The sequence below is a fragment of the Hydrogenispora ethanolica genome (assembly GCF_004340685.1).
GTDB classification, from domain to species: Bacteria; Bacillota; UBA4882; order UBA8346; family UBA8346; genus Hydrogenispora; species Hydrogenispora ethanolica.
In genome coordinates this window covers 230,306-345,648 of sequence record NZ_SLUN01000002.1, presented here as the reverse complement: position 1 = coordinate 345,648, position 115,343 = coordinate 230,306, and the positions used below count along the sequence as shown (strand labels likewise).

Below are 115,343 nucleotides of genomic sequence, written 5' to 3'. Positions count from 1 at the left end.
CAAAGGGCCGGCCGGACGTTTTCCCGCCATCGCGGTGGCTTCCCTGAATATCACCAACTTCTCCAAACGTAAAGATGCCGCTTGGGAATTCATCAAATGGGCCACCAGCGCCGAAACGCAAAAGGCAATGGCCAAATCCGGTTCCCGGTCCGACGTGACCCGGATCTCGGTCTATAAAGATCCGGAGTACCAACGGATTTACAACTGGGATAACGGCAACTGGTACAAGGTGACTCAGGAATCGATGCAGATGGCGCTGCCGTTTTACCGCCCGGTGAATATTCCGGAATGGCCGAGCATCGGCGATGCCATTTCCATTCAGGTCCAGTCGGTTTTCACCAAGGAAAAGGATGTTAAGAAGGCCTTGAATGACGCGGCGACGGAAGTCCAAAATGCGTTAAAGGAAGCCGGTTACTACTCGCGCTAAGTTGATAAATCTCTAAATCGACGGACTGAGGAAATCATCCTCAGTCCGGTTTACTAATCTACGCGAGGTGAAGGCAGAGTGAAATCAAAATCGTTTCGGTTCTCTTTAACGGAAAACCATGAGAAGGTATTGCTGGTGCTGCCCATTGTCGTCGTTTTGCTGTTGTTTACCACCTTTCCCTATTTGATGACGCTCATTCTCGGTTTTTTCAAGGTGGACATGGCCAATCCCGGCGGCAACCGCTTCCTGGGCCTGTTGAATTATATCAATGTATTTTCCGATCCCCGGTTTTGGAATTCGATGAAAGTGTCGGCGGTTTTTGTCAGCGTCGGGACGATCCTGGAGCTGATTTTCGGGGTGGCGCTGGCGCTGCTGTTACAGCAATTGAATCGCAGGCGTGCGATTTACCAGTCGCTGCTGTTGATTCCCATGGTGGTTCCGCCGATTGTCGTCGGGCTGAACTGGCGCATGCTCTATGATCCGAACTACGGAATTATCAATTACTTTTTCTCGCTGCTGAATATTCCGCCCCAGACGTGGCTCTCCCAACCCTTATTCGCCTTGCCGGCTTTGCTGGTGGTGGATATCTGGCAATATACCCCCTTTGTCACGCTGCTGGTCCTCGCTCTCTTGATGAATCTGCCGGAGGATCAGTATGAAGCGGCGCGGATCGATGGCGCTTCCGGATGGCAAATGACCTGGCACATCACAATTCCGATGATTAAAGCGGGTTTGACGGTGGTGGCGACCCTGCGGGCGATCGAGGCCTTCCGGGAGTTCGCCAAGATCTATACGTTAACCTCGGGAGGACCCGGCATTGCCACCGAAACCTTGAACTATTACGTCTATATCACCGGCTTTGAACAATACCGGGTGGGCTACTCATCGGCTTTGGCCACCATTTTGTTCACTTGCGCGATTGGTTTTACCCTCTTGATGCTCCTATTAACCAAGACTTCGTCCGAAGGGGGGACAAACGAATGAATGCTACGCAACGTGAAAAACGGCGCCAGTTTTGGCTGCATGCTTTGGCCACCGTTATTTTAATCGCTTTTATGATCCCGGTCATCTGGCTGTTTTTAACTTCGATCAAATCCCGGACCGATGCTTTTGCCATGCCGCCGGTTTGGTTTTTCAAGCCGACCTTCGAAAATTATCAGTCCTTATTGCGCAATGAACCGTTTTTCAAATATTTATGGAACAGTTTCTTCATCGCCGCCATGGCCGCGTTGTTGGCGGGATTCATCGGGACCCCGATGGCCTATGCCTTATCCCGGTTCAAGTTCAAGGGCCAAAACTTCCTGGCCTTCTGGGTTCTGGCTTCACGGATCGCTCCGCCGATGGCGCTGGTGCTGCCGTTTTTCCTGATGTTTCGTGCGCTGAATCTGGTCAACAGCTATACTTCGATTATCTGTATTTACATGACGCTGAATCTGGCTTTCGTGGTATGGATGATGCGCGGTTATCTGGCGCAAGTTCCGGTTTCCATCGAGGAGGCGGCCCGGATCGACGGCTGTTCGATATTTTCGACCCTGATGCGGGTTACCTTGCCTTTAGTCTCACAGGGGCTCACCGCCACCCTTGTTTTCTGTTTCATGGCCAACTGGTCGGAGTTTGTTTTGGCGTTAATCTTTACCGGTACCGAGACCCGCACCGCGCCGGTCCTGATCGCCGGGTTTGTCACCACCGAGGGAATCAAATGGGGAATGATCGGAGCGGCCGGCACCATTGTCAATGTTCCCGTCATCATTTTTGCAATGTTTCTCCAGAAATACTTCGTCCGGGGGCTCACCGCGGGCGCCGTTAAGGGATAAGAAACAGGAGGAAGAGTCAGCATGCAACAAGTTTATCTTCGAAAAGCCTTTCAACTGGTACAGGAGGAAGCGGAGATCCCGGCCCCCGGGAGCGGACAGGTCCTGGTCAAAGTGGAGATTTGCGGGATTTGCGCCACCGACGTCCACAGTTATGAAGGTGAAACGGTCCAGGGGAATCATTATCCGTTTCATCCCGGCCACGAAATCGCGGGCGTGGTGGCAAAGATCGGCCCGGGCGTCACCGGTCTCGCCGCAGGGGACAAAGTGGTGATCGACCCGCTGTACCCTTGCGAGGCCTGCGATTTTTGCCGGGAGAACCAACAGAATCACTGCACCCATCTGAAAACGCTGGGCATGATCGGGCCGGGCGGCTTCTCCGATTTTACGGTGGTTCCGGCGAAGAATGTATACCGCTTCGAGGCCATTGATTTTAAAGAAGCCGCCTTTGCCGAGCCCCTCTCTTCGGTGGTCTATGCTTCAAACCGGGCGGAGATCGGCAAGGGCGACCGCGTCCTGATTTACGGCGCCGGGCCCATCGGCCTGCTCCATCTGCAGATGGCGCTGCATTCCGGCAGCGCCATGGTGGTCATGAATGATTTGAACCCGCAAAAGCTGGCGCTCGCCGAGAAGCTCGGAGCCAGCGCAACCGTGTCGGCCGCCGCGCCGGACGCGGATCTCCAACTGAAAAAGCTGGCCCCCTCCGGTTTCGATGTCGTCATCGACTGCACCGGCGTCGCCAAGGTCGTGGAACGATCGCTGTCATTCCTGAAAAACTCCGGCCGGCTGGTCATTTTCGGGGTCTGCCCCCAGAACAGCGAGATCCGCTTGAATCCGTTCCAGATTTACCGGCGCGATCTCAAGATCATCGGCGTTTTTGCCGCGAACCGGACCATGAAAGCGACAGTCGCGCTATTGGAAAACCGGATCATCCGGACCGAGGAGTTGGTGGCGGAGATCATTCCCCGCGCCCGGCTTGAGGAGGCTTTCAAACTCCTGAAGCAGGGCAAAGTGAACGGCAAGATCTTAGTCGTGCCCCAGTAAATGAGGGGCTGAACCATTGCCCGATCATTTTTACGATAACAAAGGGTTATCGCTTAACGAAAGAAGGAATTTACATGAAAGCAGCAGTATTCGATGGCCGCTCCGGAGTTCGGATCGTCGATCGCCCCATTCCGGAGGTCGGCAGGGATGAAGCACTGGTCAAAGTGAAATATGTCGGAATTTGCGGCTCGGATCTTACCATTTACCTGGGAAAAAATCCGCGGGCCAAAATTCCGGTGACGCCCGGGCATGAGATTGTCGGGGAGATCGTTGCTCTGAAAGGAGCTAGCACGGCCCCGTTGGCAGTCGGCGACCGGGTCGCCGTGGTCCCCACCCTAACCTGCGGCAGCTGTGAACTTTGTAGAACGGGACGGCGCCACCTCTGCAAAGCCATCCATTTCATCGGGATTCAGACCGAGGGCGGATTCGCCGAGTACGTCAAAGTTCCGGTGGATAATCTGCTCCGCCTCCCCGAAGGCCTCTCCTTCGAAAAAGCGGTGCTGGTCGAGCCGGTGGCTGTGGCGATTCACGCGATCCGCCTGGCCCGGGTGGAGGCCGGGGACTTTGCGGTGGTTGTCGGAGCAGGGCCCATCGGTTTATTGGTGGCGATGTTGGCGCGTCATTCCGGGTGTGAAGTGTTAATCAGTGAAATATCGGAGAGCCGGGCCCAGTTCGCCGAGGAACTCGGGTTTGCGACGGTCCATGCCGCCCGGGCCGATCTGGTCGGCCGGGTGAAGGAACTCACCGGCGAGCGGGGCGCCGATCTGATCTTTGAGTGCGTCGGCCATCCCAGCACCATCGATCCGATGATCGAGATGGGCAGGCCGGAAGCACAGTTCGTCGTGGTGGGAGCTTTTAAGGAACCGGCTCCGATCGATCTGTTCCGGATGTCCCGCAAAGAGCAGCGCGTGGTCGCTTCATGGACTTATACGATGGATGATTTCCGAAGGGCGGTTCAGTTTTTGGACGAATCGGCCATTCCGTTCGAACGGATTATCAGTCATTTTATCCCCCTGGATCAGGCGCAAGAAGCGATGGCGATGATTCGCCAAGCGGATAAAGCGATGAAGGTGGTTTTGAAACTTTCGTAAGGGCCGAGCTTTCGGAATCCGGGGAGCAATCCATTCTAACATAGGAGTTGTTTGAGCATGGCGCTGGTTACAACCAAAGAAATGATCCTGGACGCGCAGCGGCGGCATTATGCCGTTCCGGCCATCAACACGCAAGGCGGGAATTACGATATCATCCGGGCCATCTGTTTCGCGGCCGATAAGTTGCGGTCGCCGGTTATTCTCGCCCATTACACCGCCACCGGGAAATACTCCGGGGATGAATGGTTCGTCGAAGTAAGCAAGTACTTCGAATTCAGGGAGAACGATGAGGACCGCCATTGCCAATCCCGGCTTTGGCGGTCGCCGCGATCCTTTCCGGAAATTCTCAATCCAACGGTTGCAAACCATCGGGAAGACCGGAGGCGATGCTGGCGCCTGTCGCCTTCCGGGGACGAAGGTTTGCAGACAGCCCTGGAAGATCGGAGAAACTTCCCGGCGGTTCGGAGAAGCCGGGGGGAGGTTCCGCCGGGCCGGACGGAATCCCTTCCGTCCCGGATGGAGCCTCCTCCAAGCCGGAATCCGGGACCGCGGGAGATTATTCCCGCTTTCCCAGGGCGTTAAACATATGGGTCTTATAAGCCTCCACCCCCGGTTGATCGAACGGGTTCACGCCCAGGAGCGAGGCTGAGATATAGCAGGCATATTCGAAGAAATAGAACAATTGGCCCATATAATAGGGGGTCAATGCCGGCACGTTCAGGATCTGCACCGGAACTCCCCCGTCGGCGTGGGCTTTGACCGTAGCTTCAAAGGCGGTCCGGTTCAAGTGGGCAAAATCTTTGCCGTCGAGATAGGCAAAACCGTCCTCGGTCCCCGGGTCTTCCGGAATCGGGACGCTGGCGCCCGGGTCTTCCAGGTTGATGAAGGTCTCCATGATCATTCTGCGGCCATCCTGAATGTATTGGCCCAGCGCGTGCAGGTCCTCGCTGAAGGAGCAGGCCGCCGGGAAAATTCCGGTGCCCTGTTTCCCCTCGCTCTCCCCGAAAAGCTGCACCCACCACTTGGAGAAGTACTCCAGCAACGGTTCGAAATAGCCCAGGATCTCCAGGCTAAAGCCCCGTTCCAGCAACAAGTTGCGGAGCACCCCGTACTGGACGGCCGGGTTTTCTTCCAGGGACGCGGTCCGGAGTCGTTGGGCCATGTCCCGGGCGCCGCGAAGGATCTCCCGGATAGCGACGCCGCTGGCCGCGATCGGCAGCAAGCCGACCGCGCTGAGCACCGAAAAACGCCCGCCGATATCCAGCGGGAAGGGAAAGAAGCGATACCCCTGCGCCGCCGCCAGCCGTTCCAGGCTGCTCCGGTTGGGCGAGCCGGTGGCGATGATCCGCCGGGCGGCCGCCCCCTCTCCGAGCGCCGCTTCGAGCTGCTTGCGGATGACGCGGAAGCAGATCCCCGGCTCCAGGGTCGCGAAGTTCTTGGCGATCACATTGGCGTAGACCGACTTGCCCTCGATCCGCTCTAAAATCCGTTTCATATATACCGGCGAAAGATTATTGCCGGTGTAGACAATCTCCGGTTTGGCGTCCCGCTGAAAAGCCTTGATGGCCGCCCGGGCTCCCTGGTTGGATCCGCCCACGCCGATCAGCAGAAACACCTCGGCGTTCGCCCGTATTTCCGCCGCCGTTTCCTCGATCCGCGCCACCAGCGCCTCATCGGCGCAATGATCGGGATCGACCCATCCCAAAACATCGGATGCCCCGGCTTGGGCGGCGAGAATGTCTTTCAACCGTTCGCGATAGGCCGCGATGCGCGAGTCCATATCCTGGGGCGTGACAGTGCCCAAGGCTTTGGAAAAGTCCAGCTGAATCTGTTTCATGGTTGCGCTCCTTTCCAACCGCTACGAAATCATTTCCTTCATTGATTATAACCCATTCCGGGCTGTTTGTAAGTTGCATCTGTTTTCCCACTTTTGGCGGGCGCGGGTCACGAGCCGTAGCTCCGGGCGATCTCGCGGAACCGGGGCAACGCATAGTCATAAAATCTCCGGTACGCCGGGCAGAAATAGTTTTGGCCCTCGATCCGGTCCGCGATAGGCTCGTAATGCCGCCGGCAGCCGCCCCGGCAAAGGGCGAAGACTTCGCACCCCTGGCACTGCCCGGCGATATCCCGGGATACTTCCACAAAGGCCCGGGCCGTTTCTCCCTGCAGCATTGCCTGAAGGCTGTCCTCCCGGATATCCCCCATTTTCCAGCGGTCCAACACATAGAAATCACAGGGGTAAACCGCGCCGTCGGCTTCGACGACGGTATTGGCCGAGCAATACCCCTTCATATCGCAGGATTCCGGGGGATACCCCAACAGCAAATGCAGGATGTTGTCGAACATCCGGATGCTCACCCTGTTGCCGTTGCGGAAATCCCAATACCACAGGTCGAATAGTTTTTTGAGAAAGCTCTCATACAGTTCGGGCGTCAGCGAATAGGGGTTTTGCCCCGGCGTTTCCCCCAGTCCGTCCAGGCAGGGTATGAATTGCAGATACCGGAAGCCCTTTTTGGCGTAGTAATGATAGACCTTTTCGACATGGCGGGCCACCGGCTTGGTGACCACGCACAAGATGTTATATTCCACCCCGTATTGATCGAACCAGGCCGCCGCCTGCTCCACCCGGCGGTGGCTTCCGCCGCCCCGGGCATCGGTGCGGTTCAGATCATGGATGTCCTTGGGCCCGTCCAGCGAAAGCCCCACCAGGAAACGGTGCTCCGCCAGAAACTCCGCCCATGATTCATCAATGCACATCCCGTTGGTTTGGAGCGCATTGCTGATCCGGGCATGGTTCCGGTTGTATTGCTTCTGATACGCCAGGAGCTTCCGGTAGAAGTCTAGTCCCGCCAGGGTCGGTTCGCCCCCTTGAAAGGCGAAGCCGACCGCCTGGTCGCCATATTCTAAGGTTTTTTGGACGAGGGTCTCCAAGGTTGCATCGCTCATCATCCCCTGGTTGGGGGTGGCCCGGTTCCCGGCCACGTCATGATAGAAGCAGTACTTGCACCGCAAATTACAGGCGCTCGACGCCGGTTTGATTAATACGTAAATCGGTGGCATTTTTTACTCCCAGCTTTATTGAAGCGACGGCATGATTTTTCAGGGCCTGGCTTCCGCCGAATGATTCCTGCCTCCGCTGACCGTTCAAAGGTTATGACGGCTCGGGGGCTCCCTCCGGGAGACGCCGAAGTCCATTGCCGAAGCAAAACCGTGGCGTTCCATGAAGTATTCGGCGCCTTCATAGAAATACCTGCCCTGATTCAAATTGCCCACCATGGGAAACAGTACCGGCGTCTCGTTCCCTTCGAAAGTTTATTTCCCTTCGCCCGGCCGGAGCAGCCTTCGCAATGGTTCCGGCAATTCGGCCGGGGAGGCGTAATAATTTTCGGGATAGGCCAGGGCCTCGGGCCCCGGTTTCCAATGCTCGCTCTGATCGAGCGCGGTGTGGCGGAGCCACTGTTTCTGCAATTGAATGTGTTGGGCCTTGATTTCATAGGCTTTCAGGATCCGCTCCGCATCCCAGTCCCCGAGCGCCAGCTCTCTCATTTCTCCGGCTTTTTCCGGGTGCGTCCCGGCCAGATTGGCCAGCTCGTTCGGATCGCTGGCGAGATGAAACAGTAAATCATGGTCTTCATAGCCGGCATAGGTGATGTACTTCCAATGGCCCTTCCGGGCCATCCGGCAGGGAACTTTCCGGCCGTCCGGGCCGGTCTCCACGTGTTCGCTCCAGACCGGCCGTGTCGGGTCTTCCTTTCCCGTCACCAATTGCGGCGCGAGGCTTCTGCCGTCCTGTTCCGGGGGCGGCGCGGCTCCGGCCAGGCTGCAAAGGGTCGGCCCCAGATCCATGATGCTGACCGGGCTTTGCAGCCGCAACCCTGCCGCGATCCCGGCGCCCGCAAAGAGCATTGGAATGCGGGCCGAGGATTCAAAGAAGGTCTTCTTCCCATAGAGGCCGCGCTCTCCGAGCTGGTCGCCGTGATCGGAAAGATAGCCGAAGATTCCTTCCCGGCCGGTCCGCGCCAGGTACTCCCGCCATGCGTCAAAGACCAACCCGATATTCCCGTCCAGAAACTCCACCATGCCCCAATAGGCGGCCCTGGCCCGCAACACCGTCTCCGGCGAGGTATCCATGAGCCTGCCGCTGAAGACCGGGTGCGCGTAGTCACAGCCGCTGCTCAAGGCGGCCGGATATTGGACTTTGTCCAGGTAATACCGGTATAGTTCCGGCGGCGCCACATACGGGAAATGCGGCGCGTATACGCCGACCACGATACACTGCGGCTTCTCGTGATCCTGCCGCAGGTATTCCAGAGCGGCCCGGATCACCTGGCGGTCATATTCCAAGGTCGGCGAATTCCCTCCGCCGATGATCTGGAGGCATCCGAAATCGGCGCGGGTGTACTTGTAGGGCCCCGTCGCCTCGAAAGCCGCCCGGTCCCCCGGGTATAACGGCGTGGTATCGCCGAAGATCCGTTGGGTGAAGCCGTGCCGCTGGTCCAATCCCACGAAGTGCATCCTGCCGCATAAAACCGTCTCGTACCCTTCCGCTCCCAGGGAATGAAGGAAGGTCGCCTGATCCGAAGGAAGCGATCCGTCATTGGTAAAAATCCCGGTTTTCGAAGGAAGCTGGCCGGCCAGCATGGACATTCGGGCCGGAACGCACAGGGGGCACGAGGTATAGGCGGCATCGAAAACCGTCCCGGCCGCGGCGATCCGGTCCAGATTCGGCGTGCGCGCCACCGGATCGCCGGCATAACCGGCGCAATAGCCGGCGTGCTGGTCGCTTAGGAAAATAAGTATGTCCCGTTTGGCCATTCAAACTCCTCCTCCCATCCTCCACGGCGGCGTTCAGGCATTTTCCGCCGCATCCTCCGCTGCGAGGGCAGAAAGCCCCAACCGCTCCAGCTGCTCTGCCGGGGCGTCATGCTCCTGCAGCGTGGCAATCAATGCCCGGCACAGCTTTTTCTCAAGCTCCGGCAGGGCCAGCGGCCGCTCCTGCGCATAGTCGCTGACAATGTCAAATAAGCGGTTCCGGTCGAGGTAGGGGCTCCGTTGGTTGAAGGCCTGGCTCTGATCCCGCATCCGCACGGCATTGCCGGGTATCTTATACACCGGGTAAGCAGTCCAGGACAACCACCGTCCGATGGCGATCGCCGAAACGTCGGTCAGGCTGTCGCGGTTATAGAACTGGTTCAGGGTCGTGGGCATGGCAGTGTAGAGATGCAAGGGATCATTGGTGTCGCGCGCCGCGGCGCGGAAATAGGTGTAATGCCCGTCGGTAAGATTGACGTCTTTGCCGAAATAGCCATAAATGGCGTATTCGCGGATCCGCTCAACCTCCCCGGCGAGCAGCGGCAGCAATGAGCGGCCATGAAGCTTGTTGGGGCAGCCGTCGGAACCGATCCCGAAGTAATCGAGCAGCGTCGGGAAGAGGTCGATGTTTTGGGTAAGCGCCCCGATCCGCCGGCCGCGGTATGGGTCTCCGGGGAGATGAAGCATGAACGGAATATGAAACACTTCGTTGTAAGCCGGCATATAGTTTTTGGCCATGAAGCCGTGTTCGCCAAGCATGTAGCCGTGATCCGAAGTAAAGGCGATCAGGGCGTCGTCCCAGAGCCGGTGCTCATCGATGACATCGAGCACCTTCCCCAGCCAGTGGTCGGTCATGGTCAGCAGGGCGGCATACCGTTTCCTGATGTGTTCCAGGGCCGGCTCCGGGACATTGACTTCCTGGTATTCGGGCCATTGATAGGGGAGACCGCGATAGTCGTCCCCATAGGCTTCCAAGTACTCGGCCGGGAGGTCAAAGGGCTCGTGCGGATCGAAGACCTCCACCCACAACAGATAGTTATCGGCCTCCCGGTTGTTTTGCAACCATTCGACGGCCCCCTGCAAGGTCAGCGGGCTCGGGAAATCCCCCTCTTGCGGAAACCTGGTGCGGTTGACGCGATATTGGGGGCTATCCTTGCCATAATGCGGCGCAGCCTTTTCCTTGTTGACCCGGGATACCCAGGGGTCGTTTTCCTGGCCCCGCATGCACTCCCAAGTATCAAAGAGCTGGCAGTAATTCTCCCCGCCCGTCCGCAGATAGTGGTAATGATCGGTGACCATATGGGTAAAAATGCCGTGCTGCCGCAAGGCCTGGGGGAGCGTATAGTCGAAGGGCTCGATCGGCCCCCAGTTCCGGTCGAGGAAGTTTAACCTGCCGGTGAACATGTCTCTCCGGGCCGGCATACAGGGCGCCGATCCCACCCAGTGATTGTCAAAAACGGCGCAGCGCCCGGCCAGCCGATTCAGGTTCGGCGTTTTCACCCAGTCGTTGCCATAGGCCGGAAGGAAGCGCCGGTTGACGCTGTCCAACATGAATACAATGGCTTTCATCCCGCAATTCACCCCTTCATTCCGGTTGTCACAATGCCTTCGACGAAGTAACGTTGCGCAAATAGAAACACCAGGATCAACGGCAGCGAGGTCAGGGTCGTCGCGGCCATCAGCTGAGTCCAGATGACGGTCGATTCGTCTTTGAACATCGTCAATGCCAGCTGTACCGTTTTCATCGTGTCGTTGTTGGTAATGATCAAGGGCCAGGTATATTCATTCCAGGTTTGGGTCGCCTTGAAAGCCGCCAATACCGCAAAGATCGGCTTCCCCAGCGGCACATAGATCTTTAAAAAGCTTTGGAATTTATTGAGGCCGTCGATGGCCACGGCGTCATCCAATGACCCCGGAAAATTCATAAAAAACTGCCGGAATAAAAACACGCCGAAAGCCCCGGCAATATAGGGCAGAATCATGCCCATGTAAGAATTGACCCAGCCCATTCCCCCTTGGCCGAAGAGATCGTTCCCGCCCACCAGTGGGAAATTCTTTAAAATAATGAACAGTGGGATCATCGTCACCTGAGGCGGAACCATCATCGCGATTAACGAGATGATGAACAGCGTGTCGCGGCCGGGAAAGTGCAACCGGGCAAAAGCGTACCCGGCCATGGAATTAATGATTAAGCTGACCCCGACGGTGATCGCCGTAACCACCAGGGAGTTGTAAAAATAGCGTACCCAATCCCCCCGGGTCATGGCATCGACATAATTGGAGAATTGGAAATGTTCCGGAATAAAAATGAAACTGGCTGACTGGACTTCCCCCATGGTCTTGAAGGACGTCAGGAGCATCAGGAAAAAAGGCACCAGCATCAGCAGGGATAAAAACAGCATGATCATTGAGATCCAATAACGGGTCTGTCGATTTTCCATCGTTTCTACCTCACCCTATATCCAAATCTTGTCCTTGATTGCCGTACTTGAAGTTGAATAACGTGATTCCGCTGACGATCAGCAGGAGAATAATGGATAACGCCGCCGCATAACCCATTTGAAATTCGATGAATCCCCGGTTATAGATTTGATGGACGATGGTCGTCGTCGCATTCATCGGTCCGCCGTTGGTCAGGATCATGACCTGCTCGAATACTTTGAAATTATTCACGATGCCGGTCACAAAGAGGAAAAAGGTCACCGGACGCAACATGGGGAGGGTGATGGCGCAGAATTGCCGGAATGAAGACGCCCCGTCCACCGTCGCCGCTTCGTAGAGATAAGCCGGGATACTTTGCAACCCCGCCAAATAGATCACCATGAAATAGCCGAGCGATTTCCAGATGCTCATCAAGATGATGCACCCCATGGCCAGGTTGGCGTCGTACAGCCATTGCCGGCTTTGGATCCCGAAGAAACCCAACACTTGGTTGAAGATCCCATAGGACGGATCGTACATCCACAGCCAGATCATGGCCCCCGCGACCATCGATGTGATATAGGGCATATAAAAACTGGTCCGGAAAAACTTCAGGCCGATTAATTTCTTGTTGACCATCAGCGCCGCCATGAGCCCCAAGGCCATGGTAAAAACCAGGGTGAAAAAGGTGTAGACGAACGTATTTTGCATCGACACCATGAACGTTTCATCGGAGAATAGCCGCAGATAATTTTGGAATCCGACAAAATGGACGGTTCTCAGATTGAAATTGGTAAAACTGAAAAAAATGTTGATGAGAATCGGGAATATGACAAATACGATCAAAAAGAGATAAAACGGGGCGATCATCCAATATCCGATATAGTCCCGATTCAATGGCGAATATCGGCGCTTCTCTGTTTTCATCATGCGCATTACTCCCATACGATAGATGTAGGAGAGAGGCTTATGGTGGCAACCCATAAGCCTCCGCCCGTTCATTGCGTTACTTCACATGCTTGAGCTCTCGTAACAAATTCCGTTGGGCATCCTTTAAGGCTTGATCCGGTTTCTTGATGCCGTTATACGCTTCCTCGTACGCCTGGTGAATATACTTTACGGCCAGCGTATTCCAGGCCACGACGTTATCCCCTTGGCCGTATTTGACATAGTCCATCAAGACCTTGTTGAAGGCCGGTTCAGCCGCAATGAAATCGTCTTCCATGGATTTGCGGACCACCGGAATCTTCAAATTGACGAACCGGTAGCGCATCTGTTCCTTGGACATCATGAATTGGATGAATTCCCAGGCTTCGTTCTTATGCTTGGAGGTATTTCCGATGGTAAACAAGCGGTAACCGCAGAACGCCGACTTTTTCTTTCCGCTTAATACCGGGGCCAAGCCGATTTTATCCTTCAGGGAAGGGTCGGAGTCCATCATTTTGATGATCTGGGTCGGCTGCAAGAACGACATCGCGCTTTTCCCGTACAGAAACGGTATCGTTTCCTTCTTCTGATAATTGAAAGGAATGCTGACATTCTCATTTTTTAATTTGATGATAAAATCCAGTGCGCCGATCATTTTGGTGTCGTCCAGCATGGGTTGGCCTTTCTTCTCATTCACAACGAGCGCCCCGTTCTGGCGGAAAAACGGTTTCATAAACACATTGCTGCTGATCGCCGGGATGTCGAGACCGGCCCGGGTCACATTATGGCTGTTGTCCCGGAGCGTCAGTTTTTTGGCATAGGCGGCGAGCTCCTCCCAGTTCGTCGGAGGACGGTTGGGATCCAATCCGGCTTCCTTAAAGAAGTCCTTCCGGTAGACCAAAACCTCGGGATTGGGATAATAGCCCAGGCCCAGAATTTTATTGCGATATTTGCCGATATCATAAACGCTGTCATAAATGTCATTTTTATCGCTCCAGCCCCGAATGAACTTATCCAGGGCGAAGAAATCCCCTTGCGAGCCTCGCGTCCCAATATTGGCGAGATAGGCCGATAAAACATCGGGATAGGTTCCGCCGAGCAAGGCGGCGTTCAATTTTAAATCCACGTCGGCCTGGGTAGCCGGTAATACAGTGACTTCCACTCTGATTTGGGGATGGGTTTTTTCAAAACTCTTGGCCGCCTCGATAAAATAGGAATCATTGACTTTATCGGCGCCCGGAAACCAGAATGAGATGGTCACCGGCGCTTTGGCTTTCGCGAAAACCGCCGGATTCGAAGCCGCGATGACTACCAGCGACAACAATACCAGGAACAGGCCCAGTGACAACTTCTTCATTTCCAATCCTCCCTTTTCTTTTTAAAACAATTGTAACCTTACCGTAATTCTATATTGAGAAACCCTTTGATGAAAATGGCTAGAATTGCAACAATTTCTGCCAATATTGGTTTATCAACCGCTCCCCCTCCCCCGGCCGGACCGGAATGCTGAAAATATTGGCTATTTTTCGTATAAAATTGTATTTTTGATCCTTCGACGCTGAGTTTAAAATTGGTTGCCAAAGATCACAATTAGACAAATTTTTTGTTTTTTGTTAATATAACATTAACGTACAGCCATTGCAGGAGACTAGCCATGAGCCGATTCGTCCACTTTCCGAGGAGCATCTTTGGTAAATTATTATTGTCCAATGGGGTATTGATCCTCTCCATGTCGCTCATCGGCTTCTTATCCTTTTTTACCGCCAAAAATCTCATCAATACCCATATCCGGCAATCCAACCTCAATACGTTGAATCAAATCCATAAGAACCTCGGCATCCTGATCGATCAGGTCATCACCGTCGTCAGCCTGTTCGATCACAACAACGCGCTGGAAGATCAGCTGACCCGCGATACCCCCGGTCCCTTCGACCGTTTGAAAAACATCGATACCGTCGAATCCCAGATCAGAAAGTATTCATTTGCCTATGATTGGCTACGGTATGAAACTATCTTGCTGGGAGTCAATGGCAACGTCTACAGTCCGGACGGTGAAAGCGAACTGGCTCCCGGCGCTCTCCGGCAGCTGGATTGGTACAGGCGCGGGGTTCAAAATCAGCAGCAAATTTTTTGGCGCAGTACCCATCCCAGTCTCATCAACCGCGCCAAAAAAGTCTTTACCGCGGTAAAGACTTTACACAATCCGTTTTCACGGCATTATTACGGAACGCTGCTGCTTTCCATCAACGAATCCTGCTTGTACGATATTTACCGGGATTCCTTGGACCGGAAGAGTCAATTTGCGATCGTGGACGCAGCGGGCAGGGTCATTTCGCATTCGACGCGATCGCGCATTGGCAGCCGTTTGAATTTGAAACCTTTCGCCAAGCTTTTGAGCGGACCGGATGACGCCCATCAGATCATCCGGATCAACCGGCTGAAATACTTGTGTATTTACCAGAAGGTCGAGAAGGTGGATTGGATCCTCCTGCATATGATCCCGTTGGCCACCATTTCCAAAGACATCAACGCCTTGAGCGTGAAAATTCTGACCATTTCATTGCTATGCATCGTTTTCTCCGTCGGCCTGGCGCTGGTCATCTCCAGAAAAATTGCCCTGCCTTTGATCAACTTGAAAAACCGCGTCAAAAACTATCCCCCGAAAAGCGCTCCTTTACCGGAGAACACGGTCAGCGACGAGATTACGGTTTTAACCAAGGAATACGAGAACATCATCGCCGAATTGGAGAAGACCATTCATCATCTGATGAAGGAGCAGGAAGAGAAACGCAAGGCCGAGTTGCACGCCTTGCAAATGCAGATCAGGCCCCATTTTCTTTATAACACCATCAACTCCATCAAATGCCTGTTATGGACCGGCAAAACCGAGCTCATCGAGCCCACCATTCACGCCTTGGTCAATCTGCTGGAGCAGACCGTCTCCCGCAAGGAAGAACTGATTCCCCTCGCCGCCGAATTGAAATGCGTTCAGGATTACCTCTACCTTCAGGAGATCCGTTCCGATCGCACCATCCGCTTCCAGGCGAAGGTCCCGGAATCCCTGCAAAATTGCCTGATCCCCAAACTGTTATTGCAGCCGCTCATTGAAAACGCTATTTTCCATGGATTCGAACCCAAACCCTCCGGGAAAATCTGGGGGACGATCGCGATCTATTGCAGCGCGGCCGGCGATGATCTCCAGCTTGAAGTGCTGGATGACGGGGTGGGCATGGCCCAGGATACCGCGGCCCGGTTGTTGACGGTCGACAGCCCGGAGACATCGTCCCGTTTTAACGGGATCGGCGTGAAGAACGTACTGGAGAGAATTCAGCTGTATTTCGGCTCCCGCTACGGGTTGACCATCCGGAGCGAAATCGGGGTCGGAACATCGGTGGTCCTCACGCTTCCCCGACAATACGCTGACCGAAAGAAGGAGGCTTTGCCATGATCAAACTGTTGATCGTCGACGACGAGAGCCTTTTGCGTCAAGGGTTCACGCATATGACCGACTGGGCGAGCCACGGATTCCAGATCGTGGGGGAAGCCGGAAACGGCGAGGAGGCGCTGGAAATCATCGCCCGGCGGTCTCCGGATATCGTCGTCGCGGATATCAAAATGCCGGTCATGGATGGGATCGAGTTAACCCGGATCATCAAAACCGATTACCCGCAGATTCAAATCGTCATTTTAAGCAGTTACGACGATTTTGAGTATGTCCGGGAAACTTTGCGCCTCGGCGCTTTCGATTACATCCTGAAGCCCAGGATGAATTTTTCCGACCTATTGAGTGTCTTGGAAAAAGCCAGTTCGGTCCGGCCCCCGGCCCAAAGCGCCGACCAGGACCGGCGCCCCGGCTCCCCCGGCGCTTTCCTGGGCGAATGGCTGGCTGGGCATCATTTTACGGTACCGGAGGATATCGGCGGCACTTTCGCCAAATACGGCATTCAGCTGAAAGAAATAAACCTAACGATATTGGCGGTCGTCCTCGATTCCAGCGCGCCGGTTCCCGGAAATGAGGTACGCCAATCCTTGATATCCGGCATTCGGACGGCGCTGGACCCTTCCCGGAGCCCGGTCAGCTTTTGGTTCAGCCCGGATGTGCTCGTGACGGTTTTCAATCATCCGGCGCCCGCGGATGAGTCATGCGGCGCCGCCCTCGCTCAACGCGTCATGGACCACCTCCATTTACAGGCTGCGTTGCCCTGCCGGATCTTGGCGAGCCCCTGCTTTGACGGCTATCACTTGCTGCGGGAGACTTTTGAGGAGCTGGTTGAGAAAATTCCGTATAGCTTTTATCTGGCCAAAAATCAATATGCGGCCCTGTCCCGGTTCCAAAAAACCGCTGATTCCATTGAGTTTGATTTTACGATCCTCCATCCGCTGGTGGAACGGTTCAATTTTGAGGAGCTCCGGGCGCTGGTCGAAGATGAGGTGAAAGCCCGGATCGCCCAGGGAACCTATATCCAACCCTACATCTTGAAAAAATTCTTCTCCGAGATCTGTTATTTGATCCTCTATAAAGGAATGGAAATGGGATTCCAGTGGAAGGATGTCAATGACCGGAAATTCGAATGCCTGAGAAGAATCGAAAATTCCGCCGATTACGAGAGCCTGATGGAGTCGTTCCCCGTCATCTTGGCCGATCTGGAGCGCTTCTTCACCGAACACCTCCAGACCAGAAACAACTCGCTCATCGCCAAAGTCATCAAGTATATCCACCAAAATTACGATCAGGACATCTCCCTGGAAACCACGGCGAAACACTTTTTCATCGACAAAAGCTATCTCTGCAAGCTTTTTAAAAAGCACCTCGCCCAAAACTTCAACGATTACCTGATGCAAATCCGGATCCATAAGGCCAAGGAATTATTGAACAACCCGGAGTATACCGTCAACGCCGTCTCCATCAAGGTCGGCTATTCCGATTACAGTTATTTTGGAAAGATCTTTAAGAAAATGATCGGGATCACGCCTTCCGAATATAAGAAATCGCTGTTGAATACCAAGAAATAGCCTCCGGGACTGCCCATTTTGGTCCCGGGCCGGCCGGTCCGGGACTCCGTCCTCCATCCCGGCCCCCCTGATATATCAGTTGATCGCCTCTCGTGTCAGGTATGGTCTTTCGTCCAACTCGGATCTTCTTCATCCTTGTTAGGATGAAAGCCATCCTTGTAAGGGATGCCCCGATCCTTTCAGAGGATCTTCCGATCCTTGTAAGGGATGCCATGATCCGTGTCAGGGATGGTCTTCATCCTTGTAAGGGATCCCATGATCCTTTCAGAGGATCCTGCGATCCTTTCTTCCCCGAAGATCATCCTACTTTCCCGGAGCCTTCGGGAACCATCCCGGGGCTTCCGGGATAAAGGACCAAACCTTCGGGATGCTTCCCCGAACCTTCGGGAAAGAGGACGGAGGCTTCGGGAAGCATCGACAAGCCTTGAGGAAGCTTCCCCAAACCTCCGGGAAGCTTCCCCGAAACGCGGGGAAAGCAGAACGGGGTCCGGGGAGACGGCCGGGGGAAGCATCGGATAGGGCACTATCAGACGATCTCGGACCCGTTGCAGCCGCTGCTGGAGAACAGGCCGGTCCGGTCGCCCCGGCAGCGTTTCCTTCCGGCAAATCCACGAAATCATCACCGCTTCATCACCGAAAGGACATATCATCCCGATATAGTATTTCTATCCGATCAAACTCAAAGGAAGTGGCATCCATGCAGAAGCGGCTTATTCCCTGGCTCCTGGCAACCTCCCTGGCCGCCGGCTCCCTCGGCGTCTGGGCTGCTCCGGCGCAACGACCGCCGGGTTCCGGCCCGCCCCATTCCCGCCCGCCGGCGCAAGCGGCCCCGGCCCGGCCGGCGCCCAAAAACGACCGGCTTGAGGCCGACGCCCGCCGGGTCATTCAACGGACTGCCCTGGTCCTGACCCAGGCGCAACAGGCGGCGGGCCGCGGCCGCCGTTACCAGGGGCTGGCCCGGGCCATCGCCCATCAGCAACTGGCCCGGCAATTATTCGGCCGGGGCGCGTATCGGGACGCCATCAACCATTCGTTGCGCGCCCGCGATCTCGCCTTCGGGATCCTCCGGGAGAACGCCGGGAAGATCCGCGCCGATCTCCGCTGGAATGAAGCGGAACAAGGCTATGCCAAGGAAAGGCCGGCCGACGCCGAACTGGATCGCGGCCTCGAACCTTCCCAAATGGGCCCGGACCGAGACGCGGTTCATATCCGGATCGAGCTGAATATCTGACGCTTTTGCGAACCCCCGCTCCCGGACAGCCGGACGGGGGTTTGCCGTCGCCGGGGCCGGGCCGTTTCACGGCAGCCCGCCCCGCTTGCGGAACGCCAGCGGCGCGGAACCGCTGATCTTCTTGAAGACCCGTTCGAAATGGGTCAGATTCTCGAACCCGGCCCGGCCGGCGATCTCCGTCACCGGCAGCCGGGTCTCCTTGAGCAGCCGTTCCGCCTCGCGAATCCGGACGCTGTTGATATACTCGACGAAGCCGAAGCCGGTCACCTTCTTAAAGGTCCGGCTGAGATGAAACGGGCTGATGGCGAACTGCCGCGCCAAAAAAGGCAGGGTCAGCGGCTCCGAGTAGCTGGAATTGATGAAGCGGACGATCTCCAGGATCTTCTCCTGAAGCGGGCTGGCCGGCAGCGGCCGCCCCGGAGGCGACTCCTGGAGCCGCCGCTGAACCAGGATCAACAGCTCGGCCAGAATCAGCCGGAGGTACGTCCGGAAGCCCGGCGCGGCATTCTGGCTCTCCCGGACCAGCTTTCCGAAGAGCGCCTCCACCTCCCGGCGTTGCGCCGGCTCGAAACGGACCAGCCTTTCGAGCCCGCTGAAACCGGAAAGGAGCAGCCCGGCGTCGGCCCCGCCCGGCAACGCCGCCGGGCTGAAATTGACCACGATCCGTTCGTGCTCCGCCGGAAGGTCGCTGTCGCTCGTCTTGTGCAACTCGCTGATATCAATCAGCACCACCTCGCCGGTATTCACCCGGTAGGTCCGGTCCTCGATAAAATAGTTCCGTTGGCCGGCAATCAGATAGTACAGCTCATACCGGTCATGATAATGATTGGCCCGCATGTTGTAGGACCCGGTCCGCCGGTGGTGCTCGATCCGGAGCTGGGGCTCCTCCCAGACATACCCCGGTGAATGCTGCGTCATTGGGAATCACCTCCCCTCCATTGTACAATGATTCCGCCGCCGTTTGAACAAAAAATGTTGGATTGTTTGAAATAAAGCAATATTTCTGAAGTAAATTGGCTTTTTTTGCGCTACGATCAGGGAGAATTCATCAATCCGGATCATTGTGAGGAGGAGATTCCGATGACCATGCAACAGACCGACCCGCGCCATCTGAGCATCGCCTATATCGGCGGCGGCTCCCGGGGCTGGGCCTGGCGGCTGATGACCGACTTGGCGCTGGAAGCATCGCTGGCGGGAACCGTCAAGCTCTACGATATCGATCGCGAAGCGGCCGGAGTCAATGAAACTATCGGCAACCGTCTCAGCGGCCGGCCCGACGTGCCGGGAAAGTGGCGCTACCAAGCCGTCAATAGTCTGGCCGAAGCCCTGAGCGGCGCCGATTTCGTCGTCATCTCGATCCTGCCGGGCACCTTCCGCGAGATGCGCTCCGACGTCCATGCGCCGGAAGCCTGCGGCATCTATCAATCGGTCGGCGACACCACCGGCCCCGGCGGCCTCATCCGGGCGCTGCGCACCATCCCGATGTATGTCACCATCGCCGCGGCGATCCGGGCCCACGCGCCCGACGCCTGGGTGATCAATTACACCAATCCGATGAGCATCTGCACCCGGATCCTCTACGAAATCTTCCCCGGCGTCAAAGCCTTCGGCTGCTGCCACGAGGTCTTTCACACCCAGCTCCTGCTGGCCCAGGCCCTCAAGGAGTGCGGCGGCGTGGCGGGAGCCCCTCGCGAAGCGATCAAAATCAACGTGCTGGGGATCAATCATTTCACCTGGCTGGACCGGGCTTCCTATCAAACGATCGACCTCTTCCCGCTCTACCGGCAGTTTGTCGAGAAATATTTCGAGACCGGCTACGAGGAAGAAGCGGGCCGCTGGGAGCGGGACTTTTTCGCCTCCGGCCAGCGGGTCAAATTCGACCTTTTCCGGCGCTACGGCCTGATCGCCGCAGCCGGCGACCGGCACCTGGCCGAGTTCCTGCCGCCCTGGTACTTAAAGGACCCGGAGACCGTCCGGGAATGGAAGTTCAGCCTGACTCCGGTGGACTACCGCATTGACAACGCCAAAGAGCTGATCGCCAAAAGCCGGCGGCTGGCCAGCGGCGCCGAGGAACTCCCGCTGGATCAGACCGGCGAGGAAGGGGTCCGCCAGATGAAGGCCCTGCTCGGCCTGGGCGATCTCATCACCAATGTGAACCTGCCCAACCGCGGCCAGCTGAGCGGCGTACCTTTGGGAGCGGTGGTGGAGACCAATGCGCTCTTCAGCCGCGACCGGGTCCAGCCGGTGGTCGCCGGCCAGTTGCCCCCGGAGATCCAGTCCCTGATCATCCGGCACGTTTACAATCAGGAGGCCACCCTCCGCGCCGGGCTGACCCGCGACAAGGAACTGGCCTTCCGGGCCTTCATGAATGATCCGCTGGTCACCGTCGGCCCGGCCGACGGCAGAAAGCTCTTCGACCGGATGCTGGCCAATACTGCGGAATACCTGCCGGGCTGGGAACTCTGAGCCGGATCCGGCCTGTCGCAACTTTAAACCAAAAAGCCAGGGCACGTTTCCGACGTCCCTGGCCTTTGCTTATCTTCCTCCGGCGCACCCGGAGTCCGCCCTGGCGGGCTCCTCTCTTTCCCCCATCGTTTTGAATAGCGCCGTTGCATATGAAATACCCATTATTTCTAACTCTGTCATTCCTTGATATAATAAGATCGAGTCTACAAAAGTCTTGGAAAATGCCAAATTCGGAAATCCGAGTCAATACTCGAAGGAGGAATCCGCTCATGAAACTTAGCGGGCGCAATCAATTGAAAGCCACGATCAAGGAGATTAAGGAAGACGGCATCATGGCCAAAGTGGTGCTGGACTATAAGGGCGAAAGACTGGTTTCGGTGGTGACGGCCGACTCCGTTGCCGATCTGGAGCTCAAAGTCGGCGACGACGTTACGGCGCTGATCAAATCCACCTCGGTCATGCTGATGAAATAGCCGCCCGTTCCCAACGATGATCGAGTCCACGCTCAGGGAGATACCATTCAGTTATCTCCCTTTTCAATTCGGCATGCGGCGCTTTCCGGCTAGCGCGCCGCCCCGCCGGCCGACAACCCCGGGCTTAAGAAGCCCGCCCGGGAATTCCGCAGCAATTCCCGGGGCCTGCCGCATTCACCAATGCGGCCATTCTCCATCACCGCCATCATCGTCCCCAGCGATGCCGCTTCCTCCAAGTCATGTGTCACGTGGAACACCGTCATTCGCTCCCGCCGCTGAAGCTCAGCCAGCAGTTGCCGCAGCGCGGCTTTGGTCCGCCAGTCCAGCGCCGAGAGGGGCTCATCCAGCAACAACAGCGCCGGCTGGAGCAGCAGCGCCCGGGCCAGCGAAACCCGCTGCTTCTCCCCGCCGCTCAGGAAGCGGGGGTGGCGTTCCAATAAATGGGTCAAACCCATAATCTCCGCCAACTCCATCAGCCGTCGCCGGACCGGCGCCTGTTTGGCCCGACCGCGGCCGGCCGCGCCGAATAAAATGTTCTGGCGGACCGTTAAAAAAGGATACAGCAAGCTATCCTGATAGGCAAACCCCAAACCGCGGGCTTCGGGCGGCAGGGCCGTCAGATCCCGCCCTCCGAAATGAAGGCTTCCGGCAGCGGGGGTCCGCAGGCCGGCCACGGCCTCCAGCAACACCGTTTTCCCGGAGCCGCTCGGCCCGACCAGGGTCAAATAGGTTCCCAGCGGCACCCGCAAGTTGATATCGCGCAACGCAAATGACCCGGCCGTACAGCTCAAAGCGCGGATTTCGAAATCAGAATCATTCATAACGCTCCCTCCCCGTTCCCCAGCGGAATCCGGCCAGGATGACCATGGCCGCCAGAAAAAGGATGACCGCGATCGCTACCGCCAGCCGCAATTCGCCCACTGACATATTTAAAAAGATCGCCGCCGCCAGTGTCTCCGTTTTTAAGCGGGTCACTCCGGCCAGCATGGCAGTGGCTCCGAACTCTCCGACCGTCCGAGCCCAGGCCAGCGCCGTCCCGTTTGCCAGACCGCGCCCGGCCATCGGGATGGCGACCCGGAAAAAAAGCCTGGCGGGAGTGTACCCCAAGGTGCGCGCGATAGATTCGTAGCGCCGGTCCACGCTCTCAAACGCCTGGCGAAAAGTCTTCACCGCGAAAGGGAACGCCATGAACCACTGGGCGACCACCACGCCCCGCTCCGAAAAGACCACTTCGAACCCGAAGCGGGTCAGGGTCGCTCCCAGGAGCGGCCCGCATAAAATCAGCAAGGCAACCCCCGACACCAGCGGCGGCAGAATGATCGGCAGATCCAACAGCGTTTCCAGGATGATCTTCCCCCGGAAATCCGTCCGCGCCAACTGGTAAGCACAAGGCAGAGCGGACAAGACCGCTGCGCCGGTGGCCAATACCGTGGTTTTCAATGTAAAACCCAAAGCGAAACGGAATTCCGGGTTTTCCCAGAGACCCGTCAAGGGGTTCTGAAAACCATATGCGACCAAGCCCCCGAAGATCAGGCCGAAGCAAAGGAAGGTCATCCCGAGGATCGTTCCCAGCGCCCACCCGAACCAACCGCCGTTTCCCTCAAAGCCTGCCCCGGGCTTACAATTGGGTCTTGAAGCCATGTTTCGCGAAGACCGCCGCGCCATTGGCCTTCATAAACCGCAGGAATTCCCGGGCCGCCGCCGGCTGCGCGCTGCAAGTCAGCAGGGCGCAAGGGATTTCATCCACCACATTGACTGCCGGGTCGATATCGACCATCTCCAGACTGGCGCTATGCTTCGCAGCGTCGCTGAACTCGGCGATCCCGGCATCGCCCTGGCCCAGCATGATCGTCATCGGGACCTTCGGCCCGGTCTCCACATAGGCCTTGACGTTCTTCTCAATCGCCGCGCTCAAATTGATATTGGCGAAGATTTTCAGGGCCGACTTGCCCAGCGCGGTGCTCTCCGTATCGGGCAGGATCAGGCGCACTCCCGGCCTGGCCAGATCCTGCACCTTGCTGATGTGCGCCGGATTGCCCTTGGGAACGATGATCACCGGATAATGATAGGCCAGCGGACCGACCATTTCACCGATGAATCCGGCTTTTTTGGCCAGCGCCACGAAGGGCATCCCGCCGGGCATGTAAATATCCCCTTTCCGGCACAACTCCAACTGGCCGAGCAGGGCCCCGGAGCTATTCAAGATCATCTCGACCCGGACGCCACTCTGTTTCTCATAGGCCTGGGCCAGCTCGGTCGCGGGACTCTTCAGCCCCGCGCCCACATAAGCCAATAGGCTGGTCTGCGCAGTCGCCCCCTGAAACGTAGCCGCCAGGAACAACGCGCCCAACAAACCGAATAATAGCACCCGCCCTTGCCTTTTTTCACCTTTGCCCACTGCCATCATTCCTTTCCACTCGCTTCTTGATCATTCCACAACCATCCTGGCGCTGAAATCACTCGGTTTTCCAAAATAGACTGCCGAAGTCACCAAGGCATTCACTCCGGTGGCCGCATATTCCGCGATGTTTTGCTGGTGGATGCCGCCGGCCGCCAGAATTACCACCCGGGGCTGGATCCGGCGCAGTTCCGAGACATACTCCCGCAGCTCTACCGGAGCGATCTTGTCAAATTGAATGCCGTCGACGCCGGCTGCGACCCATTCCAGCGCCTCGCTCAAGCTTTCCGCTTCGGCCAGGATCTTCTTCTCACAGGCCTTTTCCTTGAGTTCGGCCACCACTTGGGCGAGCGGCCGGTTTCCGGCAGCCAAGAAAGCCCGGTGTTGCGGAAAGATTAACACTGTCTCGGAAAGGCCCAGCCGGTGTGGATACCCGCCGCCCGCCAGGACCGCCTTGGTGGCCAACTCCCTGGTACCGGGAAACCCTTTTCGGGTCGTCACCAAACCCACCGTCCGATCGACCTCGCGAATCCGTTCCAGCCAGTCCCGGGTGCGGGTGGCGATCCCCGAAGCATGCTCCAGAATATTGACCATCACCTTCCAAACTCGGTGCAGATCGGCGGCACGGCCCACCGCCTCCAGCACCATCGTTTCGGATTCCAGTTGAGTCCCCGACGGAAAAAACGTCTTCACCTCCAGATCGAACTTCCTCGCGATCCGGGCCGCCTCCTCCGTGCCACACAGGACGGCCTTTTCCCGGTTAAAAAAACGGATGGCGCCGGGCTGTTCGCCAATACCCAAAATCCAGGTGGTCAGATCCAGATAGGGAACGTCTTCCTTAATAAACTTCTCTAACGTCTCATCAGCCAGGTAAACCATGGGCAACGCTCCCTTTCATCGTTTCTCAAACGGAACCGCTCACCCGGCATTGGAATAAGCCGCCGGTTTGCGGATGAGGATCCAAAATTCATTATCGCTGAAATTCACTTCGTAGCCGGCAATTCCCGCGGCAGTCAACTTTTGGCAAATCGGCGCGACGCGTTGTCGCCAGACCTGGTCGTTCAGCTGGTTCAGCAGGCCGGGATCATACTCCGCCAACCGATTTTCCACCCGCAACCTCAGATCCTGATTTTCAAATCCTCCGCCGATACAAGCCACTCCGCCCGGGGCTAACACCCGATAAATCTCAGCGAAGATCTTTTGCCGATCTTTCCAAAAAAAGACCGAACGCTTGCTGCAGATTAAATCCATACTCCCGTCCGGTAGAGCGATGGTACCGCGGATTGCGCCCCGCAAGGTCCGGACCCGGTCCGTCAACCCGCAATCCGCGATGTTTTTCTCCGCCAAACGGAGCATATCCGTAGAAGCATCCATCAAATAAATCTCCAAATAGCTGATCTGTGCCAAGGCCAGCCCGAGATAACCGCTGCCCGCGAAGAGTTCCAAGCACCGGCCGCTGCGGATCCCCGCCTTATTCTTTATCTGTTCGGCAATGGCCAGATCGGAAGAGTATAAGTATTGCCGGTTCATCTGTTCCAAGGTCCGATTGCGAAAAGCCATCCGCGATTCCTCCTTATCCAGCTCGTAGAGAAAGCCGGTATTGTATATGTGAAATATATGTTATGTTTTATACTCCATAAACAAATTGGAACTAACAAAACTCAACTTGATTGTTATTATAAACTACTGCCATTCAAAATTCAACTCTATTTTCGTCAATAACTAACACGTATATTACATTTATTCCGATGACAATATCCTACGCCTCCCAAAGGATATTGTCTGTCCCGCATTCCACAACATTCCGTCCGTTCGGCCCATCTTTTCTTTCTCCGAGGCCATTGCGGAACGTCTAAAATTTTGGTTATCGCTTTCCGCTTTTACGCCGAATCAATCTATGATAGTATGGTAATAGTCTTAAGCGCCCGGGAATGTTTGCGGCAGGATCGATGACTCACCGACATATCGCTCTGCAACTGGATCACCGGCGGAACGGCTTAAGGAGGGTTCAGCCAATTGCGGATCGGGCAGGACGTTCTTTTTATCTTTGCTCTGGTTTCGAGTTTCATCACCGGAGGATTGGCTTTTTATTCCCTTCTTCAGAAACGCCAGAGCGCCGAAGCAAAAATTTTCACCTTTCTTTTGCTGGCGACAACCTTTTATTCCTTCGGTTACGCTTTTGAGCTAGGAAGCTCTACCCTGGCAGGAATGCTTTTCTGGACCCGCATCGAGTATCTCGGCATCGCTACGATTCCCTCGCTATGGCTGGTGCTGGCGCTGCAATTTTGCGGCCTGAAGCAGCTGCTTCACCGCAAAAGCATGCTTTTGCTTCTGGCGATCCCCGTGCTCACCCTGGCGTTTCATTATACCAACGATCTGCACCACTTGTTTTATCGTAGAACTTTCGTGACCCTGCAGGGGCCCTTTCCGATGTTCGGCAGCATCAAAGGCCCCTGGTACTGGATTCACCTCCTCTATATGAATTGCGCGCTTTTTCTCTCCGGCTTATTGCTGCTGCGAACCGCCCTTCAAAGCGTGCCTTTTTACCGCAAACAAGCCCTGATGATGCTCGCAGGTTCCGTCTTTCCCTGGACTGGACAATTCATTTACCTGGCGCACTATAGTCCCTGGAACCTGGATCTGGTCCCTTTTGCCTTAACCATCACCGGGCTGATCATCTCTTAGGCAATCTTTAAGCAGCATCTGTTCAATCTGACTCCGTTCGCCCACAATAAGGTCTTTGAAAGCATCCGTGACGGGGTATTGGTCCTGGACCTCCAAAATCGGCTGATCGATCTGAATCCGGCGGCCCGGTCCATTTTGAACCTGCCCCATGCCCAACCGCTGGGCCTCGGCGTCGCCGAAGCGCTACGCAACCATCCGCATCTCTTGGAGCAAATTGACACCGGCTTGGAACAAACCTGCCTGCGGATCATGGGTCGCGACCAGATCCAATACTTCGAGTCCCGTTTGTTTCTGGTTTTCAACCGGAAGCACCCGGTCGGCAAAACCATTATCCTCGACAACTTGACGCAACAGGCCTTGCTCATCCAACGTCTGGAGACCCTGGCCGCTATCGAGGAGTTGACCAATGTGTGGAACCGCCGGCATTTCATGGAACGTTGCCAAAGGGAGTTGCAGCGTCTGGAGAATTTGGGTCAGCCGGTTTCCCTAATCTTCGTCGATCTCGACTATTTCAAGCAGATCAACGACCATTACGGCCACAAGACCGGCGACGAAATGCTCCGGGCCGTGGCGCAGATCCTCCGGCAGGGCCTGCGCGAAGGCGATCTGGTCGGCCGGCTGGGAGGCGAGGAGTTTCTTATTCTGTTGCCCGCGACGGTTCCAGATCAAGCCTGTCAGATTGCGGAACGGCTCCGTTCCATGGTGGAATTGGCCGTCCTGGTCATGCAACCCAACCTGACCGTTACCGCCAGTTTCGGCGTGACCGGACTCGCGACTGCGGCCAATGTCAGTCTCGATGAATTGCTCGCCAAAGCCGACGCAGCCTTGTACCAGGCCAAAGAATCCGGTCGAAACCGGGTGGTTTGCGCGTAGGAATGGGTCCGCGCTTGCAACCCTTCTCCGGAACCCCCGGGATCCGGGATGGACTTCATAGAAAAAGAGGACCAGCGCTGCTAATAGCGCTGGTCCTCTTTTTCTATGAGTTGATCCGCATCAATTCCACTTCGCGACATGCGAGATCTTATAACCCTTGGTCTTTAACTCCTCGACCAGCGACTCGGTATTGGGACTGTCGAGCCGTAGGACGAGTTCGCCTTTTTCGGTGGTGCGATGGAAAAGCGCCAGCGAGATGATGCTGACTCCCCGGGTTTTGAGAAACTCGGTCAAGTCGGCAATCGCGCCGATCCTGTCCTCCATGTCGATGGTCAGCCGGGTCCCGGTCTGCCGCAGGCCCATCAAGTCCAGAAAGGCGTCGAAAATATCCGATTCGGTGATGATACCCACCAGTCTGTCGCCATCAACCACCGGTAAGGCACCGACTTCTTTCTCGCGCATCAGCAGGGCCGCCTCTTCCAGAGTGGCTTCCGGCCGAATCGCAAAGGGGTTTTTGGTCATGGCGTCTTTCACCTGCAATTTGGAGAGGACGTAGTTCAACTCCCAAACGCTCAGGGTGGTGGCTGCCGAGGGACTGACCTTCAAAATATCCTCCTGCGTGATGATGCCCACCAGTTTCCCATCACGCACCACCGGCAGCCGGGCGAAGTTATTCTTGCGGAAGATCTCGCCGGCCTCCAGGATCGGAGTGGTTTCAGTGGTCGTTACCGGACTTGCAGTCATTCGATCTTTGACAAACATCGTTCCATCCTCCTTTGCAACGGTTATTCTTTCGATCTTTCCAGGCCGCAATCCATGAATCTGAAATCGCGGCATCATTCCCTTTGCAAATCGAATCATTCTGCCATCCATTATAAGCATCGGCAAAACTTTGACAGATATTTATGCCGGTCCGGACCGCAGTTTCTCGGACGCTCCGGAGACCAGGATATGGTTTTCTTGAAAAAGCTCAATCGTTTGGCCATTTATAGCCGAATTTTAGGATAGGAATGTTGAGTAAAACTCTGCTCTTTTATTTATGATAACGGATTCCCGGCGATATCGTTCCAAAAAATAACAACCCTTCCTATCTCTATGCCGGCCAACCGGAAATGATGAATCCAAACCCTTGAAAATGAAAAGCCAGGGAATTCTACCGCCTTCCCTGGCCGATACCTTACTGCAACTTTGCCGGTCTCAACCGCCCAAATAAGCCTTACGGACCTGCTCGTTCTGGGCAAGTTCCTTGGCCGGCCCTTCCAACACTATCTTGCCGGTCTCCAGGACGTAAGCACGGTGCGCGATGGAGAGCGCCATGTGCGCATTCTGCTCCACCAATAATATCGTCGTCCCGCCCCGATTGATCTCTTTGATAATCTCAAAGATCTCCTTGACCAACAATGGGGCCAATCCCATCGACGGTTCATCCATCAGCATCAATTTCGGGCGGGACATTAGCGTCCGGCCGATGGCCAACATCTGCTGCTCCCCGCCGCTCAAAGTGCCGGCGATCTGCTTTAAACGCTCTTTTAAACGGGGAAATCGCGCAAAGACGTTTTCGTAATCCGCTTTGACCTGCTGTTTGTCCTTGCGAATATAGGCCCCCATCTCTAAATTTTCCAAAACGGTTAGATTGGCGAAGATGCGCCGGCCTTCCGGCACCTGACCCAAGCCCAATTGTACGATCTGATTGGGCGAGACCCCTTTCAGCGATTTCTGAAGAAATTGGATCTCTCCCGATTTCGAGGGAGTCAGCCCGGAAATGCTATGAAGAGTGGTCGTCTTTCCGGCGCCGTTGGCGCCGATCAAGGTCACAACTTCACCTTCCTCGACGTTGAAACTGATATCGCGCAATGCGTGGATGTTGCCATAAAAAACATTCAAACCATTCACTCTAAGCACCGGTTACGACCTCCTCTCCGAGGTAAGCTGTGATAACCTTCGGGTCCTTACTGATTATGGATGGTGTTCCCTCGGCAATGATCTGGCCGTAGTCCAATACACTGATCCGTTCGCAAATTCCCATGACTAAATTCATATCGTGCTCAATCAGGAGGATCGTCAGATGAAACTCCCGGCGCACAAACTCAATTAATTTCATCAAGTCCTGGGTTTCTTGAGGATTCATTCCGGCGGCCGGCTCATCCAACAACAACAGTTTGGGATTGGTCGCCAGCGCCCGGGCGATCTCCAACTTCCGCTGTTCGCCATAGGGCAAGTTCATGGCCAGCTCGTTGCTTTTCTCACGAATATTAAAAATTTCCAACAACTCCAGCGCTTTTTGGACATTTTCCGCTTCTTCCCTATAAAAAGCGCCCGTGCGTAAAATTGACTGGAATGAATTGTAACGGACGTTAAAATGAAACGCGATCCGTACATTATCCAGGACCGTAAGATTCTTAAAGAGCCTTATGTTCTGGAAAGTCCGGGCCATGCCCAGTTTGGTGATCTGATACGGTTTCATTCCGGCAATGCTCTCTGGGTTTGAGGAATCCCGATAGAATAGGATCTCGCCCTCGGTGGGTTGATAAACTCCGGTCAGCATGTTGAAAACAGTGGTCTTTCCGGCGCCGTTCGGCCCGATCAGCCCAACCAGCTCCCCTTGTTCCAGGGTCAGATTAAAATTGGAGACCGCCCGCAAACCACCGAAACTGATGGAAATGTTATTCGCTTTCAGCACGGTCATTGACTCACACCACCTTTAACCCGGGTCTTCCGCGTAAACAGTTTTACGAATGACAATTCTTTGGTTCCCATAATTCCCGCAGGACGGAACAGCATCATCAGAATTAATATTAACGGGTAGATGACCAAGCGGTAGTCCTGGAGAATCCGCAGAAATTCTTGTAGATAGGTGAGGATGAACCCAGTAATCACAGTGCCGGTGATGCTTCCCATGCCGCCCAATACGACGATCACTAGAAAATCGGCGGACTTTAAGAAATTGAACATCGTCGGATTTAAATAGCCAAAAAAGAGCGCGTACAACCCGCCGCCGATCCCGGCAAAGAACGCCGACATCGTAAAGGCATACATTTTATAATAAAATACATTGATTCCCATGGAATTAGCGGCGATCTCATCCTCGCGAATCGCGACGATCGCCCGGCCCGGCGAGGAGTTGATCAAGTTGCTGATTACCGCGATGATCAGCACCATAAAGATGTATACCCAAGCGAAGGAAATAATCGGTCCCCAGGTGAAATCCTCGGAGAAGGGCGGGATTCCCTTTAAACCGGCGGCTCCACCAGTAATCTTGTCTAAATTGATCATGACCACCCGGATAATCTCGCCAAATCCTAAAGTCACAATGGCCAGATAATCGCCACGCATCCGTAAGGTCGGGAAGCCGATTAAAAAACCGAAAAACGCGGTAACCGCTCCTCCCGCGGGGATGGCGACCACCATCGGCAAATGAAGCTGCATCACCAGGACGGCGGTGGTATACGCCCCAATCGCCATGAAGCCCGCCTGGCCCAATGACAACAACCCGGTGAATCCGGTGATCAGGTTCAAACTTAAGGCGATAATGACATTGATTCCGGCGTTGGTCAGAATCTGGGCGGTATATTCGTCAATCACTCCGGTACGGATGAATACCGCGACTGCCGCCAGGATTAATATTGAAATACCGAGTAAAATGGCTGAATTTTTAACCCGTTTATTCATCATTTTCACCTACACCTTCTCACTGACATTGGCCCCGAGAATTCCCGTCGGCTTGACGATCAAAATGACGATTAATATTCCGAAAGCGATGGCATCCGCCAGTTGAGAAGAGATAAACCCTTTGGTCAACGTCTCGGCGACCCCCAGAATAAATCCGCCAATCATCGCTCCGGGGATACTGCCGATTCCGCCGAGAACCGCCGCCACAAACGCCTTAATTCCCGGCATGATACCCATGTACGGTTCCACTTGGGGGTAAGCGGTGGAAAACAGGATTCCGGCCGCGGCCGCCAACGCCGAACCGATGGCAAAAGTGAATGAAATGATCCGATTCACGTTGATTCCCATCAAATACGCGGCCCCCCGATCGAAGGAGACCGCCCGCATTGCTTTTCCGACTTTCGTATAATTTACAATATAATTCAGTAAAACCATCAATCCGATTGAGACAATGAATACAATGATCTGAACTTGGCTGATATTCACGCCGAACAAATTAAAATTGACATTGGCCAAAGTCGGGAACTGTTTCGGGTTCGGGCCAATCGGCGGAAACACCCGGGCGCCGTTCTCAAGAAAGAAAGAGAGACCAATCGCAGTAATCAGCGCATTCATGCGGGGCGCATTTCGCAAAGGTTTGTAACAAGTCTTTTCCATGATTACGCCGATGGCGGCACAAATCGCCATGGCCACAACGAACGACACGATATAAAGAATAGGAGTCGCGGCGGATGCAGTAATAAGGACGAAGAATCCGGCAAAAGCGCCCAGCATCAGGATGTCGCCATGGGCGAAATTGATTAACTTCGCAATACCATAAACCATAGTATATCCTAACGCAATCAAGGCATAGATGCTTCCTAACGCCAAGCCATTAACCAGCTGTTGAAACACTTCTTGGAGGAGTCCCATAATCCCACCTCTTCTTGGACCAAAGTAACTTCAAAAGCTTCCTTTGGCTTTATCCTATTATTGTTTCAAAAATTCTCTACCATGTTTAAAGCTACTTTAACCATAAATAATGGGAGAATTGACAATTCCCCCATTATCTATGTTAGGAATATTATAGATCAAATTTTAGGCATTTTGTAGCGCAACTTTCTGACAATTACGGATTAACGGTACCCGCATATTGCGTAGCCAATTTGCCGTCCTTGCCTTTGACGACTTTCAGCATAACCGCAGATTTTACCGGATTCCGCTTGCTGTTGAACTTGATATGTCCGGTGACGTACTTCCGGTTGGTCTTCATCATAGCCACTTTAATCTTGGCCGGATCGATCGATTTGGCTCTTTGAATGGCTTGAGCCAGGATATAGGTGGCGTCGTAACCCAGAGCAGCCAAGGCGTTCGGGGTGATCTTGTATTTGGCTTCATATTTCTTTACAAAAGCTTTGACTTCGGGGTCGTTGGCATCCGGAGAGTAGTGGTTGCTATAATAGCAATCCAACACTTCATCGCCGGCGTTATTGGTGATCTCATCCCAGCCGTCGGCGCCGACCATCGGAATGGTCAAACCTTGGCTCCGGACTTGTTTGGCAATGAGCGAAATGGTGCTGTAATAATCGGGGATAAAGAGCACGTCAGGTTTGGTCGCTTTGATCTTGGTCAATTGAGCGTTGAAGTCTTTATCATTGGTGCTGTAAGATTCGGAAGCGACAATTTGACCGCCTAAAGCCTTGAATTTGCTGCTGAAGTTGGTGGTTAATCCCTTGGAATAATCATTGGTGATATCATAGAGAATCGCGGCTCTCTTCGCTTTCAACGTTTCATAGGAGAACTGGGCCACGACTTCGCCCTGGAAAGAGTCGTTGTAACAAGCTCTAAAGATATAATCACCGGCATCGGTTACCGTGTCATTGGTTGACGTAGGGGAGATCATGACAATTTTTTTCTCTTGAGCGTATTTGGTGATGGCCAATGAGCATTTGCTGGTCAAGGCGCCGATGACCGCGATCACTTTATCGCGCGCGACCAGCTTCATGATGGCGTTCTTCGCTTTATCCGGGCTGGCTTCATCATCTTCCACGGCCATTTCAATCTTCCGGCCCAAGACGCCGCCTTTGGCGTTAATCTCTTCCACCGCCATTAAAATCGCATCCCGGGTCTGGGTGCCGTAAGCGGAAACCTGGCCGCTGATCGGTTGGATGGTTCCCAGCTTAATGGTTTTGCCAGCACCCTGAGCCACTGTGAACATCATGGAGACAATCAGTAAGCAAACCGCAGTCAAGGCTAAAACCTTACTTTTTCTCACCACGAAAACCCCCTTTTAAATTAGTCCGACGATAGGACTTATTATATTGAATATATCAAAATCAGTTATCCGTGTCAACGAATGCGTGCTATTGGAAATAAAATTGACGTCAAAATTACATTGCTCGGTTTTACGAATGCGCGGCAATCTCTTTCTGCAAGCGCTCCTTCAGCCAATCCACCTTCTGACTGCCCAGATCCCCCTCTTTCCGGGAACTGACCGCCACCACGCCTTCCCTGGCCTCACGTTCCCCAACCACCAACCAGTAAGGGATCTTCTGCAACCGGACTTCGCGGATACGATAGCCGATCTTTTCATTTCTGGAATCCAGCTCGGCTCTGATCCCGACTTTACGTAGATCTTCCATCACCGTCCGAGCATACTCCAGATAATCAGGGGTAACCGGCAGCACCATCGCCTGGACCGGAGCCAGCCAGGTCGGAAAAGCGCCTTCGTAATGCTCCAAAAGGACTCCGAAGAAGCGTTCAATCGAACCCAATAGCGCCCGGTGAATCATATAGGGCCGGTGATCGGCGCCGTCGCTTCCTTTATAGGTCAGACCGAACCGTTCGGACATATTGAAATCAAATTGAATCGTCGAGCACTGCCATTCGCGTCCCAGAGCATCTTTGATTTTCAGGTCAATTTTGGGTCCATAGAACGCGCCGCCGCCCTCGTCGATCTCGCTCGGCAAGCCGACCTTGTCGATGGCCGCCTGTAGCGCCGCCGTAGCCGCTTCCCAACGTTCCGGTTCCCCCACCGAGTCCGCCGGTTTGGTGGCCAGGTATAGCTTGAAGTCATTAAAACCAAAAGAGCGAATGAGCTTCAGACAGAAATTGAGGGTCCGCTCGATCTCCTCCGGCATCTGATCCGGCCGGCAAAAAATGTGCGCATCGTCTTGAGTGAAACCACGCACCCGCATCAGACCGTGCAATACGCCGCTTTTTTCATAACGGTAAACCGTTCCCAGCTCGGCCCAGCGGAAGGGGAGCTCCCGGTAGGAACGGCCCCGGCTCTTATAGATAGCGATATGGAAGGGGCAATTCATCGGCTTGGCGTAATACTGCTGGCCTTCAATATCCATCGGCGCATACATGTTCTCACTATAAAATCCCAGATGGCCACTGGTCTCCCAGAGGGTGCTCCGCCCGACATGGGGAGTGTAGACCAGCTCATAGCCGTTCTTATAATGCTCTTCCTTCCAGAATTGCTCGATCTCCTGACGGACCCGGGCGCCCTTCGGATGCCACAGCACCAATCCGCCACCGATCTGGTCATCGATGGAGAAGAGGTCCAATTCCTTGCCGAGTTTGCGGTGGTCGCGCCGGGCCGCTTCCTCCAGGAATTTTAAATACTCCTCCAGGCCAGCCTTGGTGGCGAAGGCCACGCCGTAGATCCGCTGCAGCATCTCGCGGGATGAGTCGCCTCGCCAGTACGCTCCGGCGATCGACATCAATTTGTAAGCTTTCAACCGGCCGGTACTGGGCAAGTGCGGTCCGCGGCAAAGATCATCGAAATCCCCCTGGCGGTAGAAGCTGATCGTACCGTCTTCCAAACCTTCCACCAATTCCGCCTTGTACTTCTCGCCGGCGGCCCGGAAACGCTCCAGGGCCTCCCCCTTGCTCAACTCATACCGTTCGAACGGCAGGTCGGCGGCCACGATCTTGGCCATCTCGGCTTCGATCCGCGCTAGGTCCTCCAGTTTTAGAGGCTCCGGCAAGTCAAAGTCATAGTAAAATCCGTTTTCAATGGCCGGGCCGATGGCCAATTTAGCATCGGGGAAAATCCGCCGCACGGCCTGGGCCATGATATGCGAGGCCGAATGGCGCAATACCTCCAAACCTTCCGGATCCTCCGGCTTGATCAGTTTGAGATGGACCTCGCCATCCAGCGGTTGACTCAAATCGACCAATGTATCATCCACCTGGGCGGCAATCACCTCTTTGGCCAGGCGGCCGCTGATCGACTCGGCAATCGCCCGTGGCGTCGTGCCGTCCGGATATTCGCGACTGCTTTGGTCGGGAAAGATCACTTTCACGTCTTATCTGCTCCTTTCTCTTTCAATTGAATTCTTACTATCGCTTGAAAAGCTTTCACGGCCAACTCCCGGTCGTTCGCGAAAGTCAGCCGGTCCAACTCGGTTTGGGTAATGGTTTGGCCCGCGGTAAACAGATCCGCTTCGGGAACGATCTCCTCCGTCAACGCCTCCATTACAAACCATTCCACGGTTTTATAATGTTCCCGGCCGTCCTCGGTAAAATTGTAAGCCGTCTCCGCCAGCTTTTCCAAGATCCGGGCCGTGAGGCCCGACTCTTCTTTCACTTCCCGCACTGCCGCCTGGGCGGCCGTCTCCCCGGGATCGATATGCCCTTTGGGGAAGAGCCAGACACCGTTTTTCCGCCGCAAGATCAACAAGCGATCGCCAACGAAAACCAAACCTCCAGCACAATAATCCCGAATCAACCCATTCACCCCAAAAAATAAAAATACCCGCCCCCTATAGGGACGGGATTAACCGCGGTTCCACCCTGATTGGCCGAAAAGGCCCGCTTTGGGAAGACCGTATCGAGGTCTACGCCGACTTATGCGCAAACGCCTTCGCCGGAGCGTCCCAGGTGGTCCATTCGTGTCGCACTGGAAAGTTGCACCCATTCTTTCCTCTCTGCAAGCCGATACACGAACAATTCCTGTTCATCCGCAAAAAAGATATTATTAATATAATATTATAGCTTTTCTTACCAGCCAAGTCAATCCCCCGACGCCGTGAAATCATCCCTGTGTCGTTATACCAAAAATGCTGGCATGACGCGGCCCCATTTTATACGATCGGACCAGTCCGGCCGGCGGGTCACAGCCATAAATTATACCGAACCGCTTTGAAATATGCGTTAATCTGGAGAAAAATACGCGCATGATCTGTTTTACGAATGATATCATCGCCCTTGCCTGGCTGGCATTGCTCATCGGACTCATCCTCGTCAGTTGTTCCCTTCAGGATGACGCGACCGGTTCGCCCGGTTGTCGTCCTCCTAGGAAAAAACCCCGCCCTTGCTGAAGCGGCGGTCGTTGGGGTATTCGGCGACAATGCTATCCCGGAACGTCCGCCATTGATCCTCCTGACCGCTTGCGAGGCAATGTTTCTTATACAGGCCCAGGATTCGGATGGCGGCTTTCCAAGCCAGCGGCTCGCCGCGATCCGCCAACACCCGGAACAGGGGCGGATAGAATATACTCAACTCGGCCCGGAATGCCGCGCTAAATTCTTCTGCCAGCTTCAGCGCCAGGTCCGGGTCATTCGACAGTCCCGTCCAGTGCTCGGTCAGCAAAGCGGCATCTCCTTCATGAGCGGCGCATTGCATCAAAAGCTCCGTCATCCCCCGCTCCGCTAAGAATTTGGCGAGGCGTCGCCAAGCATCGGCCCATGCTCCGGGCAGAGGTTCCAGGATCATTTTCAGCCGGAGGTACTCATGGTAATCCGGCGCCTCGCCAAACTGGGCAAAGCTTAAAACGGCCGCCTGTTTTGGCTCGCCCCTTGCGAGATGAATCCGGATGAGCCGTTCCCGGAAAGCCATCCGGCTCGGTCCGTCCCCGGCTTCCCGCAAGCCGGCCCTCGCGATCCGGAATGCCTGATCGGGATCGCCCTCCAGCAACCGGTCAATCAGCCAAAGCCGGCCGGATTCCATCCCCTGAAGCTCCCCGGCCACTCGATGATGCAGTTCACGATAGCCCGGTTCATCGGGGCAGGTAGCCAACAGCTCGTAAACTGCAACCAATCGCAAAAAATCGCCGGCCACGGCTGCACCGGCCAATTCGGGTAAAAAGGCCGCGGCTTGACCATTTTGGCCTAGATAGGCCCGAATCGCCGCCCGTAGTGCATCCTGGTACTCCCAGAGTTCCGGATCACAGGAATAACCAAATAAGCGGCGGACTAGCGCCAGGCCGGCAATAGCCGATAGGGTGGGTGCCAGTTCGGCCACCAACTGCAACAGCTCCCGGAAACCGGCTTCTAAGACAGGATACTTGCCGGTTTTGAGGGTCGCGATCATTCCGTCCAACAACTCAAGCAATGGCCCGAGCGCCTCGGAATCCCCGGCCCGGAGCCGCTCGCCGATCAATCCGCTGAGATGCTCCAACTTGGCCCATAACTGCCGCGCTCCATCCATCGTAAACTGTGGATAACTGAAGGCCGTCCGGACCAAGTTCATCAAGGCGCGGCTTTCCGCGAAGGCCGGAGAAGCGTCCCGGTCGGGCCAGAATTCGGCGAAACCGGCCGGATCGAGGGTAGCCAGCCGCGTCAGAAACAGCGCCGCCCGTTCCCTATGTTCCAGCAGGTCGTCCAAACGCGGCCGCAGATCGACGAAACGTTCCGGCGCCTCCAGCCAAGCCAGGGCCAGGGCCGCCAAATGCTTGCAAAATCCGCCGTAGGGACAGCTGCATTCACCGCGCGGCCCGCCCTCCGACAGCCAGAGCCTGGCTTTATAGAACGCGGCGGTCCCGGCAATCTTACCCGCCAGCACCGTTCCGAAGCGGAAGGTCTGCAGCACGTGCCCGGCCCCCAGGTAAGTCAAACCCCGGTTGAGGATTTCCGGAGTTGTCAACAATTCCAGATCGGTTTTTGAAAAACTTGACCAATCCATGCCTGACGATCCTTTAAAAAATGATTTCTAGCTTGCTATTTGCTTCAATCCAAGATAGCTACTGGCTTTTCCACAATATACACAACTTATCCACAGAACGAGCCTTGATTTCACTCGTTTTGGGGACATTTCCACAATATCCACAAGTTATCCACAACTTATCCTGTATATAAACAAATCCCAACATGCCAATTATTCCGGCGATTCCTGCATTTTTTATCCACAATTTTATAAACAGAGGTCCGGCTGAGCCGTAATTTCCAGATCGGACGGACCTTCGGACTGAAACCGGAAATATCCGGCGGCGGCGATCATTGCCGCATTGTCGGTACAGAGCGTCAGCGGCGGATAGAGGCAGCGAATGCCGCGCCGTTCGGCCTCGGCCAGACAGACCTGGCGCAACTTGGAATTGGCCGCCACTCCCCCCGAAAGCAGAATGGTCCGGACCCCCAGATCGTCGACCGCCTTAAACAGGCGCGAGGTCAGCTGGGCGACGGCCTGCCGCTGAAAACTGGCGGCCACCCGGGCGGAGTCCACCGCCTCTCCCAATTGTTTCTGGCGGTGCAAATAGTTAATGACTGCGGTCTTGAGACCGCTGAAAGAGAAGTCGTAGTTGCCGCCGAATCCCTTGGGCTGGACAAATTCCAGATCATCGGCCGCTTCCCGGGCGATCCGGTCGATCTGGGGTCCGCCCGGATAACCAAGACCCAATACCCGGGCTACTTTATCAAAGGCCTCTCCGGCGGCGTCATCCCGGGTCCGGCCCAGTATCCGGTAACTGCCCCACTTCTCCAGGTACAACAGATCGGTATGCCCTCCCGAGACTGTCAGGCAAACCAGCGGCGGCTTGACCTCCGGCCGTTCCAAAATATTGGCGTAGATGTGCCCTTCAATATGATTAACCCCGATGAACGGAATCTTTTTCGCCAGGGCCAAGCCCTTGGCAAAAGAGAGCCCTACCAGCAGACTGCCGATTAATCCCGGCCCATAGGTGGCGGCGATTAGGTCGACCTCCTCCAGGGTGATTCCCGCTTCGGCGAGCGCCAGCCGGTAAATAGGGAGCACCGCCTCCAAATGGCAACGGGCGGCAATCTCCGGGACCACCCCGCCGAATTTGGCGTGCTGTTCCAGCTGGGACGAGATGATATTGCTGCGGATGACGGTGCCGTCGGCGATCACCGCCACCGAGGTCTCATCGCACGATGATTCGATTCCTAATGTAATGAATGGTTTCATATGAATTCGATTCCTGGCTTTCTTCGCTAATAATTTGTGGTTCTTCGTTACCCTGTTTTCAAGCTGCTCGCGAGAGCGAGGGACGTTCGGAATTACTCCTAGTCCTGGCTCCCTGGAATTGCGGCAGCGTTACCACAGTTCGCTTTGGCGCTTGCGATACTCCTGATAAGTAAGGACCGGCGTCAGTTCGTCGATGGCCCCGGCCGCCAGGCCAGACCGTCGAATTTGGCTGTTTCCCGGCCCGGCTTGAAACCGAACCGTTTCACCAGCGACAGCCCGTCCGGGGGCAAAAAATGAACTGCAAAGGCGCCGCCGGCCTCGATATACTCCGTCGTCAGGTGCCGCTTGTCCATACCCAGCAGCAACTGCAGTGGGGAATCGGTAATCTGGAAGACGGTGTTGTTGATCATGTCATTGGGATGCCCGTCCCGGATCGCGCTGACCACGAAGAGGCCACAGGGCACCCGGAAGAGCACTTGTTGCAGTTGTTTCACCCGGCGACCGTCCTCCGGAACAGCCGCCGTTTCCTCAAGCGCTTCGAAATACTCCAGCCCGGCACCGCAGACCGGACAGACCTCAGGCGGCTTTTCCCCGTGGCGATATCACCGCAGCCCCCAACACTATTTCTTCACTGGAAGACTTCCCCTCCTCCGAGCCCGAGAGACTTTTTCAAGTTGGCTTCGGTTAATTTATGCAAAATTTGCCCCACATACTCGACCAGTTCGCCCTGGTCCACAAAGAAAGGAATGTGTTCCGCCCCCAGCTGGGCGGCCAATTTTTTCCCCGCTGGCGTATCGTAATCGATATATTCAATCTGTTCCCATAAGCCCTTCTCTTGAAGGACCCGTTTTGCCTTCCGACATTTATCGCACCAATCGGCGCCGACCATCTGAAACATCCGAATTCCCTCCCGTATCTTCACGACCATCGATTACCCTATTCTATGATTGGCACTTTCGATATGCAACGACTTTATCCTGTCGGACCAGGGTTGGCCATCATCCCTTCTTGCGGGCAACGGCTGCTGTTATATTTCGTTTTTTTGCCGTTTTTTCCTTTGAAGTTTACCGAAAATACCGTCCGGATATTCTTTGGCGGTTTCCCGGGGGATAATAAAAAAGCCGCCTCAATAATGAGACGGCGGCAGGTGTTTTCCGATATGTCATGAGCCGAATGACTGGTTACAATTCATTCTCGATAAAGCGTTGCAAGTCGGCGACGGCTTCCCCTTCGTCGCTGCCTTTGGCTTGAATGGTGATCTGATCGCCGCAATACGCGCCCATGGCCAGTACTGACAATAGGCTTTTTCCGTTAAAAGGTTTCCCGGCTTTTAGCACTTGAATCTCCGACTGATATTGGGCGGCTTTTTTCACAAAAAGACTGGCCGGCCTGGCGTGAAGGCCGGATTCATTTTTCAGTTCGACTTGGACTTGAACCATGTTGTTCCTCCTTAAAGTTACGTACGTCATGACTGTCAGCAACATTCTTTCCGGGGCTGAGAAACCGACCATTTCTTCATGGCGCGGTAAAACCCGGTGCCGTTTTCCGGGGGGGCCACTCCGAAATATTCGGCGATGGTGGCCGCGATATCCGATAGCGTCTCCCGGAGGCCCAACGCCATGCCGGATAGGTTCTTTCCGTAAGCTAGCAGCAACGTCTGCTCCCGGGTGTGTTGGCTGTGGCCGATGGTGGGATCATTGCCATGATCGGCCGTGAGCAGTAACAGATCGGTTTCGGTCATTCGTGCCAAAATGTCCCCGAGCGCCCGGTCCACCTCCATAATTTTGGCGGCATACCGTCCCACGTTCTGGGCATGGCCCGCCAGATCGGTCTCCTGCACGGTCGCGGCGATCAGTCCCTCGTCCACTCTGCCCATCTCCTGAAGCATCGTTTCCATGACCAGCCCGGTGGGGACCGCCGGAACTTTATGGGCTCCCACACATTCGATGACGTCCTGCATCTTGCCGATGAGGGTGACCGGAAAGCCGGCCGCTGTCAAAATACTGGCGACCTGGCGGGCCGGATCGACGCCGTGGCCCAAGTGGCGGCATTGGTAACCCACTTGATATACGCCGGACTTGGGACAATTCACTCCGATCAGGCCGTCGCTCCGCTCTTCAATACTGGCCAGAATCCGCTCCGGCGCCACTTGAGCGCCGCCGAGCGCAATCACCCGGTTAACCGCCACGTTCGCCCGGACCAGCCGGCCGATCCGCAACACTTCTTCAAAAGGGATCCGGTCCAGCGGCGCGGTGACGTTATAAATCTGGCCGTAATCCGTCTCGATGTTGTCGGCCACCACCACCCCGCCGTTCACGACCAGGTAAGGGCGGGCCGGGTCGGGCAGTTCCACTTGGTAGCCGCCCGCTTCCAACGCCGTCCGGACCCGGTGAATCACGCTCTTGAAAGGGGCGATAAAAGGCTTTTGGGGCCGCGTCCCCATGATCTCCTGATGTCCCGCGTAGCTGTCGGCGCCAAAATGGGCCAACTTCATCCGGCCGTAAGCCGCCCGGACCTCCGGCGGCGTGGCGAACCGGGGGTGGTTCACAATGCGATTGACGCCCAGCCACTCCAGATTGGGGATGGCGATCGTCTCCGCCTGATCCAGGATATGATAAAAAGTATTGGCGCCCCGGTCCTGAGGGCGGTCCCGCTCTACATCCTCCATGCATCCGACTCCGAGGCTGTCGATTACCAATAATATCACGCGCTGTTTCATGGTGTCGCTTCCTTCGATATCTGTTAACCACAAGGGTTGCTGGTTTTCCTAATCCCTAAGCTAGCGGAGTTTCTTTCCCTGGCTGTCGTAAATGCCGCTGATCCGGGGCGAGCCGCGCTGCACTCCTTCCACCAGGGCCACTTCGCTGCGGGTGACGAAGATCTGGGTTCGAAACGCATAAATGGCGGTATCGCCGACGCGCACTTTCCGGCCGCCGCTGCGCAACGTGCCGTAATAATCGATGGACTCCGGCGCAATCTCCTCGGCCTCCAGCCGGTTGCCGGTCATGGTCATAAAGTCCGTGCCGACCATGGCTTCTTTCACCTGAGAGCGCCGGTAAAAACCGCCTCCCACGGCGTAGGCCTTATCCTGGTAGATGTGGGAGATCTCACTGACATACACCATGGCCGGGAGCTCGGGCTGATCCTGGCAGGCATGGAGCGGCGTGGTCCCGGTGATGGCATGGCCCGGCTCGGCATGGGTGGCTCCCAGCCGGCGCAATAGCGGAAAAGTGCTGGCCATGTTGGCGCTGGGAGTATTGATCTGCTCCAAGGTCAGCCCCAACTCCCGGCGGAGCAGCTCGGCGCCGCGCAAAACCGTGGCGGCGTTCTCGGTCGGTTTCACCCGGCCCTCCGCCGCGTCGTACAGGAAACAAGGAAAGGAGGTCACCCCGGCGACGGCCACCCCGGGCAGGCGCATGATCGCCGCGGCCGTCGGCAACAGCTCGGCCTCAGCGACCCCGCCCAGCTGGCCTTCGTAAATTGTATCCAGCGGCCCCACCACTTTCAGGAGAAGCGCTTGCCGCTTCCCCAACCGTACCGCGGCCTCCGAGATCTCCCGCGCTTTATCGAGGCTGAAGACGGTGACCACTTCCGGTTCAAGGGCCAGGATTTCCGGGATCATCCGGCTGGGGACCTGGACCAGGTGTCCGACATTGCCGATTTGAATGCCGGCCCGGCCGAGGGTGAGCGCCTCCCACGGGTCCACGGCCACGGCCCGTTCGATGCCGGCCTCGGCGATGATCCGGGCCAGATCGGGATTCCGGCCGAGTTGCTTGGTCATCATATAGAGCGTTAATTGCTGGTCCCGCGCCGCCTGGACCAGGAGACGGACATTGGCGCGGATCGCGTCCACGTCAATCAGATAGGTATTGGGAGCAATCTCGCCCGCCCGGTGCAGCTTTACGGCGGTCTCTATCAATCGCGGATTGCGCCGCAAGGTCATTTCCAAAAACATCGCAATCGCTTCCTCCTAATCAACGACTTGGGCCAGGGCTTCGCGCAACACGCGAATCACGGTGTCGGCCCCGGCACGCATCGGATTGATTCGGATCAGCGTGTGGGCCCAGTCCGGATTGGCCTTTAAAAACGTCCCGGAAACCCGGTAGAACATCGCGGCGATCTCATACCGCGACTCGGCCCCCACCGGATAAGGAGCCGCTCCCAGCTTGGCGCTATGGGCCAATACTTTGGGGGCCACCGGCTGTTCCAATTCCACCAGGACCACCCGGGATTGGGCGTTGGCGATCCACGCCGCCTTGACCCCCGGAACCTCTCCCCGGTTCAACCGGGCCACGATCTCCTCTCCCACCCGGGCCTGGATCGCCAGGGCCACCGGGGCATAGACCAGGGCGCGCAGCGCTTCCATGGCTTCCCCGCCTTGGACTTGGCCGCCGCCTGAATAATTCCGATCGCGGATCCGCTCCACCACCGTCCGCGCACCCACCACGCAACCGATCCCGGGAGGGCCCAACAGTTTGAAGAGGGAGAAAGCGCTGGCGTCCGCGCCGAGCTGTGCCCCGATCCGGGGTACCTTCATGACGACGTAATTGTCATCCACCAGAATCATCAGCTCCGGCCGGAGCGTTTTCAGTCGCCGGATCACCTCGCCCAGATCGTAGCGGTCCTCCGGCTGCTGGCGCGAGGATTGGACTAACGCCGCGCCGACGCCGGACAGCTCCTGAGCGTCCAGGCTTGCCAGATCGTTATAGTCGGCCGTAACCGGTTGCAAGCCCATGGCCTCGATGGTCGTCCGGGTGGTGGGATAGACCGGCGCGCGGTGCAACAGGATCCGGCTGCCGCTGGGGACCATCGCATTCAACACGCTGCGGATGGCGCCGGTTCCCGCGCCGCGGACCAAGGCCGCGTCTTCGGCCTCGAAAAACTGGGCGATCACCCGCTCCACCCTGGCGGTGAAAGCGGGCCGGCCGGTCTCCGGCACCAACCCGTAATCGCCGCCCTGCAAGAATTGCGCGCCCTCAAAATTGCGATGAATCAGATCGACCAAGCGAAACTGGAATGCCATTGCCTGTTCCAGATCGATGGCTGGTAACGGATAAACGTTCATGGGAACCTCCTGTCTCATTGCCTGGGCCGGTGGTAATAAAAACCCGAATCCGCTCCAATGTTTCTTGCTCAGACCGATACTCCCAACAAGCGGCGGGGATTCTCCACCAGCAGCGTCTCGATGGCTTCGTCCCCGACCCCGTTCCGGCGCAGAACGGGAAGGAACTCCGCCCAAAGATAGCCGTAGCCGGTGCCGCCGTGCGCCGCCAGATGGGAACGGCGGGTGATATCCTGGGCCAGCACGATCTGGGAGAGATGGCCCCGCTCGATCAACTCCCGGATCAGTTGGGCCCGCCGTTCGTCGCTCTCGTATTTGAGCTTGCCGATAGTGTCAAAGCCCAAAAAACAGCCGAAATCAGCCACCCGCAAGTGATAGTCCAGATCGCAGCGGAGATCCAGGTGGCCGATGACCACTTTGGACAGATCGGTTCCCCATTGCCGCAGCAGTTGCAGTTGTTCAAGGGCCATCGTCCCCAGCGTGGTGTGGGTGAAGATCGGCCGTCCCGTCTCCCGGTGCGCCCGCGCGGCGGCGGCAAACACCTTGCGCTCGGCCGGAGCGATCTCGTCCCGGCTAGTGCCGATCTCCCCAATGACGTGGGCCTTGACCCCGGTGTCGGCGATGCCTTCCAGGATCTCCCGCCGCATTATCTCCGCCAGCTCCCGTTCGCCGAGGTCATGGACCTCCGGCGGGAGAAAAGGTTCCTTGTAAAAGCCGGTGCTGACCATGACCCGGATGCCTGAGGCCTCCGACAGCTGCCGCAGCAACCGGGCGTCCCGGCCCATACCCCGGTTGGTCACCTCGACCAGCGCGTCGATCCCTTGCCGTTTCAGCACCCGGAGTTCGGCGGCGACCAGCTCGGGAGCGTTCAGATCGGCGTCCGGATCATGCTTGTGAGCCGAAAGATCGATCCGCAAGTGTTCATGAATGTATGTCCTGCCCAGATCGGCGGCGCGGATCGGACCGGTCGCCGTCTCCAACCATTGCTCTGTCTTATTCATGGATTAAATAAACCCCTTATCTTCTGCCTGATAGCCGTCACGGAAATATTGGGTGAATACCTCCGGCGCCGGGTACAGCGGCTGGAGCAGTTCGCCCAGCTTGATCACGGCCCGTCCGGCGGCCACTCCCGGGCGTCCGAGCAGCAACAATCCAGCGGCCAATTCACCCGCGGGCAGCGCCACGGCGGTGGCGTCGACCAAGTTGGCGACTTTCAGCAAATACTTGCCGGATTGCTGCTGGAGCCGCGCGCCTGTCGATCCCCACTGGCCCAAAACCGAATCGCCGGTCCCTTCGAGTTCCACCGGGCCTTCCATCGTCAGCACGACGTCAACGTCTTCCCTGAACAGCTCCTGGCAAAAAGCGATCAACGGGTTACGCTCGGCCGTTGCGGGGAATTCCCGCTCCGTCCAGGTTACCCGGTCGCTCAGGGCCGCCCTGACCTTTTCGAGCATCTGCCGCATATCTCGGCCGTCCGGCAAGGCGGCCGAACCGCGTTTGGGGAGCGCCACCACGATCCGTTGGGCATCCAACTCCCCGGAACTCAACGGCGGGATCCCGGTCAACTCCGCAATGGCCTTTTGGCAAAGCTCATAGCGGTTCGCGATCACTCCCAAGCCCGGCAAAAAGGGAATCCGGTCGGTCGATACCCGGGCGATGTCGCCCTTCAGACCCAAGCCCTTGGCCATGATGGCATAGAGCCCGGTGCTGAGCGCCGGGGCCAGCACCGAGCCGCCGCCGTCGGTCCCGATGGCCAAATCGTTGAGGCCTTTGAGAATATGGACGCACGAAGCGCTGGAAGACCCGGTCATTACCCGCCCGGTCAGCGGATTGACCAGGTCGGTATCGATGGCCCGGCCCCGCTCGGCCATTTTATCCACCGTATGAAAAAGCCATCCCGGGAGAGCCCGCAGCCGTTCCACCAGCGCGGCGCCGATCTGGGCGGTATTTTTGACCCCGAACGGCACCAGGGTTCCGGCGGGGTTCTCCCGCAGGAAGCCGGCGGCTTCGTCCAGCACTTCCCGGCGGTGATAGACGACGCTCCGGCCCCGCAATTCCCCGGCCCGTAGCGCGGCCTTGGAGATCTTCAGCATCTGCAGCAAGGCATTGACGGATGTATTTTCCATGGACTGCTTCCCTCTTATCGTCCTCCAGCCGAGGTCAACCTCGGCTGGAGGTTAGCCTGTTTTCTGGTTTCCCGTTCCCAACGAAAAACAACCGATGATGAACTACGCCGGCGGAGTAAACAGCCCGAGCAGCGCCAGCAGATTGATGAGGACTCCGACCAGAATGGCGGCGATGGGACCGACCGCCATCCGCACCACCGGTTTTCCGGCGATCTCATTTAAAATATAAAGCCCGATGACCATATAAAATCCAATGCCCGGGGCCATGGCGTTGGCGGCGTTCATCCCGCCGACCAGGAGCGCCACTTCCAGCAGCTTGGACATGGCGTTCCGGATATTCTCCCCGGAACGGCGCATGCCGGGGAATTTGTCCAGGAATCCGGCCACCTTTTCCAGAAGCAATACTTCCAGCCCGATGCAGACCGCTCCCAGGACGGCGGCGAGCCAGGGATTCCCCACGAACAGGGCGATGGCAAAGACAAAAGTCATGCCGACCGGGCCGTAAACGCCGGTGGCGATGGCGGTGGAGGCGATCAGCGGGATGAACCCGATCCCCCGGGCCAGGGCGGCAAAACCGGCATCCAGATATTTGCCCTCTTTCATCAGGTTCAAGGAGATGGGATCGCCGGCCATGATATGATAAGCGGCGGCGCCGGCGATCAGCGCTCCCATCACCATCAGGAGCGGAGCATTGGCCTTGATCCGCTTGACCCGTTCGCTGAAGAGCGACGCCAGATCGACCGCTGTTTCATCGGATTTTTCGCGCATGGCGAAGACGATCAGGATGATCATGCCGACGATCAGCGCGGCGCCTTCGGGATTGATGGTGATGGCGGCCGTTCCTATCTTGATGGGCCCGATCACCACGGCCAGCTGCCGCGCCAGCAGCGAGATGACCAGGGTGAAAAGCCCTTTTTTGACGCCGTATTGATAACCCGTGGCCAATGCGGGGAAGGCTGCGAAGGCGATCACGATCGGCGCGCCCACCTGGCCGAGGCTGCCCATGAAGTTCACCGGCAGAAGCTTAAAGGCATTGACCACGCCTTCCAATCCCACCAGAATGCCGATGCCGTAAAGGGCGCCGACCACCCCGGCGATAACCAAGCCTTTTTTGCCGTCGGGCGAAAAGGTTCCAATAATGTCCGTTCCCAACAAGATGCAGTGGATCAACAGAATGCTCGCAGTCAACGAAAAGGGGATCCCGAAACCGATGACCAGTCCAAAACACATGGCAAACGAGGTGGCGGCCAGCTCTTTCCGGCTCATTCTGCCCTCGGCGTGCTCGGGGAGGATGGGGCGCAAGCCGTCGTTAAACACGGCAATCTCTTTATTGGCCATAATGGCGGCCAACGCGCCAATCAAGGCGATCAGAATGAATTTCATCATTACCCTCCTTTGTTACTCCATCTTTTGCAATAGAACTATGAAAGGTTTTATCCCTTGGCTTGCAACACTTCCCTGACGATATGGGTCACCGCTTTTTCATAATGATCGCCGGTGAAGCCGAAAGCAACCCTCCCTTCCGCGACCGCCCGGGCGATCTCCGCTTCCTGGGGCGGCTTTCCGGGCATGGAAACAATGGCGCATTTGGCGCGGGTAAGCAGCGCCATGGCCATGCTCAAGGCACCGCCGCCGCCCGTGTGGCAGGCTCCCAGATAATAGTCGGCCTTGCCGGCCTTGACATCCGCGGCGGCCTGCAGGTCGCTTTTGATCTCCACCTGAATTTGGTCTCCCCCGAGTTCTCTGACGAGCCGGGCGATATTCTCCTTTTCGATCTGGCCGCCGATCACTACCTTAACCATGTTTCACTTCCTCCCGTCCATTTTTTTGGCTACTAAAACGCACGCGTGGAGCGTAATGTAGTTCTGTTCCGCTTCCGGAATGGCGATCCCCAGCCGCCGTTCCAAGCCCCGGTAAAGCTCGGGCAGCTCATGGTAGGCCGGGATGCCGGCCAGCTCTTCCAGGGCGGCCTCATCCAGCCCCGCCACGGCTTCGCCCCGGCAGATCCGGGCCAGCGCCATGGCCAGATGGGTGATGAACATGGCGGCGTTATCCTCGGCCAGCTCCAGCCCGAACCGCTCCTCCAGCGCCTTGGCAAAAGCGACGACCGCGCCCTGAATCGGCTCGTCGATCTCCCCCGCCGCCAACAGAATCGCCAGCCTTTGTTGCAACAATAAGTCCATCCTCAGGCCCTCCCGTAATGTACAATTTTCTGTATATTAATCGTAAAAAAATCAATAGACCGGAGTCAGCTCTCCTCGAATGACCTTTTTTTGAATTGCCTCGGTTGCCTGAAAATCGACGAACCGTTTCAAGATCGCCTCAAACTTGCTGTTTTCCTCACTGACCACGATCACCGCGGTGGTGTCGTCGGAACGGATCCCCAAAGCGGTGGCGTTTTGCAACGGAGCGACCTTAAAATCCAGGTTCTTCTCGCGAATCTCGTCTTCATTCCAGATGGCCGCGTCAATCTCATTGTTCTTCAATTTCGACAGTATCTGGGCGTAAGAGGTTTCGACGTAGGTTACTTCCTTGCCGGCGCATTCGGAACGGGTGAGCAGATACTGATCGAGCGAGGACGAGTCGAGGGCCACCCGCATGCCGTCCCGGATGGCGGCGTCGTGGCCGTCGCGGAAGATCACCACGTGGTTGCCCACATAGCTGCCGGCGCTGAATTGATGAATGATCCGGAAACCCGAGGCGGAATTGGCCTCGGCCTCGGCGGCCAGTTTGGAGATGACGGTGAAATGGTATCGTCCCAGGCGGACCGCTTCCATCCGCTTGTTGGCGCCCCGCATGAAGGCCAGGCTGAACGGGATGTCGGCGGTTTCAAAGGCCTTGTACAGTCCGGTGGCCAACCCTTCGTAGCGTTTGGAGTACGGCAGGGGCATGACCGCGGTGACCGCCCCCAGATCGGCGATCTCCCACAGCTGCTTATAATTGAGGCTCTGGATGGTCGTTCCCAGATGGCCGCGGGATTCCAGGCGGATGGCTCCGGCGGTTTGCAGAAACTTCAACGCCGCCTGGACGGTGCCCCGGCCGGTGCCAAGCTTCTCGGCATACCAGCCGACGGTCTCGATCCGGTCTCCTTCGAAATGGGTCAGCATTTCCCGGGCCAATTGGACGGTGTTCCAACCGTTTTTCGACATTAACTGATTTTTTAGCGTAGTCATCGTTTCCCGTTCATCATTGTACAATTTACTGTATATTATATTTTGCATTATACCACCCGCCCGAAGCGGATTCAATAGGTTCCTGGACCCTTTTTTCATTGCCTTCTTGCGGAGACCGGTTGAGTGAATTGAACGCGGCCAATCCCCGTTTCAACAGCTATGGCTCGATCCAATCCCCGATCAGTTCCAGGCTTTCCATGATCCGCAGCGACCACATGGAGGCGCAATTGGTGGTGATCCCCGGAATCTCATTCAGCTTGGCGATGACTCCCGGCGTCGCGACCGCTTCGACCCGCAGCGATTCGTCCGTCCCAAAGCCACTCTCCTCAGCCAACAGCACCCGCCAGGCCCGCGCCGCCAGTTCGGGATCGTTCTTGTAGCGGGCCGCGTAGGCCATGAGGCTGCCGGCGAACATCGGCCAACTCCAGTCTTGGCCGGTGATCCCGCCGCCGCTCCGCCGCGCTTTCTCCGCGGGGCTCAAGGCATAAAATTCGCCGAATTCGGCCAGCATGGCCCGCCACTCGTCATCTTGCAGCAGGTCGGCCAGTTCCATCCAGATCTCGGCCGCTCCGAAACAGATCACCATATGATAACTGTAGTTTTCATCGCCCAGGTAATGCAGGATTCCCGTCGCCGGGTCATAGCCGAAAGTCGGGCCCGAACAGAGCCGGAACGGCATCTTTTTCAGGCTGGCCATGCCGCGCAGGAGCTTATCGCGGTAAAAAGCGTCCTCATGCCGTTCCCAGCGGGTCAGCCAGTTGGCGCAGAACGCCGCCCAGTCGGGGCCGCTGCGGACGTGGGTCGGGAAGCGGTCCTTCGGGAAATAAGCCCGCATCGGGTCGAGGCGCACCGTGGCCGCATCGGCGTCTTTCACTTCATCCATGATCTCCCCCAGCCGCTCGTCCCCGGTCAAATAATAATAGCAGCGGTGCAGCCCGGCCATGCCGATCCGGGCTTCCTTGCAACCGCAGCCCCAGTGCAGCACATTATGGCGCGAGCCGAGTCCGGCGTACTCGCCGCGATGATAAAGATCCACCTCGCTGGTGTGCCGGGTCATGGCCTCCGCCAGCCGGAAGAGCGCCGCGTCGCCGGTCCGCAAGAAGCTGTACCAGAGCCACAGATTCGGCACCAGCTCGGTATTCTGCCAGGCATACCCGCCGACATCGTAACGCCAGGCATGGCGCACCGGATCATAGGTGTGCATCAGATCGCCGAAGTTCCAAAAACCATACCAGCGCCGCTGTTCGATTTCTTGCTGATAGAAGTCGAGCAGCGCCGCCAGCTTCTCTTCCAGGCGGGCCTTGGCCGGATGCGCCCGTTCCGGAAGGCTCCATACCCCGAAAGCCTTTACCGCATGGTAGTATTCGGGCCGGCAGACCAGCAACGCCGGGGCTTGCGCGACCGCGGCGCGCTCCAGCAATTCCGGATGCGCCGGCATGGCGTCAAAACCGAACAGACTGATCTCGCTGGTATTGGCGATCCCGTCCGGGGTGCTCCGCAGCTCCGCCGCCCCCTCGTAAGAAGAGACCGGATGCGTCCCGGTGTCGTAATGCCGCAAGTCCATCGCCGCCGCATCCGGAGTCCACAGCCACAGGCGCAGGCAGGCTTCGGGCCCCGACAGGCGCTGGATCTCCAGGGATGACGGGTATTTTTGCCAGAAATTGCGGAGGGCGGCGGCCAATCCGCCCCGCGGGCCTCCTAAAAAAGCCAGTCCCTGCGAACGCCGGCCATGGGCCGCATCGATCCAGCAACATTCCGGCTTGGTCCGCTTGCGGATCACGTAATGATCGGCGGAGTCCTGGACGATTTTAAAACTGTCCCAGACGGCCATGTCCTGCACCAGGTCGGCCGGGCCTTCGTTGCGCTCCGCCGCCGGCGCGACGGCCCGGCCGGCCACCTGTTGCGGATAGGATTCCGCATATCCGGCATAACAGCGCGATATAAACTGCGCCGCCTCGCAAAACAAGCCACTGTCCCCCGCCAGCCGGATCTGCCGGTTGTACAGCTCGCCGCCGAGCGGCACGTTAAACTGGAGCCCCAGGCCCTTGGGATAATCGCGGCGGGCGTCCCCGTCATAAATAAAAGTGTGAACCAACCGGATGGAGTCCAGTCCGGCATAGAAATAGCAGCGCAGAATGAAAGGCAGCCATTGGCGGCCGTCCGCAACGCAGCGGTGGCTCCCCTCCACCCGGAGCACGGCGCGGACCGGGCCGTCCTGTTCGATCCGAATTTGTGCGATATGGCCCTCAAAAGGCTCTTCCCGGCGCAGTATGACGCCATCCTCCCGGCGCACCGTCTCGAGGAGACCGATTAGCTTCCCGCCGGAACAGATCTGCTTCCCCGCCATCGCGATGGCGCGGAAGATCAGCGGACCGGTTTTATTCAGGCTGCAGATCAGCCTGCCGGTATCGATTTCGATCCGATCGTCCGCCTCGCGGACCGACAACGGCCGTTCCGGAAGAGTCGGCTCCCCCTTTTGGAGCTGGTAGGTCCCGGTCAAAGCGGCGCCGGCCAGACAGGCGGCATGAGTGGTCCATTTGACGCTGCCATCGGGCCAATAGGCCGCGGGCCAGCTTTGGACGGGTATTTTCCGTCCGGTTGCACTGGTTAAGGCCAATGGTTCGTCCCTTCCCAAAACGCCTTGCTCCCAAGGGACGCCCCAGGTCACCCCCACCGGCAGGGCCGGCTTTTCATTCAGCCATTTTAAGAGGATGGGTCGATCATGCTTCGGCATCGTTCAGTCTCCTTTCGGGGCCAATGTCGCTGGCTCCCGATGCGATGCGGCTTGGACCGCACCCAGGAGCTCCACTCCGGCTAGCATGACGATTCCGACGCCATGCGTATCATTGAAGTTCCACGACAAGTCATTCTTGTAGTAATCGGCGCTGAAGGAAAAACCGGAGCCCCGGCAGACGCCGTAAATATTGCCGTGATCGTCGATGGCTTGGCGGGAAAGCCCCTCCCATCCCCTGACGGCCGCCAGCAGATAGGGATCCTTCTCCTCCAACCAGCCATAGCGCACGCCGCGGGCGAAAGCATAAATAAACATCGCCGTGCAAGAGGTCTCGGGATACGAATCCACGTCCGTGAGCACCTGGTGCCACATTCCCGTCTCATCCTGCAATGCCCGATAGCCTTCGCATAATTGATTGAAGAGCTGCAACAGGCGGGGCCGGTCGGGATGCGCATCCGGCAGGAACGCCAGGAGTTCCGCGCAGGAAAACAGTACCCAGCCGTTGCCCCTGCCCCAGGGCACCCCGGTGGCCTTGCCGATTTTTACGTCGTAGACATGGGACATGATCTTCCGCTCCGGGAGGTAAAGGTACCGGTGGAACAGGAGCAATTGCCTCACGGCATCATCAAGGTAGCGGGCCGCTCCGGTCAGCCGGTAATAGCGGCAGAGAAACGGCACGCTCATATACAGGTCATCCGCCCAGAGGGTGTCGTCCATAAAGGTGTGAAAGGCCTTCTCGCGGTAAAAGGCGCCGTCCGGCAGCCGGGCCTGCCTAGCTTCGATATAACCGGCCACGAAATCGGCGACCGCCCGAAAGTCCGGGATCGTTTCGGTCCGGGCCGCTTCCAGCAGCAACGAACCGAAAGAGCCGCAGTCGTCGAGACTGTCGGTGGTGGTCAGCTGGTTCAGAACCCCCGCCGCGCCATACTGTTCTTTGTCCCAGAAGGCGTATTGGAATATGGCCGTGCAGGCCGTCACGTGCTGCCGGACGTACTCAACCAGCGCTTCGCATCCCAGCACCCTCCCCGTTTGCAGGAGGCCGTATAGAGTGACTCCCAGCGGGTAGCTCCAGCGCCCGAAATTTTGATTTTCCAGATACGGCCGGACCCATACCCCGGGCCGATCCAGCCGCCAATAGCAACCGCCGTCCGCGCCCGGAAACAACCGGTCCATCTTTTGCAGCTCCGCGGGGTCCGGGAGAGCGGATTCCGCAAACGGCCCGCAGTAAAGCCAGGGATCTTTGGCCCCGTGAACCGGATACGGAGTCTGCAAGGGAACCGTTGCCGCTCCGTCGCTCAATTGGATCCCAAACCCCCAGTCCGGCTCCGGTTCCTCGCAGTCGCACAGGACCAGCAGATCCTGCTTGCCGAATGGCGCCTGGATCGGAAGATCGAACCGGCCCGAGGCCGCGGAGGCATAGATGGGCTGGCCGGCGAGATAAATCTGGATCGGGCCCTGATTGAAACCTTTCAAGGAGTATCGGCCGAGACCGCCGTGGGGAAAAAACGCTTTGGTCCAGCCAATTCCGGTGCAACCCCTGGGCAACCCGTAGAGCCTTTGCAGTTGGCCCATAGCCGATTGCGCCGCCGGCCACTCCCGCTCCGGGTACCATTGCAAGCCGGTGGCGGCTTCGGACGTTCCCTGCTTGGGCAGTTCGTTGAGTTCGGCAATGAGCGGCGGGGTGAACAGCCATCCTTCCTGGCCGTTCCGTTCGGGCGAGGGCATCAGAAAACAGAGCGGAAAATTCTTGGGCGAAGCGGTGCCGACCAAACCGCCGAAACCGGCCGGAGTTTTGGTGAATTTTACGACAATATCGTTCCAGCCTTGCTTCAGCGACACCGTCACCGCGCTTCGCTGATCGCCGAACCGCTCGTTGATAATGTTGGATTTAAAGACCAATTGCCCATTCCAATAGAGGGTGACCGGACCGTATCCCGAGACCGCCAAATTCAGCGGGCCTTCTTGGGCGCCCCACAGTTTCGCCCAGGCATAGACCATGGTCTCCGGGGCGGCCCCGGGAAAAAGCGCCGCCAAGTCAAAGCGATAGCGGTAATCCGGCGCCCGGCCGATCCCGTTCCGGCAATAAGCCCGATACGTCAGTGGATGAGGCGGATTGGCCCCGATGTAGCGGCTGGCGATCGTCTGGATAATTTTCCCGATATCATCGGCCTGTCTGGCATAGATGCTCTCATTTTCCGCAAAATACTTTCCCATGCCGTGATGCTCCCTTCTTGTTTAGCGGCGGATCGGAACCGTTTCGCCGATCAGCCTTATCCGGACCGGCCCCATTAGCCCCGAATCCCGCCGCGCCCCGCTGAACCGGTTCGCCAGGCTGTTGGTGACCTCGACCCGCAGCGAATTGGCGCCGGCTTTTACCAGTTTTGTGATGTCCAACGAATAAGGGGACCAGAGTTTGAAACCGGCACTCGTCCCATTGATATCGACATGGGCGATCTCGCCCACCCGGCCCAAATCGAGCTCGACCTTTGAAAAACGCGGCGTTGCCGCCATTTCAAACACGGTTTCGTAAACCACGGTCCCGGAGAAATCCGCCCTGCCCGGCCAGCGGGTCCATGAATCCAGCTCCCGGCCGGCCCGGATCTTCCCGTCCGGGGTTTCGATCTTCCAGTCATGCTGCAGCGCCACTGCGGCGCGGATGCTTGGTTCCGTCGCGCCGCAGTGAAATCTTTCCGGTTTCCGGGAAGGATCGACCCGGATGATGGCGCTCTCCCGCCGCTGCAGCGTAAGGGGGAAGCCCAGATATTGCCGATCCCGTTGGATCAGCTCCGGTTGGCTGATCTCCCCCTCCCAGGCATCCCACCTTTCCACCAACCGGTCCGTTCGGAGCCGCAATTCGCCCTGGATTGGCGTTTCACCCTCATTGACCAGCAGATAGAAATGCTGATTCTCTTTGACCACATGGCTCACACGCAAATTGGGATCGGCCGGCTGGAGCAGCAGATCGCGGACTACCCGTTTTTCAAGGGCGGCCACCAGCTCGGCGCCGGTGGCGATCACAACCGCCCCTTCCGGCAAAGTCGCGTCCGGAGCCGGCTGGTACAGCATGACCGTTCCTCCGCCTGCCATGAAGCGGCGTAACCGGGCGCGGAGTTTCTCCGTCACCAAGGCGGCATCATCGATCACCAACACCCGGTACTGCTGCCGGGCAATGAAAATCGCGCCGTCCGCGATGCGGCAGGCGGCGGAGGATAAAAGCCGATCTTCGAGATAGTTAAACTCCAGCTGATTCTGGTATAGCGGCTTTACGACCGCCCAGGGCAAGCGGTCCGCCTCACACAGGACGGCTACCGGAGTGACATTGACGCTGTCCGTCATCAGCCAGCTCAAACGCTTAATATAATTGGCGAGGGTCCGGTAATAGGGCCACCAGATGTTATGCGGCCCGACATCGGGCGGCCTTTCTCCCCTTCTTTTTGCGCCGTTGAGCGAGTAATAAAAGGCATGGGGGTAGATCAGATTCACGCCGCGCACGAAGAGCCAATCGAGGTACCATTTCATATCATCCATCGTCAACGCCCAAGGAATCCCTTGCGGGCCGCAACAACCGAAGCACTCGTTGGCGTTGCGCCGCCTGCCGCGGTGCCGGGCGGCGTCCGCCGAGCATTTCCCGACGGTGCTGTGCCGTCCCTCCAGCCCCCGCCCCTCTTCCGGGGCCACCCAGCGCCAGACGATATCCTGGCCGGGAATGTGAAAATAATGCAACAACCCGATATCATCGCTCTCATGGGGGTGTCCGGTCAGCGCGATGCGATGCCCGGCGCACCATTGGGAAAGTTGGCGGTAATAGGCGGATTCCAGCCTCTGATTCACCGCCCGGCGGTAATTTTTCCGCTTGAGCCCGGTATCCGGACCGGCCTCGAACCATAATGCCGCCAAGTCCAGTTCGTCATTGCCGCATTGGCGGAAGCGCTCCAGAAAACCGCCGGTCCAGGGCTTGACATCCGGCGCGGCGCATCTTCCCAAAACGTCGGGCTCATCCGTGAACATTGCCATGACGGTGCTTCCGAAATACTCGCGCAGCGCATCATAGTAACGGTCGTGCGTCAGGCGGATAAATTTCCGGACGGCCGCCGGGTTGAGCAGATCGGCCGCCGGCGGCGCCTCCGGTTCGCCATCGTCCTCTCCGAAATGGATCCCGCGAATCGTCCCCCGGGTGAAAGTCTCGCTAAAAACCAGGACCGACCAATTTTCCTCCGTCGGTCTTTCAAAACAGACCCGGTCCTCCTCAAAAGCCAGCTTTCTGGTTCTGGCGGGTTCAATGGCCTGGGCGGCCGATTTCACGACCGCCAGGACCGCGACGACCGTTTCTCCCGCGTCCAGTTCCGGGCTGAAGGCCAGCCGGCCGGGGCACGGGTATTCCCGCACGCGCAGGCCGCGCGCGGCAAACTCCGGGTTGCCGGCCACCACCATTCCGTGGGCCGAACCGGATGGATACATACCCTCGTCATACAGGACGACTTTCATCCCGTAGCTGGACGCTTCCAGCACGGCATGTTTCACCAGGCCCATGAACCGATCCGATAAATAGGGAATATCCTTGGGAATTCCGATGCGGGGGTGGAGCACCCAGCCGGAAACGCCTTTCGTATGGAAATCCCGGATCTGCCGGCTGATTTCCGCCTCATCCAGGGCATCGTTCCAGAACCAGAAAGGCAGCGGGCCAAACTCGGCGGCGGGCTGATAAAATTGAACTTTTAACTTTTCCATCTTTGCAGATCTCCTGACCCTATTACGGCTATTCTAGAAGAGTAGTGAAAAACTCGACTTATTTGCCGGGAAGGTTCAAACCGATCCAAAAGCAGCGCATGATTCACAGCGGGTAGATCTTGATCCCCAAAAGGTAAATCTTGATTCACAAAAGATCGATCTGAAATCATCCCAGACAGATCTTTATCCACAAAAGATCGATCTGGAATCATCGCAGACCGATCTTTATTCACAAAAGAGCGATTTTGATTCACAAAAGGAAGATCTTTATCCACAAAAGTAACTCCGGGAGCGCTTGCCATCGTTCCTTGCTTCACAAAAGAGCGATCTTTTAACGGCCTCTCATCCGGCCGAGGTTTTTCACAACGCTGCTAATGAAGAGCCAAATCGGAATGATGGCTCTTTTCATGAAAGATAATGGTTTTGCGATATTGCCCCGGCGTCATGCCGGTGTATTCCTTGAAAAGGCGTAGAAAGGCATGAACCCTGTCGTACCCGACTTTCTCAGCCACCTCGGCGATCTGATAGTCCGGATCGGCCAGAAATTGCTTGGCTTTCTCAATCCGGACCTCATTGATGAATTGTTTCAGCGGTTTGCCGTATTCCTCGCGGAAAACCGCGCTTAGATAGGGAACGCTTAAGAAAACCTGTTGGGATAGTACCTTTAGACTCAAATCCTGATCGTAATGCTCCCGGATGTATTTCACAATGGATTCGATCACGCCCTGGTTCTTGGCGTTTTTACGGTTTTGGACCTGTTCGGAGAGTTCTTTGAATAAACCAGCGAACCAATCCTGAACCTCGGCGATGTCGGTGCATTTTAAGAGTTCCCGGTAGGGATTGGCCCCTCCCAATAAGGATTCAATATTGATCCCCATCTCCAAAGCGCACTGAATGGCGGAACTTAGCAGTTGCATATAGAAGTAAACGGCGGCATCGCCCGAAGCGCCGCTGCAACTGGTGAAAAATTTGAAAAGATCATGGTTGAGCCGGAGGGCCGATTCAATATCGCCCTGCTTGAGGTGATTGATCAACGCTTTTTCCTTGGGATAGGGATAGGGGTAGTTCGCCTCTTTGAGATCCTGAATCTCTTCAAACCAAATCACCCGGCCGTTGCCTTTCAAAACCCGGTAATGAAGGGCTTCCAAGGCTTCCTGGTAGGAGTCGGCGATCCGGGCGATCTCGGGCTTCGGCGTCCCCGCCGCAATGGCAAACTCGCCCTGGACATGGGACTGCACCGCCTGATGGATTTCAGTGCCGATCAGCTTGATCTGCCGCTTGAATGAGAGGTCGTCGTCCAGGGCCGGGAGGGCAAAGATCATGGCAATCTCCGGCGCTTTGGTATTGACCACGATCTTTTGATAATCGCCGCCCGGCAGATTATTTAAAACTTCCATCAGGGAGATCACGAACAGGTTCAACTGGCGTTCGGAAAACCTGCCGGAAAGGCCGCGATAATTACCCAGCGAGATCAGGAATACGATATACTGGGCGTGCTGCGCGAAGTCAATCCCATAATACTGAAATCTGGCCTCGATCTCCCGGCTGTCGGCGATGCAACCCATCAGCAAACTGGTGAGAAAGTTATTCCGTAAAACCGGCAAATGTTCCCGGAAGGCCTTTTCGATATGCTCATTCTGCTCAACCAAGCGGTTGACGCTTTTTTCAATATACTTCAAAATATCATTCTCGCCCGGCTGCTTCTCGCCGTTTTTAAAGAGTCCGGCAATCAGCTGAATCGGCCGGGAGATTTTGTTGGAGAAGAACAGCGCAACGGCGATCCCCAGGACAATTGCCAAAAGGGAGACGATCAGCGCGTAATCCCTGAAAAAGACGATCTTCGCATCGATCGCCCGGTAGGGAACGATGCTGATATATTTCCAGCCGTAACTCTCCGAGGATACAAAAGAGATCAAAACTTTCTGGCGGTTAAGCCGTGCCGGATAGCTGCCGGATTTTTGTTCAAAAACATGGCGCAAATACGGTTTATTCCGGAAGTACCTGTCCGACAAGGCCCTCCGGTTACTGGAAATGAAACGGCCCTGTTCATCCACTACCAAGAGCTCATTCTGCTCTTTGGTGATGATCGAATTCATGCTGTTGCGGAGAAAACCCTCATCGATATTGACCGCGGCTACGGCGATCGGATCAAAGCTGCCCAGCGGGATCGGTTTGATGATCGTGATCACATCGATCATGTTTCCGGACTTCTCGTCCAGCAGTTTGCGGGTAGGCAGCCAGTTATAATAGTTCAGGCCGCCGTTTTTCATTTTGGCGAAGATCCGCCGGTCGGGGAAGTCCGCCAGATCCCGCACGCCGCAATTAATGGAATATACTTTGTTTTCTTTGCGGTAAAAGATGTTGATCGAGTTAATATACTGGTTCAACAGCAAATTATTATCCATCGCGGCGTTGATCTCAAATTGCCCCACCAAATCCCGGCCTTTGTAATGCTGAATGAACTCGGTGATAAACGGATCCAGCGATAACCGGTTCAAATATTGATCGACCTGGTTCAGCAATAAATCGGTCGACTTATTCAGCTGAAGCAGCATGTTCTGATTGGCTTCGAGCGTTTGCGCCTCCAGCGAGCCGGCGGAACGGACATAAAGCAACGCGCCAAAAAGCCCGGCCACCAGCATGTTTCCCACAATAAAATAGGCAAAGAACCGGCCGATGTTTTTTTCCCAGTCGATCCATTGCTGCAATGCCGCCAAAAACTTTTTGAACATCGCTTTTCTCCAATCCATATAAATGGATACGTTCATACCGGCCTGGCCGTTTGCGCCAAACCGGTATGAACGGACGAGTTTTTTGCGTCGGTCACTTTCCGTACTGGGCCTTGTAAGCCTGGGCGAGTTCCTGGGCCACTTCTGCTCCGCCCACCTCTTTATATTGCTTGATCGCGTCATCAAAAACCGCATCAAACTGATTCGACGGGGCGGTGATGATCTTTACCTGGAGCTCCTCCCATTTTTTCATCAAGGAACCGTTCAATTTATCATAAAGCGGAGTCGCCTCGGTAATCCAGGGCTGATAATATTTCAGCTTTTTGGAGCCGGCGATGGTTTCCCGGACATACTGATCGCGATATTGGGGCGCGAAGTCCATCGACAAGCGCTTGATATATTTTTCGGGCGAATTCACGAAAGGGTTGCGCAAGACGTTATATTGCGAACCAATCCAAGGAACCCGCTGTTTATACTTGGCGTCGTCGACCGGCAGCGGGATGCCGTCCACTATCTTATTGTCAATGCCCGGCAATCCAAACCAGTTGACATTGGTCGCTTCGGAGCTGGCCATCCAGTCCAGATACTTGACGACCAAATCGGGATGCTTGGCGTTCCGCGGCGAGTACCACATGTATCCAAAGGGATAACAGCGGATGATCTCATATAAGTTGTTTTTGGGATTGGCGGTCCAGGGGAAAGTGGCTACTAGCCTGGCATCGGAGATATTCTTGTTAAGATTTTCGTACATATTGCCATAGGCGCTGTGGTAGGGCCAGTGCGGAAAGTGGACGAAAGCGCCGATCTCGCCGCGCACAAACTTCTGCCTGAAAAGGACCTCGTCTTTATCCAACAGAAACTGGTCACTGAGCAATTTTTCATTATAGAGTTTGTTCATAAACCGCAGGCAATTCTCGGTCTCCGGCCACAGCGGCAGCGCCGCCTCTTGCATTCTTTCCGGCGACGGGGCTTGTTTGAGAAAGCCGGGCATTAAAACCGCATACCACATGCCGAACGGATAATTCGGCGCGCTTGGCAGGGCAAAGGGGACCAACCTGTCGCCGACCTTGCCCGGATCTTTCTCCTTGAAGGCTTTGAGAACATTATAAAACTCAGCGGGAGTGGTCGGCTCCTTCAAGCCGAGCTTATTGAGCCAGTCTTTCCGGATGAAAGTGGTGTCCGCCACCGGCACGGAACGGTACACCAGGGAATAGATCCGGCCTTTGCTGGCACCCAAGGCCAAATCGGTTTTGGAAAAATACTTTTTAATATTTCTGCCATATTTGTTGATGTAATCGGTATAATCGAGCAGCGCCCCGTTTTTCAGATACAAATTATACAAAGCCTTATCATAACTGAAGATGATATCCGGGGCATTGCCCGCCGCCAGCATGGTCGGGAGTTTTTGCATCTCCTGGGCGCGCGGCACCGGTACGAATTTTACCTTGATACCCAGTTTGGCAACATGGTCATTGACATACTTGGTCCACCAGTTTTCCTCGATATTGCCCTGAGCCGGCGGAATAATCCCCCGGTCCCAGGCGAGCACGGTGATCTCCTGGAGATCTTTGGTTTTTGCAAATACACTGGTCATAAATAAAAGCGCTAGTACAAACCCCGCCGCCACTCGTAATCGTTTGGACACCATAAACTCCTCCTTCGTTTCGTTTCAGCCGATAATGCAAATGCATGACGGTCATGCTTCGAGTTCAACTTCGGGCCGGCGAATAAAAAAGGATCATTGGGACTTACTCGCCAGGTCGAGGTCAAAATAAGTATCGCACCGCATGATTGGTTAACCCTTTAATGAGCCGATGGTCACCCCCTTGATAAAATATTTTTGGAGCCATGGATAAACAAATAAGATCGGGACGGCGGTTACCAGCACCATCGCTCCTTTGAGGTTCTCCGGGAGCACCGTCTTGGCGGACGCGGCATCCAATGAATTGGTCAGATCTTGCTGGAAGACGTTCAGTACCTGGTATAATTTGATTTGCAGCGTATATCTGGCGGGACTCTGAATGTACATCAACGCTTGCTGAAACATATTCCAATAGGATACGGCGTAATAAATCACTAGGGTCGCGATGACCGGTTTGGCCAGCGGTACGATGATCTTGACCAAAATCCCGAAGTTGCTGCAGCCCTCGACTTTGGCCGCTTCCTCCAGCTCCACCGGGATGCCCCGGAAATAACTGATCATAATGATCAACAGAAACGTCTGGATTACATCCGGCCAGATCAAAGCGCCCATGGTATCGAGCAGTCCCAAGTTCTTGACCAGCAGGTAGGTGGGGATGATTCCGCCATTAAAATACATTGTGAAGACGATCAGCCGCAAAATGATGCCGGTCCCTTTCAATCCCGTCCGGGACAGCGGATACGCCGCCAGCGTCGTCATGATGATGCTGGCGGCCACTCCGCATACCGTGAGCATTGCGGTAAAAAACAACGAATGCAGCAGGCCTTGGTCGCTCAAAACCGCCCGGTAGGCCGAGAGCGTAAATCCTTTGGGAAATAGAAACACGCTGCCTTCCAGGATATGTTTGGCGTCGCTCAGGGAAACCGCCAAGGTATAAACGAACGGGTAGATAAATGTCAAACATAAGATGAACATCACGGTATAGTTGATGATCTGAAAGGTTCTGCCCCCCGCGGTTATGTCTGGTTTCATCGTCGGCCACCTCCGAAAAATCCTTCCTCTCCCAATAGCTTGGCGAACCGGTCGGCTCCCAGCAGCAAGCTGAAGTTGATCAGCGACTGGAACAGTCCGACCGCGGCCGAAAAGCTGAACCGGGCCCGGATTAATCCCATATCATAAATATAGGTACTGAGGACGCTGGAGACATCGTTGACCATTACATTTTGCAAGTTGTAGGGCTGGTCGAACCCGATGCTCATCATTTTGCCGATATTCAAAAGCAACATGATGATAATCGTGCCCTTGATGCCGGGAAGCGTCACATGCCACATGCATTTCAACCTGCCGGCGCCGTCCAGCGCGGCGGCCTCATACAATTGCGGGTCGATGGCGGTTAACGCCGCCAGATAAATGATGGCCGACCACCCTACTTCTTTCCAGATGAACGAGAGCAGGTAGACGCATACCCACCAGCCTTTATGAAATAAGAAATTAATCTCTTTGAACCCCAGCTGTTTCAACAATACGTTGACCATGCCGGTTTGGGGAGTCAGGAAAGCCAGGATTAACCCGTAAATAATCACCCAGGAAATGAAGTGCGGCAAGTAGGAGATGGATTGCACCAGCCGTTTAAGCCCGCTGTGGTTTATTTCATTCAAGAACAGCGCCAGGATGATCGGGATGGGGAACCCGGCGATCAGCGTCAGGAAGTTCAGCCGAATCGTGTTAAAAAATGCCACCCAAAAGCTATGATCGTGAAATACTTCCTTGAAAACGTCCAGCCCGACCCAGGGGCTTTGCCACACCCCGGTGATAAAATTGTAATCCTTGAAAGCGATCAGTAAGCCGTACATCGGAATGTACTTAAATATCAGGTAAAACAGGAGCGGAGGCAACAGAATCAGGTAGTACTGATAATTGTTCCGCCAGTAGCTCTTCAATTTACCGCTTTGATAATTTGGACGGCTCTTTTTTCCGGTAAGCATCTCGATTTCAGAAGCCACATCGCACCCTCTTTTCTTCGTTAGTTCCTTTCCTGAGCAGCGGTGGGATTTCATTCTCATTAAAATCCTGGTTTCATTGTATCGACTTTGGGGCGAACCTACAATTTTCATTTTTTATGATTCTTTAACAAATCTGTTACAACGATCCCTTTTGCTTCGCGGTGAAGCCGAACCGGAACAGGGCGGCGTCCAGCGGCACCGGCATGTTTTTCAGCAGCCCATTCTCGATCAGCCGGTTGATGATTTTTTCATTGCCGCCCGGCTCCTCCCTGTCTGTCACGGGCTCCTCGCCATCATGTAAGACCAGCGCGGAACGAACTTGAGATCATCTTATCTTCAATCAAAAAAAGCCTGATGACAAAAGATCACCAGGCTTTCTTTGGCCGTTTCCCGGCTCGCCCAACCGGGCTTGGAAGGCGACGTTTACTTTCTGTGGTGGTTCATTGTTTCAGATGAACGGGAAGGGTAAAAAATAAACGCCTCCGTTTTTTTTGAGCAATCTGTCAAAGGCATCCGTCGCGGGTCACCAATGGATCAGGGTTATAGCCTTTGGTCGGTGATGCCGAATTCGCGCCAGGTGGATTTGGGGAAGATCCGTTTCACTTGGGCGCGGGCGTCCGAGTAGGTCCGTTGAATCTGGCTGAGTTTGGCCCGGATCTCCTCGGTCTTCTCCATCATCCGGGCTTTGCAGGCCAATTGGGCGTTATGGGCATCGACCAGCGCCTGATAATCGGCGCTGAATTGCGTCATGAACGCCGCATCAAGGCCCCGTTTCTCCAAGGGCTCGGCATGGGCCTGGATCCCGGCGATCATTTCGGAGATCCGGGCCAGTTTGGCGTCGAGCGATTGCGGGGGAACGGATTTTTGGGTTGGATCGGGAGTCGGATCCGGGGTGGAATCCATGGTTGAATTGTTCAATTCGTTTACCTCTTGTGACATGATCATTGCCTCCTGTAAATAGAATGGGTAGAATGAACCCTTCCGGAAGGTTGCATCATGGCTATATTATACCGCGAACGTTAGTTTTAGTCAATGGATTTTGTTGATTTTGTGGAATAATTTTTGAGCGGAAGCGCAAATTTCATATTTGTCGAAATTGTCGCTTGTATGATATAATGATTACGGAATATTTTACGTATCATATTACTCATTATGGATCATATTATAAAAGGATGCGATTGAAATGCGTGGTGATGCATTAGCTGTGGAAAAACCATCGTTTACCTTTGATCAGATTATCAAATCAACAGAAGCTGCCAAAAAATTCGGAAAACTCAGGGAAATGGCAAAGTCCCAGCCGATAGTCATTACCGAAAACGGTGAACCGGATTCTGTTATCATGAGTTATCCGGCTTTCGTGTCATTCCTCAATACCGTCCAGGAGTTAGAAGAAAAATTATTGATTGAGCGAATGGAACGAGCCCGTGAGAATCCTGCCTCATTGGTCTCTCAGGAAGCAGTTCTCCGCTTGCTTGAGGAAAAATAATCATGGCGGATCGCTTCCTTATTCTATATACCCCTGGAGCTGTTAAGGAATTAAGAGAGCTTGATGGCTCAGTGAAGCCGATCGTGGCTAAGTATCTAAAGCGGCTTGCTGAAGAAGCGAACCATATCGGGAAACCCCTTAGAAATGACAAAGATTCTCGGCTTGCAGGGTGCAGAGAGTTAAAGCTCAAACAAGCCGGGATCCGGATCCTATACATGATAACCGGCGAAAAAGTTGAAGTCATTGGTGTAACGAAAGAAGTCCTTCAAGTCCTGGCAGTAGGCAAACGGGCCGAATATGATGTATTTAAAGATGCAAGTAAGCGACTCGAAGAATTCGCCGCCCCGGCCGTAGATGATTCACAAACTTTATCAGCATCGCATGGGACAGTTAATGCTATCAATAAGCCACCCACCCCAACCAAGTTTGGACAAACGAAAGAATGAAAAAGGTCGAAGTGCGACCCCTTGTCCCTTAAAGGGGAAAGCACAAGGCTTGAAGTGGATTAAACATTGTTTTATCTGCGACGAAGCATGGTAGTTATCCTTTTAAAGGACGAAAGGATCGCAGTTAGGCTTCGAAGCGATTTTTCTAAAAGCGTTGTGATAAACCCTGTCCGAAGGCCAGGGTGAACACAAAAGCTCAGAGAAGCAAGTGATAAAGTCGATTTTTAATCCTTTAAAGAGTGATTTCCGAATTTGAGGACTTTATCACATGGCTTCTAAGTAGTAGTAGTAGTCCCCCCACCCCAGTATAGCTGGGGCAATCGAAAGGAAATAAGCCATTTTTATTCTCCCGCAGAGGCGCAAAGACGCAGAGTTTTTAATATAATAATCCCCTCAATAATAAGTATTCGTTCTTTCTCTGCGTCTCCGCGTCTTGGCGGGAAGATTAAATCGCTGCGGGAAAATAATGATGATGCTTTATTGCTGCCCGACGAAATCGATAACGGGCTGTTGGAGGAGCGGGATGAATCAAAGCATTGAGCAATATTCATTGTACTGGGTCGACTTGAATCCATCCGAAGGTTCGGATGAATAAGGTAAGGCCTTGTGTTGCGATCTCACCGCCCGAAATGAATGAAAACCTCCAAACAATTATCACACATACTTGCCGAACTGCTCCGCCCCGGCCAAGCATTCTTTGAACTGGCGGGCAAACCAGATCGGCTTCACGGCAGCACAATCTCCCCGCCCCGTTTTATCCGCTCGATCCACGAGGCGAGGATGATCCCGTCCATCAGTCCCCGGGTATAGGTCAGTTCATCGCGCCGGTTCATTTGCATGGTCCGGTTGATGTCAAAATCGTCGAAGATTTGCCGTTCTTCCGGCGTGAGCCCGGCCCAGAGCCGATCCAGAAACTCCCCCTGTTTTCTGCCCCAATCCTGGTATTCCGCGTCGCGCGGCAGGAGCTCTTCATTGATCTTATAGATCCGGTCAAAGAAGAATTCGTAAATTCCTTTGCTGTCGCTGGAAAGCATACGAAACCTCCAATCCAGTCGAATGATTGAGAGCGGGAAACCAATTGATAGTTTGAAAGCTTGCGAAAAAGTCTTCATGCCGGCTCTGTTCGCGCTCCCCTCACCCTCCGGGCCGCTTCAAAAGCCGTCTGCCCTCTCCCATTTCGCTCGAAAAGACTCGTTAAATAATCTATTTTTTTATTTTATAGATTAAACTATTCCATGTCAATCGATTATTGAATGAATTGTTCCGAAGTTCCAGATAATATTCCTGCTATACTTTAATCATGATGAACAAAATGTTCCAAGAACGATTGAAAGAATTACGAAAAGAAAAAAAGCTTTCCCAGGAAGATTTAGGGGAAGTCATTAATAGTAGCGGAAGAACCATCAGTTATTTGGAAGCCGGCGAAAGAACCCCTTCTCCGGAAATTTTGAATAAATTAGCCGATGTTTTTAACGTCTCCGTCGATTATTTGCTGGGAAGAACTAATTTACGTCCGAACGATACGGATCAGATTCTGTTATTGCTTAAGGATTTGCCGGAAGCAGCTATAAATGAAATGAAAAATTACCTGGATTATCTTCAGCAAAAATATCGAGTAAAATGAAATTGTTATGAAGATGACTGCTGAGAAGAATCGCTTCGAAGCCTAACTGCGATCCTTTCGCCCTTAAAAGGACAACCACCATGCTTCGTCGCAGATAAAATAATGTCTGATCCACTTCAAAGCCTTATGGTTTCCCCTTTACGGGGCAAGGGGTCGCACTTAGACATTTTTCATCCTTTCGTTTGTCCCAACTTTGTTGGGGTGGGTGGCTTATTCTTGATATGTCAAGATGACCCTTATTATGAAGCTATATCTAATTATTTCAAGGGCTTACCAGTAAATTTGAATTGCAAAAATTGAGAGCTTAAGATTAATTTCCAAGTGATTGATAGTTATATAAGCATTCGTTATGTATTTAATTACATTCATATTGTATTATACTAAATACTTCATGTCAATAATTTTTTTCCATTTCTTTCCCAGGAGTTTCGTGATATGAAATTTGCGCAAATTTTAAAACGGCTTCGGCAAGAGCATAATTGGAGCCAGGAACAATTGGCCGAAAAGATCGGCGTTAAGCGTCTGGCCGTCGGGAAATATGAAAGCGGACAGTCCAAGCCATCCGCTGAAACACTTCAAAAAATATCCGAAATTTTTGGCGTTTCCATTGATTATCTTTTATCCGATGAACCTGACAAATTTGCAAAGACGGAAATAAGCGATAAAACCTTATTGGAATACATGTCCGAAATTGAACAGATGAGCGAAGAAGAGCAGCAGTTTGTTAAGTACTTTTTGGATGCTGTAGTTTTAAGACATAAAATGAAAAGGTAAATAGACAGGTCGGGGCAAAAATCGCCCCATGGACATCCAAAGTTAAAGCCATCAGTTCTTTCCCCCCTGTCATTACCCCATTTAGCTGCCCTTCCCCGACTTATCCACAGCCAAAATTCATTAACCCCATTCAACGTTCCCGTTTATCCACAGAAATAGCTTACTTATTCACAAAAAGAACTCATTTATTCACAAAAAGAGCTTGTTGAGCGACTGAAAGAGCTCATTCTTCCGAAAAAGAGCTCATTCAGTCACAAAATGAGCTCACTTATCCACAAAAAGAGCTCGCTCAGCGACTGAAAGAGCTCATTCATTCACAAAATGAGCTCGTTTATTCACAAAATGAGCTTGTTCAACGACTGAAAGAACTCTTTTTCCACAAAAAGAGCTTACCCGGCGACTGAATGAGCTCCTTCAGTCATCAAAAGAGATCCGTCACTCGCAAAATGAGCTCATTCAGCCCCCAATCCGATCACTTCGCCACGAAAAAGAAAGAGAGCCCATCATGTGAGCTCTCCCCAATCACCCGGTTCATTGCGGGACCGGTACAACCTTTTTCATTCCATCATTGCCGCATCCAACCGGGCCGCCCGCTTATTTTATCGCGCCCATGGTCAGACCGCGCACCAAGTATTTGTGAATCAAGATCCCGGCCGCCAGAATCGGCAGGAAAATGAAGCTCTCCATGCTCATGACCTGTCCCCAAGCGATCCCGTATTGCGTGATTAAACGGGCCGCGATCACCGGCAGCGTCTGGGATTCAGCCCCGGTAAACAACGAGGCGAAGGCATAATCATTCCAGGAAAACATCATCGACAAAATAGCCGTCACCAGCAGGCCCGGCAGCACTATCGGCAAAGCCACATAGTAAAAGACCTGCAGTTTGTTGCAGCCGTCCGCCATGGCCGCCTCTTCGATGCTGATGGGGATCTCCTTGAAAAAACCGTTCATTAACCAGATGGCAAACGGCAGATTGAAGGAAACATGCGCAAAGACCAGAGCCGGAAGCGTATTTAAGACCCGGAAGACCCGGAAGATCATATAGAGCGGCAAGATGACGGCGGCGATCGGCACCATCCGGGTGGAAATAATCCAAAAGGCAATCTGCTTTTTCGCGGCAATCTTGCCGCGGGCCAAGGCGAAGCCTCCCAGCGAACCGAGCAGCAAAGCGATCGTTGTCGAGGTAAAGGCCACGATTAAACTGTTGCAAAGATACTTCCCGATGCCCAATTGCCCAAACATCACCCGATAATTGTTCCAGGTGGGCGCAAAGATAAATTTGGGCGGGAAGCTGAACATATTTTGTTCGGTTTTCAAGGCGGACATTAACATCCAGACGATCGGGAACCAGGTCCAGATTAAATAGGCTCCCAGCAAGCATCCTAAGATGATTTTCGCCAAGGGATTTTTCCGGCGGAGCGATCGCGAGCGTAGCGGCACCTATTCCATCTCCCCTTCCTCGATCAGCACTTTCACGAAAATATTGGCCAAAATGACGCTGACCAGTAACAGCGTCAAACCCAGCACGGCGGCGTAGCCGAAGTTAAACAGCCGGAAGCCGTATTCAAAAATGCGAATGGCCAGGATCTTGGTGGAATTGGCCGGCCCGCCGCCGGTATTGACCATGATCGTATCGTAAAACCGCAGGATGTCCATGGTCCTGATCAGCAAAGCCACGGTAATGGTCTGCCGCAACATGGGCAGGGTAATATAAATCAGCTGTTGCCAATAATTCGCCCCATCGATGACGGCGGCCTCGTAAGTCTCTTCCGGCAGGGACTGCAATCCGGCGATGATAATAATCGCAATCAGCGGCGTCCATTCCCAGGTCTCCATCAAAATAATGGCCGGCAGGGCCGTATGGATATTCCCCAAAATGCTGATGTCGTTAAAGAAACCCAATTGGTGAAGGAAATAGGTATAGATGCCGTAACTGTCGTGAAACAAAAAATGCCATAACAAACCGACGGAAACCGGAGCCATGAACATCGGCGCAATAATCAGGGTCGTCAGCAATCCCCGCAGTTTTTTGAATTGATCCAGGGCCAGTGAGATTCCGATGCCCAAAGTCAACTGCAGCGATAAAGCCAAAATAAAATAAACCAAGGTAACCAGCCAGGAATGCCAAACTCCGCCGTCAAGAAGCATTCTCACCCAATTATCCAAACCGATAAAATCCGGTATCTGTCCCGGCAGCTTCGGGCTGTTATAAAAACTCATCACAACCATCGTGATAAAAGGGTAGATACTGATGGCCGCCAACACGGTCAGGCTCGGCAACAACATTTTCAATTCCGTGGCGACCAAAACGCCGTGCTTTTTCTGCGCCCGGATCACCCTGCTGATATCCTTGAGCAAGTTCTTCACTCCAATTTGCGCCACCAAAAAACGATTGAATTGGGCTACTTTTTCATTTTGTTATACCCGGTGATTTGATCGATTTTAAGCGTCGCGTCGCGCATCGCTTCCTCGGGGGAGAGCTTTCCGGCCAGCATATACGATAAATTGGTGAAAACCACGGTGTTAACATCCAACCAGTAGGGCGTCTTGGGCCGCAAAAAGATGTTTTCCGGTTTCCAAGCCTCGGTGACGGTATGCAGGGACTCCATAATCGGATTCACTTTGAATTTGATCCATTGTTTCACAAAGCGATCGTTATATACAGCGTAGCGGGTGGGAGTGGAACCTCTTAACAACAATTTTTTTTGTACGTTGGGACTGGTGGCCCAGAGAATATAGAGCCAGGCCGCCTTTTGTTTTTTCTCGGACGCATAGGAGTTAATGGAAATATTGGTGCCGCCCCAATGGTTCTTGCTGCCGTTGGCGCCGTGAGGCAACAGTGCGTAACCGACTTTGCCGGCGACTTTGGACCGGGCCGGATCTTCGAACGTCGACGCGAATTCATGCCATTCCGGGGCCATCGCGATATCCCCCGCGGCAAAGGCCTCGGCCAGGCCGTTCCAGTCCCAGGAAGTGCTGCCCGGGTGGGCGATGCTGAGCAATTTCTTATAAAACCGCGTCGCCTCGATCGCTTGGGGCTGATCCAGCATGCACTTGCCGGGGAGATTGGAACCCCATAAATTGACTTGATCATTGGCGAAATATTTACCGCCGTACGCCGCCAGCACATTGCTGAAATCGCACTGCAGCGAATCATACATCAAGGCCTGGTGGCCGGTGCCGGCTTTAACCTCCGGAACATGCTCATTGATCCATTTGGCGATTTCATAATACTGCTCCCAACTCAAGTTGCTGCCGGGGGTCCAGTCGTAGCCCCTGTCGGCCATGAATTTATCCTTATATTTCAGGAAAATATCCTTGCGGTAGATCCAAATCATCGTGGGACAGTCATAAGGAATACCCAGCAAACGGTCCTTATCGATCATATACCCGCCGGCAATCAAATCGGTTTTGATAAAATCATTTAGGCCCAGCGGTATTTTGGGGAGTGCCGGATCATTCATAAACTTGCGCATGTCGGCCAAATGGCCGTGAAACGGCGACAGGATTTGATACGGATCCGTATAAATCAACTCGATGTCGCCGGCTTTGGCGGAAAAGTCCAATATGGTCTTGGCTACGACATCCTCCAGCCTCGTTTGGGTGATCTCCACTTTGATTCCGGTCTTGGCCGTAAACTCATTCACGATCGATTTGACCGCCATCGTCGGGGGCGTATCCTCTGACAACAAGTGGATGGTAAGATGGTCATTCTTGAATTGGGTCCATTTCGCCTGTTCACTCATGATCCCCAAAGTAGGTTTGGCGGCTATCATCACGGCAATTACCAAAAAAATCAGCAAACTTCCTCTGAAAAATCGCTTCATGAAACTGTCGCCCCCATCAACGCAACTGCGATTTTTACTTTCGGAAAATTACCAGTGAAGGAAAAAACCCGGCTTTTAAATATTAAGTCAAATCAAATCCTTAATATTACATTATTTCTACAATCATGTTTTATTCCCTTTTTAGTTGGGGGAAAAGACTATCAAAGCCAGGACGGGTATAAAAGCTCAGAGAAGCAAAGTTGTTTTTCATTCCATCATGAAGTGATTCGGATCCGAAAAAACTGGCCGGTCATAAAAAAAAATCCTGATCAGGATTTTTTCTCGGGATCCGATTCACAATGTCCAATCCGAACATGAAACCTCTCAAAGGATTAACTGTCGAACCTCCTCCAGACCCGGCAAAGCGGGGATCCCCCCTTTTTTGGTGGTGGTCAAGGCGCCCACCGCATTGGCGAAACGGATAATCTGTTCAAACTTATCCCGGTCCAGAGCGCGGATCTGATCGAGCGGCATCTCGCTCAGCCAATATAGGACTCCGCCCAGAAAGGCGTCTCCGGCGCCGGTCGTATCGATCGTTGGCACGGTAAAACCGTCCACCCGGCCGGTCCCCGGCGGATAACGGTAAAAACACCCCGCCGGCCCGAGAGTGACGAACACTACGTCAATCCCTTGTTCACAAATCATGGCGGAGCCTTTTTCAAGATCGGCGGTATCCGTAATTAGCTCCAGTTCTTCCTCGGATACCTTGATGATGTCGACATACGGGAGCACCGATCGAATTTGTTCTCTGGCGGCGGCGATATGATTCCACAAAAGCGGCCGGTAATTGGGATCAAAGGAAATCAGCAAACCGTGTTCTTTGGCGAATTGCACCGCTTTTCGCGTAGCGCTCCGCGCCGGTTCGTCCGTCAATGAGAGCGAACTGAAATGAAAAATCTTCCCATTTTTGATAATCTCATCATCCAAGTCCTCCGCCCTGATCATCAGGTCGGCCCCGGGCTTGCGATAAAAACTAAAGGAACGGTCTCCCAAAGGGTCCAAATGGACAAAGGCCAGGGTCGTTGGTGCGCTGGTTGTCTGCTTCAGGCCCCGGTCGTCCACCCCGTTTTCCCGCAGCACCTTTCGTAAAAAGGTTCCGAATTGGTCTTGACCGACCATCCCCAGGAAAGCGCCTTTTTTGCCCAATTTCGAAACGGCCGTCAGGAGATTGGCCGGCCCTCCGCCGGGATTCTGCTCGAAAAGTTGTTGCCCGGCCCCGGAGACTCCGGCCGGAGTGAAATCGATTAACAACTCACCCATCGCGACAACATCAAACATTCCGGTTACGCTCCTAACAGGTTGGATTCGGCGCCGGAAAGCGCGCCGGCGATCGCTTCGGTTGCGGGCAACGGGACCAGTTCCAAATCATGTTGCGCCGTTCCGTCTTTGTAAATAACGAGGAAAGCCGCGCTGTCCTGGCGCGAAAACGGCAGATCGTGCCAGACGCCGGCGTCCAGGCAAACGGCATCGCCCGGTTTCAGCTCGAATACCGCGATTTTATCCGCTGCCAAAACTCCCGCCGGCGCAACCGCCAAGTAACAAGTTCCCTGCAGCAGGAGTAACATTTCCCGGGTGTCCCGGTGCCTTTCCATTTGTGATAACAGTAAGTCCCGTTGCTTGATGGCCAAATAGTTTACGCTGGTCGACCCGGTCCATTCCAATTCTCTGTCCCAATAGTTATGCGCCTCGGAAGAACCGTCCGGCGGCCGTTCGGGAGTTCGCAATACTTTTCCAAAGGGACGGAAAGACTGTTCGCTCAGAGGATTTACGTTTAGCATCTCCAGCTCAACCCTTTCCTGAAAATTATCGTTCTAAAACGTGACGACCGTTTTCATCGCAGTCTTTCCCGCCACAAATTTCTCCATCTGTTCGGGAAGCTGACTGAGCTTAATCTGCTCCCCGACGATGACCGCGACGTCAATCAGCTGGTTTTCAATGAGATTGATGGTCGGTTGAAAGGTTTTCTTTAGGGCGAATGAGCCGATGATTTTCAAATCACGCTTATAAATTTCATAGGGACTGACATTGATCTTGGCGTCGGGCGGGCAGACTCCGAAAATAAGCAGCGAGCCCGCATTCTTGACATGGGCGACCGCGTTTTCGACCACTTTGGGAACGCCCGAGGTATCGATGACCAAATGAAAGCCCAACGGAAACTCCTGCCGCAGCTCGTCATCCAATCCGGAACCGCTCAGCAAAACCCGATCCGCGCCGAGTTTTTGGGCCAATTCCAACCGTTCCGCTTTGACATCGACCACCGCCGCAAAGGAGGCGCCGTTCCGTTTGGCCAGTTGCAAATGGAGCAATCCGATGGGACCCGCGCCATAAATCAACACGTTATCGCCCAGCTGAGGCCTGGCCCGCAGCTGGCCGTAGACCACGCATGACAGCGGCTCGACCAAGGCTCCGGTCGTGAAACTCATCGCGCCAATCTCGAAAACACACCCTTCGGGCACCACGACATATTCGGCAAACGCGCCGTCCCGGGTCACTCCGACGGCCTGAAAATCCTGGCAGAAGTTTTGAACGTTCTGCTTGCAAAAATGGCATTTTTCGCAAAAAATATTGGGATCGGCGACGACGCGCTGCCCTTCCGTAAAGCGCTTGACCGCTTTCCCGGTTTGGGCCACGATTCCCGCAAATTCATGTCCCGGCACCAAGGGGAACTCCGAATAATACTCGCCCTGATAAATATGGGCGTCCGTGCCGCACAAGCCGGCCGCCATGACTTTTATCAACACGTCATGGTCGCCCGGCTCGGGAACGGCCACTTCCTTAACCGCGCCCGAACGTTCCTTGTCGATTACATATGCCAGCATCGTCTTGCCATCCATTGTTTACGGCCTCCTTAGCGAAACTGTAATTCGGAATAACAACCGAAATTAATGGTCATTCAAAGCAATAATCACTTTCATGGTCCGATCTTTCCGGTCTTCAATGAATTCATACGCTTTCTGGTAATCCTGGAATGGGAAATGGTTGGTGATTAACGGCTCGAGGCGCACCTGGCCTTCTTTGACCAGCTCGATCGCTTGCAAATAATCTTGCTCCTGGTACATTAATGTGCCAATCAATTGCAATTCCCGGTCCTGGACCAAGCCCATATCCAGGTTGGCGCGATCTCCGAATACGCCGACCACGATGATGCTGGAACCTTTCCGCGCATATTCGATAGCCTGGTTCATGGTCGGGTTGGCGCCCACGCATTCCAAAATCAAATCGGCCTTATCCGCTCCGAATTGATCGGCGAGCATGGTTCCCAGGTTCTGTTGCTCCGGATTCAGGCAGTAATCGATGCCGCAGGATTCGGCGATCCCCAGCCGGTAGCCGCTTATATCGGTGATCATCACCGCCGCGGCGCCCATCCCCCGGGCCGCCTGGGCCACCAGGTTGCCGATGGGCCCCGCTCCCAGGACCAGAACGTTTAAACCTTTCAGATTCATGCCGGCCCGACTGAGCGCGTGAACGGCCACGGCCAGGGGTTCAATCATCGCGCCGGCGTCGAAACTCATTTCGTCCGGCAGTTTAACCACCTTTGCCGCAGCCACGGCAAAGTATTCCGAGGCGGCGCCGGTGGTTTGAAATCCCATTACTTTTAAGTCGTCGCAAATATGATACTTGCCGTGCCGGCACGAATAACACCGCCCGCAGCAAACCTGGGGTTGGATCGTGACTTTATCGCCGGGTTTGAAGCCGGCCACCTTCGCGCCGAGTTTGACAATGACCCCGGATACTTCGTGCCCCTGAACCACCGGATAACTGGTATACGGGTGTTTGCCGTGGTAGACGTGAATATCCGACCCGCAGACCCCGATCCGTTTCATTTCAATCAGCACTTCTTCGGCGTTGATCTCCGGCACGGGGACGTTGCGAAATTCGATCATGCCGGGTTTGACCATGACGGCTTGCAGCATCAAAAGACCTTCTCTCATCATGAAATCTTACGGAATTACAAGGGAAAATTATTCATCAGGCATTCTTTCTTTACCAGCAAGTAAAGCCGCCGTCCACCACCAAATCCGTGCCCGTGGTAAAGGTCGACGCGTCGCTTGCCAGATATAACACCGCTCCTTGCAGCTCCTCCGGATTGCCCATCCTTTTTTGCGGGGTCCGCGCCAACCAGCCCGGAATCCATTGTTTCGCCGACAATGTCATTTCGGTGCCGATGTACCCCGGACTGATCGAATTGACCCTTACATTGTGCTCGGCCCATTCGGCCGCCAGGGATTTCGTCAATAGAATGACTCCGGCTTTGGAAGCGTTATAGGCGCATTGCGGCTGCGGTTCATTGACGATATGTCCGGACATGGAAGCGGTATTGATGATCGTGCCTTTCTTATTCTGGATCATCGCTCTGCCAGCCGCCTGAGCCGTCAGGAATACACCGGTCAAATTGATATCGATCACTTTTTTCCATGCCTCAAACGTCATCGTTGCGGCGGGTTCATTGATGCAAATTCCGGCGTTATTAAACGCAATATCGATGGTTCCGAAAGCGCTGAGGATCGCATCGATCATCGCCTCAACCTCTTTGGGGTTTGTGACATCGGTCTTGACCGCAATCGTATTTACACCCAATTGGCGCAATTCGGCCGCGGTTTTTTCCGCTGTTTCAATATCCAAATCCACCAGGGCAACATCGGCGCCCGCCTCCGCCAGGGCTGTGGCGACACTTTTGCCGATGCCCCGGGCGCCGCCGGTCACAAAAGCCTTTTTGCCGGTAAGTTTAAACTGATCCAAAATACTCATTCCTATCTCTCCTTTTTTATATGCGATATAAGCCGAATTAATTTCTAATATGATCATGTCCCGAATGCCGGCCATGATGGGAAAATCAAGGGATTTATTTCAGCCTATCGTTGCATTAAGTCTGCTCACAGCAATTTGCAACCGATTTCCATGCCGGATATGAGACATTGCATTCACCCTTTGACGGCTCCCATGGTGAGTCCCTTGATCATCGACTTCTGGGTAATCCAGCCCAGAATTAGGGGCGGCAATACGCAAACGGACGAGATGGCAGAGAGTTTTACCCAAAAAAGCCCTTCCTGGGTCATGAACCGCGCCATATACACCGGAATGGTGCCGGCCTTCACGTAAGTGAGGTTGACGGCGAAAAAGAACTCATTCCAGGCAAAGATAATGACCAGCAAAGCGGCGGAGATGATCCCCGTCCGGGTCAAGGGTAGAATCACCTTAAAGAATCCGTAAAATTTGGAACACCCGTCGATTTCGGCCGCTTCGATGATTTCTTGGGGAACATCCTTGAAAAACGACGTCACGATCCAAATCACCAGCGGGATGTTGACCCCGGTATAAATGATGATCAGTCCCAGCCTGGTATCGAGCAGGTGCAAGAAACGGAAAATAATAAACCAGGGAAAGATTACCCCGACCGGCGGCAGCAGATTGGCGGAAACGAATTGAAAATAGCGGGTGTCGGGATTCTTTAACGTCCCGAAGACCAGGGCGTAGGTCGCCGGGATGCCGAACAGCAAGGATAACAGCGTTACCGCCAGGGTGATGAAGACCGAATTGCTCAAATATTGGACGATGTCTTTGTTCAATACGGTTTTAAAGCTTTCCAGGGTGGGCTCGATTTGGAACACCCGTCGATTTCGGCCGCTTCGATGATTTCTTGGGGAACATCCTTGAAAAACGACGTCACGATCCAAATCACCAGCGGGATGTTGACCCCGGTATAAATGATGATCAGTCCCAGCCTGGTATCGAGCAGGTGCAAGAAACGGAAAATAATAAACCAGGGAAAGATTACCCCGACCGGCGGCAGCAGATTGGCGGAAACGAATTGAAAATAGCGGGTGTCGGGATTCTTTAACGTCCCGAAGACCAGGGCGTAGGTCGCCGGGATGCCGAACAGCAAGGATAACAGCGTTACCGCCAGGGTGATGAAGACCGAATTGCTCAAATATTGGACGATGTCTTTGTTCAATACGGTTTTAAAGCTTTCCAGGGTGGGCTCGAAAAGAAACGAGATCTGGATGGCTTGCGCTTCCGACTTTAAACTGGTCAGAAACATATATAAAATCGGGAAGAAAAACAGCAGGCTCAGGCAGTAAACCAGCAGAATAACCCAAATGTTTTCCCTTTTGCCTCTCCAATGGCCGGCCGCTTTGTTTTGTTGCATCGCTGATCACCTCGTCGCAAACGAATGTCTTCGCATAAATCGGAATAAACCCAGCAGCAGGAGTAAGGTCAGTACCACCATGACCGTCGCGATGGCAGCGGCTTTGCCAATGTCCCAACCGAAAAACCCGACTTTATAGACGTAATATGGCAAATTGGTCGAAGTAAATCCCGGTCCGCCAGAGGTCGTCACATAAATGACGCCGAAGACCTTCAGGATGAAGATTACGCCCAGCATGACCGCGACTTCGATATGGTTGCTGATCGAAGGCAGCTTGATATGGATCAAGGTTTGAAAACTGTTGGCGCCGTCGATTTTGGAACTTTCGATGATCTCCTCCGGAATGCTTTGCAATCCGGCTAAGATAATCAAGATAAAAAACGGCGTCCATTGCCAGACGATCAAAAGGATGACGGTCAGCATCGAAAAAGCCCCTAAAAAATCCACCGGCCGGATGTGCAATAGATTGGCGATGTATAAATTAACGCCGAATGAAGGATGGAGCATCAGTGTTTTCCAGATGATGCCGGCGACGGCGTCCATCACAAAAAATGGCGCAATCATCAAGGTCCGCACGATATTGATCCCGGGTATTTTCCGGTCCAGCAGGAGGGAGATCATAATTCCCAATACGGTACAGAACAAGATTGAACTCACCGTGATGATGAAGGTGTTTAAAATCACGGTATAAAAAGTGCTGTCCATAAAGATCTTCAGATAATTATCGAAACCGATGTAGCGGATCCCCAAATCCGGCCGGACCACAATCCATTTTAAAAAGGATAACCCAAGGGTCAGCACAAAAGGGATCTGCGTAATAACCAGCACTACGACCAAAGCGGGCAAAAACAGTAAATTCACCCGGTGGGACGCCTTTTTCTTCGCCATTTCTTGCGGCATTTTCATCACCTTTGCCAGTTAGAGAATTGCATAATTGATAAAATAATCTTTTGTCCACAATATATCGATAGATATATCCGGGCTTTGCACTCTATATTGTGGCCACAAGGCTTGTTAAGGTAATTATGCAATTCTCTGAATTACTACCCGATTTTCAACGGCTCGCAATGAACGCCCGGAGCATGGGCATTGAGGGGGACCCCCTCAATGCCCGCTCCGCGCCATCGTTATTTCTGATAGCCGCCTTCTTTGGCGACATTGTTGGAAACGTCCTGGCACTGTTTCAAGGTAGCGTCGAGGTCCTGCTTGCCGGATAGATAAGCGGCCAATTGCTGCGCGACCTGATCGCCCAGGTTCTGGAATTCGGGAATGGAAACATACTGGATGCCGACATACGGCACATCCTGGACGGTCGGGTGATCGTAATCGGCGTTCTTGATGGCCGCGATGGTCCGTTTGGCGAACGGAGCGGCCTTGAGGTACTTCGGATTGGTATAAGTGGATTCGCGGGTTCCCGGCGGAACCTGCGCCCAACCGATGGTCTCGCCGACCAGCTTAATATACTCTTTGCTGGTAGCCCAGGTCAGGAATTTGAAAGCCGCATCTTTATTCCTGGAAGAAGACTCAATGGCCAGCGACCAGGCCCAAAGCCAGCCGGCGTTGGATTTTTTAACGATCGGCGCCAACGCATAGCCGGTTTTGCCGATCACCTTGGAATCTTTGCCCATTAACGTTCCGGCGGAAACCGTCGCATCATACCACATGGCGGCTTTGGCGTTTTGGAAAAGCGCCAGGCATTCGGTATAACCGGCGGTGGTTGCGCCCGGCTCGCCGGCCTCGGTGATGATCTTCTTATAAAACTCAAAAGCGCTGCGCATTTCCGGCGTATTAAACTGGGCTTGCCACTTCATGTCGAACCATCTGCCGCCAAACGTATTGATCACCGTTCCAAAAACCGCCATATTCTCGCCCCAGCCGGGAAGGCCGCGCAACGCGATGCCGTAGATGCCTTTGGCGGGATTGTTCAATTTCTTGGCAAATGCGTAAACCTGATCCCAGGTCGGTTGTTCCGGCATTTTCAGCCCGGCGGCTTTAAACAGGTCGGTGCGGTAAAACAGCATGCTGCTTTCCCCGTAAAACGGCAGCGCGTATTGGGCTCCTTTATAGGATAGAGCGCTGCGGATCGGTTTGATTAAATCATTGCGATCATAGGCTTTCTGCTCTCTATCGGACATCTTGGCAAAATACGGTTCCAAAGAATCCACCCATTTGTTGGCGCCCCAAAACGGCGTATCATAGGTGCCGATGGTTACGATATCGTACTGGCCGCCGCCCAGTCCGACGTCCTCGGTGACTTTCTGCCGCAATTCATTCTCCGGCAGCGTAACGAATTTCAAGCCGATGCCAGTTTTCTCGGTGAATTTGGGAGCCAATCTGGCCATGATCACCATGTCCGGGTTGTTCACGGTGGCGATCGTCAACGTCACCTTGGGGGCGGCATTGCCGATCGGCATCATTACCACGAAAGCCAGGAGCAAAACCATCAAACATAAACCAAGTTTCTTCATGAATACCTCTCCTTTTTTATTTTTTATTTTTTTCCGATGGACTTTTCTTGCTGCCGATACCCCCTTCATCAATCCTATCGTTGGTAGGATTTAATACGGATTGGTTTTGTCGTACATCGCCAGCCACAATGAACGGGATAATCATGGGGATACTCCATTTCGGAAATACGTGATAAAGTTTTCAAGGGGTCTATTCTAAGGTTTGCAACCCGACGGGCTGGTTTGATTTGGAAGGAAATACCGAAGCATGTTTTCGAAACGGTCTGTTTACCCAATTTTGATTCAAATATAACATCATCCTTTGGGTTTGTATTGTTATTGGAATACCTTTCGGAGTACTCATTTTGCATTACTCCAATACTCTGATGCCTGATGGGAGCAATCGCCTTGCCGGAAAAGCCGTTCCCGGACTCTGCCGAACGGTATCGGGGGAAAATAAAAAAACTCCTCTCTGCGCTTTTGGTCGAGAATGATGACTCACCAAGCTGCCGAGAGGAGCTCCTATGCTAATTTATCAACCTGCCCGGATTTCAGATGACCGGCTGGTCCTTGTCAAAACCGGCCTCAAGCGCAATCCGAATCGCCTGAATGCGGTCGCTCACCCCCATTTTGCTATAGATCAGGCTGGCATAGTTGCGGATGGTTTGTTCGCCGAGGTACAACTGTTTGGCGATATCTTTATTCTCCAAGCCCTGAATCATCAGGCTGAGAATCTGTCTTTCCCTCCCGCTGAGCTCGCTGAGCCACGGCGGGGAAAATTTGCGGGTCTGAATCGGGTTGAAATGGTTCTCGACCAGTTTGGCCACCATCTTCGGCGAGATCATGACCCCGCCTTCGAATACGGCCCGCAGCGCGGCGATCAACTCCGAGGCGGAGATGTCTTTCAACAGATACCCCGCGGCCCCGAGACGCAAGGCTTCCACGATATACTCGTCCTCGTCGACCGTGGTCAGCATCAAGACCCGGGTGAGCGGATACTTTTCTTTAATGATCCGGGTGCTTTCCACCCCGTTCATGTTGGCCATGCGGATATCCATTAAAACGATATCCGGCCCTTCCCTGGCGACCAGCTCGATGGCTTCCCGGCCATCCGCGGCCACCCCCACCACCTCCACGTCCTCGGCCCGCGCTTTCAGGACCGTTCGTAAACTCTCGACAAAAAGCGTCTGATCATCCACCAAAAGTACTTTGATTTGGTTCATGAGTGTCCCCCTTTACCGGTATCCAAACCGAAAGCACAAAACCGCCTTCCTGCCCGTTGAACACAGTCAGCTGTCCTCCCAGCCGGGCGATGCGTTCCCGCATGCCGGTTAAGCCATAGCCCGGCTTGAGATTGTGGCTGCCGACCCCGTTGTCCTTGATTAAAATGCATACGCCGTCCCGCAAGGCGGAAAAAGAAATGAATATGGCCGTTGCTTTGCCGTGGCGCAGGGCGTTGGTCATGCCCTCCTGAACCAGGCGGTAGACCGCCAGATCGGCTTCCGCGCCCAGAAAGAGCGGCACATTCCCCAAATTGAGCTGGACATCGATCTGGGTCGCCTTTATTAAAAGCCTGGACCAGCCGGCAGACCGCCGCCAGGCCGCTCTCCTCATTCAACTGGACCGGCCGCAGCGCTTGAATCGCCCGCCGCACTTCCACCGCGCCCATCTTGGCCAGGCTATGCATTTGGGTCAGATGGTCCAGAAATACGGTCCGGTCGCCGGTGGATAAATCCTTGGCGGCCTCGGTCATCATGGCCAGGTTCGACAACGTATAGGCGAGCGCGTCATGAATCTCCCGGGCAAAACGTTTCCGCTCGTTCTGAATCGCCTCTTGCTCCACGATTCCGGCATACTCGATCAGCTGGCCGTTGGCCTGCGCCAGTTGCGAAGTGGCCTCGTCCAGCCGCCGGCTGAGCTCCTCCAGCGACACCTGGTTGTTGAGCTGGAAACAAAAAACGAAACTGAACGCGGTGATAAATCCGGCATATAGGGCATAGATCCATAAATCCCGTAAGGCAACGCCGGGCATATACACTCCCCACGCTTTGACCGGTTGTAAACGGCAATAAACGGAGAGGATGACTAAAACGATAGAGTAACTGAGGCCCGCCTTTAAAGACGTATAGTAATGCGCTTCGATGATCAAAGCAGCCAAGAGGAGCGTCTCGCTCTCCAGATAACCGCCGAACGGGAGGTTGACCAAGAGCAGGATGCCACCGCGGATAATTAATATCAGCCAGATGAAGTTGGCGTTGCGGGAGAGGGGTAAGATCAAAGCGAGGAATAAGGATAATAGCAGCAAAAAAGCGATCTGGCCCCCGAACTCAGGCGGCAGGGCCAACGTCGCGATTTGCCGCTGCAACTGAAGAAAGGCTATCCCGTGGGCGGCAATGGCGAAAACTAACATTAGAATCCGGATAACCCGCTTTGGCATCGCCAGGCCTACTTTCTGCCAGGATTCCATGAAGTAATCTGCGTTGTGCGCTGTACCGCCGGCATTCATCCATCGGAAGGAAGCCGGACCGAGGCTTGGGGAACAGGACCAACCGCCTACTCGTTCATGCCGTATCCCTGCCGGACCGGCTGCTATTCCAGTTGCCCCGGGCCGCGGAAACTTCCTCAATAAAATAAAGTCATTCTTGATTGAATTCCATCGGATCAAAAGCCGTCGCGTTTAACCCTGGGCGGGGCAATTGATGAGAAGCATTCAAATAATTTGCCGCCAAAATGGTAATTCCTGCTTGAAAAGAATAAATGACCCCTTTAGAAGCCATGTGATAAAGTCTCTTTCCAAACGATCGACTGGCAAGAGGATTTCAAAACGACTTTATCACTTGCTTCTCTGAGCTTTTGTGTTCACCCTGGCCTTCGGGCAGGGTTTATCACAACGCTTTTAGGATGGGTCTTGAAAACCGTTCCGCGCCAAAACTCGTCGCCGAGCGTTTCAATGAAATAATCTTCTTAAACTATAGCGTCTTTTCTTACTTTTGTATTGTTACTCCAATAATGCGAGAGTACTGATCTTGCATTACTCCAATACCATCGATGGGTAGCCGGATCTGGACGTCCGGAGTTAAGGCCATCCGCTCTTTACCCCCCGACATTACCCAGTTTAGCTGCCCTTCCCCGACTTATCCACAGCCAAAAATCATTAACCCCATCCAACGATGCATTTATCCACAAAAATAGATCGTTTATTCACAAAAAGAACTCTTTTATTCACAGAATGAGCTTGCTCAGCGACTGAAAGAGCTCATTCTTCCGAAAAAGAGCTCGTTCAGTCACAAAATGAGCTCGCTTATCCACAAAAAGAGCTCGTTGGGCGACTGAAAGAGCTCTCTCATCCACAAAACAAGCTTGTTTATTCACAAAATGAGCTTGTTGAGTGACTGAAAGAACTCTTTTTCCACAAAAAGAGCTTCTTGAGCGACTGAAAGAGCTCTTTCAGCCGCCCAAAGAGAGCCGTGATTCACAAAACGGGCTCTTTCAGCTCCGCAATCCGGTCCGTTAGCCACTAAAAGGAAAGAGAGCCCATCATGTGAGCTCTCTGCAATCACCCGGTTCAATTGCAATGGACTTTCATAACCTTTTTCCGCAACCCGCCGTTGGCGAGGGTGAGTTCCAATCTCACCCAAAAGGCTCATCATGAAGGGATTTTTCGATTACGCTTTTCCACGCGAAGAGGCTGGAAAAGGATAAATCACGCTCATCCTCATCCGGATTGCTCCCGATAATCCGCGATAAACCGCAGCACTTGATCCTGCGTGGGAATACCGGCTCTCCCTCCCAGGCTTAAGCAATTGATGGCCGAGGTGGCGCTGGCAAATCGGACGATCGAATCAAAGGGCCAATTTTGCAATAAGCCGAAGAGAAAGGCGCCGTGAAAAACATCTCCCGCGCCCGTGGTATCGACTACCGGCACCGAATACGCCGTAAAGGCGACGATCTCCGAATTGACTACCGCCAGACAACCGTCTTTGCCGATCGTGGAAATTACGATTTCCGGCCCCATCTTCGCCAGTTCCAGCAAGGCTTTTTGGGGATCGTCGCTCCCGGTCACTTCTCGGGGGTAAATTTCATTGGCGATCAGGATATCCGTCAAGCGGATCAGTTCGAGGGTTTGCTCTTTCTCCTTCGCTATCTCACACCCGTCCAAAGATACTTGCACTTGATTGGCCTTGGCAAACCGCGCCGCTTCCAGGGCCGCCTCAGGATTGGTCGCATCCAAATGCAAGTACCGCGCCGCCGCGATCAGCCGCTGCGCCTTCGGACTCAAGGGGCGGGACGCAATCGTGCCGGGGTAAACATAAATGGTCCGTTTGCCAGTGCCCTGCTCAATCACGACAAAAGCCACCGAGGAACGCTGCTGCGGCAGCAGTTCCAGGCACTCGATGTCCACCCTTTCCTTCAAGAAGTCATCCCGCAAAAATCGCCCCGCATCGTCATCGCCTAAAAACCCGGCATAAGCCACTCGCGCTCCCAAACGCGAAGCAGCTACCAGCGCTTGCGAGACGGCCCCGCCGCCTTGTCTTTCCAAACAATTCATCCAGGCGCATCGATCAAGCTCCGGCATCCTGGGTACAATTCCCAAAAAATCACAGGCCGCGTGCCCGACTCCCACAATATCGTAACCCATTCCACTCACCTCTGTGTCCGTTTCCAACCCGTCGAAGCTCCTGTTGAACCCGGTTTCCGCTCATTCCTTGACAGCCCCGGCGAGCATTCCGGCGATCAGATACCGCTGCAGGAACAAGACGACGATAATGGCGGGGATTAAGCAGATAATTCCGCCCGCCGTCAGCAGCCCCCAGTCCAAAGCGAATTGGCCGGTCAAGGCATTTAATCCCACCGGAATCGTCCAGCCCTGTTGATCGGGCATGAAAACCATGCTGAAAATAAACTCATTCCAAGCGGTAAGAAAACAGTACGTGCCAACCGAAACCAAACCCGGCAGCGAAATCGGCAGCAATATCCGGTACAGGATATCCAAGCGGCTGCAGCCGTCGATCAACGCCGCTTCATCCAAGTCAAGCGGGATCCCTTCAAAGAAATTGGTCAAGGACCAAGTGCTGAACGGGACCAAAAAGGTCAGAAAAGTGATCATTAATCCGGTGTAGCTTCCCAAGAGCCCCAAATTCTTCAGATAAATGAATAAGGGGATGATCAAAAGGACCGCCGGGAACATTTGCGTAAACAGTATCAACCGCATAAAAACCGTTTTCCGCTTAAAATTGAACCGCGAAAACGCGTAGGCCGCCAAAGAGGAGATGGCCAAAGCCACGAAGGTCGAGTATAATGCCATGATCACACTATTTTTGACGTATTCGCCAAAGGGAATCTGCTGCCAGATTTTCAGATAGTTTTCCCAGACGAAATGCTTGGGTATCAGGGTAAGCGGAAAGGTAAACATTTCGCTGCGGTCTTTTAAAGAAGTGGATAGCAACCAGATGACCGGCGCCAACATGAATACCGCCGCCACAACCACCAATACATGAAGCAAGATGGAGTGGACGATGGCGCGCATCTTTTTGTTCAAAACGTTCTTCATGCCTTTAGCCCCCGCTGCAATGCCATTTGTAATTTTTTGAATAAGCCATGCCGCTTGCCTTTTATCTGTCACCGGGCCGAGTATTTATATCTCTTGGCCGATTTGATGAGCGAGACGGCGATGCCGAATAAAACAAGCACCAGGCAGATCAAGACCGAAATCGTCGCCGCAATGCCGATCCGGTTGTCGGTGAACGCGGACAGCCACGAATAAAGCGGCAACACCATGGTATGATTGGCGGGACCGCCCCGGGTCAAAACCAGAATGATATCTAAGAAATTAAAAGCGCCGACTGTCCCGTAGATCAACAGCGTTGAAATTAACGGTTTTAACAGCGGAACCGTAATACTGGCGAAGGTACGCACGGCATTGGCGCCATCGATTTTGGCGGCTTCATAAAGATCTTTGGGAATGGTCTGCAATCCGCCCAGCATCATGATCATAAAAAACGGAGCGCCGCGCCAGACATTGACCAGGACCGCCGCCCAGAGAACCGTCGCCGGATCGGAAAGCCAGGGGTGGACATCGGAAATGAGCCGCAGATTGAGGAGGATGTAATTCAATAGTCCGATCGAACCGTGATACATCCATTTCCACATCAATGCGGCCAAGGCCCCCGGCAGCATCCATGGGATCAAAAACAACGAACGGACAAAGTTCCGGCCGTAGATCTTGCTATTGACCAGCAGCGCCAAGGAAAAACCCAGAGCGAACTGCAGAATAATCGAGACAATCGTCCATTTCAAAGTGATCCAAAGGGACTGCCAAAAAAGCTGGCCGCTGATGACTTCCAGATAATTTTGCAACCATATGAACGGCGCGCTCAGTCCGGGTTTGATGAACGAAGCATCAAAAAATGACAGGCGCAAGGTGTCAAAGACCGGAAATAGAACGATGGCAACCATGATCATCATGACCGGCAGAGTTAAGAAGAATGATACCCGTCTGGCCGTCCCAGTCGCTGATCGATTCAAGATTCAATCCCCCTTGTGTTTCCCCTGGCCGAAAGTGCGGGATTTTGACAAGGCGCGCTGGCGCGCCTTGTCAAAGTCGCCTGTATTCCCCGGTTATTTCTTTTTCATCACATTCTTGATCGCTGCCTCAAGTTCTTGGACTGCCTGTTTGGCGTTGATCTCTCCCAACAGCGCTTTTTGGAAGATCGGCGGGGCGACGGATTGTTCAATCGTAACCCATTGCGCGATCTGCGGCGGAGGCGTCACTCCGTCCCGTTCGGCGTATTGCAGGCTTTCGACGAATACTTTGATGACCGGATCTTTCTTGGCATCCTCCTGGGCTTTCTTGGTGGCGGGCAAGCCGCAGCCATATTTGATCGCCCAGATCTGTTGCGCTTCGTCACTCAGGAGGTAGGTAGCGAATTTCCAGGCTTCGTTGGGATGTTTGGTCGTCTTGAAAATACCCACCGGACATCCGCCGATATGAGCGGCATGGCGTTCCGATTTCGGTTCCAAGGCCACGCCCCAGTTGATCTTGGACGCGTACATGTTGCCGAGATTCCAAGGCCCGTTGAACATCATCGCCACTTTGCCGGAGAGGAAATACTGCTCCTCCGCCACATAATCGATGGAGGGGACATCGGGCGGAGTTACCTTATGTTTTCGATATAAGTCAAGGTAAAATTGCATCCCTTTGATGTTTTTCGGCGAATCCACGACCACCTTGTTGCCATGCGCGGTATCCACCCAATCGCCGTCGCCGGCCGCCAGCATAAATTCCCTTACCGGAATGGTCAAGGAGACGTTGCCCCGGACCACGAAACCCCATTGATCGATTTTGCCATCGTTATTCGTATCCAGGGTCAGCTTTTGAGCGTTCTCCAGGAACTCGTCCCAAGTAACCGGCGGCTTGGGATTTCCGGCCTGATCGACGATGCCCGCTTTTTTGAACAAATCTTTGTTATAGAACATTACATTGGAGCCGGCGAACCAGGGAACGGCATAATAATGCCCATTATACATCGCTTGCGAAAGGCTGATCTTAGCGACTTTATTTTTGTCGGCCCAAGTTTTGTAGCGTTTGTCCAAATTGAGCAGAACGCCTTTGGCGCCATAATCGGCGGCGCCGGTCTGATTTAGCTGGGACAGATCGGGCAGAGTTCCGGCGGCGATGGCGGTAGCCGTCTTCTGTTCGACGCTGTCCCAGGGGGTAAGAACGACTTTAATCTTGATCCCCGGATTCGCTTTCTCGAAGTTGGCCACGATCTTGTTCATGGCTTCGACATTGGAAGGCCGGGTGTCCCGCAGCCAGAATTGCAAAGTCACCGGTTTGCCTGCCGCAAACGCGGTGCTCAACGTCAAACTGACCATGAGGCATAACGCGAAAATACATCCTGTAACGACACGGAAATGATTCCTTTTCATTCTCATCAACTCTCCTCTCTTTCTTCTATCTCTGGGCCTCAAACGGCTTTAACTGCTTAAGAGCCTCACCTTCTTTCAAAGTTTTTTCTCCCGGAAGATCAAAAGCCTTTGCTGACAACCGCCTGGCGGACCGCTTTCAAAGCCTGCGTGGCTTTTTCGCCCATTTTTAAAGCGACACCGACGTAAAGCGTATCGATGATGGCCAGTTGCGCGATTCGTGACGCCATGGCGTCACTGCGGAACATCATCTCCTCGGAGGTGGTGAATAATTTGATATCGGCAACTTCCGAAATGGGCGATTTGGCATAATGGGTGATACAAATCGTCGTGGCGCCCTGTTGCTTGGCAATCTGAAGCGCTTCAACCGTATCGCGCACGCTCCCGGAATGGGAGATGGCGAGCGCCACATCCTGCGGGCCCAGTAAAGCCGCTGACATCGCCTGCAGATTGCAGTCCGTGTAAACCGCGGAACGGACCCCGATCTTCATGAATTTATGGCGGGCATCTTCAGCGATGCACCCCGATCCTCCCAGACCGTAAATGTCGAACTTCGCCGCCTTGGCGATGGCGTCAATCGCCCGGCTGAGTTCGGCGTCATCCGTAATCATCACCGTGTCCTGCAATGCCTTGATGCTTCCGACAAAGACCTTCTGTTTGATCTCGGAAACGTCATCGTCTTCACTGATCTCTTCATGGATCGCTTGCAAGGTCGGAACGATATCCTGGGCCAGGGCGATCTTTAAACCTTGAAACCCTTTGTGTCCCAAACGCCGGCAAAAGCGGACCACTGTCGCTTCGCTGACACCCGCCGCTTCGGCGAGTTCCGTGATGGACTGGTAGACGATTTTATCCTGATTGTTCAGTACATAATCGGCCACTCGCCGTTCCGCCGCGCCGAGCACCGACAATACGGAACGTAATTTGATCTCCCAGACCGGCGTTCTGGAGACCGTCACGGCATCGTTCGGCTGGTTGCTCATGAAAACCCTCCTTCTTTTCCTTCTCTGATACTGAATACTAGCGATCCGTTCTGAATTTCGTCAATAATTGGATCTTGTGGCGTACCACTTTCTCAACACAATCCCGGGCATGCCCCAGCGCTTCGCGGGGCGCAACCGTGGGGTCGGCAGTGAGTATTTCTAGCATTCCCTGATTGAAGGCCATCATTAAATCGGTCCCGATATTCAGTTTGGCCGCGCCCAGACGGACGATCTCCACGATATCCTCATCCGGAGTATTGGAACCGCCATGAACCACCACCGGTATCTTGACCACCTCCAGAATCCGCTTTAAAAGATCAAAATCAATGACCGGTTTGGAAGAATAAATTCCGTGCGCCGTTCCGATGGAAACCGCTAAAGCGTCCACTCCGGTTTTGACTACAAATTCCGCCGCCAAATCCGGGTCGGTCATTGCGGAATTCCGTACCTCCACACTGGCGCCGGCGCTAAAAATCTCCCCTAATTCGGCCTCGACGGAGACTCCGCGCGCGTGAGCCGCTTCAACCACTTTCCGGGTGGTCAGAATATTGGCTTGGAAATCGGAGGTGGCAAGATCGATCATTACCCCGGAGAATCCCGATTCCATACAATAAATGGCTTGTTCGAAACTTTTGCCATGATCCAGGCTCAGTGCGATCGGAATGGGGGCCGCCTCAGCCGCAGCATTGGCGATGGCGCTGATAAACGGTCCGCCCGTATGCTCCAGATCCTCATGATAGACTTGCATAATCAGCGGCGTATGCTCTTTGGCGGCAGCATTGACTACCGCCTGCGCCGTTTCCAAGTTCACCACGTTAAAGCCGCCGATTGCAAAATGATGCTCCCGCGCATTTTGCAGCATACCGTCGAAAGGGACAATTCTCATGTTGACTCCTCCTTGTTCGAATGGGGTTCCTATGATTTCTTGTATTTTCTTAATTGATGAAAATTATCTTCACATCCAAATACTATCAAGATTTTCATCAGATGTCAAGATTGATGAAACCTTCCGGCGAGTTTTTTTGCACCCAGTTTGGCAACGTTCCGGTTCCCAACCTTTGCGCAAACCAGGAACGGCTTCATCCCGAAATGAAAGCAAAAAACTTCCGAGGGATTCGGAAGTTTAGCGATGACTCATTTACTATCAACTACTCAGAAAATAAATCATGTATCAACAGGGAAAAATAAATCTAAAAGAATAATCTTCCCGCCAAGACGCGGAGACGCAGAAAAAGAACGTATACTAATGATTGAGGGGATTATTATATTAAAAACTCTGCGTCTTTGCGCCTCTGCGGGAGTATAAAAATGGCTTATTTTCATCCTTTCGATTGCCCCAGCTATACTGGGGTGGGGGACTACTACCAGAACATCTAGGCCGGGGAAGTCTTTGCGTTGCGTATCCGTATGGGAAACCCGGAGCCGAACCGAATGTATGAGCCGCGCTCCGGCTGAAAAACTTTGCGCCGGCCATTGCCGAGCTTGAAGTCCATAATTTGAGTCCCGGGCGACTACAAATGGCGGAGTTCGATTCTTTTTTTCAATTCGTTGACCTCGCTCAAGTCGATGAATCCCACTTCGCGGTGCATCGCGTTGGAGACTCCGCAGGCCATGGAGAGGCAAAACGCTTCCTCGACATCGCTCCCGCGATTGATGGCCGCGGCATACCCCGCCACACTGGCGTCGCCGGAGCCTATCGAAGACTGGTTGCTGATCACGGGCGGGCTGGCTTGGAGCCTAACCGTATGGTTGACCAGGATCGCCCCGCTTTTCCCCATCGAGACCATCAGGTTTTCAAATCCTTTTGCCATCAGGCGCTCCGCTTGGGCCACGATGGTCCGGTCGTCAACTTTATTTTCGAGCCCCAGGTATTCCGAGAACTCTTTGAGGTTCGGTTTGGCAAAATAGTATTGGCCCGGAAGCGAAGCATGAAACGCTTCACCATAGGTATCCAGGAAGCAATAGGCCGCTTTCGCCACGCAGATCGCAGCGATGGCTTTATAGATGGAGGGCGGCGCGCCGTTAATGATCGCTCCCGAACAAATCACGATGTCGCCGGGGGCGATGTCCGCCGTCAGCTGCCCGATCAGCGCTTGCAATTCCTCCTCGGCGACGGCGGGCCCCAATTCGAGGATCTCTGTTTCAAGATTTCTTTCCTTATCAATGACATTGATCGTGGTTCGGGTATCGCCCGCGATCTCGATGAATTTCGATTGAATGCCCAGCGAGATGAGTTCATCTTCCAGTCTCCGGCCGGAATCGCCCCCGATAAAGCCGTAGATGGCACAGGCCTCGCCCAGCAGGGCCAAGACTTTGGCGACATTCACGCCCTTGCCGCCGGCGTAGCGGGCCGGGCAATTATCCCGGTACAAACGGCCGGCTGTAAAATGATTAATGAAATATACCTTGTCGATCACCGGATTCAGACAGATGCTTCTGATCATGCCAACACAGTCCCTTGTCCATTTTATTCTCCAACTTCGACCCAAGCCGGACCCTTCAATATCTCCCGGAACTTAAAACGACATCCCTCATTTTATGGCGCACCTCCGCCATGAAAGCTTCTCTTCCCACCGCCGAATATTTCCGGGGATCGTAAATTTCGGGCCTTTCGGCCATCAATTTTCGCACGGCCGCGGTATAAGCGTTGAAATTATCCACATCCATATTCACCTTGCAGACGCCCGATCGCACCGTTTCCTTGATCAGCCTTTCGGGGACATTCTTCATGGATTCGACCTTTCCGCCATACCGGTTGATGGTATCGATGTATGCCGCGGTAAGCGACGCTCCGCCGTGCAACACCAGCGGATAACCCGGCAGGTTCTGCGAAATTTTTTGGAGGCGTTCCATATCGATCGTCAGATCCCGGTCCGCCTTAATGCCGCCGTGGGAAGTCCCCACCGCCACCGCCAGCGAATCGCAGCCGCTGCGCCGGACGAACTCGACGACATCGTCCGGGTCGGTGTAATGGTTCTCCTCGGAGAAGAAATCATCCTCAAACCCGGGCAGGCTTCCCAATTCCGCCTCGACCCAGACGCCCTTGGCATGGGCGTAATCGGCCACTTTTCTGACCAGCCGGATATTCTCCTCGAAAGTCAGCATCGAGCCGTCGACCATCACCGATGCGAAACCGGAGTCAATGCTTTTTTGGCAGGTTTCAAAGTCCGCGCAGTGGTCGTGATGGATGCACACGGGCACCGTCAGGGGTTCGGCCATCATGGCGATGAGTTTCACGAACCTTTCGACATCGCCCACATACTTCCGGGTACCCATGGATACCTGGACAATCACGGCCGACCGCTCCATTGCGGCGGCCTGCAAAACCGCCTGGATGCTTTCCAGGTTGAAAACGTTAAACGCTCCCAACGCATATCCTTCTTGATAGGCTTTCTTGAAAATCTCTCCCGGCTTTACCAGGGCCATTGCCAACACTTCCTTCACCAACGCTGTAAACGTTTCTTCGCGCCCCAAGAGTCGCAACCGCCCGATAGGGGCGTTTCATTCCTAACATCCGAACCGTTCCGCCAAAAATTGTTCGACGCGTTGCAATGCTTCCATCCCATCCGCCGGGCGGTTGAACCAGCCATGCCCTTTTCCATCAAAAATGGCGATCTCCGCCGGAATCCCTTGCTCCGTCAATCGTTGATGCATTTGTTCCGACTTCTCACAGGGGATGACCGCGTCCTCCCTGCCGTGAAGCAGCAACATGGGAACGGCGTCCGGCCCGATTCTCAGCAACGGCGAAGCCTCGGCATATTTCTCCGGAATATCCGCCGCCGCTCCGCCCAAGTATTGCTCCACATGCTCTATTTCACCGCCGGCCGTTTCAAGATAACTAAAAAAGTCAAACATCCCGTTGAATAGGATCGCTCCATTGACAGCGCTGGAAAACTCCCCGTAGCCGCCGGCGCCGTCATAGGCCGTCACGCCATTGGTAACGCCGGCCAAGGCGGCCAGGTTGCCGCCGGGAGACCCGCCCGCCACCACGATCCCGGCGGGATCGATACGGTATGCCGCGCCCATTGACCGGACCCAGCGCACCGCGCATTTCACATCTTGCAGCGCCGCCGGAAAAGGAGCCACCCCGCTCAGACGATAATTGAGCGATACGGTGAAAACATTGCGCTGCAACGCCAAGTAGGCCGCCTGCCATTGGAACTGTTTTTTGTCGCCGCTCCAAAACCCGCCGCCGTGCAGGAAAATAACGGCGGGCCTGTCTTGAACCGGCCTTTTTTCCCGGTAGTAAATATCGGCGGTGATATCCTCCTCGTCGATCCGGGTAACCATGCAATCCTCGATCAGATGTACCGACCGGGGCAGATAATCACTCTCACAATCCCGCCTCTTCAGTGATTCCCTGAAGATTTGATCCGCCACCATTTTCATCTCCGACTCCCGCTCATCTTCGCAATATTTCATGAAGCGCCGGGGATGAAACCAGGTTTCATTCCCGGCGCTCCGCCAAGCATTTTTCGAATACCGGACCGTTCCTACTTCTCACTGCGGAGTTCTTTCAACGCCGCCATCAGGTATTGGGGTTTCACGAAATCCTGGGCCGGCACAAACTTATCGAGCAGGCCCGCGTCGACAAACATCTTTTCATGTTGCTCATACCACTTCAGCGCGGTTCCGTTTTTAAAGATCTTCTCCACGGAACGGTTATCCAAGAAGTTGGTCTTATCAACCAGGCTGCCGATGATCTCCTTGGGCTGGCCCAGATAGTCGGCAACCATCCCCACCGTCTCGTCCATATGTTGAATCCGGTATTGCTGCCCTTTTAACAAGCATTTTAAGAATCTGACGACGGCTTCCTGGTTCTTGGGATTCTCGATAAAACGCGGCGTTGTCACCCAACTGTTGGGGAAGACGGCTTTCGGCAAGAAATCCCTGGAGGTCTGGATGGTGACGGTATTCTCGGGATTGCTCTTGCGAATCTGATCGGTATAGGGAGATTCGATGGAGATGCCGTCCACCTTATTGGTCATGAAGGCGGCCACTTTTCCGGCGGCATCCATATTGACGATATTCACCTTGGACGGATCGATTTTGGCTCGCTTCAGGGCGAGACTCAAGAAAAGTTCGGAGGTCGTCCCCTTGGTGATGCCGATGGTCTTGCCCGCCAGATTCTTAATGGATTTGATGCCCGATTTCTTGGTCACCATGATTTCACTGCTGAGATCGGTGCAATCCATCGCCAGCATGACGCACTGGCCCTTGGGTCCGAAGACGTGCGCTCCCACCCCGAGATAACCGATATCGATATCGCCCGCGATCATCGCGGCGATTTCGGGAGGCCCGGCTGTAAACCGCACCATTTGAACTTCCAGGTTTTCTTGTTTGAAATAGCCCTGTTTCTCCGCTGCCAAGATCGCGCCCAACCCGACCAGGTGCGGATGATAGGCGACGTTCAGGCGCAGTAATTCTTTAGGGGCCGTCACCGCCGCTTTTTTACTGCTTGCTCCTTCAGCGGTTCCCATCATGCAAAATGCGATCAAAAGTACCAGAAGAAACTTACCGCTCCGAAAACCCGTCAAAAAACTGTTTCTAAAATTGTTGCTCATCTTTACAACCACCTCTCATGTTGATTTATTATTCGAGAGAATTGCAAATTCACCGGGAAAAGCTTCACCGCCCATTGCATGGTCCGGTCTATCCGTTTCATCATGCGCCGGGCCGGCTGGCGAAGGTCCTCAACGGTCAGCGGCAATTCCCTGAATTACGACAGCGGCCAAGCCGGAAGCCGGATGAACATTCCGGTTGCGGATCACTTCATGTGGTCGAGGTATTCTTCGTAAACCTTGGACCACAAGGCATTCTTGATGTCATTGTACTCTTTGGTCACCTTCAGCTGCTGGGAGCGGGGATATGGCAGCTGAATGTCGATGATCTCCTTGATCCTTCCCGGCCTGGCGCTCATCAGGATGACTCTCTGGGCCAGCAGCACCGCTTCTTCCACATCGTGGGTTATGAAAAAACAGGTTTTTTTCTCTTTTTCCCAGGTATTCAACAAATTCTCCTGCAGCTGCGCCCTGGTCTGGGCATCCAGCGCCCCAAACGGTTCGTCCATCAGGAGCACATCCGGTCGCGCGGCGTAGGCCCTGGCGATGGCCACTCTTTGTTTCATCCCTCCCGAGAGCTCCTTGGGATAGGCATTGCCAAAGTCTTTCAATCCCACCAGCTCAATGTAGCTTGCGGCAATCTCTTTCCGCTCTTGCGGGGAGATATTTTTCAATTTGAGCCCGAATTCCACATTTTTCTGTACAGTCATCCAGGGGAAAAGCGCGTATTGTTGAAACACCACTCCTTTTCCCTCGCCCGGGCCGCGCACTTCTTTGCCGCCGACCCGCACCGACCCGGTGGTCGGTTCCAACAAGCCGGCGATGATGTTCAGCAGCGTGGTTTTGCCGCAGCCGCTCGGGCCGACCACGGAGACAAACTCGTTTTGCATCAAGTTGAGATTTACCGTCTCCAAGGCCACGTTGGGACCGGTCCTGCCTTCGAAAACTTTGCTGACATCCTTGATTTCGATCTCGATTCGCTGATTATCGCGGGTACTTATCACCGATTGTGCACCTCCTGCCATCCGGTCAGTTTTCGTTCCAGAAACAACACGACCTTATCCAAAACGAAACCAATCACGCCGATGGTGATGATCCCCAAAATTACCTCATCCATCTTAAAATACAGAGCCGCATCCTGAATCATATTGCCCAGTCCTTGCGACGAACCGGTGAGCTCGGCCGCGATCAAGGTCGTCAGGGCCGTGGCCAGCCCCAGTCTGATGCCCACCAGGATATACGGGAAAGAAGCGGGTACAATGATATCAAAAAAAATGTCTTTGTCCTTGGCATCGAGGACCCGGGCAGCTTTGATCAAAGTCGGATCGACATTTTTGATGCCCTGGTAGATGGTGATCACCATCACCAGAAACACCGCAAAAAAGATAATGGCGATTTTGGCGGAGGTCCCGATGCCAAAGATCACGATGACCAGCGGAATTAAGGCGATTGGCGGAATGGTTCGGAAAAACTGAATCCATGGCTCGACGATGGCCCGGAAGAGCTTATACCACCCCAAAAGGAAGGCGATGGGAATGGAGACGAGGACTCCGAGGCCAAAACCTCCGAAAACCCTGATCAGGCTGACATATATATTGGTCAGCAATTTCCCGTTTTCAAGATTACGGATCAGCGCTTTCAAAACAATCGCCGGGCCGACAATGATCGAACCGATTCCGGAAATTGAAGAAATCAGGCTCCACAAAAGGAGTATCGTTCCGAACGAGATGATCAGCATGGCCCCATTGCCGATATTTTCAATGGCCAGACCGCCCTTTTTCTCCATTCCGGAACGTTGCTTTTTCTCAGACATAGACTCCATCCTCCATAACCCTTTCATTCGTTATTGAATCCCGGCTATTGAACTTTTCATCATTCCCCCCTTCCGCAGTGACAGGAAACCAGCAGCGCCGTCATAGAGAACGTTTTCTATAAAGGTAAAATTTTTTATAGGGTTTGCACCGAGTCCCTGATAATGATATCCGAAGTGATCACATACTCTTTAAAATCTCTGGCATTGCCGTCATGATTGACCCTGTCCAAAATAATCTGCCCCGCCTTGCGCCCGATGGCGTATGGATTCTGCGAGGCGATGGTAAGCTTGGGCTCGATCAGTTCCAGCAGGTCGACCGTACCGAAGGAAACGATCGAGATATCATCCGGAATTTTCATTCCAAATTCCCGGACGGCGATGACCGCGCCTTCGGCCATAATATTGTTGGCGCAGAAAATAGCCGTCGGCAAATGGTTTTGATTCTCGACAATCAGCCGTTTCGCGGCATGGTAAGCTTCCATTCTCGTAAAACCGCCCTTGAATACGTACCGTTCCTCGACGGGAAGGTCGTTATGCTTCATGGCCTCTTTAAATCCGTCAAACCGCTCCAGGCCGACGCTGATGGACAGCGCTACGTTAATGATGGCGATTTTCCGGTGCCCGCTCTTTATTAAGTATTCGGTGAGCTGATAGGCGGCATTGAAATTATCTTCGACAACCACGTCGGTGTCCACGCCTTTCAGCTTCCGATCGATTAAAACCACCGGCATGCCTTGATCGACCAATTGTTTGATATACAGACCGTCCGGATCGGAGGAAGCAATCACCATCGCCTCGACCCGTTTCTCATTTAACAGCTCCAGTAATTTCCGCTCTTTTTGCGGGATGCCGTCGCTGCTGCAAAATACCAGGCTATGATTTTCGTTGCTGATCACGCTTTCCATGGCCTTGGCAATCTGCATGAAATACGGATTGGCGATGTCCGCCACCACAAAGCCGATCATCTGGGTCTTGCTGTTCTTCAAGCTCCTGGCGATCCCATTGGGCTGATAATTCAGTTCCTTCATGCAGCGCAGGACTTCATCCCGAACCTCTTCGCTGACAGGGTAATTATTATTCAACACCCGTGAAACGGTGGAAGTGGATACATTCGCTTTTCGGGCCACCTCTTTGATGGTGACTTTGGTCATTGGCAATCGGGCCTCCCCAAAAGGACTGGCTTCGGCAGTGATCCGTAAGTTTTTTGGATAATAAAACGTTCTTTCATTTCATTTGTCCAAAATTCTAGCGTATTTCAGAAAACGTTATCTATTCCACATCAATTTTTCCCTTCAACTTTCGGGGACAAACGTATTGAACATTTAAGCGAACCCGCAGAACACCGCAAATATCACCACATAGAGCTGCATTGAATTGCGAGCTCATTGCCTAGAGGAATTTTAAAAACGAACCGAATGATAGAGAACGTTATCTATTTTTATAATACTTTTAACTGATAATTTAGTCAAGACTTTTATCGGCCTGCTCCGTAAAGTCTCCGCCGCCAAAGAGTGCACTGGCAAATTCAACTGCCGGTCATATGAATAAACGATTACGCCGCAGGGTAAATTTAAAAAAGGAAGCGAATGAAGAAACGAAAATGACAAATTTTAAATTATATGGTAATATCAAGTTGGATAACAAGCGTGACAAATTAGGAATTTGTCGGGCCAGTTTGAATTGCGGATTGTTTATGTTTTCTTCGCCTTTGACCGGGAAGAGGACCGTAATGGAGGTAGGAAGATGAATATTGAGATACGTAAATTGACGCCGGACCTTGTGGATGATTATGTGCACTTTTTTGATACGACGCCACATGCTACGTATAAAGATGAACACAAATGCTATTGTGTTTGGTGGTGCAATGATGATTATGAAGGGAAAGACCTTACATCGTCGGTAGCGGAAAGAAGGGACTACGCTATCCAATGTGTCAAAGGTGACAACATACAAGGCTATCTTGCCTATTGTGATGATAAGGTTGTGGGGTGGTGCAATGCCAATACAAAATCGGATTGCCTAAAATGCTACTGCTGGCGGCGGTTTATGGGTTCTGTGCCAACTGAAGAATCCATCCATGGCATAAAGGTGAAATCCATATTCTGCTTTGCTATTGCACCAGAAATGAAAAGAAAGGGTATTGCGAAGCGGTTCGTGGCACGCGTTTGCCAAGATGCGGTTCAAGACGGTTTTGATTTTGTGGAGGCTTATCCGAATAAAAAATTTATTGATGAAGCCGAGGATTTTATGGGGCCTGTCACATTGTATGAAAAAAGTGGATTTGCCGTATATTATGAAACTGAACAGAAGCTTGTTATGAGGAAACAGCTAAAGTAAATCAGTGTTTCATATGGTTTTCCGCGTTCATTTTAGTTCCCGAATCCATAGTATACGGGTGGTATCTTTAACTATGTGAACCTCCCCGTAGACATCCGGAGTTAGCGCCATGAGATCTTTACCCCCTGACATTACCCGATTTTAGCTGCCCTTCCCCGACTTATCCACAGCCGAAAATCATTAACCCCATCCAACGGATCCGTTTATCCACAGAAATAGCTTACTTATTCACAAAATGAGCTCTTTTATTCACAAAATGAGCTTGTTGGGCGACTGAAAGAGCTCATTCTTCCGAAAAAGAGCTCGTTCAGTCACAAAATGAGCTCACTTATCCACAAAAAGAGCTCGTTCAACGACTGAAAGAGCTCGTTCATTCACAAAACAAGCTTGTTTATTCACAAAATGAGCTTGTTCAACGATTGAAAGAACTCTTTTTCCACAAAAAGAGCTTCTTGAGCGATTGAAAGAGCTCTTTCAGCCGCCCAAAGAGAGCCGGGATTCACAAAATGAGTTCTTTCAGCTCCGCAATCCGATCACTTAGCCACTAAAAGAGGTAAAGAGAGCCCATCATGTGAGCTCTCTGCAATCACCCGGTTCAATTCCGCCGAACTTCAGCGCCGGCCTCTTGCCAAGGGAAGCATCCGCCAACCAATGCGGAAACATCCCCAACTCCCAGCCCCGCCGGACCCCTCCCGCCCCATAAAAAACCGTCCCGCCCATCCGGAAGGCCGGATGGGCGGGACGGTCGGGGTGCAAACGTAACTTCGAAGGGGCACCGGCCGGCTAACCTTTCAATCCCGACAGCACGATGCCTTCCACGAAATACTTCTGGCCGACGAAGTACAGGATGACGCTGGGGATGATCGACAGGGTGGAGGCGGCCATGATCGCCTTCCAATCGGTTCCGAACCCCGATCTGAAGTTGGCCAGCGCCTGGGAGACGGTGTTCATCTCGTTCCTGGAGATGTAGATCAGCGGCCCCATCAAGTCGTTCCACATCAGGATGAAGGTGAAAAGGCCCACCGTGATCAGGACCGGCTTGATCAGGGGCAGCAGGATCCGGAAGAGGATCCGCGCGTGGCTGGCGCCGTCCATATAGGCGGCCTCGTCCAATTCCCGGGGGATGGTCATCAAAAACTGCCGGATCAAAAAAATGTTCAGGGCGCCGCCGCCCAGAAAATGCGGGACGATGAGCGGAATATAGCTGTTGCCGAAGCCGATCGCGCTCCACCCCATGAAGATGGGGATGATCAGCACCGCCCCCGGCATCAGCATGCTCCCGATGACCAGCGCGAACCAGAATCGCTTCAGCGGAAAATCGAGCCGCGCGAAGCTGTAAGCCGCCAGCGTCGCGGTGAGCAGCACTCCGGCGACGGCGGGCAGGGCGATGGTCAGCGTATTGAGGAAGTACCGCCCGAAGGGAAAGACCGACAGGGTGTAGGGATAATTATCGAACCGCCAGTGGTGCGGCAGCAGCAACGGCGGATACTGGTTGATCTCCAGATTCGACATCAGGGAGGACCGCACCATCCAGAAGAACGGGAAGACGACCAGCGCCGCGACGATGACCACCAGAACGGTATTGGCCCGGTACCAAAACTTTTTTGTCGTATGCATGCCGTTTTTACCTCACTCCGATTGATAAAATGTCCAAAACCTGGAGGTAGCGAAGATGAACGCGGTCAATGCCGCGATAAACAGGAAAAAGAGCACCGACAACGCGCTGGCGTGGCCGAAGTTGTTGCGCATGAAGCCTTCCCGGTAAATTAGATAGACCATGAATAGCGTGGAATCGCTCGGCCCGCCCTTGGTCATGGCGTAAGCGGGCACAAAGACCTGCAGGTTGGCGATGAGGCTCATCAGGAAATTGTAGAAGATCACCGGCGACATCATCGGCACCGTGACGTGCCGGAACTTATGCCAGAAGTTGCCGCCGTCGACCTCCACCGCCTCCAGATAGGTCTTGGGCACTCCTTGCAGGCCGGCCAGAAAGATGACGATCAGGTTGCCGCTCATCCAGACCATCATCAGAATGATCGAAGGCATGGCCATCCGCTCGTCCTGAAGCCATTGGATCTTGTCGAATCCCAGCAGGTTCAGGACATAGTTGAAAACCCCGAAATTGGCCTCGTACATCCAGGACCAGACGATGCTGGAGCCGATGACCGGCACAATATAGGGCAAAAAGAGGATCGAGCGCCAGACGCCGCGGCCGGGGAGCGGCTGATTGAGCATCAGGGCCATGCAGAATGAATAGACGATGCCGGTCAGCACCGCCCCGACGGCAAAATACAGCGTCGCCACGACCGAACTCTGAAAGTAAAAATCGCTGGTGAAGATCTCCAGGTAATTGGCGAGCCCGATGAAGGCGGGCGGCTCCAGTCCCGACCAGTCGGTCAGGCTGATGCCGATCACTCCCAGCGTGGGCAGGATGGTCAAAAAGAGCAGCCCCAGAATGGCCGGGGTCAAAAACAGATAAGCGGTGACGGCGTTATGCCGTTGCAGCTTGGTTCGTCTCATTTCATTCACTCCAGTGACGATGCCAGAATTGATAATGGGCCTACCGCTCTCAAAGTTCCGCCGGGATCCCGTCCGGGCGGGGAGCGGCAGCGCCGTTATCCTCTTCCGCTCCCCGGCGGAAGAGGATAACCGGAGCGTCTGCAAAGCCGAGGGTTACTTCGGCCGGTTCTCCTCGAACAGCCGTTTCACTCTGGGCAGGATTCTGGTGATGTATTGCTTGGCGGTCAGCTTGCCGTTCCAAACCTGGTCCATTCCCGAATCGATCAGATCGTTCAGTTTGTCGAAGCTCGGGAAGTAATACCAGGGCACCTGCACCGCATTGTTCATGGCGTAGTCGACGACCGCCGTTTTGTACTGGGCGTACGGCGGATGGACGGGGTTGTCGGCCCATTTCCGGATCGCCTCGTCGCTGGCGTACCATTTGGCGGAGACCGGCATCCAGATGCCGCCGGTGATCAGATCCCAGCCGTTATCCTCGTCGCTGATCCAGCGCACGAAGGTCTTGGCAGCGGGGAGGTTCTTGGAGCTGTTGAAGACGACGAACGGTCCGCCGGTGTTGTAGGTGACCGCCTTCTTCATCCTCGGCAGGACGCCCACTCCGTACTGCAGGCCGTCCTTGAGCGAGTTTTTCAGGGAAACGCCGATCTCCCACTGGCCGCTGGTGGCCATGGCCACTTTGCCGGTGAGCAGGGTCACGTCCAGACTGGGCATGTTGTTCTTGTCGCCGATCGACGGCGCCACTTTGTCTTTGAGATAGAGGTCGGCGATGGCCTGGAGCGCCTGAACGGTCTGCGGGGTTCCCAGGAGCAGCTTCTGGCCGTCGGGGCTCATCACGCCGCCGCCGTTGGAGACCGCCAGCACCGGCCACATCCAGGAGAGCCGGTTGAAGTCCGCGCCGTAGGTGACGATATTCTTCGCATCAAAGCCGGGATCGTTCGGGGTTTTACCGTTCTTGTCCTTGGTCAGTTTTTTGGCGACCTCGACGAACTGCTTCCAGGTCCAGGCCTTGTCGGCGCTGGCCGGCGGATACGGCAGCTTGGCGGCGTCGAAGAGCTTTTTGTTATAATAGAGCAACAGGACTTCATTGGCGCAGCTGTAGCCGACCGTTTTGCCCTTGTAGGTAAAGGCCAGGGATTTGAGGGGCCGCTCGTCGGGCTTATACATATCGCCCACATCGGCCAGGAGGCCGGCGGCGGCGTAACGGATGGTCATCGGCTCCGCCATCATGCAGGTATCGGGGAGCTGTTTGGCGGCGGCCATCGTGTTCAGCTTGGTCTCGTAGTCGGCGCGGCTAACGGCGATCAGGGTGACATGGATCCCGTCATGGGACGCGTTGAACTTGTCGAGGGTCTTTTGGATATCCGCCGCTTCGGACTCGGTCGTATTGTACCAGGCCATGTAAGTAATCTCGGTCTTGGCGGCAAAAGCCGTGGCCGAGACGGCGATCATCGCGATCACTAAGCACACCAGAAACCAGCGTCTGCAATGGACCATGAAATCTTCCTCCCTTAATTGGTTTATTTTTTATGAATCCCCTGGAAAAACCCTTTTTGAGGATTGATCCCTCCCTTCCGTTTCCCGACCGTCGGGTTCGTTATCCCTGCTTTATCAAATCCTGAGATATCCAAACCGCCATCGAACCGGGTTCGCGGTTATCCCAAGCATAATAAGGAACGGCTTTAATGGGGATCTTCCGGTAGGACTCCTCCGCTCCGGCCGGCCGGTACAAGGTATTCTCCCAGCCCTGAAGTTCCGGGACCCACCCTTCCCCCTCGATGAGCGCGATCCCCCCCAGGAGCTCCGGGTCGAACCGGACGGTGAACCGGGCGTCTTTCGAGAGGACGATCCGCGCCACCGGAACCGGGTGGTCGGCCTCCTCCAGGCAATAGACCAGGGGGCCCCGCTGGAGCGCGACCCGGCCCATGGTTTGCCAGACCGCCGGATGGGCCGCCACCCGCTCCACCGGCATTTCTAGGGACAGTTCCACCCGGTCCCCTGGCTCCCACCTCCGCCGCAGCACGGCGTAGCCGTTCTCGACAGCCGGGTCCGCCGCTTCCTCATTCACCCGCAACCCATGGCGCCGGCACCAGCCCGGGATCCGCAGGCGCAGCGCGAATTCGGCCGGCCGGTCCAGCTCCAGCCGGAGCTGGATCCGGTCCCCCCAGGGATAATCGGTGGTTTGATGAAGGATGAGCGGATCGCCTTGGTCCAGGCTGACCCGCGCCGAGCCTTGCACGTACAGATGGACCGCTACCCCGTCCGCGCACCGCGAATAGAGATACTTGCCCAGGGAAGCCAGGAGCCGGGCGATATTCGGCGGGCAACAGGCGCACTCAAACCAGCCCTGGCGGTGCCGGTCCCCCGCGCTTTGCATCGGATTGTCATAGAAAAACTTCCGGCTGTCCAGCGCTACGCCGGACAAGAACCCGTTATAGAGTACCCGCTCCATGATATCGGCGAAACGGCCCTCCCCGGTCAGCTGCAACATCCGGTGCTGCCACATGATCATGCCCACCGCGGCGCAGGTTTCGGCATAGGACGTATCATTGGGGAGATCATAGTCCCGGGTGAATCCCTCGTTGCGGTTCGAAGGCCCGATCCCGCCGGTAATGTACATCCGGCGCGTGGTGACGTTCTGCCAGAGCCGTTCCAGCGCAGCCAACAGCCGGGGGTCGCCGGTCTCGGCGACGATGTCGGCCATGGCGCTGTACAAGTACATGGCCCGCACCGCATGGCCAACCACCTCGCTCTGTTCGGCCACGGGCTGATGGTCCTGGGCATAGCGGCCGTCATACTGCTCATCGCTCCCGTAGTATTGGGGGTTGACCAGTCCCGGCTTGCCGGGCTTGCCGGCGATCTCGTCCAGGTGGCCCAACTCCCACCGGAAGCGGGAATCGGCCTTGCCGCGCTGGCCGATGAAGAAGATGGCCAGGTTCAAATAGCGTTCGGTTCCGGTGACCCGGTACAGGTCGACCAGGGCGGTCTCGATCTCCTCGTGGCCGTCGGCCGCCTCCAATTTGCCCGGGCCGAAGATTGCGTCGATATGATCGGCCAGGCGGCAGGCGACATTCAGCAGCGTCCGCCGGCCGGTGGCTTCGAAGTGGGCCACCGCCGCCTGGAACAAATGCCCGGCGCAGTATAGTTCGTGGCACATGGCCAGGTTGGTGAATTTCTTATCCGGCTCGACCCACTGAAAATAAGTATCCAAGTACCCGTCCCGCTCCTGCGCGGCGGCGATCAGCGCGATGGTATCGTCCACCCATTGCTCCAGCTCCGGATCGGGATGGGTGGCCAGGGAGTAGCTGGCCGCTTCCAGCCATTTATAGGCGTCGGAGTCCATCCAGAAGGGCCCGGCATAGGCCCCGTCCGCCTGGCCGAGGACCCGTTTGAAATTATCCAGCACGCCGCTGCTCTGCAATTGCTGATACTGATAGGGCAGCGAATGCCGGCGGTTTCCCGCGATGCGGGGTTGCCAGAAGCGGTCTTCGATCTGCACCGCCCGGTGCGGTATTGCCCAAAAGCGTTGCTTGGAATCCAGTTGGCGGTTTACGGTCACGGTCAACACTCCAAATGTTTGATTTTTATTCCCGAGTTGTTTTAATCGATTAAATTATACGGCAAAAAAATTTCTATCCCGGCATGGCGGCGGAAACTACCCGTTTTGCCACGGACTGCCGTTCAACCAGGGTGCATTTCAAGCGATCATCGTGCGCGTCCGTTGCGGATTGCGGCCCGACGATCCGGTTCATCAAGATTTGCACCGCTTGTTTGCCCATTTCATTCAGGGGCAGGGCCATGGTGGTCAAGGGCGGCGCGAAAAACTTGCTGCACTCCCGGTTATCGAAGCCGATCAGCGAAACCCCCTCGGGAACGGCGATCCCGAGCTCATTGGCGGCGTCGATCACCCCGCCGGCCATCAGATCGTTCATGGCGAAGATCGCCGTCGGCGGGTCGGGCAGCGTCAAAAGTTCCTTGCCCAGCGCATGGCCGGACTCCCGTTCCCAGTCCCCGGCCTTCAAATAGGCCGGATTGAATAACAGCTTATAATCGAGCAGCGCCCGCTGGTAGCCCTTGAACCGCGCCTGGCTCTGCAACGAATCGTATAAGCCGCTGATGACTCCGATCTTGCGGTGCCCGGCGTCGATCAGATACTGAATCGCATCGTAAGCGGCGGCCTCGTCATCGTAATTCACCGCATAATCCTCCGCGCCAGCCGAATAGCAGTACGTATAGACGATGGGCACGGGCAGGTGCTCGATGATCCCCGAGATGTCCCGCGAATGGGCTCCGATATAGATAATCCCGTCCACCTGCCGGCTCAGCAGGATCTGGACCGCTTCCGCGATGAAATTGCGGTATTTGGCGGTGTCGGCGTAATGATTGCCGAGCCGTTGATACAGCCGCAGATTGTTCAGGATGATGTGAAAGCCGTGGTTCTCGGTGTACTCATCGATGCCATTGATGATCTCCGGGGTGTTAAAAACGGTGATGTCCTCCGAGATCACCCCGATCAGATTGGTCCGCTTCACTTTGAGGCTTTTGGCGATGGTACTGGGCCGGTACTGGGTCTCACGGATCACCCGCAGCACTCTTTCCCGGGTGGCCTGGGCGACTTTGGGCGAGTTGTTGAGCACATTGGAGACTGTCGCGGTCGAGACTTGGGCCAGTTTCGATATTTCCTTGATGTTCAAGTGGGCCCCCTCAATCAATTTTAATCGATTAATTATTTCACGCGCCTTCATGAAATCCTTCTATAAAATACCAAAATGTTAAAATTTTTTCAATCGATCGGTTCGCCGGCATGGCGCTGCTCTGATCCCAAGTGCGAGATCGCGCTCTTCCAAAGTAGCCACACGAATAAAACAGGATAAAAAAGAACCTCCGGCCCATCCAGCGGCGCGAAGGTTTCTTTTTATTTGGTGAGCTAAAAGCGTTGTGATAAACCCTGTCCGAAGGCCAGGGTGAACACAAAAGCTCAGAGAAGCAAGTGATAAAGTCGATTTTTAATCCTTTGAAAGAGTGATTTCCGAATTTGAGGACTTTATCACATGGCTTCTAAACGCAGTGTTGGAACATCGTTACGTTAGGATCCATAGCATACGGCCGCGCTGTTCTCCAACACCTGTCCGATATGTTGAGCCACTTCCAGATGGACCGGGTGCACCCGATTGGCATCGAGGTCGGCCGGGATAACGCCAAAAAGACCGGAGCCAAAGGCCCGGTCTTTTTGTGCCAATCATTCGGACGAATCAGCACTGCTCCGCCACATCGTCCTCCAAGTACTGAGCGTGCAGTGCCGCCAGGCCCCGCTCGACTTCGTCAATGAGCGAACACTCCAGAATTTGCTCCGCAGCGGGCCGGAGCTCGCCCGCGTTCAACCGGCCGATGGCCAGCTTCAAGCGGGGAATGGCGTTGGGGGTCGCGCTGAACTTGTCGATACCCATTCCGACCAGCAGCGGAAGCAGTTTTTCATCGGAGGCCATTTCACCGCAGACGCTCACCGGAATCCCGGCCGCATGAGCGGCGTCGGCGACCTGCCGGATCAGCCGCAGCACCGCGAGATTGCGCGGGTCATAGAGATATTGTACCTTGGCATTGAGCCGGTCGGCGGCGGTCACGTATTGAATCAGGTCATTGGACCCAATGCTGAAAAAGTCCGCCTCCCGGGCCAGCGCCCTCGCCATCACCGCCGCCGCCGGGGTTTCGATCATGATCCCGACGGGGATCCGTTCGTTAAAGGCCGCTCCTTCCCGGCGCAACTGCCGGCCGGCCTCGGCCACCAGCCGCTTGGCCTGGAGCAGTTCTTCCAGGGTGACGATCATCGGAAACATGATTTTGACATTTCCAAAGGCGCTGGCGCGCAGGATCGCCTGGAGTTGGGTCAGGAGCAGCTCCGGCTCGTTCAAGCCGATCCGGATCGCCCGGTAGCCGAGGAAAGGGTTATCCTCCCTCGGCAGCTCCAGATAGCTGAGCTTTTTGTCGCCGCCGATGTCCAGGGTCCGGATCACCACTTCGTTGCCTTGCAGTTTCCGGGCGATCGTCTGATAGGCAGCAAACTGCTCCGCCTCGGACGGATAGTCCGAATGGCCCATATAGAGAAACTCGGTGCGGTACAGACCAATGCCTTCACCGCCGTTTTGCAGGATGGCATCGCACTCCTCCAAGTCGCCGAGGTTGCCGCAGACCCGGATCCGCCGGCCGTCCCGGGTGAACGCCGCTTGGCGGGCGACGACCGCCGCCGCCCGCTGCCGCCGTTCCTGCGCGGCCTTGCGGGCCAGCAGCTCCTCCCGGACCCGGGGTTCCGGATCGAGGTAGACCGCGCCGGCCGTCCCGTCCATCATCAAGGTTGCGCCATGGGGGACCCGTTCCAGCAGCCGGCTGATGCCGGTGATCGCCGGAATCCCCAGCGTCTTGGCGAGGATGACGGTGTGGGAAGTGGTTCCGCCGACCTCGGTCAGCAGCCCGGCCAGGCTCCCTTTGTCCAGTTTCAACGTATCCGAGGGCGTCAGATCATGGGCGGCCAGGATAAGCGGGCCTTGATCCGGCGTTTCCGGCCACGCATCCCCCTCGCCGAGCAGCCTGTCGATGACGGATTGGACGACGTCCCTCACATCGGCGGCCCGCTCTTGCAGGTAGGCTGTTTCCATCCCCGCGAAGAGTCCGGTCAGCCGTCCTTCCGCCTCTTGCAGCGCCCATTCGGCGTTGACCCCGTCGGCGCGGATGGCGGCCGCGACCTCGGCGAAGAACTCGTCATCCTGGAGCATCAGACGGTGCGCCTTGAAAATCGCCGCCTCCTGCTCCCCGATCTCCCGCAGCGTGTACTCGTACATCTGAGTGGTCTGCGCGATGCATTCCCGGCGCGCCGCCTCCAGCCGGGCGATCTCCCGTTCCCGGTCGGCTACGCCGTTTCTGACGATCGCCGCCGCCCGGGCCCGTTTCACCAGGACCCGGCCGGCCGCGATCCCCGGCGCCCCGGCGTTCCCTTGAATCACTACCATGTCAATCTATCCTTTGCCAACGATTTTGGTCAGCCCGAGGCGAACGGGGTCCGCTCACTCGTGGCTGGTCGTATCCACCTGCCGCGCCGCGCGCTCGTTCTTAAAAACGAAATGAGCGGCCCGGCCGGCGGAACCGGAGAGACGGATATAACGCCGGGTCGACTCTTTGACCGCGTTCTCCATGTCGATCATCAGCCGCAGGAAATCGGTATCCGGGTGCTCGGCCAGCTGCCGCGCAAGGAAGTCGCGGCAGGCGTTGAAATTGTCGGTGGCGACATTGATTTTATTGATCCCGTGCGCGACGGCTTGGCGGATATTCTCGTCCCCGGAGTTGGAGCCGCCATGCAGCACCAAGGGCATGTTCAACAGTGCTTTGATCGCCTTGAGCCGTTCGAAGTCGATCTTCGGCTCCATCCCCTTGGGATAGCTGCCGTGGGCGGTGCCGATGGCCACCGCCAGCGCGTCCACCTGGGTCTGAGCCACAAAATACTTGGCTTCCTCCGGGTCGGTAAAGAAACTTTGATTGCCCTGATCGCCCTGACTGGCCATGCCGACCTTGCCTAACTCCGCTTCGACGGTGACGCCCTGGGAATGGGCCAGCTTGACGATTTCCTGGGTCAAGCGAATATTCTCTTCCAACGGATATTGGGAGGCATCGATCATGACCGACGAGAAGCCGTGCCGGAAGGCGTGGGTGAGCCGTTCGTAGTCCTTGCCGTGGTCGAGATTGAGGGCGATCGGCACCGGCGTCCGTTGGGCCAGCCTTTGAATGAGGCCGGACATCAGTTCGCCGTCGGCGTGGTTGGTCATCTGCCCCTGGCCGATATTCAGGATGATCGGCGCATTCTCCTCGATGGCCGCGTCGATGATGCCCCGGGCCATCTCCAGATTGATGCAGTTGGCGGCGATGACGGCATAACCATGTTGGTGCGCGTCGTCCAACAACTTTTTCATCGTTACATACATGGGTGGTTTCCTCCTCAATAATTTGAAAAGCAGCGGCTTCTGAGAGCGTTTTTTGGATAAAGAGAGCAAATAACAGGACGTTACTTGCTCTCCTTGCAATGCCTTGTCATTCGGAAGCCGCGCTTCAGTTCCCGCGAATTACAGGTCCAGCTTGATCTCCAGATCGTCGAGGCTCTCTTCCTCTTCGGAGAGGGTTTCGTCGGCGTCCGCCGGTTTTTCCGGTTTGAAGAGCGACAGCAAGGCCGCTGTCACCACGCTGCCGATGATCAGGGCGATGATGAACTGGACCGGGTGCTCCATGAAAGGAATCGCGAACACCCCGCCGTGCGGCAAGGGAGAGCCCGCGCCCCACATGAGGGCCAGTCCGCCCGCGACCGCCGCCCCGATCGTGCAGGCCGGAATGACCCGCAACGGGTCGCTCGCGGCAAAGGGCAACACGCCTTCGGTGATGAAGCACAATCCCAGCGGGAAAGCGGCCTTGGCCGATTCGACCTCGGCCCGGGTATATTTCTTGCGGGTTAAGAGAACCGACAATGCCACGCCCAGGGGCGGAACCATGCCGCCGATGATCTTGATGGCCTCGGGACCGTAAACCTTCTCGGCCAATAAGGCATTGGTGAACAGCGACGCGGTCTTATTGACCGGACCGCCCAGGTCGAAGCCCATCATGGCTCCGATGATCGCGCCCAGTACAAAACGGGAACCGCCTTGCATCGCCTTCATCCAGGAGAGGATGGCTTCTTGGAAGATGGCGATGGGCTTGCCCAACAGGCCCATCATCAGCAAGCCGATGATCAGCGAGGAAAGCAGCGGCAGGACCATGATGGACTTCAAACCTTGCATGCTCTTGGGCATCTTCAGATGGTCCTTGAGCCACAACAACAAATAGCCGACCAATAGCGCGCCCAGGACTCCGCCGAGAAAACCGGCCTTGATGTTGGTGGCGATGAGTCCCATGAACAGACCGGGCGCGATCCCCGGCCGGTCGGCGATGGAATAGGCAACGCCGGCGGCCAGCACCGGTACGACAAAGGTCATGGCGGCCGCGCCGATGGAATTAATCATCCAGGGAATGGTATCCACTTGGTCGCCCACCAGGGGACCGCCTAAAATCTTGGCCAGGGCCATACACAGACCGCCGACAACGACGACCGGAAGCATATAGGACACGCCGGTCAACAAGTGCTTTTTAATTTGAAATCCGCCTTTTTTCATTGCAATGACCTCCCTTTTTGATAAGAATAAAAAGATAATGCAATGGACTCCCCCCGCCGGCCGACTCGCCCGCGGAGGGGATAGGGTCAACCCTTCAGTTTCTCCTCAATCTTTTGAATCAAGGTCTTGGGCGATTTCACCACCGTCGCGGTCGGCACCTCGACGACTTTTTTCCCCTTAAACCGTTCTTTGCCGGAAATATTGATATCCGAGGCGATGATCACCACATCGGCGTTTTGGATTTCGGCCGCGGTCAGCTCATCCTCCACCCCGATGGTGCCTTGGGTTTCGATCCGGGCGTCGTGCCCCAACTCCTTGGCCGCCTTCATGATCTTCTCTTTGGCGATATACGTGTGAGCGATACCGGCGGTACAAGCGGTAACTCCAACAATATTCATTTGACTACCTCCTATCCAGTCTTTCAGTACGTTTCCGGATGGACCCTGATTCGCCCCGGCGCCACCTTCTTTCCGCCTTATTATCAGGATTGCCAGGTGCGCGGCTGGCAACCGCAAATTCTATTGTTCCTTAGCTAAGTGAGGTAAAATTGTTTTCAGCAACGGCACTCAAGGCCTGCTCCGATCTACGCGTTGCTTTCGAAAATGTCCAGTACATCCTGGGGCGTAGCCGCTTGCAACAATGCCTCGCAGACCGCCTCGTCCGCCAGGGCCCCGGCCACTTTGGCCATGAGCTTGACATGGAGATGGTCGCGGTGCTGATTGTCAACTGCGAATAAGATGATGAGTTTGACCGGATTGCCGTCAAGGGTCTCCCATTCGATCCCCCGATCGACCCTGCCAATGGCGATACAGGTTCGCACCACGCTGTCGGACTTGCCGTGGGGAATGGCGATAGCACCGCCGATACCCGTCTTCCCCTCCGCCTCGCGCAGCATGACATCGGCCAGGAATTCTTCCCGCGAACGGATGGCGCCGTCCCGCCACAAAAGTTCGGTTAGCGCCTCCAAGGCAGCTTGCTTATGAGTCACCTGCAGCTGCAGGTCGATGGCATTGCGATTGATAACATCGATAATTTCCATGTTCGGTCCCCACCCTTATCAGAGAATTCTGCGCCCGTTTTTCGGCAATCGACTTTCGCCGGCCGAACCCCGGCGCCTCCGGCGACGCGCTCCGGATTGGACTGCGGCTGGTCAGTCCGGTTCTTCGGTGAGCAGCTTTTGCAACGCTTGGACAGCGGCCTCCTCATCGTCGCCCTCTGCCACAATGGTGAGGTTTTCACCCTGGACGGCACCGATACTCAATACCGCCATCATGCTTTTGGCATTATATGATTTGGGGCCTTTTTTCACCTGAATCTTGGAGTTAAAACCGGCGGCCGTCTCGACAAACTTCATGGCCGGTCTGGCATGCAAGCCTTCCTTATTTTTGATGATTACCTCGATCTGTTTCATGATTTCCCTCGCGATTGAATGTATTGGTTAAGAACTGATAGATTGCATCCGGTGTCCGGCAGGAGCGGAGCTCGGCAATGAGCGCCGGTTCATCCAGCAGGGAAGCGAACACGGCATAAAAACGGCTCAGCGTCCGGTTATGGACCTCCGCTTGCGTCACTTGAAAGGCCAGTAGCAATACGAGATCCACTTTCTCCTGCTCCGCCCAGAGCAACGGTCGTTTCAGGCGGGCCACGGCAATCGCCGACCGCTTCACGTATTGCGAATTGCCATGGGGAATGGCGATGCCTTGACCGACTGCGGTAGAGATGGCGCTCTCCCGGTCGAGCGCCGCCTGGAGGAATTCCGGCATGACCCGGCCCCGTTTCACGAGCGCGGCAGCGAGATAACGGATGACCTCCTGTTTGTCGGCGGCATCCAAGTCGACGAAGATCAGCTCCGGATCAAAAAAGCCCCACCGGACCGGGCCGTCGGCGGCGGCATCCTGCCGGATCTTGCTCCGTTTGGACAAACGGATCTGTTCGCCGATCCTTTCGATATCCGCGGCTTTCAGGATAGAATTGACTGTCACCACCGGCTTACTCTGAGTTAATAGTGGCAGGGTGGAGATGACCAGATCGTATGCGACGCTGTCCCAACGCTGATACTCAGCGGCGGATAGCACTCCCACCACTTCCAGATCGGGAACGGTCCGTTTCACGCTTTCGGCGATCAGTTGCGAGATACCGATCCCGTGATTACAGACCACCACCGCCCGGACTTTTTCCGGGGTCCTTTGAGCGGCGGCGCTGATGTACAGCGTCAGGTAACCGATCTCGTCCTCATTCACCTCGACATCGAAATATTTCTCAAATAAAACGCTCGAACCCCAGGCCGCACCGTAAATGGTGGGATAGCCCTCTTTGATCTGGGCTAAAAAAGGATTCCGCACCCGAATGGCAAACTGGAGCCGGTAGACGGCTGATCGTAAATGCAACCGCAGATCGCCGGCGAAATTCTCATCCAGTGCCAGGTTGACATGGAGCGTATCGTCGATAAACCGGGTCAATTCCTCGAAAAACCGCTCCAGCTTGCCCGACTGGCTGAATATCTCCCGTCGCACCGCCGCGTCCTCGATAGCGGAAATATCCGAGGCGAGCATATAGGCGGCCAGATGGAGCACTTCCGGCTCAGTGAAACGGACTTGATACCCTTTTTCGAGCGGTTTGGCCAGCTCCTGCGCCAGCCGGTACTCACGGGAGGGGGCGACGATGGCCGCTTGCTCCGCCGGCAGAACCACTGGACAGCGTTTGCGCTGCCGGATGATGCTGAATGAGATCTGCAGCACCAACCGGAGATACGATTCGTAGGTATACCGGAAATGCTCGTTCCGTTCCAAATCGCTGAGGGCTGCCGCCGCTTTGGCGGCGTCAAAACCGTCCAGCATTCGCCGGATCAGCGCCAGATCGGCGGGGCTGATCCGTTCCTCAAACAAGCTTTGCGGCGCGCCGGCCTCCGGCGTTGTCCCGCCCGCTTCCTGCAGCATCCGATAGAAATCCGCCGCCGCCTTCCGCCAGTTCAACTCGGTATAATGAATCTCAATGCCATAATTCTGCCGTTTCGAGAGGGTGATGCCGAACGGCCGGAACCAGTCAGCCACCTCATTCAAAAGATTGCTCACGGATGAGCGGCTGGTATAGAGGGCGGTGGCTATCTCCTGCATGGTGAAAGACCGTTCATAGCTGAACAGGAGCTTCCGGATGATATAAAGCTTGCGGTCCACCAGGCCGTCGTTCCTGCTCTCTACCTCGCTCTGGGCGATCAACTGTTCCAGCCGTTCGGCCTGACCCGCCGCCAAAGTCAGACTGATCCCGTTGCGCGGCTTTTTGATGATTTCTCCAATTTTTAACATTTTTAAAGCGCTATTTATATTTTCCAGGTCATTTCGTACCGTTTTCGGAGAAACATCCATTTGATTGGCGATATTCTCAACCGAAACGTAGGTTTCAGCGCTTAACAAGGTTTTTATTATTTTTTTCTCCCGGGAACTCAGATTAATCGTCATAACTCTCACCTAATCAAATTTAGTCGAATTTGCAGATTTGAGTCTAAATTTAGAATATCATTATTTTGTTACTGAATAAGCACAAAACATTAACAGATTAATGTGGCAGATCGCGATCTTTTTTGGGCTTTATGTACGATTGGTCCTCGATTTTCCTTACAGTTCAAGGCTTTACCGCTCCCGGCCCAACCCGCCGCGCTTAAATCCGCTCCAAAATCCGGCAACAATGGCAGCAGTTTATCTGCTAGCTCCCGGAATAAAAAAAGAGGCCTCAATCCATTAAAATGGTTGAGACCTCATGCTTTTATTCCGCGCTCACCGGCGGATAGTGACGCTAAAGGAATTGAGAAGCGGCCGCGGATTTACCCCCGGTAAATCTGAACCAATTCCGCCTCGGGCACGCTTAAAAAACGGGCCGCCCACAACTGGGCGGATTCCAGATCGTGTTCCAGGTAATTGCCGCATTCTTTCCGGGCCGCGCCCGGAATCCCGCCGCGAAAGGCCACCACTTCCTCAAGCGCCCGGCGGACCAGCGCCGCCACCCAAGACGCCTCCCGGTCGCCGGCAAAAATGAAATAAAACCCGGTCCGGCAACCCATCGGCGAGACATCGATGAGGGCGTCGGTATATTGCCGGACAAACGTAGCGAAAAGATGCTCCAGCGTATGCAGGGCGTCATTAGGCAAGTATTTTTGATTCGGTTGGGCGAAACGCACGTCAAACTTGGAGATCAGACACTCCGGAAACCGGGGATCGACCGCCAGCACCTTCGCCTTGCGGACATACGGCGCGGTCACCCGGTCGTGATCCAACGCAAAAGACTCGACATTGCCCGTTGAATTCAAAGCCATCCCTCCCGTTATCCTTTATCTTGGTTTTCCAGCACCGCGACCAAGCGAACCAGAAACTCGGCGCACCGTTCCGCGGCCAGTTGCTTGAAATTCTCATACATCGCCACCGACGATTGATCATCGGGCTTATCCGAGATGGAACGGATAATGACAAAAGGGATCTCGCACATGGCGCAGACCTGGGCCACGGCGGCGCCCTCCATCTCGTTGCAATAGGCGCCGAACTCCTCGTACAACTGGACCTTGTGTTCCAGCGAATCGTTGAATTGATCCCCGGTGGCAATCGGGCCGGTCAAGATCT

General features: G+C 54.7%; 107 protein-coding genes and 3 pseudogenes (2 of these 110 running past the window's edge). 19 read left to right on the top strand and 91 right to left on the bottom strand.

The genetic code is table 11. The features are described from left to right. The 6 genes and pseudogenes from EDC14_RS03170 to EDC14_RS27175 all read left to right on the top strand — a co-directional run. On the top strand, positions 1-427 hold the end of the coding sequence (locus tag EDC14_RS03170; protein WP_132012720.1) for an ABC transporter substrate-binding protein. Its footprint begins 881 nt before the window's first position; 427 of the gene's 1,308 nt are visible here — the last part of the coding sequence; its start codon lies beyond the left edge, outside the window; its stop codon occupies positions 425-427. 78 nt (positions 428-505) lie between these two features. Further along, positions 506-1,411 (top strand): carbohydrate ABC transporter permease, encoded by a 906-nt coding sequence (locus EDC14_RS03165; RefSeq protein WP_132012719.1) that lies wholly within the window; start codon positions 506-508, stop codon positions 1,409-1,411. Beyond that, positions 1,408-2,241 (top strand): carbohydrate ABC transporter permease, encoded by an 834-nt coding sequence (locus EDC14_RS03160; protein ID WP_132012718.1) that lies wholly within the window; start codon positions 1,408-1,410, stop codon positions 2,239-2,241. Before EDC14_RS03165 ends, EDC14_RS03160 begins: the two co-directional genes overlap by 4 nt. Positions 2,242-2,262: 21 nt before the next feature. Continuing rightward, entirely contained in the window at positions 2,263-3,282 is a 1,020-nt protein-coding gene (locus EDC14_RS03155; protein ID WP_132012717.1) for an alcohol dehydrogenase catalytic domain-containing protein, read from the top strand. A 74-nt stretch (positions 3,283-3,356) separates the two neighbouring features. Continuing rightward, positions 3,357-4,373, top strand: a complete 1,017-nt coding sequence (locus tag EDC14_RS03150) for a zinc-dependent alcohol dehydrogenase (protein WP_132012716.1) — start codon at positions 3,357-3,359, stop codon at positions 4,371-4,373. A gap of 57 nt (positions 4,374-4,430) precedes the next feature. Further along, positions 4,431-4,640, top strand: a pseudogene (locus tag EDC14_RS27175) (class II fructose-bisphosphate aldolase); the annotation flags it as partial. Positions 4,641-4,929: 289 nt separating this feature from the next. On the opposite strand, the gene EDC14_RS03140 reads toward EDC14_RS27175, so the two are convergent. From EDC14_RS03140 to EDC14_RS03110, 7 genes are all read right to left on the bottom strand, one after another. Continuing rightward, positions 4,930-6,210, bottom strand: coding sequence for a glucose-6-phosphate isomerase (locus tag EDC14_RS03140; protein WP_132012714.1), 1,281 nt, complete (start codon positions 6,208-6,210; stop codon positions 4,930-4,932). Between the two features lie 107 nt (positions 6,211-6,317). Continuing rightward, entirely contained in the window at positions 6,318-7,433 is a 1,116-nt protein-coding gene (locus EDC14_RS03135; protein WP_132012713.1) for an anaerobic sulfatase maturase, read from the bottom strand. Positions 7,434-7,685: 252 nt separating this feature from the next. Further along, entirely contained in the window at positions 7,686-9,188 is a 1,503-nt protein-coding gene (locus tag EDC14_RS03130; RefSeq protein ID WP_132012712.1) for a sulfatase family protein, read from the bottom strand. A 33-nt stretch (positions 9,189-9,221) separates the two neighbouring features. After that, entirely contained in the window at positions 9,222-10,754 is a 1,533-nt protein-coding gene (locus EDC14_RS03125) for a sulfatase (RefSeq protein ID WP_132012711.1), read from the bottom strand. 8 nt (positions 10,755-10,762) lie between these two features. Next, positions 10,763-11,626, bottom strand: coding sequence for a carbohydrate ABC transporter permease (locus tag EDC14_RS03120; RefSeq protein ID WP_132012710.1), 864 nt, complete (start codon positions 11,624-11,626; stop codon positions 10,763-10,765). Positions 11,627-11,636: 10 nt separating this feature from the next. Beyond that, a complete protein-coding gene (locus tag EDC14_RS03115; protein ID WP_243662788.1) occupies positions 11,637-12,536 on the bottom strand; it encodes a carbohydrate ABC transporter permease in 900 nt (299 codons plus the stop codon). Positions 12,537-12,612: 76 nt separating this feature from the next. Then, positions 12,613-13,890 carry an ABC transporter substrate-binding protein gene (locus EDC14_RS03110; protein ID WP_132012708.1) on the bottom strand — a complete coding sequence of 426 codons (1,278 nt, stop codon included), beginning with the start codon at positions 13,888-13,890 and terminating at the stop codon, positions 12,613-12,615. A 297-nt stretch (positions 13,891-14,187) separates the two neighbouring features. On the opposite strand from EDC14_RS03110, the gene EDC14_RS03105 reads away from it, so the two are divergent. The 3 genes from EDC14_RS03105 (at position 14,188) to EDC14_RS03095 (ending at position 18,777) form a co-directional block, all read left to right on the top strand. Then, positions 14,188-15,981 (top strand): sensor histidine kinase, encoded by a 1,794-nt coding sequence (locus EDC14_RS03105; RefSeq protein ID WP_132012707.1) that lies wholly within the window; start codon positions 14,188-14,190, stop codon positions 15,979-15,981. Continuing rightward, positions 15,978-17,546 (top strand): response regulator, encoded by a 1,569-nt coding sequence (locus EDC14_RS03100; protein WP_132012706.1) that lies wholly within the window; start codon positions 15,978-15,980, stop codon positions 17,544-17,546. The genes EDC14_RS03105 and EDC14_RS03100 overlap by 4 nt, the downstream gene beginning before the upstream one ends. 697 nt (positions 17,547-18,243) lie before the next feature. Next, positions 18,244-18,777, top strand: coding sequence for a hypothetical protein (locus tag EDC14_RS03095; protein WP_132012705.1), 534 nt, complete (start codon positions 18,244-18,246; stop codon positions 18,775-18,777). 66 nt (positions 18,778-18,843) lie between these two features. Here the strand turns inward: EDC14_RS03095 and EDC14_RS03090 are convergent, their stop codons facing one another. Further along, complete coding sequence (locus EDC14_RS03090; protein WP_132012704.1) at positions 18,844-19,695, bottom strand: helix-turn-helix transcriptional regulator; 852 nt, start codon at positions 19,693-19,695, stop codon at positions 18,844-18,846. A gap of 162 nt (positions 19,696-19,857) precedes the next feature. On the opposite strand from EDC14_RS03090, the gene EDC14_RS03085 reads away from it, so the two are divergent. Continuing rightward, positions 19,858-21,243, top strand: a complete 1,386-nt coding sequence (locus EDC14_RS03085) for a family 4 glycosyl hydrolase (RefSeq protein WP_424337390.1) — start codon at positions 19,858-19,860, stop codon at positions 21,241-21,243. A gap of 269 nt (positions 21,244-21,512) precedes the next feature. Continuing rightward, the gene (locus tag EDC14_RS03080; RefSeq protein ID WP_132012703.1) at positions 21,513-21,716 is read left to right on the top strand and encodes a TOBE domain-containing protein; all 204 of its coding nucleotides are present in this window, start codon (positions 21,513-21,515) and stop codon (positions 21,714-21,716) included. 89 nt (positions 21,717-21,805) lie between these two features. Here EDC14_RS03080 and EDC14_RS03075 read toward each other — a convergent pair whose 3' ends face one another. From EDC14_RS03075 to EDC14_RS03055, 5 genes are read right to left on the bottom strand one after another with little or no spacing between them, the layout of a single operon-like run. Next, entirely contained in the window at positions 21,806-22,537 is a 732-nt protein-coding gene (locus tag EDC14_RS03075) for an ATP-binding cassette domain-containing protein (protein ID WP_132012702.1), read from the bottom strand. Beyond that, positions 22,530-23,357: an ABC transporter permease gene (locus EDC14_RS03070; RefSeq protein ID WP_243662787.1), complete on the bottom strand. Its 828-nt coding sequence runs from the start codon at positions 23,355-23,357 to the stop codon at positions 22,530-22,532. Before EDC14_RS03070 ends, EDC14_RS03075 begins: the two co-directional genes overlap by 8 nt. After that, complete coding sequence (locus EDC14_RS03065) at positions 23,335-24,114, bottom strand: substrate-binding domain-containing protein (RefSeq protein WP_165907754.1); 780 nt, start codon at positions 24,112-24,114, stop codon at positions 23,335-23,337. Before EDC14_RS03065 ends, EDC14_RS03070 begins: the two co-directional genes overlap by 23 nt. Before the next feature lie 30 nt (positions 24,115-24,144). Next, entirely contained in the window at positions 24,145-24,993 is an 849-nt protein-coding gene (gene modD, locus EDC14_RS03060) for a ModD protein (protein WP_132012700.1), read from the bottom strand. A 39-nt stretch (positions 24,994-25,032) separates the two neighbouring features. Beyond that, the gene (locus EDC14_RS03055) at positions 25,033-25,674 is read right to left on the bottom strand and encodes a class I SAM-dependent methyltransferase (RefSeq protein WP_132012699.1); all 642 of its coding nucleotides are present in this window, start codon (positions 25,672-25,674) and stop codon (positions 25,033-25,035) included. Between the two features lie 456 nt (positions 25,675-26,130). Here EDC14_RS03055 and EDC14_RS03050 point away from each other — a divergent pair, with 456 nt between their 5' ends. Further along, positions 26,131-26,799 (top strand): histidine kinase N-terminal 7TM domain-containing protein, encoded by a 669-nt coding sequence (locus EDC14_RS03050; RefSeq protein ID WP_132012698.1) that lies wholly within the window; start codon positions 26,131-26,133, stop codon positions 26,797-26,799. A gap of 3 nt (positions 26,800-26,802) precedes the next feature. Next, positions 26,803-27,672: a sensor domain-containing diguanylate cyclase gene (locus EDC14_RS03045; RefSeq protein WP_341540141.1), complete on the top strand. Its 870-nt coding sequence runs from the start codon at positions 26,803-26,805 to the stop codon at positions 27,670-27,672. 120 nt (positions 27,673-27,792) lie between these two features. Here the strand turns inward: EDC14_RS03045 and EDC14_RS03040 are convergent, their stop codons facing one another. The 33 genes and pseudogenes from EDC14_RS03040 to EDC14_RS02890 form a co-directional block, all read right to left on the bottom strand. Further along, positions 27,793-28,434, bottom strand: coding sequence for a CBS and ACT domain-containing protein (locus EDC14_RS03040; RefSeq protein ID WP_132012696.1), 642 nt, complete (start codon positions 28,432-28,434; stop codon positions 27,793-27,795). A 435-nt stretch (positions 28,435-28,869) separates the two neighbouring features. Continuing rightward, positions 28,870-29,574, bottom strand: coding sequence for an ABC transporter ATP-binding protein (locus EDC14_RS03035; RefSeq protein WP_132012695.1), 705 nt, complete (start codon positions 29,572-29,574; stop codon positions 28,870-28,872). Then, positions 29,567-30,358 (bottom strand): ABC transporter ATP-binding protein, encoded by a 792-nt coding sequence (locus tag EDC14_RS03030; RefSeq protein WP_132012694.1) that lies wholly within the window; start codon positions 30,356-30,358, stop codon positions 29,567-29,569. Before EDC14_RS03030 ends, EDC14_RS03035 begins: the two co-directional genes overlap by 8 nt. Next, positions 30,355-31,344 (bottom strand): branched-chain amino acid ABC transporter permease, encoded by a 990-nt coding sequence (locus tag EDC14_RS03025; RefSeq protein ID WP_341540140.1) that lies wholly within the window; start codon positions 31,342-31,344, stop codon positions 30,355-30,357. Before EDC14_RS03025 ends, EDC14_RS03030 begins: the two co-directional genes overlap by 4 nt. A gap of 6 nt (positions 31,345-31,350) precedes the next feature. Then, positions 31,351-32,253, bottom strand: a complete 903-nt coding sequence (locus EDC14_RS03020; protein WP_132012692.1) for a branched-chain amino acid ABC transporter permease — start codon at positions 32,251-32,253, stop codon at positions 31,351-31,353. A 196-nt stretch (positions 32,254-32,449) separates the two neighbouring features. Beyond that, on the bottom strand, positions 32,450-33,595 hold the full coding sequence (locus tag EDC14_RS03015; protein ID WP_243662786.1) for an ABC transporter substrate-binding protein: 1,146 nt from the start codon (positions 33,593-33,595) through the stop codon (positions 32,450-32,452). A gap of 130 nt (positions 33,596-33,725) precedes the next feature. After that, positions 33,726-35,633: a threonine--tRNA ligase gene (gene thrS, locus EDC14_RS03010; protein WP_132012691.1), complete on the bottom strand. Its 1,908-nt coding sequence runs from the start codon at positions 35,631-35,633 to the stop codon at positions 33,726-33,728. Further along, positions 35,630-36,031, bottom strand: coding sequence for an NUDIX hydrolase (locus tag EDC14_RS03005; RefSeq protein WP_165907753.1), 402 nt, complete (start codon positions 36,029-36,031; stop codon positions 35,630-35,632). Before EDC14_RS03005 ends, thrS begins: the two co-directional genes overlap by 4 nt. Positions 36,032-36,624: 593 nt before the next feature. Further along, the gene (locus tag EDC14_RS03000) at positions 36,625-38,232 is read right to left on the bottom strand and encodes an SWIM zinc finger family protein (protein WP_132012689.1); all 1,608 of its coding nucleotides are present in this window, start codon (positions 38,230-38,232) and stop codon (positions 36,625-36,627) included. A 228-nt stretch (positions 38,233-38,460) separates the two neighbouring features. Then, the gene (gene tsaD, locus EDC14_RS02995) at positions 38,461-39,468 is read right to left on the bottom strand and encodes a tRNA (adenosine(37)-N6)-threonylcarbamoyltransferase complex transferase subunit TsaD (protein WP_132012688.1); all 1,008 of its coding nucleotides are present in this window, start codon (positions 39,466-39,468) and stop codon (positions 38,461-38,463) included. Positions 39,469-39,650: 182 nt separating this feature from the next. Beyond that, entirely contained in the window at positions 39,651-39,962 is a 312-nt protein-coding gene (locus EDC14_RS02990; protein WP_165907752.1) for a flavin reductase family protein, read from the bottom strand. Between the two features lie 45 nt (positions 39,963-40,007). After that, positions 40,008-40,061: pseudogene (locus EDC14_RS27715) on the bottom strand (rubredoxin-like domain-containing protein); the annotation flags it as partial. 35 nt (positions 40,062-40,096) lie between these two features. Next, positions 40,097-40,366 carry a glutathione S-transferase N-terminal domain-containing protein gene (locus tag EDC14_RS02985; RefSeq protein WP_132012686.1) on the bottom strand — a complete coding sequence of 90 codons (270 nt, stop codon included), beginning with the start codon at positions 40,364-40,366 and terminating at the stop codon, positions 40,097-40,099. Positions 40,367-40,649: 283 nt separating this feature from the next. Then, positions 40,650-40,907: an HPr family phosphocarrier protein gene (locus EDC14_RS02980; protein ID WP_132012685.1), complete on the bottom strand. Its 258-nt coding sequence runs from the start codon at positions 40,905-40,907 to the stop codon at positions 40,650-40,652. Between the two features lie 35 nt (positions 40,908-40,942). Then, on the bottom strand, positions 40,943-42,187 hold the full coding sequence (locus EDC14_RS02975) for a phosphopentomutase (RefSeq protein ID WP_132012684.1): 1,245 nt from the start codon (positions 42,185-42,187) through the stop codon (positions 40,943-40,945). A gap of 60 nt (positions 42,188-42,247) precedes the next feature. Then, a complete protein-coding gene (locus tag EDC14_RS02970) occupies positions 42,248-43,423 on the bottom strand; it encodes a YhfX family PLP-dependent enzyme (protein ID WP_132012683.1) in 1,176 nt (391 codons plus the stop codon). Positions 43,424-43,438: 15 nt separating this feature from the next. Continuing rightward, positions 43,439-44,533, bottom strand: coding sequence for an aminotransferase class V-fold PLP-dependent enzyme (locus EDC14_RS02965; RefSeq protein ID WP_132012682.1), 1,095 nt, complete (start codon positions 44,531-44,533; stop codon positions 43,439-43,441). Between the two features lie 68 nt (positions 44,534-44,601). Then, complete coding sequence (locus tag EDC14_RS02960; RefSeq protein WP_132012681.1) at positions 44,602-45,531, bottom strand: phosphotriesterase family protein; 930 nt, start codon at positions 45,529-45,531, stop codon at positions 44,602-44,604. A 3-nt stretch (positions 45,532-45,534) separates the two neighbouring features. Next, complete coding sequence (locus tag EDC14_RS02955; protein ID WP_132012680.1) at positions 45,535-46,656, bottom strand: amidase; 1,122 nt, start codon at positions 46,654-46,656, stop codon at positions 45,535-45,537. 102 nt (positions 46,657-46,758) lie between these two features. After that, positions 46,759-48,039 (bottom strand): YhfT family protein, encoded by a 1,281-nt coding sequence (locus EDC14_RS02950; RefSeq protein ID WP_132012679.1) that lies wholly within the window; start codon positions 48,037-48,039, stop codon positions 46,759-46,761. Positions 48,040-48,089: 50 nt separating this feature from the next. Further along, entirely contained in the window at positions 48,090-48,458 is a 369-nt protein-coding gene (locus tag EDC14_RS02945; protein ID WP_132012678.1) for a DUF2620 domain-containing protein, read from the bottom strand. A gap of 3 nt (positions 48,459-48,461) precedes the next feature. Next, positions 48,462-48,839: a PRD domain-containing protein gene (locus tag EDC14_RS02940; protein WP_132012677.1), complete on the bottom strand. Its 378-nt coding sequence runs from the start codon at positions 48,837-48,839 to the stop codon at positions 48,462-48,464. A 51-nt stretch (positions 48,840-48,890) separates the two neighbouring features. Further along, a complete protein-coding gene (gene yhfZ / locus EDC14_RS02935) occupies positions 48,891-49,877 on the bottom strand; it encodes a GntR family transcriptional regulator YhfZ (protein WP_243662785.1) in 987 nt (328 codons plus the stop codon). Positions 49,878-49,986: 109 nt separating this feature from the next. Further along, entirely contained in the window at positions 49,987-52,563 is a 2,577-nt protein-coding gene (locus EDC14_RS02930; protein WP_132012676.1) for an exo-rhamnogalacturonan lyase family protein, read from the bottom strand. Positions 52,564-52,566: 3 nt separating this feature from the next. Next, positions 52,567-54,777, bottom strand: coding sequence for a glycoside hydrolase family 88/105 protein (locus EDC14_RS02925; RefSeq protein WP_132012675.1), 2,211 nt, complete (start codon positions 54,775-54,777; stop codon positions 52,567-52,569). Between the two features lie 21 nt (positions 54,778-54,798). Continuing rightward, positions 54,799-57,291 (bottom strand): glycosylhydrolase-like jelly roll fold domain-containing protein, encoded by a 2,493-nt coding sequence (locus EDC14_RS02920; RefSeq protein WP_132012674.1) that lies wholly within the window; start codon positions 57,289-57,291, stop codon positions 54,799-54,801. After that, the gene (locus EDC14_RS02915) at positions 57,279-57,566 is read right to left on the bottom strand and encodes a hypothetical protein (RefSeq protein ID WP_132012673.1); all 288 of its coding nucleotides are present in this window, start codon (positions 57,564-57,566) and stop codon (positions 57,279-57,281) included. Before EDC14_RS02915 ends, EDC14_RS02920 begins: the two co-directional genes overlap by 13 nt. 96 nt (positions 57,567-57,662) lie before the next feature. Then, entirely contained in the window at positions 57,663-60,023 is a 2,361-nt protein-coding gene (locus tag EDC14_RS02910) for a helix-turn-helix domain-containing protein (RefSeq protein ID WP_165907751.1), read from the bottom strand. Between the two features lie 91 nt (positions 60,024-60,114). Further along, positions 60,115-61,665 carry an extracellular solute-binding protein gene (locus EDC14_RS02905; protein ID WP_165907750.1) on the bottom strand — a complete coding sequence of 517 codons (1,551 nt, stop codon included), beginning with the start codon at positions 61,663-61,665 and terminating at the stop codon, positions 60,115-60,117. Between the two features lie 150 nt (positions 61,666-61,815). After that, positions 61,816-62,694: a carbohydrate ABC transporter permease gene (locus tag EDC14_RS02900; RefSeq protein ID WP_132012670.1), complete on the bottom strand. Its 879-nt coding sequence runs from the start codon at positions 62,692-62,694 to the stop codon at positions 61,816-61,818. Next, a complete protein-coding gene (locus tag EDC14_RS02895; protein WP_243662784.1) occupies positions 62,691-63,665 on the bottom strand; it encodes an ABC transporter permease in 975 nt (324 codons plus the stop codon). Before EDC14_RS02895 ends, EDC14_RS02900 begins: the two co-directional genes overlap by 4 nt. 136 nt (positions 63,666-63,801) lie before the next feature. After that, positions 63,802-63,945, bottom strand: coding sequence for a hypothetical protein (locus tag EDC14_RS26575; protein WP_165907749.1), 144 nt, complete (start codon positions 63,943-63,945; stop codon positions 63,802-63,804). A gap of 260 nt (positions 63,946-64,205) precedes the next feature. Beyond that, positions 64,206-64,604 (bottom strand): hypothetical protein, encoded by a 399-nt coding sequence (locus EDC14_RS02890; protein WP_132012669.1) that lies wholly within the window; start codon positions 64,602-64,604, stop codon positions 64,206-64,208. A gap of 244 nt (positions 64,605-64,848) precedes the next feature. Here EDC14_RS02890 and EDC14_RS02885 point away from each other — a divergent pair, with 244 nt between their 5' ends. Both EDC14_RS02885 and EDC14_RS02880 read left to right on the top strand, forming a co-directional pair. Next, positions 64,849-65,151 carry a type II toxin-antitoxin system prevent-host-death family antitoxin gene (locus tag EDC14_RS02885; protein ID WP_132012668.1) on the top strand — a complete coding sequence of 101 codons (303 nt, stop codon included), beginning with the start codon at positions 64,849-64,851 and terminating at the stop codon, positions 65,149-65,151. Positions 65,152-65,153: 2 nt separating this feature from the next. Next, on the top strand, positions 65,154-65,597 hold the full coding sequence (locus EDC14_RS02880; protein ID WP_132012667.1) for a type II toxin-antitoxin system RelE family toxin: 444 nt from the start codon (positions 65,154-65,156) through the stop codon (positions 65,595-65,597). A 725-nt stretch (positions 65,598-66,322) separates the two neighbouring features. Here EDC14_RS02880 and EDC14_RS02870 read toward each other — a convergent pair. Then, positions 66,323-66,631, bottom strand: a complete 309-nt coding sequence (locus tag EDC14_RS02870; protein ID WP_132012666.1) for a hypothetical protein — start codon at positions 66,629-66,631, stop codon at positions 66,323-66,325. A gap of 278 nt (positions 66,632-66,909) precedes the next feature. Between EDC14_RS02870 and EDC14_RS02865 the strand changes: the two genes are divergently transcribed. Continuing rightward, positions 66,910-67,221 (top strand): helix-turn-helix domain-containing protein, encoded by a 312-nt coding sequence (locus tag EDC14_RS02865; RefSeq protein ID WP_132012665.1) that lies wholly within the window; start codon positions 66,910-66,912, stop codon positions 67,219-67,221. A gap of 435 nt (positions 67,222-67,656) precedes the next feature. Beyond that, positions 67,657-67,995, top strand: a complete 339-nt coding sequence (locus EDC14_RS02860; protein WP_132012664.1) for a helix-turn-helix domain-containing protein — start codon at positions 67,657-67,659, stop codon at positions 67,993-67,995. A 594-nt stretch (positions 67,996-68,589) separates the two neighbouring features. Here EDC14_RS02860 and EDC14_RS02855 read toward each other — a convergent pair. Genes EDC14_RS02855 through EDC14_RS02845 form a run of 3 tightly spaced genes read right to left on the bottom strand, consistent with a single transcriptional unit; the run spans position 68,590 to position 71,660 of the window. Beyond that, positions 68,590-69,396 carry a carbohydrate ABC transporter permease gene (locus EDC14_RS02855; RefSeq protein ID WP_243662783.1) on the bottom strand — a complete coding sequence of 269 codons (807 nt, stop codon included), beginning with the start codon at positions 69,394-69,396 and terminating at the stop codon, positions 68,590-68,592. A gap of 39 nt (positions 69,397-69,435) precedes the next feature. Continuing rightward, on the bottom strand, positions 69,436-70,362 hold the full coding sequence (locus EDC14_RS02850) for a carbohydrate ABC transporter permease (protein WP_243662782.1): 927 nt from the start codon (positions 70,360-70,362) through the stop codon (positions 69,436-69,438). A gap of 35 nt (positions 70,363-70,397) precedes the next feature. Further along, positions 70,398-71,660: an extracellular solute-binding protein gene (locus EDC14_RS02845; RefSeq protein ID WP_207930697.1), complete on the bottom strand. Its 1,263-nt coding sequence runs from the start codon at positions 71,658-71,660 to the stop codon at positions 70,398-70,400. A 39-nt stretch (positions 71,661-71,699) separates the two neighbouring features. Here EDC14_RS02845 and EDC14_RS27045 point away from each other — a divergent pair, with 39 nt between their 5' ends. Continuing rightward, complete coding sequence (locus tag EDC14_RS27045; protein ID WP_207930696.1) at positions 71,700-72,140, top strand: hypothetical protein; 441 nt, start codon at positions 71,700-71,702, stop codon at positions 72,138-72,140. Positions 72,141-72,146: 6 nt separating this feature from the next. On the opposite strand, the gene EDC14_RS02840 is transcribed toward EDC14_RS27045, so the two are convergent. From EDC14_RS02840 to EDC14_RS02720, 27 genes and pseudogenes are all read right to left on the bottom strand, one after another. Next, positions 72,147-73,100 carry a carbohydrate kinase family protein gene (locus EDC14_RS02840; RefSeq protein ID WP_132012661.1) on the bottom strand — a complete coding sequence of 318 codons (954 nt, stop codon included), beginning with the start codon at positions 73,098-73,100 and terminating at the stop codon, positions 72,147-72,149. Between the two features lie 5 nt (positions 73,101-73,105). Next, positions 73,106-73,600, bottom strand: a complete 495-nt coding sequence (locus EDC14_RS02835) for an ureidoglycolate lyase (RefSeq protein ID WP_132012660.1) — start codon at positions 73,598-73,600, stop codon at positions 73,106-73,108. Between the two features lie 33 nt (positions 73,601-73,633). Beyond that, on the bottom strand, positions 73,634-74,656 hold the full coding sequence (locus EDC14_RS02830; protein ID WP_243662781.1) for a zinc-dependent alcohol dehydrogenase family protein: 1,023 nt from the start codon (positions 74,654-74,656) through the stop codon (positions 73,634-73,636). A 48-nt stretch (positions 74,657-74,704) separates the two neighbouring features. Next, positions 74,705-75,736, bottom strand: coding sequence for a zinc-dependent alcohol dehydrogenase (locus EDC14_RS02825; RefSeq protein WP_132012659.1), 1,032 nt, complete (start codon positions 75,734-75,736; stop codon positions 74,705-74,707). Between the two features lie 70 nt (positions 75,737-75,806). After that, entirely contained in the window at positions 75,807-76,571 is a 765-nt protein-coding gene (locus tag EDC14_RS02820) for an SDR family oxidoreductase (protein ID WP_132012658.1), read from the bottom strand. Positions 76,572-76,744: 173 nt separating this feature from the next. Next, positions 76,745-77,431: a carbohydrate ABC transporter permease gene (locus EDC14_RS02815; RefSeq protein WP_165907748.1), complete on the bottom strand. Its 687-nt coding sequence runs from the start codon at positions 77,429-77,431 to the stop codon at positions 76,745-76,747. Further along, entirely contained in the window at positions 77,386-77,970 is a 585-nt protein-coding gene (locus EDC14_RS02810; protein ID WP_132012656.1) for a carbohydrate ABC transporter permease, read from the bottom strand. The genes EDC14_RS02815 and EDC14_RS02810 overlap by 46 nt, the downstream gene beginning before the upstream one ends. A gap of 6 nt (positions 77,971-77,976) precedes the next feature. Beyond that, complete coding sequence (locus EDC14_RS02805) at positions 77,977-78,870, bottom strand: carbohydrate ABC transporter permease (protein WP_165907747.1); 894 nt, start codon at positions 78,868-78,870, stop codon at positions 77,977-77,979. 227 nt (positions 78,871-79,097) lie between these two features. Then, entirely contained in the window at positions 79,098-80,438 is a 1,341-nt protein-coding gene (locus EDC14_RS02800; protein ID WP_132012654.1) for an ABC transporter substrate-binding protein, read from the bottom strand. A gap of 530 nt (positions 80,439-80,968) precedes the next feature. Beyond that, the gene (locus tag EDC14_RS02795) at positions 80,969-81,640 is read right to left on the bottom strand and encodes a response regulator transcription factor (RefSeq protein ID WP_132012653.1); all 672 of its coding nucleotides are present in this window, start codon (positions 81,638-81,640) and stop codon (positions 80,969-80,971) included. Beyond that, positions 81,609-81,881 (bottom strand): sensor histidine kinase, encoded by a 273-nt coding sequence (locus EDC14_RS27710; RefSeq protein ID WP_424337389.1) that lies wholly within the window; start codon positions 81,879-81,881, stop codon positions 81,609-81,611. Before EDC14_RS27710 ends, EDC14_RS02795 begins: the two co-directional genes overlap by 32 nt. Before the next feature lie 163 nt (positions 81,882-82,044). Further along, positions 82,045-82,449 (bottom strand): annotated as a pseudogene (locus EDC14_RS27705) (histidine kinase dimerization/phosphoacceptor domain-containing protein); the annotation flags it as partial. A 604-nt stretch (positions 82,450-83,053) separates the two neighbouring features. Continuing rightward, on the bottom strand, positions 83,054-83,194 hold the full coding sequence (locus tag EDC14_RS26570; RefSeq protein ID WP_165907745.1) for a hypothetical protein: 141 nt from the start codon (positions 83,192-83,194) through the stop codon (positions 83,054-83,056). A 591-nt stretch (positions 83,195-83,785) separates the two neighbouring features. Next, on the bottom strand, positions 83,786-84,055 hold the full coding sequence (locus tag EDC14_RS02785) for a hypothetical protein (protein ID WP_132012651.1): 270 nt from the start codon (positions 84,053-84,055) through the stop codon (positions 83,786-83,788). Positions 84,056-84,132: 77 nt separating this feature from the next. Then, the gene (locus tag EDC14_RS02780; protein ID WP_132012650.1) at positions 84,133-85,083 is read right to left on the bottom strand and encodes a carbohydrate kinase family protein; all 951 of its coding nucleotides are present in this window, start codon (positions 85,081-85,083) and stop codon (positions 84,133-84,135) included. Between the two features lie 33 nt (positions 85,084-85,116). Continuing rightward, complete coding sequence (locus EDC14_RS02775) at positions 85,117-85,968, bottom strand: carbohydrate ABC transporter permease (RefSeq protein WP_243662780.1); 852 nt, start codon at positions 85,966-85,968, stop codon at positions 85,117-85,119. Between the two features lie 68 nt (positions 85,969-86,036). After that, positions 86,037-86,942, bottom strand: a complete 906-nt coding sequence (locus EDC14_RS02770; RefSeq protein ID WP_132012649.1) for a carbohydrate ABC transporter permease — start codon at positions 86,940-86,942, stop codon at positions 86,037-86,039. 93 nt (positions 86,943-87,035) lie between these two features. Next, positions 87,036-88,346, bottom strand: a complete 1,311-nt coding sequence (locus tag EDC14_RS02765) for an ABC transporter substrate-binding protein (RefSeq protein ID WP_243662779.1) — start codon at positions 88,344-88,346, stop codon at positions 87,036-87,038. Positions 88,347-88,444: 98 nt separating this feature from the next. Next, positions 88,445-89,326 (bottom strand): MurR/RpiR family transcriptional regulator, encoded by an 882-nt coding sequence (locus EDC14_RS02760; protein WP_132012648.1) that lies wholly within the window; start codon positions 89,324-89,326, stop codon positions 88,445-88,447. Positions 89,327-89,363: 37 nt separating this feature from the next. Continuing rightward, positions 89,364-90,212: a class II fructose-bisphosphate aldolase gene (locus EDC14_RS02755; protein ID WP_132012647.1), complete on the bottom strand. Its 849-nt coding sequence runs from the start codon at positions 90,210-90,212 to the stop codon at positions 89,364-89,366. Between the two features lie 625 nt (positions 90,213-90,837). After that, positions 90,838-91,770, bottom strand: coding sequence for a 1-phosphofructokinase family hexose kinase (locus EDC14_RS02750; protein ID WP_132012646.1), 933 nt, complete (start codon positions 91,768-91,770; stop codon positions 90,838-90,840). A 55-nt stretch (positions 91,771-91,825) separates the two neighbouring features. Continuing rightward, positions 91,826-92,800 carry a class II fructose-bisphosphate aldolase gene (locus tag EDC14_RS02745; RefSeq protein ID WP_341540139.1) on the bottom strand — a complete coding sequence of 325 codons (975 nt, stop codon included), beginning with the start codon at positions 92,798-92,800 and terminating at the stop codon, positions 91,826-91,828. A 33-nt stretch (positions 92,801-92,833) separates the two neighbouring features. Further along, a complete protein-coding gene (locus tag EDC14_RS02740; protein WP_165907744.1) occupies positions 92,834-93,715 on the bottom strand; it encodes an alpha/beta hydrolase in 882 nt (293 codons plus the stop codon). Positions 93,716-93,819: 104 nt separating this feature from the next. Beyond that, positions 93,820-94,890 carry an ABC transporter substrate-binding protein gene (locus tag EDC14_RS02735; protein ID WP_132012644.1) on the bottom strand — a complete coding sequence of 357 codons (1,071 nt, stop codon included), beginning with the start codon at positions 94,888-94,890 and terminating at the stop codon, positions 93,820-93,822. A gap of 203 nt (positions 94,891-95,093) precedes the next feature. Beyond that, the gene (locus EDC14_RS02730; protein WP_132012643.1) at positions 95,094-95,912 is read right to left on the bottom strand and encodes an ABC transporter ATP-binding protein; all 819 of its coding nucleotides are present in this window, start codon (positions 95,910-95,912) and stop codon (positions 95,094-95,096) included. Further along, positions 95,888-96,700, bottom strand: a complete 813-nt coding sequence (locus EDC14_RS02725; protein WP_243662778.1) for an ABC transporter permease — start codon at positions 96,698-96,700, stop codon at positions 95,888-95,890. The genes EDC14_RS02730 and EDC14_RS02725 overlap by 25 nt, the downstream gene beginning before the upstream one ends. Positions 96,701-96,834: 134 nt before the next feature. Further along, on the bottom strand, positions 96,835-97,851 hold the full coding sequence (locus EDC14_RS02720; RefSeq protein ID WP_132012642.1) for a LacI family DNA-binding transcriptional regulator: 1,017 nt from the start codon (positions 97,849-97,851) through the stop codon (positions 96,835-96,837). A 592-nt stretch (positions 97,852-98,443) separates the two neighbouring features. Here EDC14_RS02720 and EDC14_RS02715 point away from each other — a divergent pair. Continuing rightward, a complete protein-coding gene (locus EDC14_RS02715; RefSeq protein WP_132012641.1) occupies positions 98,444-99,037 on the top strand; it encodes a GNAT family N-acetyltransferase in 594 nt (197 codons plus the stop codon). 783 nt (positions 99,038-99,820) lie between these two features. Here EDC14_RS02715 and EDC14_RS02710 read toward each other — a convergent pair. The 14 genes from EDC14_RS02710 to EDC14_RS02645 all read right to left on the bottom strand — a co-directional run. Then, entirely contained in the window at positions 99,821-100,654 is an 834-nt protein-coding gene (locus EDC14_RS02710) for a carbohydrate ABC transporter permease (RefSeq protein ID WP_132012640.1), read from the bottom strand. Positions 100,655-100,666: 12 nt separating this feature from the next. Next, positions 100,667-101,557: a carbohydrate ABC transporter permease gene (locus tag EDC14_RS02705; RefSeq protein ID WP_132012639.1), complete on the bottom strand. Its 891-nt coding sequence runs from the start codon at positions 101,555-101,557 to the stop codon at positions 100,667-100,669. A 153-nt stretch (positions 101,558-101,710) separates the two neighbouring features. Continuing rightward, entirely contained in the window at positions 101,711-103,051 is a 1,341-nt protein-coding gene (locus EDC14_RS02700) for an ABC transporter substrate-binding protein (RefSeq protein ID WP_132012638.1), read from the bottom strand. A 100-nt stretch (positions 103,052-103,151) separates the two neighbouring features. Beyond that, on the bottom strand, positions 103,152-105,113 hold the full coding sequence (locus tag EDC14_RS02695; protein ID WP_243662777.1) for a glycoside hydrolase family 127 protein: 1,962 nt from the start codon (positions 105,111-105,113) through the stop codon (positions 103,152-103,154). Positions 105,114-105,186: 73 nt separating this feature from the next. Further along, positions 105,187-106,248 (bottom strand): LacI family DNA-binding transcriptional regulator, encoded by a 1,062-nt coding sequence (locus EDC14_RS02690; RefSeq protein WP_243662776.1) that lies wholly within the window; start codon positions 106,246-106,248, stop codon positions 105,187-105,189. A 558-nt stretch (positions 106,249-106,806) separates the two neighbouring features. Beyond that, positions 106,807-108,555 (bottom strand): phosphoenolpyruvate--protein phosphotransferase, encoded by a 1,749-nt coding sequence (ptsP, locus tag EDC14_RS02685; protein WP_132012636.1) that lies wholly within the window; start codon positions 108,553-108,555, stop codon positions 106,807-106,809. 54 nt (positions 108,556-108,609) lie between these two features. After that, on the bottom strand, positions 108,610-109,521 hold the full coding sequence (locus EDC14_RS02680) for a class II fructose-bisphosphate aldolase (protein WP_132012635.1): 912 nt from the start codon (positions 109,519-109,521) through the stop codon (positions 108,610-108,612). Between the two features lie 138 nt (positions 109,522-109,659). Further along, positions 109,660-110,736, bottom strand: coding sequence for a PTS fructose transporter subunit IIC (locus tag EDC14_RS02675; RefSeq protein ID WP_132012634.1), 1,077 nt, complete (start codon positions 110,734-110,736; stop codon positions 109,660-109,662). 86 nt (positions 110,737-110,822) lie between these two features. After that, the gene (locus EDC14_RS02670) at positions 110,823-111,134 is read right to left on the bottom strand and encodes a PTS fructose transporter subunit IIB (RefSeq protein WP_132012633.1); all 312 of its coding nucleotides are present in this window, start codon (positions 111,132-111,134) and stop codon (positions 110,823-110,825) included. A gap of 185 nt (positions 111,135-111,319) precedes the next feature. Next, positions 111,320-111,775 (bottom strand): PTS sugar transporter subunit IIA, encoded by a 456-nt coding sequence (locus tag EDC14_RS02665; protein WP_132012632.1) that lies wholly within the window; start codon positions 111,773-111,775, stop codon positions 111,320-111,322. 111 nt (positions 111,776-111,886) lie between these two features. Further along, complete coding sequence (locus tag EDC14_RS02660) at positions 111,887-112,147, bottom strand: HPr family phosphocarrier protein (protein WP_132012631.1); 261 nt, start codon at positions 112,145-112,147, stop codon at positions 111,887-111,889. Next, positions 112,116-114,191 carry a BglG family transcription antiterminator gene (locus EDC14_RS02655; protein ID WP_132012630.1) on the bottom strand — a complete coding sequence of 692 codons (2,076 nt, stop codon included), beginning with the start codon at positions 114,189-114,191 and terminating at the stop codon, positions 112,116-112,118. The genes EDC14_RS02660 and EDC14_RS02655 overlap by 32 nt, the downstream gene beginning before the upstream one ends. A gap of 362 nt (positions 114,192-114,553) precedes the next feature. Further along, a complete protein-coding gene (locus tag EDC14_RS02650; RefSeq protein ID WP_243662774.1) occupies positions 114,554-115,036 on the bottom strand; it encodes an S-ribosylhomocysteine lyase in 483 nt (160 codons plus the stop codon). A gap of 14 nt (positions 115,037-115,050) precedes the next feature. Next, a protein-coding gene (locus EDC14_RS02645; RefSeq protein WP_165907743.1) for a 5'-methylthioadenosine/adenosylhomocysteine nucleosidase crosses the window boundary here: on the bottom strand, positions 115,051-115,343 show its 3' end. The gene runs 424 nt beyond the window's last position; the window shows 293 of its 717 coding nt (coding positions 425-717); the start codon falls outside the window, past its right edge; the stop codon is at positions 115,051-115,053.

Excerpts from the sequence above, each read along its gene's own strand:
- EDC14_RS03160 (WP_132012718.1), top strand. The coding sequence starts at position 1,408 with ATGAATGCTACGCAACGTGAAAAACGGCGCCAGTTTTGGCTGCATGCT.
- EDC14_RS03155 (WP_132012717.1), top strand. The coding sequence starts at position 2,263 with ATGCAACAAGTTTATCTTCGAAAAGCCTTTCAACTGGTACAGGAGGAA.
- EDC14_RS03150 (WP_132012716.1), top strand. The coding sequence starts at position 3,357 with ATGAAAGCAGCAGTATTCGATGGCCGCTCCGGAGTTCGGATCGTCGAT.
- EDC14_RS03140 (WP_132012714.1), bottom strand. The coding sequence starts at position 6,210 with ATGAAACAGATTCAGCTGGACTTTTCCAAAGCCTTGGGCACTGTCACG.
- EDC14_RS03135 (WP_132012713.1), bottom strand. The coding sequence starts at position 7,433 with ATGCCACCGATTTACGTATTAATCAAACCGGCGTCGAGCGCCTGTAAT.
- EDC14_RS03130 (WP_132012712.1), bottom strand. The coding sequence starts at position 9,188 with ATGGCCAAACGGGACATACTTATTTTCCTAAGCGACCAGCACGCCGGC.
- EDC14_RS03125 (WP_132012711.1), bottom strand. The coding sequence starts at position 10,754 with ATGAAAGCCATTGTATTCATGTTGGACAGCGTCAACCGGCGCTTCCTT.
- EDC14_RS03120 (WP_132012710.1), bottom strand. The coding sequence starts at position 11,626 with ATGGAAAATCGACAGACCCGTTATTGGATCTCAATGATCATGCTGTTT.
- EDC14_RS03115 (WP_243662788.1), bottom strand. The coding sequence starts at position 12,536 with ATGATGAAAACAGAGAAGCGCCGATATTCGCCATTGAATCGGGACTAT.
- EDC14_RS03110 (WP_132012708.1), bottom strand. The coding sequence starts at position 13,890 with ATGAAGAAGTTGTCACTGGGCCTGTTCCTGGTATTGTTGTCGCTGGTA.
- EDC14_RS03105 (WP_132012707.1), top strand. The coding sequence starts at position 14,188 with ATGAGCCGATTCGTCCACTTTCCGAGGAGCATCTTTGGTAAATTATTA.
- EDC14_RS03100 (WP_132012706.1), top strand. The coding sequence starts at position 15,978 with ATGATCAAACTGTTGATCGTCGACGACGAGAGCCTTTTGCGTCAAGGG.
- EDC14_RS03095 (WP_132012705.1), top strand. The coding sequence starts at position 18,244 with ATGCAGAAGCGGCTTATTCCCTGGCTCCTGGCAACCTCCCTGGCCGCC.
- EDC14_RS03090 (WP_132012704.1), bottom strand. The coding sequence starts at position 19,695 with ATGACGCAGCATTCACCGGGGTATGTCTGGGAGGAGCCCCAGCTCCGG.
- EDC14_RS03085 (WP_424337390.1), top strand. The coding sequence starts at position 19,858 with ATGACCATGCAACAGACCGACCCGCGCCATCTGAGCATCGCCTATATC.
- EDC14_RS03080 (WP_132012703.1), top strand. The coding sequence starts at position 21,513 with ATGAAACTTAGCGGGCGCAATCAATTGAAAGCCACGATCAAGGAGATT.
- EDC14_RS03075 (WP_132012702.1), bottom strand. The coding sequence starts at position 22,537 with ATGAATGATTCTGATTTCGAAATCCGCGCTTTGAGCTGTACGGCCGGG.
- EDC14_RS03070 (WP_243662787.1), bottom strand. The coding sequence starts at position 23,357 with ATGGCTTCAAGACCCAATTGTAAGCCCGGGGCAGGCTTTGAGGGAAAC.
- modD (WP_132012700.1), bottom strand. The coding sequence starts at position 24,993 with ATGGTTTACCTGGCTGATGAGACGTTAGAGAAGTTTATTAAGGAAGAC.
- EDC14_RS03055 (WP_132012699.1), bottom strand. The coding sequence starts at position 25,674 with ATGGCTTTTCGCAATCGGACCTTGGAACAGATGAACCGGCAATACTTA.
- EDC14_RS03040 (WP_132012696.1), bottom strand. The coding sequence starts at position 28,434 with ATGTTTGTCAAAGATCGAATGACTGCAAGTCCGGTAACGACCACTGAA.
- EDC14_RS03030 (WP_132012694.1), bottom strand. The coding sequence starts at position 30,358 with ATGACCGTGCTGAAAGCGAATAACATTTCCATCAGTTTCGGTGGTTTG.
- EDC14_RS03025 (WP_341540140.1), bottom strand. The coding sequence starts at position 31,344 with ATGATGAATAAACGGGTTAAAAATTCAGCCATTTTACTCGGTATTTCA.
- EDC14_RS03020 (WP_132012692.1), bottom strand. The coding sequence starts at position 32,253 with ATGGGACTCCTCCAAGAAGTGTTTCAACAGCTGGTTAATGGCTTGGCG.
- EDC14_RS03000 (WP_132012689.1), bottom strand. The coding sequence starts at position 38,232 with ATGGATTGGTCAAGTTTTTCAAAAACCGATCTGGAATTGTTGACAACT.
- tsaD (WP_132012688.1), bottom strand. The coding sequence starts at position 39,468 with ATGAAACCATTCATTACATTAGGAATCGAATCATCGTGCGATGAGACC.
- EDC14_RS02985 (WP_132012686.1), bottom strand. The coding sequence starts at position 40,366 with ATGTTTCAGATGGTCGGCGCCGATTGGTGCGATAAATGTCGGAAGGCA.
- EDC14_RS02980 (WP_132012685.1), bottom strand. The coding sequence starts at position 40,907 with ATGGTTCAAGTCCAAGTCGAACTGAAAAATGAATCCGGCCTTCACGCC.
- EDC14_RS02975 (WP_132012684.1), bottom strand. The coding sequence starts at position 42,187 with ATGAAACAGCGCGTGATATTATTGGTAATCGACAGCCTCGGAGTCGGA.
- EDC14_RS02970 (WP_132012683.1), bottom strand. The coding sequence starts at position 43,423 with ATGTTTTTGGAAATGACCTTGCGGCGCAATCCGCGATTGATAGAGACC.
- EDC14_RS02965 (WP_132012682.1), bottom strand. The coding sequence starts at position 44,533 with ATGAACGTTTATCCGTTACCAGCCATCGATCTGGAACAGGCAATGGCA.
- EDC14_RS02960 (WP_132012681.1), bottom strand. The coding sequence starts at position 45,531 with ATGAATAAGACAGAGCAATGGTTGGAGACGGCGACCGGTCCGATCCGC.
- EDC14_RS02955 (WP_132012680.1), bottom strand. The coding sequence starts at position 46,656 with ATGGAAAATACATCCGTCAATGCCTTGCTGCAGATGCTGAAGATCTCC.
- EDC14_RS02950 (WP_132012679.1), bottom strand. The coding sequence starts at position 48,039 with ATGAAATTCATTCTGATCGCCTTGATTGGCGCGTTGGCCGCCATTATG.
- EDC14_RS02945 (WP_132012678.1), bottom strand. The coding sequence starts at position 48,458 with ATGGTTAAGGTAGTGATCGGCGGCCAGATCGAAAAGGAGAATATCGCC.
- EDC14_RS02940 (WP_132012677.1), bottom strand. The coding sequence starts at position 48,839 with ATGGACTTATTGTTGCAACAAAGGCTGGCGATTCTGTTGGCGGCGGGG.
- yhfZ (WP_243662785.1), bottom strand. The coding sequence starts at position 49,877 with ATGCAAAATATAATATACAGTAAATTGTACAATGATGAACGGGAAACG.
- EDC14_RS02930 (WP_132012676.1), bottom strand. The coding sequence starts at position 52,563 with ATGCCGAAGCATGATCGACCCATCCTCTTAAAATGGCTGAATGAAAAG.
- EDC14_RS02925 (WP_132012675.1), bottom strand. The coding sequence starts at position 54,777 with ATGGGAAAGTATTTTGCGGAAAATGAGAGCATCTATGCCAGACAGGCC.
- EDC14_RS02920 (WP_132012674.1), bottom strand. The coding sequence starts at position 57,291 with ATGGAAAAGTTAAAAGTTCAATTTTATCAGCCCGCCGCCGAGTTTGGC.
- EDC14_RS02910 (WP_165907751.1), bottom strand. The coding sequence starts at position 60,023 with ATGTTCAAAAAGTTTTTGGCGGCATTGCAGCAATGGATCGACTGGGAA.
- EDC14_RS02900 (WP_132012670.1), bottom strand. The coding sequence starts at position 62,694 with ATGAAACCAGACATAACCGCGGGGGGCAGAACCTTTCAGATCATCAAC.
- EDC14_RS02890 (WP_132012669.1), bottom strand. The coding sequence starts at position 64,604 with ATGTCACAAGAGGTAAACGAATTGAACAATTCAACCATGGATTCCACC.
- EDC14_RS02885 (WP_132012668.1), top strand. The coding sequence starts at position 64,849 with ATGCGTGGTGATGCATTAGCTGTGGAAAAACCATCGTTTACCTTTGAT.
- EDC14_RS02880 (WP_132012667.1), top strand. The coding sequence starts at position 65,154 with ATGGCGGATCGCTTCCTTATTCTATATACCCCTGGAGCTGTTAAGGAA.
- EDC14_RS02870 (WP_132012666.1), bottom strand. The coding sequence starts at position 66,631 with ATGCTTTCCAGCGACAGCAAAGGAATTTACGAATTCTTCTTTGACCGG.
- EDC14_RS02865 (WP_132012665.1), top strand. The coding sequence starts at position 66,910 with ATGTTCCAAGAACGATTGAAAGAATTACGAAAAGAAAAAAAGCTTTCC.
- EDC14_RS02860 (WP_132012664.1), top strand. The coding sequence starts at position 67,657 with ATGAAATTTGCGCAAATTTTAAAACGGCTTCGGCAAGAGCATAATTGG.
- EDC14_RS02845 (WP_207930697.1), bottom strand. The coding sequence starts at position 71,660 with ATGGCGGTCAAATCGATCGTGAATGAGTTTACGGCCAAGACCGGAATC.
- EDC14_RS27045 (WP_207930696.1), top strand. The coding sequence starts at position 71,700 with ATGGTCATTCTTGAATTGGGTCCATTTCGCCTGTTCACTCATGATCCC.
- EDC14_RS02840 (WP_132012661.1), bottom strand. The coding sequence starts at position 73,100 with ATGTTTGATGTTGTCGCGATGGGTGAGTTGTTAATCGATTTCACTCCG.
- EDC14_RS02835 (WP_132012660.1), bottom strand. The coding sequence starts at position 73,600 with ATGCTAAACGTAAATCCTCTGAGCGAACAGTCTTTCCGTCCCTTTGGA.
- EDC14_RS02830 (WP_243662781.1), bottom strand. The coding sequence starts at position 74,656 with ATGGATGGCAAGACGATGCTGGCATATGTAATCGACAAGGAACGTTCG.
- EDC14_RS02825 (WP_132012659.1), bottom strand. The coding sequence starts at position 75,736 with ATGCTGCAAGCCGTCATGGTCAAACCCGGCATGATCGAATTTCGCAAC.
- EDC14_RS02820 (WP_132012658.1), bottom strand. The coding sequence starts at position 76,571 with ATGAGTATTTTGGATCAGTTTAAACTTACCGGCAAAAAGGCTTTTGTG.
- EDC14_RS02810 (WP_132012656.1), bottom strand. The coding sequence starts at position 77,970 with ATGCAACAAAACAAAGCGGCCGGCCATTGGAGAGGCAAAAGGGAAAAC.
- EDC14_RS02805 (WP_165907747.1), bottom strand. The coding sequence starts at position 78,870 with ATGCCGCAAGAAATGGCGAAGAAAAAGGCGTCCCACCGGGTGAATTTA.
- EDC14_RS02800 (WP_132012654.1), bottom strand. The coding sequence starts at position 80,438 with ATGAAGAAACTTGGTTTATGTTTGATGGTTTTGCTCCTGGCTTTCGTG.
- EDC14_RS02795 (WP_132012653.1), bottom strand. The coding sequence starts at position 81,640 with ATGAACCAAATCAAAGTACTTTTGGTGGATGATCAGACGCTTTTTGTC.
- EDC14_RS27710 (WP_424337389.1), bottom strand. The coding sequence starts at position 81,881 with ATGACCAACGCCCTGCGCCACGGCAAAGCAACGGCCATATTCATTTCT.
- EDC14_RS26570 (WP_165907745.1), bottom strand. The coding sequence starts at position 83,194 with ATGGCTTCTAAAGGGGTCATTTATTCTTTTCAAGCAGGAATTACCATT.
- EDC14_RS02775 (WP_243662780.1), bottom strand. The coding sequence starts at position 85,968 with ATGAAGAACGTTTTGAACAAAAAGATGCGCGCCATCGTCCACTCCATC.
- EDC14_RS02765 (WP_243662779.1), bottom strand. The coding sequence starts at position 88,346 with ATGAAAAGGAATCATTTCCGTGTCGTTACAGGATGTATTTTCGCGTTA.
- EDC14_RS02760 (WP_132012648.1), bottom strand. The coding sequence starts at position 89,326 with ATGAGCAACCAGCCGAACGATGCCGTGACGGTCTCCAGAACGCCGGTC.
- EDC14_RS02755 (WP_132012647.1), bottom strand. The coding sequence starts at position 90,212 with ATGAGAATTGTCCCTTTCGACGGTATGCTGCAAAATGCGCGGGAGCAT.
- EDC14_RS02750 (WP_132012646.1), bottom strand. The coding sequence starts at position 91,770 with ATGATCAGAAGCATCTGTCTGAATCCGGTGATCGACAAGGTATATTTC.
- EDC14_RS02740 (WP_165907744.1), bottom strand. The coding sequence starts at position 93,715 with ATGAAAATGGTGGCGGATCAAATCTTCAGGGAATCACTGAAGAGGCGG.
- EDC14_RS02735 (WP_132012644.1), bottom strand. The coding sequence starts at position 94,890 with ATGAGCAACAATTTTAGAAACAGTTTTTTGACGGGTTTTCGGAGCGGT.
- EDC14_RS02730 (WP_132012643.1), bottom strand. The coding sequence starts at position 95,912 with ATGGCAGGAGGTGCACAATCGGTGATAAGTACCCGCGATAATCAGCGA.
- EDC14_RS02725 (WP_243662778.1), bottom strand. The coding sequence starts at position 96,700 with ATGTCTGAGAAAAAGCAACGTTCCGGAATGGAGAAAAAGGGCGGTCTG.
- EDC14_RS02720 (WP_132012642.1), bottom strand. The coding sequence starts at position 97,851 with ATGACCAAAGTCACCATCAAAGAGGTGGCCCGAAAAGCGAATGTATCC.
- EDC14_RS02715 (WP_132012641.1), top strand. The coding sequence starts at position 98,444 with ATGAATATTGAGATACGTAAATTGACGCCGGACCTTGTGGATGATTAT.
- EDC14_RS02710 (WP_132012640.1), bottom strand. The coding sequence starts at position 100,654 with ATGCATACGACAAAAAAGTTTTGGTACCGGGCCAATACCGTTCTGGTG.
- EDC14_RS02705 (WP_132012639.1), bottom strand. The coding sequence starts at position 101,557 with ATGAGACGAACCAAGCTGCAACGGCATAACGCCGTCACCGCTTATCTG.
- EDC14_RS02700 (WP_132012638.1), bottom strand. The coding sequence starts at position 103,051 with ATGGTCCATTGCAGACGCTGGTTTCTGGTGTGCTTAGTGATCGCGATG.
- ptsP (WP_132012636.1), bottom strand. The coding sequence starts at position 108,555 with ATGGTAGTGATTCAAGGGAACGCCGGGGCGCCGGGGATCGCGGCCGGC.
- EDC14_RS02680 (WP_132012635.1), bottom strand. The coding sequence starts at position 109,521 with ATGTATGTAACGATGAAAAAGTTGTTGGACGACGCGCACCAACATGGT.
- EDC14_RS02675 (WP_132012634.1), bottom strand. The coding sequence starts at position 110,736 with ATGAAAAAAGGCGGATTTCAAATTAAAAAGCACTTGTTGACCGGCGTG.
- EDC14_RS02670 (WP_132012633.1), bottom strand. The coding sequence starts at position 111,134 with ATGAATATTGTTGGAGTTACCGCTTGTACCGCCGGTATCGCTCACACG.
- EDC14_RS02665 (WP_132012632.1), bottom strand. The coding sequence starts at position 111,775 with ATGGAAATTATCGATGTTATCAATCGCAATGCCATCGACCTGCAGCTG.
- EDC14_RS02660 (WP_132012631.1), bottom strand. The coding sequence starts at position 112,147 with ATGAAACAGATCGAGGTAATCATCAAAAATAAGGAAGGCTTGCATGCC.
- EDC14_RS02655 (WP_132012630.1), bottom strand. The coding sequence starts at position 114,191 with ATGACGATTAATCTGAGTTCCCGGGAGAAAAAAATAATAAAAACCTTG.